Origin of the sequence: Cronobacter turicensis, assembly GCF_041222865.1 — a bacterium.
Classification (GTDB): Bacteria; Pseudomonadota; Gammaproteobacteria; order Enterobacterales; family Enterobacteriaceae; genus Cronobacter; species Cronobacter turicensis.
In genome coordinates, this window is the sequence record NZ_CP165999.1 from 57,672 (window position 1) to 147,683 (window position 90,012).

Below are 90,012 nucleotides of genomic sequence, written 5' to 3' on the forward strand. Positions count from 1 at the left end.
CTCATTGCCAGTGGTACTAAAGGTAATAATGATGTATTAGCTTTAGCTGGAACAGGTGACAGCGGATATTTTTCATTTGGCGAGTGTTCAATATCGCCTGTAAATTTATCCAAGGGAACTAATGGAGGCAACAAACAGTCTGGAATCAATGAGACTGGCAAAATTGAAAAAAATTCTTCCTCCGGAAAAATTGGGGGAGAGCACGTAATAAAGCTATTGACATCGTTGGAGGGTTGGGGGCGGATTCTTTACCAGTTTTCGGCGAATGGAAATTAGCGCTGGATATAGTAAAGTTATTGGTCGGCAATCTAATGACAAAAAAAGGCTGGAGAGTTGATTACGACCCACAAAAAGGGGTGCATATTAATATATGGAACTATACTAAAGGTAAATGTATTAGAAAGGCAGAAAAAATAGTTATACCATTAGAAGGTAATGAAGAAACGTTCGCAAATATACTTAATCAACTGAACAGGTAATTGATATGACCTTATTCGAAGAGTGTGCGGAAGTATTGAAGTCTAACTTTACCATCGTTATTGGCAATGATGAGAAAATGGCAATTAAAATATTATATGACCATGGGGCCATCAATGGGTATATTGATTGGGGTATCAAAAACTATACGCTTTATAATGATTTTCAGGAGCTTTTGAAAAGTGGCATCGTAAAGGATGATAAATTTTTTGTTTTTGCGGATGACGTAGATGTCCCTATTTTTGAAACAACCCTATCTCTTATCGCTGCAAACGCGGATGATGTCTTAGCTTTATGCCCTAAAATATATATTTACAATAACGACTTTCTTTTGCAACCCATGTATCCATATGGGGAGATTCATTTTTTAAAAAAATAAAGTCACATTAAAGATATTTTTTTATTCTACCCGATTATGGTTATACAGACAGTGAGTTATTTTGATAAGTTTTACTAAAATTTCCGATATGATGTTTTGATTAAATCTTAAACCCATGAACCTTCTCCTTATTCGCCACGCTGAAACAACATGGAGCCGCGGCGGACTCATTCAGGGGCATCAGGACGGCCCGTGGAGTACGTGAAACCACAGCGCTGATAACCGCTCTGGCGTACGATTTCCCCTCGGTTGATATGGTGTACACCTCGCCTGCGGGCCGCGCGCGTCATATGGGTAACGCCATCGCAAGCCATTTTCGCTGCCACTCTCTGTTGAGCCACTATTACAGGAGCAGGCATTCAGCGATTACTAAGGCCTGTCGCGGGTGCAGTTACAGCGTGATGATCCCACCAGTGCAAGAGCGCTGTTTTCAACCGATGCGTTATTTGCGCAGCCTGACAGCGACCGCCGCGAAGGCCGGACAGACGACGGTTGAGAATAACCTGCTGCGTGGTGGAACAGATGACGGGCAGGTAAAAGCGGCGCAGGAGCATGCGAAAAATATCATGTCCTGCGCAGATGATCCCGGCTCAGAACCCTCCCGTAAGGGAAAGGCACTACAGAATGCGATAATAGTTGCCTTGCCAGCTGATCTTGGTTGGGGAATGCTGATAGCGGCAACATCGGAATTAGCAGCAGCGGCTCAGGTTGCTATCAGAGCATGTGCTGGTAATGTCGTGCTGTGCCTGAATAATGCCGGCATCATGACGTCGGAGGCCATCGTTCCGGGAGGTGTGGGAGCAGGTGGTGCGATAGGTATTGGTAAGACCACGCTGGAGGCAACAACGGCTGAAGCTGAAGCTGTTGCGGCCAATGCGGCAAAAAATAATCCATCATGGAAAGCTGGTGAGTATCTTGAGGATTTTAAACCTTCACCGACACCGCGAGAGCTGATAAGAGAGCAGGGTGGGAAAGGTTCACAAACTGCCAATATCAGAAGGGATCATATACTTAATGGAGAAGTGAAAACTCTTAAGGATGGGACTAAAGTTGGTTCTGGCGGACACTATCTCCGTGATCCAAACATCAAGATAGATAAAATGACTGGCGCACCAGATGCCAATGGTGTTTCGACAGGATATATTTCAGTGAGAGATCCAGCGACAGGACAATGGGTAAATAAGAAGGCTGAAACTACATTCTTCCCTGAGCAATGGTCAAAAAGACAGACGGCTCAGGAGATTGAGAACGCGTTTAAGAACTCATCTCCAGATCCTTTTGATCAAAATAAATGGCAAGGTGTATCTTCTTCTGGTGTTAAAATACAAGGTTACTACGGTAAACATGATGGAAAAGGGGCGGCAGCATGGCCTGTATATGGTGGGGGTAAATAAATGTATAGTAGAAAAATATACTTAAGATGGAGTAATTTTAACGAACAATTTATTCCTACGGTATTAGGTCCTGGTGAAGATTTGAGGTGTGTTCCCAAGCAGGGATATGGAGCTAGTGAAATTGCCGCGTGGTTATCATCAGATTTTCCAAATGGTATCAACTCTATTGATATTTGGATTAAAAACCTAATCAACCTAGGTTCAGGAATAACAACTGATGGTAATTTTGGGATGGGTAATGCTCACTGGGTTATGGTGACTCAAGATAGAGTTTTCATCGGCTGTGAATATGTTGAAGAGCAGCAAGTACTTTTAACTATCAAGCAAACACTATATGTACTGGAGCAGTATCGTTTATTCCTGGAAGGATCTTATACAAAAGATTTCCCGGCAGAACCAATTGATGTTGAGTACCTGGCAGAAGGTAGAGATGCTATCACACAGTATGAGTCTCTAGACGGGGCACATTGTTTGCCATATTAACGTTGAGAATAAATTTTTGGGTGAGAGCTTAAAGAGACGGAAGGATGAGTTAGTTCAGAAGGGCTGACAGAGGGGCTGACCCTGGATGAAGAAAAGGCTCTCATCCTCCTTGATAAAAAAATCAGCTGAGTGATGAGTATCTTGATAAATACCGTCATGACCCCGGCTCATTAACCCCGGATGAAAAATATGTCCTGAACTGAAGAAAAAACTTACGGACAGCAATAAGGCCGGACTGGGTTTCTGGGATGCCTTAACCTATACAAGAGATATTTCGCCACAGGAACGGTTGTATAAGGACGCAATAAGCGATCTGGGTGCGGTGAATGAGCACGCATACTGGGCCCGAGTTGGCGAGCCAGTATTAAACTTTTTGCCAGGCGCGCCAGGGCTTGTGGTCAACATAAAAGATGCCATTACAGGTGGTAGCCAGATGGGGCAGGCAACAGCCTCCTTCCTGAATGATGGCCCGGATGCGCATTCCGCAGGACGCTTCCTGGAAGGTTTCCTGAACGCAGCGGGCGCCGTGGCTGGTACACACTGGGGTTATAAAGATAGTGTAACGCCATCAGGTAGCTATTCTTCGGACTGGCAGAACAGTAATATTATTCCTGATAAAGTTGCTGCACAAGCACAGCAAGATTTGATTAATTAAATTAATAATTTTAAATCTAATAGTCAAGCGGAGAAAGTAGCTGCAATGATAGGCGCATATGACCTATTTCAGGAAAAACTGCGGTTGGTTATAGTAATAAAAAGATTACAGCAGAGTCATTACACCCAGCAAAAGTGAACTATATTGAGAAGCAGCTTGGTGTTAAAATTGGTGAGTTTAAAAAATAAAGCTGGAGCTTGCGCAGAGGTATCAGCTGCTGATAGTTTAGTGAGACAAGGAGTTAAACCGGAAAACATTTATTTTATACAAGCGATTAGACCAAAAGCATTTAGACAACAAAAATGGTGTTATATCAGATAAAATAATTGTTGAAACGTGTAATAATTGCAAGATTACATGGCCAAAAGGTACTAAGTAATGAGTGATTCAACGATAAAATGGGAACCAGGATTTGGAACTATTTATACATGGTTTGCAATGGATAAAAATGGAAAAATAGCAGTAATGGTAAATAACTGCTGGGGATGGCTACCTAATGCTCTGCTATCAATTAATAATTTTGAAGATTTGTTAGATGAGCTTAATGAGTATAAGTGGGAAGAGTCAAATGAATATTTTGAATATCCTAATCCAAAGAATGGGAAAACTATATTGGACTTATACTCTTCTCTTGTGCATAGGGATGCAAAATCCAGGAAAGACGTTGAAAATTGGGTAAATACCAGGCAGTTAGGTGAGCTTCGTGATGAAAATATCCCATCAAGAAAAGGTTTTTTTATTTACCATGGAGTAGAAGGGGATAGCCATGGACAAGATTATCCAGTCGGTTATGATGGTGAAACAAAGATGGGGGATTATTTCAGATATTTGATGCCAACAGTATATGCTTCCATAGAAGACTTCCCAGAGGAGCTTCGTTGCGGGATCGCTGTTTCTGACACAATTGATTTTACCACTGATAGATTATTAGATAATGATCAAATAAATGAATATTTCCCGAGAATGTATAAGCGTGATTTTTTATAAACAAGAAAATTTTAGATGCGTATATAATGAATTGGAAGGATGGGTTTGTTCAGAAGGGCCGTCAGAGGGACTGATCCAGTATCAATAAAAGAATTTCATCCTGCTCTGGGAAATAAATCAACTGAATGATAAATATCCCGATAAAGACTGGCATGACCCTGGTTCGTTAACCGCGTATGAAAGCGATGCCCTGGACCAGGCGCGCAATGCCTTTGTTCAGGAAAATTCAAAATACTATGACGCTGATACCGTAAACAAAATGGTGGGCAGCCTGTTTTCGGAAGGCGCTACATTCAAAGATTATGGTTTCCCGTTCGCCGCAAGCAGTGAACTCAAAAACAAAATTACGGACAACCATAAGGCCGGACTGGGTTTCTGGGATGCTTTAACCTATACAAGGGATATTTCGCCACAGGAACGGTTGTATAAGGACGCAATAAGCAATCTGGGTGCGGTGAATGAGCACGCATACTGGGGCCGAGTTGGCGAGCCAGTATTAAACTTTTTGCCAGGCGCGCCAGGGCTTGTGGTCAACGTAAAAGATGCCATTACAGGCGGCAGCCAGATGGGGCAGGCAACAGCCTCCTTCCTGAATGATGGCCCGAATGCGGATTCCGCAGGACGCTTCCTGGAAGGTTTCCTGAACGCAGCAGGCGCCGTGGCTGGTACACACTGGGGTTATAAGAGTGGCTATGCGGGAAATGAACTTGTTGATAGCGGGATTGTTTCTCCGGGTAATTATCTTTGGCAAGAAAGTACCCTCGTTAAGAAACCCTTTTATGATAAACCCCAGGAAGGGGGGATTTTAAATATAGGTGCAGGTAACAGACCGATTGAAGGCGCTTATAATATTTCTCATCCTGATTATCCTAAAGGACCAGGTGTATATGCTGGCGATGCTAATGATTTGTCGAATATTGCTACAGGCTCCCAGACAAAGATCATTATGGAAAACCCTTACGGATTTGAACCATTTAATGATGAGGTTGTAAGGGTGTTGGATCAAAATGGAACAATTATAGTTAAAGGTACATGGAATAATCCAACAATCCGAAAAATTGAAAGGGAAGCCAAAAAATATGGCTTTACATTAACTGAAAGGAATGTTATTCCAAGTACAGGTTTCTCACAGACTGATGGTAAACCGATAGCAAACAAAACAGTTACTGAATATAAATTTAAAAAGAGTGGTCGTAAATGATGAATTATAGTATAAACATAAAAAATTGTTACCCTCAAATAATTTGTCTGGATAACTTTATTGGCTTGAAGTCATATTTTTCAATTCTGGATATTATTAATAAAAAAGAAAAGGCATCTGTTTTAATGAATAATATCGTTATAAATATGGATGATGAGCTAGGGTACGATGCAATTCTTAAAAAGAATAATAACAGTATTGTGGTTAGGGCTTTGAAAGGCTTGAATATCGATGAGCTTGATATGTTCACTCTAATGCTGCAGCGGGCAGAAGTAACGGCTTCAGGAATTAAATGTGTATATATTAAGTTATCGACAAGTACTGGTGACTATTATCATTCCACAGGTAATGAATTTAATGTTGGGGATAAGTATATTTGGCTTGCTGGCGACTGCTCTGATTTCGAAAACTCGACAGTTAAGATAATGCTAGTTTTTGACGGGGGAATTAATTTAAACTTTCATGAGTCAGATGTAATTGTTGAATCGATTAATTTTAATAATTTCATCAAACCTGAGGATATCGATAAATTCAATAAAGCTCAGGATTCTTTCATCTCTTTAAAAAGCAGGAGGATAGAGGACTTCGGTTTTAATAATATCAAATCCGCGCTTTTAGAATTTGATAAAAGCATTAAGTATTTCGATTATAGCGAAACCGGAAACACGGCGATCAGAAATTATAAATTTTAACACTTGAGAATACATCTTGGGTGGGGTTAAAAAAGGATGGGTTTGTTCAGAAGGGCCACTCAGAGGGACTAATCCAGAATCACGAAAAGAATTTCATCCTGCCCTAGGAAATAAAACAAATGAAATGATAAACATCCCGATAATTACCGTCATGACCCTGGTTCCTTACCGCGTATGAAAGCGATGTCCTGAACCAGGCGCTCAATGCCTTTATTCAGGAAGCTAAAATATTATGTCGTCGATACCATAAACAAAATGGTGGGCAGCCTGTTTTCGGAAGGCGCCACATTCAAAGATTATGGTTTCCCGTTCGCCGCAAGCAGTGAACTCAAAAACAAAATTACGGACAACAATAAGGCCGGACTGGGTTTCTGGGATGCCTTAACCTATACAAGAGATATTTCGCTTTCAACTGCCCAGAATATGGAGCGGCTTAAAAACCACTCTGGCGGCAGTCAGGCCACGCTTGGTGCAGGCTTCTCATTAGGCGGTTCTCAAAATGGGATCACTATTGAAGCTGGTGCGAGTTCTTATTCCAACAAGGACAAAGGTAATAGCCTTACGCATCACAACAGTGTGGTGACTGCTGAAGATACGCTTACTGTCCATACAGGACGAGATGCCACACTGCAGGGTGCTGAACTGCGTGGTCAAAGCGTTAAGGCCGATATTGGGCGTGATCTCCTTATCAGTAGCCAGCAGGACAAAAACCAGTATGACAGTAAAACAAGCTCAGGTGGCGTTAGCGTCAGTGTCTGCGTGCCTCCAATTTGTGCTGGCAATTTTGTGCAGGGAAGTGCAAATGCTGCAGGCGGTAAGGTAACGCACGACTTCAAATCAGTTATTGAACAGAGCGGGATCTTTGTTGGTACTGGCGGGTTTGATGTCCATGTGGGAGAACATACATAGCTTAATGGTGCCGTGATTGCATCAGATGCTGATGCTACTAAAAACCGGCTCGATACCGGAACCCTCGGCTGGAATGATATCCACAACAAATCACAAACCTCAGGAAACCAATTCGCCGTCAGTGTCTCTGGCGGTGTGACCAAGGATGCCAGCGATAAGTTAAAACCGACATCGTCAGGTTTACCAGGCACTTCCCTTGCCAGTGTTTCTGATAGTGACAGCAATATTACGCACAGTGCGGTCTCTCAGGGCGCTATCATCATTCGCGATAAAGATAAGCAAACGCAGGATGTTGCTGAACTGAGTCGCGATACTACACATGCTCATAAGGCACTCGAAAACAATTTCGATAAAGCCAGTATCCAGGACAAGCTGGATATCCAGAATCAGGCATCAGCACTTGGTACACAGGCACTGGATGCATGGCGACAGAGCCAGCTTGAGGCCGGTAAAGACAAGATCCGTGCAGCGATGCAGGCCAGTGGCGAACTGGACGGCCTGACGGACGCGCAAATCAATGACAAAATTGCACAGTCCGATCAGTACAAAGAAGTTGATAAACAATATGGCGTGGGGAGCGACTTCTGGCGTAATGGCTCTGCTATCACAGGCCTGCTGGCCGGCGCGCTGGGGGGAATCTTAAGGGGGGAATGGCTGCTGGTGCTGCGCCCTATGTTGCAGGTCTGATTAAAAGCGCCGCCAACGGCAGTGAACCTGCACGTATCGCTCTGCATACGCTCGCTTCTGCCGTATTGGTAAAAGCCCAGGGAGGAAATGCCGCCGCAGGTGCTGCGGGAGGATTTGTTGCCGCGTCAAGTTCTGCTGCGCTGTCTGCGGCGTTTTATAATAAAAAGCCAGAAGAACTCTCTCCGGATGAAAAAACGGTCATTGCTAACCTCGTTGCAGCACTGGGCGCGGCGGGCGGTAGCATGGCCGCAGGGAACAGCACCGGTATCGGCAGTGGTGCAAACGCCGCCAGGGTGGAAGTTGAGAATAATTCTGTGGGCGATCTTCACGATCAGCTAGTCAGCGGTGAATCGCAGATAGATAAATTTAAAAAACAGTTAAAAATAGATGAAGAGAAGTTCAGTCAGGAGAACTGCGCTGGTATAAGCGCGGAAGCTTGTACCGTTAAGTTTTATGATCATCGCAGGAAAGAACTGAATGAAATCTCCTCATTTACTGCGGATTTTGTTCCTGGTATCGGCACGTTAAAAAGTGTCGCTGAAGCTGAAAGCGCTCTTGATTATCTGGACGCTGCTGCTTCCCTTATTCCGGGAGAACGGGTTGTTGCCGGAGCACTCAAGGCTGCAAAGAAGGCTTTAGTAAAAGGAAATCTTGACGAAGCAATCAAATTCATTTACAAGGCCGATAATGAAATCATTGCTGTATCTGGCCGTAAGGGAAACTGGAGTAAAGAGCTGAACAATCCCCTGCCAAATAAAACGTATAAAGTTGATGGTAATAAAACTTATGTGACCGATAACCATGGTCGGGTAGCGTCTGTTGAAGCCGATCTGTCATTATTGACGAAAGACCATAATAAATACCAGCAGTGCAAAGCTGGTAAATGTGGGGTTTCAGGGGATGGTGGTGGGCACCTGATAGCCAGCATTTTTGGTGGATTGGGTGAGAAGCTTAATATAGTTCCAATGAATGGCAATCTGAATAAGGGAGCCTGGAAACAAATGGAAAACACGTGGGCTACTGCCCTGAAGGAGGGTAAACAGGTGAAAGTTAAAATAGATCCAGTTTATTCTGGTAGTAGTGTGAGGCCGGATAAATTTACTATTCAATATCAGATCGGTAACAATAAGCCTATAAGAGAAACATTCCAGAATGCTCCAGGTGGGAAGTAATTATGTCTACTGAAAATGAATTGTACTTGTGTATTGGGCGCTCCCTTTATAGCGCGGCACCAGATAATGCAAAAACTGTATTATTAGATGCAGAGTTGTCTCCAGAAAGTGATCATGTTAAATTTTCATTTGATTACATTGATAATGCGGGAAAGAAGAACTGGTTTACTCCCGAAAGTGCAAAGACCGACAGTGAGTTGATGGATTGCCTCGTGAAACTCCGTCATTACTATATTGAAAACAACCTGACCAATGGCCGCCCTGCGTGGCATGGATGTGAGGTGACGCTGGATGTGGAGAAATTGAAGCTCAGTATTGATTTCCGTTACGACGATTAGTTATCAATGATCCTGGTTCTCACGCCGGGATCTTCGTGTTTTTAGGCGTTAAACTTACCCAAAACGCCCATCCCCGCGCTTGTACACCGGCAGATCGCCGTTGTCATTCAGCGCACCGGCAACCATTCCAGCCACAGCTTCACCTTCTGCCGGTTGACGTAAAACACGCTATATTCTCGGCGCGGCTGTATTACCTAATGCTGGTGGTGAGAATCGGTCTGCTTATTAATAAATCGCGCCCGTAATAAAATACACAGAAATATAAATTATCAATCAAATCGTTGTTACAAAGAAAAATTTAATCACTATCACATTTTGTACGATAATAAATTCAAAGCCTGAGAGGCAGTAATGAGCATATCGCTAAGTCTATTTCTTAAAGAATCATTAAACATAGATGTTTCTGAGCTAATTATAGAAGCAAGTAAAATATTTAGGATTTTATCCGGGCAAAAGGATACTTACCTTGATTTTGATGTTTATGATTCAAAAGGCAACGTTATAAAAAATAAAGCCTGATGTAACTCAAGTGTACAGTGTCATTGAGAATAATATCTTTTTAAGTGGTGGGTATTTTTTATACGGGCCTGATGAACGCAGGCAGTACCATCGTGAAGAGCAACTAAACGAGTTTTCGATTACCGAAGTTAATTTTGACCCTCACTGCGGTAAGTTTTTAATGTTCCTTTAAATATTTATTGGTCGCGGTAGCTGAGTTTTCAAAGAGTGATTATCTTGTTGATACGAGTGGCATATTATCTGTAACGAAAACAGATAGAGCAAAAATAAGCGACATTCTTGATTTAAAACTCTCTTCTGATTCCGCGGATATTAATGAATCCTGCGATCTTTTGTATGCGATAATAATAACAAATAAGTGGCAATCAAAAGATCAATAAAATAGAAAATATTTGATGAAAAATATTCGTATTTACATTGTTCATTGGATGAAGTTTCTATCTTCCATCAATACATTAACGCGCTGACTTTCACTTAACCGCCCTAAAACTGATTCTTCCGCCCCACGCTAAGGTATCATGGTCCAAAACAGGCGATTAAACACAGAGCCCAACCCATGAACCTTCTCCTTATCCGCCATGCTGAAACAACATGGAACCGCGGCGGATTCATTCAGGGACGTCAGGACAGCGCGGTGACGGCCCGTGGAGTACATGAAACCACCGCGCTGATAACCGCTCTGGCGCACGAATTCCCCTCGGTTGATATGGTGTATACCTCGCCTGCGGGCCGCGCGCGCCATATGGGTAACGCCATCGCGAGCCATTTTCGCTGCCCACTCTCTGTTGAGCCGCTGGTACAGGAGCAGGCGTTCGGCGATTACGAAGGCCTGTCGCGGGTGCAGTTACAGCGTGATGATCCAACCAGCGCAGAGGCGCTGTTCTCGATGGATGCCGCATTCACACCGCCCGGCGGTGAATCGCTTGCGTGCGCCGCGCAGCGTCTGTTGTCTTTTATTCACCATAATCTTGCCGCAACCCAAAACACGACCTGCTGCGTCGTGACGCACGGGCACATCCTTCAGGGCGCGCTGGCTATTCTTAAAGAAGGCACGCCGGATAACTTCCCGCGCTATGCGCAGCCGAACGCCAGCTACGCGCGCTTAACGCTTACGGCAGACCGCTGCGACGTCATTCAGTGGGGCATCGCGACCCATTTGCGACACCTGTCACAAACGTAAAAAACCTTCCCGTCCTTAAGTCTTCCTTAAGATTAATCCTATAACTTCACTCTGGATCCTGCCCCTGTCGGGCCGTACCGGAGCACACTTTATGCAAAACAATACCTCTGCGCTCAGCAAAGTTCCTGCCGTCACCGCCGCGTTCTGGCTGACGAAAATCGCCGCGACCACGCTGGGTGAAACCGGCGGCGACGCGGTCACGATGTCGATGGATCTCGGTTATCTCACCGGCACGCTCATCTTCGCGGCGATCTTCCTTGCGGCGGTGTTCGTGCAAATCCGCCATCACAGCTTTAATAAGTGGATCTACTGGTTCACGGTGGTCGCTACCACGACGGTCGGCACCACGCTTGCGGATTTCGCTGACCGCTCATTAGGTATCGGTTATCTCGGCGGTACGGTGTTGTTGAGCAGTCTGCTGGTACTTTCGCTTCTGGTCTGGCGCGTGACGTGCGGCACCATTGCCGTGGATTCGGTAAACAGTGTGCGTACCGAGAGTTTCTACTGGGTGACGATAATGTTCTCCCAGACGCTCGGCACGGCGCTCGGCGACTGGACGGCAGACAGCGAAGGCTTCGGTTACGACGGCGGCATCCTGCTGTTCGTGGGCGCCCTGGCGGTTATCTGGCTGGCGAGCCGCTTTACCTCGATTTCTCGCACCGTGCTGTTCTGGGCCGCGTTTATCCTCACCCGTCCGCTGGGCGCGGTGGTGGGCGATTTCCTCGATAAACCCATCGCCAAAGGCGGCCTTGAGCTCAGCCGTTACGGCGCATCCCTTACACTGATGGGTCTTATCCTGGTCTGCCTGTGGGTGTTCCCGCATCGCGCGGCGCTGAAAAAACGCACGCCGGTATTCTGATTTTTTCTTCTCACCCGCGGCACGCGCCGCGGGTTCTCCTCTCTGCGTTTCCCTTCATAACGGTTGCCCTGTGCCGTAAACTGTCTGTTAGTACACATGCAGGGAGCTCAAATGACACACTACTGGTGGAAAGATTTACACGATCGTAACGACGCCTGGCTGGGGCTTGCGCTGACGGTAAAAGGCGAAACGCCTCCAGGCCTGGCGCTGGAGATGCTGAGCGGGCATCACGGACGCATGGCGTTGCAGCTGCGCGGCGAAACGCTTTTCTGGGCCTCGATGCTGAAAGATTATTCCGGCGTCTGGCTCGTCACCAACCGTGAGCATCCCAATCAGCTCAATCTGCTGCCGCCGGTGCGCTCCGAAGACATTGAAGCCATTAAGCGCAAGGGCGACGCGGTGTGGACGGGCGAGTGGTGCCGCTACTTCGCGCGTCAGTTGATGGATTCTCCCGCGCCGCTGCTGGCGCCGCGCGACTGGCTGTTGCGCCCGATGCTGCCCGCGAAACGCCAGTCGTCATACCTGCGCAACACCACGCCCGACATCGACCAGTGGTACTTTAAAACGCCCCCCAGCGCAGGCGACTGGGGTGTGGACTGGGCGCTTTACGGCGAAGATTTTCGCTCGCTCACCGCCCCGGAATATGTCCGGCTGGTGGACTGGTGGTGGGGCGGTCATCTGCTGATGGGCCGTTACCCGATTGACCCGCACGCCGGGCGCCTCAAGTGGTGGCGTAAAAAATGCCGCGAGGGCGCGCTGCCGCCGGTGCTGGTCTGGTATGTCGCCGGGCTGGCGTCCTATGTAGTGCTGGATGGCCATTACCGTCTGCACGCGGCGATGGAAGAGGGCATCCCGCCGTCATTCCTGGTGCTGAGCGAATTCGCCGAGCGGGAATTCCCGGCGGACGAGGCGCAGCGCGAGCGGGTGCAACGGGCGCTGGCGTTACAGCAGGCCAATAATCCGGGCTGCAATATTGACGGCATTAATCAGACGTTAATTAACCTGTGGGACCGGCGTTACCTTTACGCCGAGACGCACAGCCGCGCCACGCTCGGCAACGGCGAAGGCTGGGCGCGCGAGGTCACGGCTTACCTGCGCCGCCACGGGCAGACGGCGTATCTGGAGAACCTGCTTAACGGCACGGAAAACCCGGTTGATGACGCCGGCTAAAGAGTTATAACGCGCGCCACTTGTACAGCAGGCTCGGCGGCGTGTTATCGACATCATGAATCTCACGCACATAGCGCAGCCCTGCGTGAGTCAACATCTCGTGCGACGCCAGGTGATTGCCGCGCACCACCGCTGAGATCGCGTCAAGCGCCAGACGCTCAAACCCATGGCGAACGGCGTGGCGGGCGAACTCTGTGGCCAGCCCCTTGTCCCCACGCCTGCGTCGCAAAACGGCAGCCGCGGTTATTAATCGCTATGTCTGCATAGCGGCGGATGCTCAGCCCACCAAAACCAAGGGTCTCATCGGGCGCAGTCGTTAACGCGATGCGCCAACGCCCAACACCATGAGCCTGCCAGTGCGTCAGCCAGCGATCCATTACGCCTTCGGCATGCGCACGGTTCGGGTACGGCCCTGCCGGGTTAAAGGCGTTGGTCGCAGGATCGCCGTAAATCCGCAATAAATCATCCACATCCGTCTCTGTGGTCGCAGGCGCAGATGCGCCGTCTCTCCAAACATAAGTATTTCCTCACAAGAGAGCCACCTCTGTTATAGCGCACAAACATGCATTAGATGACTCGCCATTCGGCCAGGGACAAAAACATGATGCTGAAAGACGATTTGATAGTCGAATAATCCGCCGGTTTGGTTTTGCGCAGGCGGACGTGCGACGTTAATGAAGTCTCTGAACGTTTGTTAAAAAATGGTTTATGGTTAATGCGTTAAGAGAATATATCGGGCCGACACAGGGACGCGCCGCCATCGGCCCCCTGTATTTACGCGTGTCGCCGGGCGACCACGACCAAAAGGAGCAGTAATGCGTGCGGAAGTAACCCTGCCCGTCGGGCAACAGAACAGGAATATTTTTCGTCTGGCGACGGCCCAGGCGCTTGCGGGCGCGAACTCCGTGGTGTTTTACGCGACCGGCGCGATTGTCGGTGATGCGATGGCGCCTGACCAGGCGCTGGCAACGCTTCCGCTGACGATTTTCGTTGTCGGGATGGCGGCATTGATCCTGCCTTTTGGCGCGCTTGCCCGCCGCTATGGCCGCCGCGCGGCGTTTATGGCGGGCACCAGTACCGGCGTGCTGACCGGGCTGACGGCAGCGTTTGCCGTGGTGCTGGGTTCGTTCTGGTTGTTTTGCTTCGCCGGATTCATGAGCGGCGCGTATGCCGCCGTCGCGGTTTCATTTCGCTTTGCGGCCACTGATGGCGTAGCGGGCGAACGGCGGGCGCGGGCGCTTTCGCTGGTCATGGGCGGCGGCGTGGCGGCTGGCATTGTCGGACCGATGCTGGTTAACGGCACGATGGATCTCTGGCCGCCCTATACCTTTGCCGCCACTTACCTTGCGCAGGCGCTGGTGGCGGCGGTATCTGCGGCGGTGCTCTGGGGAGTGAAAGCGCCCGATCCGGTTGCGGCTGAGCACCAGGTGCGCGGGCGACCGCTTCGCGAGATAGTGCGCCAGCCGGGCTTCAGCCGCACCGTGTTCAGCGGCGCGGTGGCGTATATGGTGATGAACTTCCTGATGACCGCGACACCGCTGTCGATGCATATGCACGGTCATTCACTCCAGGATGCGAATCTGGGCATCCAGTGGCATGTGATTGCCATGTACGCGCCGGGCTTCTTTACCGGCAAACTCATTACCCGTTTTGGCGCCTCGCGCATCGCGGCGCTGGGGCTTGCGATCTCGGCGCTGTCGGTGGCCGCGGGCCTTGCCGGAACGGGGGTCGGGCACTACTGGCTGCTGCTGATTTTACTGGGGCTCGGCTGGAACTTCGGGTTTACCGGCGCGTCGGCGCAAATTATCGATTATCACCGCCCGGAAGAGAGAACCCAGGTGCAGTCGCTGAATGATTTTGTGGTGTTCGGCGTGATGATGGTCGGCTCGTTTTCTTCCGGCGCGCTGCTGACGCTGGTGGGCTGGAACGCCGTACTCTGGAGCTCGCTGGTCCCGCTGGTCATCGCTATGGTTGCGCTGATGACTGAAAAACGGCGCGCCGCAGCGTCTTTAAACCGTTAACCGCCGGGCCAATAACGCGGCGTCATTCCCACCATGCTATATTGCGCCAGACGACCCACGCTGGCGCAATGCCTGTTTTTTGCCGACACTACATATTTCAAAGGGATCGATTGAGATGAAACTGAGCGTGCTGTTTATCGCTTCGCTGTTGACGGCGGGCTACGCCCATGCGGCACAGACGGTGCCTGTGGCGCTAAAAGATGGGCCGAACACGCTCGATATCAATCAGGATGGCGCGAATGATCTTATTTTCAGCGCCACCTATGACAATAATACTTCCCACCCCAGCAGTACTCTCACGGTCTATATTCAGAAAGACCACGCCTGGCTGATTGTCCCGGTGCCGGATGACGACGGTTTTACCTGGAGCGATTTCCGGCTGTCCGCGTCGACAACTAAAATCAGCGGCTATGAACCGTATCAGGTTAATCATATTTTCTATCTGGTCAGGGCGGTGAAAATCGCTGAATCTTCAGAAAGTACGGATTTAACCGATGCCACAAAAGTGAAATTTACGCGCTACCGGATCGCCAGTAATACCGCCGATCCGGGCGTTGCGGCCTTTTTCTGGCAGCCGTCCGGCAGCTACGTGACGGACACCGCTTACAGCGATGTGGACGACGCCTTTCGCACGCTCAATATGGATAAATTCCTGTGAGGCGGCTGGCGGCGCTGGCCATACTTCTCATCAGCACGAGCAGTATGGCGCAGCAGACCGCGCCTTATCGTGCGCGGCTACAGCAGGCGCTCAACGCTCAGTCGCTGTGCCTCGGTGAAACAGCCTGGCCGGTGACCAGCCGCGCAGGCGCTGATGTCTGGCTGCATGCCAGAATGGAAGCGCTGGTGGATGCCGGGCTTGTCGTGAGCAGGCGCGAAGGCCCTCAAAAACGCTGGACGCTGACGCCCACAGGACGCGCGGAATTTCACCGGCACCACGATTTCTGCTACGGAAAAATGCGCGTCAGAACCCTGGAGATTAAGCCGCAGCGCGATGGAATCCAGGCGATCTTTACGTATGATATTCCGGCGCTGCCGCACTGGGCTAAGACGCCCTCCCTGCGCATGGCGGATTCAGAGCTGGATAATCTCATCAGCGGGATCGATAACGTGCATTATCAGGCGGTTTTTATTCGTGAGAATAATGGCACGCTCCGGCTGGCGCGTGGCCCGGAACCGCTGGATTTACTTTACTGATTTAACAACACCTCCTGCATCCGAGAATCAACATGACCCGGACACAACGGCTTTTAGAACTGCTCCAGCTTCTGCGATCCCACCGTTACCCGGTGACGGCGGCGACGCTTGCGCAGCGGCTTCATGTCAGCGTGCGTAGTATTTACCGCGATATTGAAACGCTGAAAATGCAGGGGGTGGAGATCGAGGGCAGCGCGGGGATCGGTTATATCCTCCAGTCTGATTATCACCTGCCGCCGCTGATGTTTGATGCCCATGAAGTCGACGCGCTGATACTCGGTCTGCACTGGGTGATGCGCCATACCGACCCGCAGCTGGAAGCCGCGGCCCGTAATGCCGTGGCGAAGATCCACGCCATTCTTCCTGAGCATCTCGCGCAGCAGATCAACTACCCGTCGCTGATGGTGGCTCCGCCCGGCAATGAGGGCAGCCTGCGGTTTCTGGCCGATATTCGCAGCGCGATTCATCAGCGCAGAAAGCTTGAGCTGGTCTATACCGATAAAGACGGCGCCGCGTCGTCGCGCCTGGTGTGGCCGATTGCGCTCGGTTTTTTGGACGCGGTCAGGATGCTGGCGTGCTGGTGCGAGTTGCGCCAGGCGTTCCGCCACTTTCGTATCGACCGGATGCAACAGGTGACCGTCAGCGAGCAATCGTGCCCACAATCGCGCTATAAGCTGCTGAAGGAGTGGAAAAGTTCGCAAGGGATTGCGCAGGCAAAAACCTACTGACAAAAACTGTCACTGTCGGCTGTTACTGTCATGGCTCACCACACAAGGAGAGCCAAATGATTACTGCCGATATGTCTATTCTCTATGTTGAGAACGTCCTTAAGAGCGCTGAATTTTATTCCACGCTGCTCGGCTGCGAGCCGGTTGAGAAACAGCCTACGTTCGCGTTATTCGTGCTGGATAACGGCTTTAAGCTGGGCCTGTGGTCCTGCTACACCGTAGAGCCGGTTGTGAATCAGCGTGCGCCGGTGCCAGCGGGAGAAATCGTCTTTAAAGTGCAGGCGCGGGACGAGGTCGATCATTTTTATATGCTCTGGTGCATGGAGCGTCAGGCGACGGCGATCCAGAGCCCGGTGGAACTCGATTTCGGCTATACCTTTGCGGCGATGGACCCGGACGGTCACCGTCTGCGCGTCTGCTATCTTAATCCGGAACGGTAAGCGGGCAGCGAGGACAACGGGCGCAGGCCCGTTTTCCTGCTTTCCAGCACGTATCAGAAAAAGGTTCTGCCGAGCGGGATAATATCGCACCACTGTTTTTTATAGCTCCAGAAGTCTTTATAAATCCCGAGCGAAAAACGCATCGTCTTATTTTCTCTGGCGCACAGCGCGCGGGCATTACTCGTATTCAGCCATAACAAAATACTGCCCAGATTCAGCGTGGTGTATTGCGGATCGTAGCCGCCGTTGATGTCATCGAAATAAATCCATGTGGGGTTGCTGCACATAAAAATAATGTCGAACGCGCACGGGCGATTATCGAGAAACAGCACGCTGCCAAAAATCAGGGGCCGCAGCGCGTCAAAGGTACGCACCAGATCCTCATGCGTAAAGCGGTAGATTTTTCCCTGCCAGCGCAGGGTGAAAAGCTCAACATACATCGTGGCGAGATCTTCAGAAGAAAAACTACTCGCGTCCCGCACCACGCCGCCCATGGCGCAGAATTTCTCAAACTCTTTGCGGCGTTTTTTCTCCGATGTCTTCGAGATAGTCTCTTTGATATACGCGACTTTATGCTTAAGACGCCCGGAGTAGATCGTATTAACAAACGCGCCTTTATGTTGCGGCGAGAGCCGTTTGTTGGTCACCGGCAGGTAGCTGCGCTTATTCGCTCGCAGGGGAAATAACACATCATCAAAGACAACAGGATACTGCCTGTGCTGCAGGCTGCACTTCCCGTTAACCGAAAAGCAGGCGCCTGCATCGTCGTCACCGTCTTTCAGCACGAAATAATTGAGCGTCAGATTCTGCTCACGACTTAAAAATTGCACCACATCAGGATGACAACATAGTGAGCCGCCAAGCTGATGATAAATACGCGCATAGCTGGCTGCATCGCCGCGTTGCCAGCCTGCCAGATTACCCACGACGTTTTTAAACTGCATAGCCGCACCTGTAGAAAATAGCTGTGAAAAACCCCAAAACAAGCCTGAAAAAGACACCCAAGCGTAAAAATTATTCGCTATTGTCCACTCACACCGTTAAGAGAACATTAAGCTCGCCTGCAGCGTCATCCGCTTGCATGGCATCGCGAGTGCAGATGTGGCCAATCAGAAGGTATCAGTTACACAGAAGTCGTCGTCTGAGCTGCTTATGCTGGCTGGCGGTTCGCCAGTGAGGGGCAGTGTGGCGGGCCGGGCGACTATCGCGATGAGATATGCCCTGAAGGGAGCGTTAATATCAGCGACCTCCTCAGCCGCACCATAAGCCGTGTTGTCGACAGGGTTATAGTGCGTTATAGTGTTTACATAATGTGAACGAAAGAAGGGAATCTCTCAATGCACGTCATTTCCAAAGAGCCCTTTGAACAAGCGGCACGGCTCTTTCCAAACGACGCCACAGCCATAAAGGCGCTGTATCGCCTGGTATGCGAAACAGATTTTAAATCGCCTGATGAACTTCGCGCCGCCGTGCCAAGTCTCGACAATTTTAAGTACCGTAACAAATGGTGGGTTTTAGATGTGGGTGGCAACAACCTGAGGGTCATCGCCTATATCAACTTCGTGAATAAACGCTTCTACGTGAAGCATATCGCGACCCACGCTGAATACGATAAGCTGACTCGCTACTATCGGGAGAACAAAGAATGATCGCCGACACCACTAAAGCTATCGAAGCAACAAAACAACTGGTAGCGGCTGTCCCTCTGTTGGGGGGAGCTCCTCCGAGAAGGACTACCGTGACGCGCTGGCGCTGGTGGATTACCTGATTGACCACGACGATGAAAACCCGCTGATCGACATTCTGGCAGCCAAAATCGCCGACTACGAAGAGAACAGCGAGCGCTTTGCCGAGTTCAACAAAGAGGTTGGAGAAATGCCGGTTGGCGTCGCGCTGCTGCGCACGCTGATTGACCAGCATAAGCTGTCCTACGCCGACCTGAAGGAGGAAATTGGCTCTAAATCGCTGGTAAGCCAGATCCTTTCCGGTCAGCGCTCCCTGACTATCTCGCACATCAAGGCGCTTTCCGCTCGCTTCGGCGTTAAGCCACAATGGTTCCTGTGATATAGCCACTTCCAGCCCGCGAAACGGCGGGCTTTTTATTGCCATCCACCAAAAACATTGACTCACGTGAAATAGCTTTCGGCAGAAAGCCTCGCATACCGGCGCTGATAAGACGCTTTTTATTTTCCTAAGGACGGCACAAGCCCGCGCGCCGGGCAGATGCGCGCGTCAGAGTAGCGTGGTTTTTAACCCGAGCACCTGCCACTGCCCGTGACGATTAACCCAGGTGCGGAAATGGTGAAAACGGCCATTCAGCGGCGCACCGGCGTAGGTGCCCGTGATGGCCACGCAGGTATCGACAATAATGCAGTGGTCGCTTTCCTGAGCCTGAAAAGATTCACGCTCAATCGCCTGAATCGTAATAGCGCCGCTGGTATGCAGCCCGATATCCTGAGCCTTGGTGACGCGCTGGCCGGCGTGATTGATAAAGAGCAGATCGTCGGCGATTAACGCCATAAGGGCCGTCACGTCGGAATTTTTCATGGCGGTGAAAAGCGTATCTTCGAGTTGTAGCGGCAGGTTCATGGCGTTTTTTCCTCTGGTATGCGGCCACATTATCAGCCTGCGCCTGGCGGTAAACCCGTTGAAATTCGTAGGCCACCGCTTTCAGCGCGCCGACATCAGCTCAAGCAGCAGTTCCCGCGGGTAGATAGTTTCACGGGCGAGGGCCAGGGCTTCCTGCGACCACCAGCGGTGATCGTGAATAACGCGCTTTTCATTCGCGCTCCAGCCTGAAAAATCGGTTTCTTCGTGGTCCACGTGAATAATAAAAAAGCGCTCGTCGGCCAGCACCGTTTCGCCATTCGGCAGCAGCATCGTAAAGGTGCGCTGCGCCACTTCAGGTCCTGGGGAGGCGCGCACGATGCCGGTCTCTTCCCGTAGCTCGCGTAGTGCCGCCTCTGAGAATGACTCGCCGTCTTCGACGCCGCCGCCCGGCGTCGCCCAGTAAGAGCGACCAGCAAGCGCGTCGTCGCGGTGGGTAAAGCGAAACAGCAATAAGCGCTGATCGGGGCTCATAATCAGCAATCGTGACGCGGGACGGGTACGCATAAGGGCCTTTTTAATGAACGTGGTTAGCGCCGGGCCGAGTATACCGCAAACCGCGCGGCACAGACGCCGATCCTTAATATTGGCAGCCCGGGTCAGTACAGCGATGTGTTAATTTAGCGACATAAGTAAATACTCAACGGGAAAATAAAATGAACAAGGATACGCTGGTAACGTTGCTGAAATATAAGCGCTGGGCGGATGCCGGCACGCTGGCGTCAGTCAAAGCCGTTGACGCCACGGCGTACCCGGAGAAGCGCCGCCTGATGCAGCGGCTGATGAACCATATTTATGTGGTGGACCGTATCTTTCAGGCCAACCTGTCGGGCCAGTCGCATGGCTATACGGCGCTCAACACGCCGGAAACGCCGGATGTTGAAACACTTGAAACGGCGCTGCGCGACTGTATAGACGGGTATATCGCCCGCGTGAGCGCAATGAACGAGGCGGATTTCGGGGAAACCCTTCGCTTTCAGTTTACCGACGGCAGCCCCGGCGAGATGACAGCGCTCGATATGCTCACCCACATGCTTTTCCACGGCACGTATCACCGGGGCGCGGTCGGCTGGCTCGTCGCGGAGTGCGGCGGCGTCGCGTTTAAAGACGTGCTGACGATTTTCCTGCGCGAACAGCCCCAGTAATCGGGCCGCCCCACGGGGCGGCGACAGGTTCACCGATGTTATTCAGCGGCTCCGGTTTCCGCCTCCGTCGTCACCCGTTTGCCGATATCTTTGAGCTGTGAATATTTCTCCAGCAGCTGCGGCGCGTCATCCAGGCTCGTGACAAACATCCACATATAGGTCATCACCGAGTAGATGTGACCGGCGTTAATCGCGGCTGACTGCGTCATCATTACGACTGTAAAGCTGAACAGCAGCGCGGCCAGCACGCCGATGGTGAAATACCCCATCGCTTCGCGATCGGAGAGCGTGATGCGCAATTTCGCCAGCAGCTGGTAATGCCGTTGCAGCGCGCGCGGCGCGGCGTGCGTCACCATATCGATCTCTTTTTCCAGCCGGTTATTGAGCCTGCCGTATAACGCCTCATTGCGGCGGGTAAACTGCGTGAGAAAACAGGCCTGCACCGCCAGGATCCCCAGACACGCGATCCCCGTCCAGAACTCGATGAGCAGCAGCATGACGGCGGCGCCCGCCATCGACGCCACGGAGGTAATCAGCGTCGGCAGGTGCAGCTCGAAAAAATCGACAAATTCCCTTGAGAGCGCGACGCGCGCCGCGATGGTTGAATGACTGAGGCGTTTCTGGCGCTGCGCCAGCACCACCGAGACGGCGAGCCCCGCGTAAATGCGGGCAAACGTGCGCGTATCCACACTGCGCCGCGTCGCGCCCAGCAGCCAGATAAACAGCACCATCAGCCCGTACAGCATCGCGCTCCGGACATTCCCCGCCAGAATGGCGTTAATGCAGATACCCGCCAGCACCGGGTAGAGCAGATAGGTGACATTCTCCGCTATCACCAGAAAGAAGGTAAAAAAGAGCTTCTTGCGGTGGCGCCGGGCCAGCGTTTTCAGCGTGGCGGCGGCGCTGGAGCCGGGAAGGGCGGTCGGGATATTTACGCTGTGCGTCTTCATGATTTCTGTTAATCTTCGGTTAGAGCAGATGCTCAAGTGGGGTGGGATGCTATTTGAGCAACTGCTCAAAGTCAATCAGAGAAAAGCAGAGTGAGCTTTCGTGAAAGAGAAAATCATTAACGCGGCGATCGCGCTGTTCCTTGAACAGGGCATTGAAAACGTCAAAACGCGCGATCTGACGGAGCACCTGGGCATTTCGCGCAGCCATATCTATCACTATTTCAAAAACTGGCAGGCGCTGTGCGTGGAGTCGATCACCACGTTTCTTGAGAATGAACTGACTGAATTTGTCTCGCGGACGGCGTCGTTACCCGCCCGTAAAAGGCTGAAAGCGTTTATCGAAGGCGTGATTTCGCCCACGCCAGATCCGACCGCGAAGCTTTATGGCTCGCTGTGGCAACTTGCAGCCCATAACCCGGAATATGCGCACCTGATGGAATCGATACTGGCCCGCTGGCACGACGCGCTGGTGGATATCCTCACGGCAGGCGCACAGGAGGGGGTGTTTCGTCGCGTTAACGCCGCGCGTTTCGCGAGACAGCTGGACGCGATGCTGTTCGGTTACAGCGATCATCTCTACACGCTGCCTTCTGATGAAGCGTTCCGCCAGGCGCAGGACGATATCGACGATTTTATCGGGCAGAATTTGCTGGCGTAGCGGCGCGGGACATCTTTCATCAGCGAGCCTGAGGGATGTGAAAATCCGGTGAACGTTCTGGTTCACATTCAGGCCTTTGTCACAAAACGGAAAACTGTAAATCCTTCTGCTTTGTACATGGTCATTCCGCGCGTGGTTGTTAAATCTTTGTATACAAAAGAGCCATGGGAAAAGGGTGGGGGACTAATGCGTGAAACGCATCGGTTGATGCGTTTATTACGCTTATTACGTGGTTACTTCTGTTCCAGTCTTCAGAAAGAGGCACAACCACAAGCGTCAACGACAACGGGAGACATCAATGCATTCCGTTATCTCACCTGTAAACACCCGTTCCCGGGCTGGCGCTATCCTGCGCGTCACGTCCGGGAACTTTCTGGAGCAGTTTGATTTTTTCCTGTTCGGCTTTTATGCCACTTATATCACGCATATGTTTTTTCCGGCGAGCAGCGCCTTCGCCGCGCTGATGATGACGTTTGCGGTGTTTGGCGCAGGCTTCCTGATGCGCCCCATCGGCGCCATTGTGCTGGGCGCGTATATCGATAAAGTGGGCCGCCGAAAAGGGCTGATTATGACGCTCTCCATCATGGCGACAGGCACCTTTCTGATTGTGCCGTTCATTTCCGTGCTGCGCCGCAAACTCGAAGAGACGCAGGAGTTCAGCGCGCGCCGTCTCCAGTTTTTCTATCCGGCGGCTCAGCGCCGACTGTGAAAGGCAGATGGACTCCGCCGCGCTCCGGTGTCCCAGTGGGCTTTCAGAAAATCGACAAAGCAGCGGATACGCGGCGAGAGATAACGGCTGGTTTGCCAGAGCGCCGAAAACGCGCCCCGCCGTTCGCAGCAGCCCGGCATGACTTCCTGAAGCTCGCCGCGGGTAAGCAGCGAATTGACAATAAAATCGGGCACGTAACAGATGCCCATCCCGGCGACGGCCGCGCGTATCATCGCTTCGATGTTATTGACCGTAAGGGCAGACGGCGCGCCTGTCATCGTCAGGCCCGTCAGTTCCCAGGGCTGGATCAGCCCGGTCGACGGAAAGCGAAACAGAATGCAGCGGTGCTTTTTTAGCGCATCTGGTGTCTGTGGCGCGCCATGTTCCGCAAGATAAACAGGGCTTGCACACAGGACGAAACGGAAGTGACCAAGTGTGGTGGCGGTAAGGCGCGAATCGGCCATCTCGCCGCTGCGGATAGCCACATCAAAACCTTCATCCACCAGATTGACCAGCCTGTCGCTGAAATCGAGCTCGATATCGATCTCGGGATAGCGGGCGGCGAACGCCGGTAAAAAGGGCATCAGCAGATGATACCCAATGACCGGCAGAGAAATGCGCAGCCTGCCGGACGGGGTGTCTGTGGCGGACGTTAACTCCGCTTCCGCCTCGCGCAACTGTTCAAGCGCAGGGCGACAGCGCGCCAGCAGCGTCGCGCCTTCAGCGGTGAGGCTTACGCTCCGGGTGCTGCGGTTAAAAAGCCGCACGCCCAGCTTTTGCTCAAGGCGGGCCACGTTTTTCCCGACGGCGGAAGCTGAAATACCCAGCACGCGCGCGGCCTGGGTAAAGCTCAGCGTCTCGGCGGTGCGAACAAACGAGGCCAGCGCTGTAAAACTGTCCATGATTATCAACTTTCTATCCGTAATGAATGGATTTCCAGTCTATTTATCATTACCGCTGTCCGCAATAGTCTGAGCGTGTTCAATCATCGTCTAAGGCCAGGCTATGTCTGTAAATACATATTTTCGGGTGGCGAACGCCACTAACGTCGCCGCGCTGGCGGTGCTCTTTGCTGCGCTGATCCTGCCGCTGAGCTTTACCGGCGGCGTCGCCACCACGCCTGCTATCGGGCATTCGCTTGGCGGCAGCGCGCTGGCGCTCGCCTGGCTGACTAACGGTTTCATGCTGACGTTCGGCGGCTCGCTGCTGGCGGCGGGGGTCATGGCCGACAAAATGGGCAGGAAGCGCGTTTTCACTGGCGGGCTGCTGCTGTTTTTCTTAAGTTGCCTGGCGGTCTGCGTGGCCAGGAGCACCGTTGCGATTGGCGCGTTGCGCGCCGTCCAGGGGATCGCCGCGGCGATGACGCTGGCCGGCGGTAGCGCGATGCTGGCGCAGCTGTTCAGCGGGCCGGCGCGCACGCGCGTGTTCGGCATTCTCGGCACGATGTTCGGGGCAGGGCTGGCGTTCGGCCCGCCGATCGCGGGCGTTGTTATTGAGCAGTTCGGCTGGCGATGGCTCTATGCGCTGCTGGCCCTGCTCGCCGGGATGAGCGCGCTGACGGGCGCGGTTTTCCTGCCTCTCGCCCGTAAACCTGACGCAATGCGCGCCGATGTGCCAGGGCTTGCGTTGTTCAGCCTCTGTCTGGTGTTTTTCACGATCGCGCTGCTGTTGATCCCACGGTATGGCATCGTCTCCGGGCCGGTCATCGCCCTGCTGCTGGCGACGCTTGTATCCGCGAAAATCTTTGTCGTTCGGTGCCGGCGCGCCACGCAACCGGTGCTGGAACTCACTTTACTGTGTAATGCGCGTTTTGCGGGCATCCTGGTGTTGCCGCTCGCGACCTGCTGCTGTTATGTCGTCTGGTTGATCCTGCTGCCGCTGCGGTTTACCGGCGCCGACGCGCTGAGCGCTACCGCCAGCGGCCTGTATATGATGGCGTTGACGCTGCCGGTGCTGCTGCTGCCGGGCGTGGCGGCGACGCTGACGCGCTGGATCAGCGCGGGTCATCTGGCCGCCTCCGGGCTGTTGATCGCCGCCGTGGGGCTGGCGCTGCTGGGCCAGGCCTTGCAGGGCGGGAGCGTGCCGCTGCTGATGGCGGCGCTCGTTATCACCGGCACAGGCTCGGCGCTGCCCTGGGGGCTGATGGATGGTCTTGCGGTCTCAGGCGTGCCGGTAGAGAAAGCCGGGATGGCGGCAGGCTTGTTTAATACAGTGCGGGTGGCGGGCGAAGGCGTGGCGCTGGTGGGCGTAATGGCCTTTCTCGCCGCGGCGAACCAACAAACGCTCGCCGCGACGGGGTATCCGGCGCAGACCATCGCCCGCGCCGCCGAATGGCTGGGTAACGGTCATCTTCAGCAGGCGCAGTCGCTGCTGCCGGGTGCGCCCCGCGCGCTGCTTTACCACAGCCTGAACCATGCGTACCTGCTGCTGTGCAACGCGCTGGCTGTGCTGACCCTGCTTTGCGCCGCCATCGTGTGGAAAACGCTGCGGGGCGGGAAGACTGACGGGTAAGCCGCCGCTTACAGATGCTGCGCCTCGACGACCTGAAGGATTTCCTTGATTTCGAAGAAATCATTCCAGAACGGGGTGTCGCGCAGCGCTTCAGTAAAGGCCTGCCAGACGGCATGGCTTTCAGCCTCCCACATCCAGATATCGGAAATCCGCGCGGAGTAAAATTCGGTATCGAAATAGCGAAGCCTGAGCGCGCCCTGCTACTGACTGAGTAAGGGCGCAAGGTGGGTGGCAATAGTGCGTTGGCGTGAAGCCAGCGGGGCATGCCTCGATGGCATGACTGACGCGCCCATGGCTTATGCGTTTTCGCGCCCCGCGCTTGCGCGCACGCTGGATGTGCAGGAGACCGCCCCGAAATTTCTGGCGCATCATGGCGGCGCTACACCACTGTGTCGCTTCTGCGCCTGAACTGAGTGATACGGCAGCGTGGGATGTTATCGCGCTGGCGCAGGGCATGATTGCCGTGGCCATCGCGCGCCGCATTCGGTTATCTCGGCTGGACGATGTGAGCGCCATTAAGGCGTTTGCGGGCGAGGATTATCAGGTGGCGGTAACCTGTCCCGACGATGAACAGTTCGGGCGGCTCTCCGAACCGTGGGTCTTTCAGCACGACGTTGAGACTATTGCAGCGCTGTAATACAAGGGGCATCAGACAAGGCAGGGCAGACGACATAAAGAAAAAAGCCAGCCGGAGTGAGAGACGGGCTGGCTTTTAACCGAAGAAATTAAACGTCAGTGTCAGATGTCGTCCAGCGTATGATCGACAACGATTTCCAGCGTCTTGCGGATGACGTCGGCCATCACCACGTCATCCGTGGTTTCCAGCACGCCAATCAACTGTAAAATAATCGCTTTGTGGGTCAGGTGACCGTCGGTGGCGAGGATGTTGCTCACGACAGCGCCCAGCAGGGCGGCTTCCTGAGCCAGCATGTCACCGGCATTACGAAAATATTCAGACAGTGCCGTGTCGGGCAGATCCGCCTGCAAATCAGTGGGGTTAAGCATCACCTGGCTCATGTACTGGCACCGTGTTTAGATTGAAAGTGGCTGAATGTAGTCAGTGTTTTTTACTGTTGCCCGGCGACGCGCTCTCGCCAAACAGCGAACGAACGTTATCGCCGTTCCACTCTTTACGCTCACGCGCGCCATTACGCCGTCCGGAAACCGTTGTCGCGGTAATTTCCACAATGACGCGGGCAATCGCCTCGCGTCGGTGAGGATCAGACTCACTGGTTTCCATTGAGCGCAGACGCGCAATCAGAACCCGCATATTGATGGGGCCTTTCTCTCTCAGAAGAGACAGGACTGCCTCTCCGATGATTTCATCTGTCAGTTGATCTTTTTCACTTCTGTTCATAAATGCGTCTCTGAATGCCGCATGTCCCGTGCCACACGCACGGGATACAACTTTTTCCGGTGGCTTCCTGCCACTGAAAATTGTCAGGCTGTGCTAAGGCCTGCAATATCCCTCCGCCGAGATTAACTTAATCATCAGGAACCTGTTCAGTAAAAGAACGCCCTGGTGTTAGCGATCGAACAGCAGGCCGATCAGCGTTTGATAATGACTTTCTTCTTCAACGCTTGAAGCCATTTCAAGACGACTAAGTAACTTGGTGCAAATACTCTTTTTATTCAGGAGACGACCGTCGCGCAGGATCTCAACGACGATTTGCCCTAATGTTTCTTGCTGAGTCGGCAGAGCCGCTTTGTCAAAGTATCGGGCAATGGCATTAGCTGTATCCGGAATGTAACCGTTCTGACGCATATGTCACTCCTGTTAAAATTTCGTAACTACGCAAGGAATAGTTAGCAGTATACTAATTACGTGAATCTTGTACATCGTTATTGTATAAGTTAGCGATCTTTTTTTGTGCAAATAATAACTTCATCATTAATTTCATTCAGTTATGATGAAATTTATTTTTAGTGTTTAGTCTGAAGTTGTACTGATTATGCAGTTTTGAGGACGAGGTGTGCCGTAGAAGGTTGTACAAGGCAGATGCAACGTAATCATTTTGTAAAATATCCTTCCTGAAAGCAGGACGAATTCAGGCTTAGCTGCCTGATTCACTGACGCTTTATACATAATCACAACAAGACGCCTGACGGGCCATCTGATAAGGTGGCCGCTTATTCACCTATTCACAGGATGCATGATGCTCACAACCATAATTTATCGCAGCCATATCTGCGACGACGTTCCGGTCACCGTACTGGACGAGATGGTGAATGCGGCGAACAACAAAAACGGCCAGGCTGATGTGACCGGCATTCTGCTCTTCAATGGCCGGCACTTTTTCCAGCTGCTTGAAGGCCCTGAAGAAAATGTGAAAGCTATCTACAGCGCCATCTGCGCCGATACGCGTCATTACAATCTGGTGGAGCTGCTGTGCGACTACGCGCCGTCGCGCCGCTTCGGTAAATCGGGCATGGAACTCTTTGATTTACGCGATTATGAGCGCGACGAAGTGCTCCAGCATGTGCTGAATAAAGGCACGTCGAAATACCAGCTGGTTTATGGCGACCGCGCGCTGCAGTTCTTCCAGACGTTTGTCGAAGCGACTGAAAAAGAAAACTATTTTGAGATCCCGCCGGGCGACAGCTGGGATTTCATCACCGAAGACGACGGCGTGACGGCGCCCGCGACCGCAGCTGCAAACAGCGACAGCCGCTTCGCGTTTCAGCCCATTATCGATCCGCTGGCGCGTGAAGTGGTCTCGCTGGAAGCGCTGTTGCGCACATCGGACGGCGCGCCGCCGCAGACCTTTTTCGAAGGGCTTGAGGGCGAGGCACTGTATAAAGCTGATTTGAAAAGCAAAAAAACGGCGTTTGAAATCGCAGGCGCGCTTCGTATCGGCCAGCAAACGCTGTGCGTAAACCTTCATCCGATGACGCTGGTGAAAATTCCGGGCGCGGTGGAGTATCTGGTGCAGGAAATTCAGGCCAACGGGCTGGTGCCGGATCAGGTGATTGTGGAATTCACGGAAAGCGAAGTGATTTCTCGTCTTGATGAGTTCACTGACGCGATTCGCCAGCTTAAGGCGGCGGGCCTGCGTGTGGCGATTGACCACTTTGGCGCGGGTTTCGCGGGTCTGCTGTTGCTGGCCCAGTTCCAGCCGGACCGCATCAAGATCAACCGCGAGCTTATCCGCGATGTCCATAAAAGCGGGCCTCGTCAGGCGATTGTGCAGGCGCTTATCAAATGCTGCGCGTCGCTGGAAATCGCGATTTCCGCGGTGGGCGTTGAGAAAGCCGAAGAGTGGATGTGGCTGGAATCTGCCGGTATTACCCTTTTTCAGGGACACCTTTTTGCCAAACCGGCGCTCGGCGGCATTCCTGCCGTGGCATGGCCTGAGAAAAAATTCGGCCTGTAAAGGTTCACGCGCCAATAGCGCATGCTGACCCGGCATGCGCCCCCCTCCGCGATTTAATGCATTTTAAGTACACTTTTTTGTTGCCCGCAGCGCTTTGAATTCATACCCTTATCAACCAGACGGCTCTTAAATTAACTTCATGGTTGTACAATTATCAAAAATTGTACAAGCTAGAGAGAGGTGAATTTTTGAGAGATTCCTGTGTCGGTTTTGATCGTGAGTGAAGATCCTATGGCGTTTTACAGCATTGGCGAGATAGCAGAACGGTGCGGGATTAACCCCGTGACGCTTCGCGCCTGGCAGCGGCGCTATGGCCTGCTTAAACCCCAACGCAGCGAAGGCGGCCATCGCCAGTTCGATGAAGACGACATTCAGCGTATTGAAGAGATAAAACGCTGGATCAAAAGCGGCGTGCCCGTCGGCAAAGTGAAAGCGCTGCTCGATAAAGACGTCGTGGTGGCGCCCGAAGCGTGGAATGTGGTTCAGGAAGAGATGATGAGCGTGGTGCGTCAGGCGCGCCCGGCGACGCTTCGCGCCAAAATCACGGCGTTGCTGCGAGAAAACGCCGTGGACGGGCTTATCGATAACGTCTTCCTGCCGGTACGCCATCGGTTAAGCCTTGATCAATACACCGCACCGTCGATGCGCAGCATGATGGACGGCGCGCTTATCGAATACGCCACGCTGTTTCTTGCCGAAGCGCGCAAAAAAACCACCAAAGAAGCGCTGCTGATGGGCTGGGGCAATGTGGATCGCGCCCGCCTGTGGCTGGAAGCCTGCCGCCTTGCGCACCAGGGCTGGCATATTGACCTGCTGGCTGAGCCTCTTGATCTGCCGCACCCTGAGCTGTTCCCTAACCAGCACTTTTTCGTCTGGACCGATGCGCCGCTCACCCGCGAGCAGCAGGAGCGCGCCGCTCACTGGAAGGCGCAGGGGTATGCCATCACCTTTTTAACCGATCAGAAACCCGCGTAACCTGAGGCCGTTCATTCACGCCGTTCAGGGCGCGGTGGCGCGGCCCAGCGCCTCTCCGTATCGGATAGTCTTCCCTTCCAGCACGGCGTTATTCCAGCGCACGCGCTGTTCGCCAGACAGCACGATAACGGTAGAGCCCAGATGAAAATGCCCCAGTTCATCGCCTTTCTCCAGGCGCAGCGGGCTGACATAACGCAGGCTGGTCATCTTTCTTCCCGGTGGATTTACGACGCCTGCCCCTACTGTTTCCACGCAAGCCACTATCATGGCGCCAACCAGTACAATCGCCATCGGCCCGGCGTCGGTATCCATTATTCAGAAATCAGGCTATTAGCCCGATAGCGAAGCGGTAAATAAAGAATAACTTTCATGCAGAATAAAACGGCGCGTTGCGTTTAATCACAGGGTGAAAAAGAGCAAGGTTGCAGAAAATACGGCGGTATGCGTCATCTTTTATTAACACTGTTCATGTTGTACGAACGTCACGACAAGTCGCCGTCGGCATGCGTCGGGTGTTCGTAATAGCTGATGGCCCATAACGGCGATATGATACGGGGCTTCAGACCCGTTTTTACGACCGGATACGCAGTAAAAAAACCGGTCGTTTTTGGTGAGCCATCATATATGCATAAAAAAGAATTACCCCGGAAGGTGCTTAACCTCCCGGCGGGCTACTACGGCATGGTGTTAGGCATTATCGGGATGGGCTTTGCCTGGCGTTACGCCAGCACCCTCTGGCCCGTCAGTCCGCTTATCGGCAACAGTTTCGTTGTGCTGGCGATGATTATCTGGCTGCTGTTAAGTGTGGCGTTTGTTGTTCGTGCCGTGACGTTTCGCGAGAGCGTGCTGGCGGAACTGCGCCACCCTGTGCAGAGCAGTTTTATCAGTCTCTTTCCCGCCACCACGATGCTGGTGGCCATTGGCATGACCCCCTGGTGTCGGCCCGTCGCGCTGGCGCTTTTCTTCACCGGCGTGGCGGCGCAACTTTGTTATGGCGCCTGGCAGTCCGCAGGGCTGTGGCGCGGCAACCATCCAGGCGACGCCACGACGCCGGGGCTTTACCTGCCTACTGTCGCGAATAATTTTATCAGCGCGATGGCGTGCGGCGCGCTGGGGTTTCATGATGCGGGATACGTATTCCTTGGGGCGGGCGTGTTCTCATGGCTGAGCCTTGAGCCTGTGATTTTACAGCGGCTGCGTAGCGCAGGTTCATTGCCTGTGCCGCTGCGAACCTCCCTGGGGATACAGCTGGCGCCTGCGCTGGTCGCCTGTAACGCCTGGCTTGCCGTTAACGGCGGCGAGGCGGATGTCTTCGCCAAAATGCTCTTTGGCTATGGCCTGTTGCAGTTGCTGTTTATGCTGCGGCTGATGCCCTGGTACCTGGCGCAGCCCTTTAACCCCTCGTTCTGGAGCTTCTCGTTCGGCATTTCAGCCCTGGCCAGCACAGGCCTTCATCTGGGTCATCACAGCCAGAATGGGTTTTTCGCAGCACTGGCCGTTCCGCTGTTTATTTTTACGAATACCATTATTGCGCTGCTGCTGGTGAAGACGGCTTTGCTGCTGATTCAGGGAAAACTGCTGATCCGTGTTGAGCGCGAGCCCGCGCCGGACTGCCCGGAAGAGAGAATGTGACGCCTGTGAAAAAAAGCCCGGCGCTGGCCGGGCTTTTTGTTGCGCTTAGGAGAGGACTCAGAAGGTTTCCCAGTTTCCTGCGCCATCGGCAGCCAGTGTTCTCGTTGGCGCCATGAGCGGTTTCGCCGCTGGTTTCTTCACTATCGCGTCGCCCAGGCGGAAGCGTGAGATAAGCTGAGACAGCTCACCCGCCTGTTGTTCGAGCGACGCGGCGGCGGCAGAGGATTCCTGCACCAGCGCGGCGTTCTGCTGGGTCGTGGAATCCAGCTCGCTCACGGCTTTGCTTATCTGGTCGATACCGCGGCTCTGTTCGTCCGAGGCGTGAGAGATTTCCGTCATGATCCCGCTGACGCCTTCCACAGAGGAGACGATATCCTTCATGGTTTCGCCCGCTTTATTGACCATCGCGGAGCCGGAGCTGACGCGGTCAACGGATTCCTGAATCAGACCCTCAATCTCTTTCGCGGCCTGCGCGCTGCGGCTGGCCAGCGTTCTGACTTCGCCTGCGACCACCGCGAACCCGCGCCCTTGTTCGCCGGCGCGCGCGGCTTCTACCGCGGCGTTCAGCGCCAGGATGTTGGTCTGGAAGGAGATGCCATTAATCACCGTGATGATGTCTTTGATTTTGTTCGAGCTGTCAGTAATGTTCTGCATGGTTTCGACCACATCCCAGACAATCTGCCCGCCGCTGCGCGCGTTCTGCGCGGCGGTGTTCGCCAGCGTGCTGGCTTCGCGAGCGTTATCGGCGTTGCGTTTTACGGTCGAGGTTAACTCTTCCATACTGGCGGCGGTTTCCACGACGGCGGCCGACTGCTCCTCGGTACGCGAGGCCAGATCGGTGTTACCGACAGAAATCTGCGAAGACGCCGAGGCGACATAGACCACCGATTCTTTGATCTGGGTAATCAGCTCGCGCAGTCGCTGGTTCATGGTCGCCATCGCCGCGCTCAGTCGGCCAAGCTCATCCGTAGAACCCGCTTCAATGACCGTTGTCAGATCGCCTGCGGCGATACGCTCCGCCACGTTCAGGTTATAGCGGATCTGCGAGGTCATCTGACGCGTAATCAGCCAGGCGATAAACAGCCCGATAACCACCGAAAAGAGCGCGACAATCGCAACGATATACATCACATGCGCAATTTTGGCGCTGCTTTTATCCGCCTGGAGCTGTGCCAGTTCGGCAGTGGCGTTATTGAGTTTGTCGGCAACAAGCGTCATGTTGTCCGCCCCGGCCTTCGCGTTTTTCAGTGCGAGGCTATAGGTATCGACCGCGCTGGCCAGCGTATTCAGCGCTGACTGGAGCGTATCGGCTGAGCCTGCGACCGCAGAGGTATTTTCGGTTTTAATCGCCGCCAGTGAAGATAAAGCCTGCTGCGCGTCGGCATGTAATTGCTGTAGCCCGTCTGCCCCACGCGAGGAGACAATGACCCCCGCATCAGCCCGCGCTTTTTCGATAAAATAGAGCAGATTGACGCTGGATTTGGACAGCGACTCACTGTTACGCAGCGCGTTAGCCGCCTCGTCAAACACGGATTGCCGGGCTGCCTCCAGTACCTTTTTACCCTGCTCAATACTGGCGCCTTCCAGCCCGATAAAATTACTGCGTGCGTCGCTGTACTCTTTAACCTTCGCGCTCAGCCCCTGAAATAACAGCCCTGCGTCTTTTTCCCAGGTGAACTTATCGCCTTCTTTAATTTTGTCCGCCATTTTATTAATAGCGGTGAGATTCGCCTGCGCGGCCTTATCTTCATGCGTCAACTGATAAATCAGCCGGTTACGCCTGGCGTTATTGAGGTCATTGCTTAACTGATTGACCAGCTGTTCTTTATCAGAGTGCTCGCTGATAGCCGAAAGCTGATTAATATTAATGGCGGAAGCGATAATAATAATCCCGACCAGTACTGAAAAGCCGCCAAACAACTTCGCTGCTACGGAAAGATTTTTAAAAACACCGGGTCTGCCTGTCATTGTTGATTCCTCGGCTGCTTATCTTGCTGTCGTACCTGTCGCTCCGCCGCTTTTATGTGCGCCGCGATTGTTCGCGCGCTGATGAAGCGCGTGAGGGCCAGGTAATGTCTGTTTAATCCATAAGGGTTATCGGCACAAACTGAAATTATATTCAGGATATATTTTCAGGAATTTTTCATCGACTTCAAAATCAGGGTATTAGTTATTTTTGTGATGTAATATCTGTGAGCGAGTTAACAAAGGGAATACGGGATGGGGGTATTCAGGAATGCTTTGCGTAAAAACCATAAGCGTGCTCAGAATATAAACCGCACGTCTTTTTATTAGCACGCTAATTCATGGCAGGTGAATCGTAGTGAAAAAAGCTTTTGCCGACAAATGGCGTTATACCCGGCGGGTACACTGATGGCGCGTTTATTTATCACGACAACGAGGTAGACATGTCTTTTACCCATATGCGCATTGCAAGACCGGTCACCGATCTCGAAAAATCTTTCCGGCTCTGGTCGCAGGGGCTGGGTCTGACACGGCTTGCGGATTTCACCGATCACGCGGGCTTTAGCGGCGTGATGCTGGGCCGCAAGGCGTTGCCCTGGCATCTCGAATTTACGGTCTGTCTTGCACACCCTGTTACGCCATCGCCAGGCCATGAAGATCTGCTGGTCCTTTATTACCCGGATAATACCGAATGGCAGCGGACGTGCCGCACGCTCGAAGAGGCTGGGTTTACCCGCACGCCGTCTTTTAACCCTTACTGGGACATCAACGGGCAAACCTGGAGGGATCACGATGGTTACCGGGTGGTGGTGCAACACCAGGCATGGTAACGCGTAGTCCGGCGTTCTGACCGACCTACCAGAATAAGTAAATCCTGATAAAGATCATGCTCTGCGGGGCGCGGAAGGCTACACTGCTTCTGCGCTTTTTTGCGCGTAATAACAATAAATTAATCCCGGTCGGTAAGGGAATACAGGGGGTAAAATGAAATATACCGCGTTACTGGCGCTCGCCATGTTTTGCGTACACAGTGGCAATGCGTTATCGGCCGCACCTGCGTCAGTGAATCAGACGCCGGATCAGAGTTATCAGGAAACTATCAAAGCCTTACCCGCGCTTCAGCCCATTACCTTTAAAGCGGCGCATGAAACGCATCAGGTGCTGGTATTTATCGATAACCAGTGCGTGTATTGCACTAATGTCGTGAAAAACATTAATACCTATACCGATGCGGGTCTGACGATGTCCTTTTTAACTATCGCGCCCGGCTCTATCCGGGATTCCGTTATTGCGGATATGGCCCGGGTGTGGTGCGCCACGGATAAACAGAAAAGCCTGAAGAATGCGATGGTGGGGTTTTTACCGGATAATGACGCCACGCCGGAATGTGAAAACCTCATCAAAGCGCAATCCGCTTTTGCGATTAAAAATGGCGTTGAGGTGACGCCCACGATGGTGGTGCTGGATAACCCGCCGCAGGTATTTTTAGGCTCTCTGACGGCTGAAACTATTCTGGCTCGTCTCTCCGCGCCGTCGCAGAAATAATTATTTACCGCGGCGTCTCGCCGGGCGCCGCGTACAGGCTAAAGCCGTAACGCCATGGCGCAACGCCCGGCGCGCGCAAAGCCGTGCGCGGCTTCTTCATCAAGCAGGCGAGCCAGACGTTCCGGCATCTCTGCGTCTGAAATCACGTGGAAACCCAGACGCGCATAAAACGGCTGATTCCACGGCACGTTTCGGAACGTCGTCAGCGTCAGCGCGGCGAGCTGTTTTTCCCGTGCGTGATGAATGGCCCCGGCCATCAGCATTTTCCCAAGCCCCATTCCCTGACAGTCGCGCATCACCGCCACGCCCAGAATATGCAGCGCGTCGGCGGTATATTCCCCGTTGATAAACCCGACGGGAATGTCATCCTCATTCACCACGACCGCAGAATATCCCTGCTCGCAAAGCCGGTGATGTAAATCCTCAGGCTGGACGCCATCGCTCGCCACCCAGGCGAGCGTCGGGATCGTCTCAAATGCGCTGTCCGCCGAACGCTCAATGGCTTGAAGACAGCCAATATCTGCGGTTACGGTCTTTCTGATACGAAAGGTCATTGTGGCTCCCTGTTCTGTCGACGCCATATTTCGCCCGCGGGCGAAGCATCGCGTTTTCATGCTCTTACACTGCAACAACATTCAGTGATGGAGAAAACCCATGATAGCCGTTTTATTTGAAGCGCAGGCGCTGCCTGAGGCGCAGTCGCGTTATTTCGAACTCGCCGCGGCCCTGAAACCGCTGCTGGCGGATGCACCGGGCTTTATCGAGCTTGAGCGGTTCCAGAGCCTCACCGCGCCCGACAAAATTCTGTCGCTCTCCTGGTGGGAGAGCGAAGAGGCGGTGCGTCAGTGGAAAGGCAATCTCATGCACCAGGCCGCCCAACAGGAAGGGCGGGCGCGCATTTTCGCGCATTACCGCATCCGCGTGGCGCAGGTGCTGCGCGATTATTCCTCTGATACAAAGGATAACGCACATGTATGATATCCACGTGATCCTCAGCAATACGCCAGGCGCGCTGGCCGCGCTGGGTACGCTGCTCGGTAAAAGCGGCGTCGGTCTTGAAGGCGGCGGCGTCTTTTCATTTGCGCACGAGAGCCACGCGCATTTTCTGGTGGAAGACGGCGAAACGGCGCAGCGGGTGTTGCAGGACGCCGGATTTACGGTGCGCCACGTCGCCCGTCCGCTTATCCGCAAGCTGCCGCAGGCGCGTCCGGGCGAGCTTGGCGAGATAGCCCGGGCGCTGGCAGATGGCGGCGTGAATATTCTTGTGCAGTACAGCGATCACGCCAACCGGTTGATTCTTGTGACCGACAACCACGAACAGGCGGAAAAGGTAACCAGACCATGGGCAGTCCCGGACGAAACCCCCTGACAGACGCCGACACGGCGCCAGGGCTTGAGCAGGCGATGTCGGGCGTCGCGGCGGCCATGGCCGATCCCTCGCGCGTCACGATGCTCTGCGCGCTGATGGATGGCAGGGCGTGGACCGCGACGGAGCTCAGCGCGGTGGCGGATATTGCGCCGTCCACCGCGAGCGCGCATCTCGCGCGCCTGCTGGGCCACGGGCTGGTGGTCTGCCTCTCTCAGGGGCGGCACCGCTACTACCGGCTGGCGGGGCATGACATCGCCGGGCTGCTGGAGACGCTGATGGGTGTTTCCATGAGTCCTCGCCGCCAGCCTGCGACCCGTACGCCGGGGCATTTACGCCACGCGCGCACCTGCTATGACCATCTGGCGGGCGAACTCGCCGTGCAGCTCTATGCGTTTATGCTGGAAGAAAAATGGCTGACGCCGGATGGCGACGCGCTCACGCCGTTCGGGCGCGAGCGCTTTGCGGCGCTTGGCGTGCCGCTCAGTCCAAAGCCCAGACGCAAAGCGTGCTGCCCGTGTCTCGACTGGAGTGAGCGGCGTTATCATCTGGGCGGCGATGCTGGCGCGGCTTTACTCACGCTGTTTGTGCAACAGGGCTGGGTTCTGAGAACGCCGGGCTACCGGGAAGTGACCGTCACCGCCGCCGGGCGCGGCGCGCTGCGTCGCGTCTTCGCCATTGATAGCGAGGTAACAGTCTGAAAACCTCGCGATAATTCATCGTGCCGTCATGTAAACACTATACTTATCAACCCTGGACCATCGCTAAATGAGGAACCACTGATGAGCACAATCAAGACGCAGGACGGCACGCAGATCTATTACAAAGACTGGGGCGCAGGCAAACCGGTGCTGTTCAGCCACGGCTGGCCGCTGGATGCGGACATGTGGGACAGCCAGATGAATTTTCTGGCGGAGCGCGGCTACCGCGTGATTGCGTTTGACCGTCGCGGCTTCGGGCGTTCCGATCAGCCGTGGAACGGCTATAACTACGACACTTTTGCTTCTGACATTAACGACCTCATTCAGGCGCTGGATCTCCAGGACGTAACGCTGGTGGGTTTCTCTATGGGCGGCGGCGATGTGGCGCGCTATATCGGCAAATACGGCACCACACGCATTGCGGCGCTGGTGCTGCTGGGCGCGGTGACGCCGGTGTTCGGTAAGATCGGCGATTACAGCCAGGGCGTGGATCTTTCCGTCTTTGACGGTATTCGCGACGGCCTGCGCAAAGATCGCGCGCAGTTTATCAGTGATTTCGCCGCGACGTTCTACGGCACCAACGCAGGCCAGACGGTGTCGGAAGGCGTGCTGACCCAGACGCTGAATATCGCGCTGCTGGCCTCGCTGAAAGGAACTATCGACTGCGTCACCGCGTTCTCGGAAACCGACTTCCGCGGCGACCTGCAAAAAGTGGATGTGCCGACGCTTGTGATCCACGGCAGCAACGACCAGGTCGTGCCGTTTGAATCCACCGGTAAAGTGGCGGCAGAGATGATCGCTAATGCTGAACTGAAAGTGTACGACAACGGCCCGCACGGCTTTGCCGTCACGCATCAGGACCAGCTGAACGACGATCTGCTGGCGTTCCTGAAATCCCTTTAAACGCTTTTCTCCGCTGGCCGGTTTTTCCGGCCAGCGCATCAAGCCGGCATTACGCCTGCCCGGTCGCGTCCTTACCCACCAGCACGGTGGTGAGCACGAAGGACATCACCAGCGCCATGGCGACGCCCGACAGGGCAAAGATGAAATACGGGCCGATATAGGCAGGCAGACTAAAAATACTCGACAAAATGTACCCGTAAAGCCGCACGCCAAAGAAAGCGATAAAGGCCGAGGCCAGCGAGCTTGCGATCGTGGCCGAGATAAAGGCTTTTTTATAGCGCGTCAGTACGCCAAACAGCGCGGGTTCGGTAATGCCGAGCAGCGCGGAAATCGCCGCTGACAGCGTGACGGTTTTCTCCTGGCGGTCTTTACTCAGGCGCCAGATGGCAAACGTCGAACCGGCAATCGCCATGTTGGCCATAAACATCATCGGCATCAGCATGTCGTAGCCGCGCTCGCTGAAGTTTTGCAGCGCTATCGGCGTCATGGCGTGGTGCATACCGGTCAGAACGGCAACCGGGCGAATGGCGCCGACAATCAACCCGGCAAAACTCGCCGATACGCTGAACAGCCCTTCAATAAACAGCGCCAGCCCTTTGCCTAACCAGATCCCAATCGGGCCTATCACCACCAGGGCCGCCAGCGCGCCGATAAACAGCGTCAGGGTGGGCGTAAACACGGTTTTCAGCACGTCAGGCATAATGCTGTCGACCCAGCGATGGATATAGCTCAGGGCCAGGATCGAGAAAATCACCGGGATGACGCTCGCCGAATAGTTAAACACCGACACCGGGATGGCATTGAGCAGCCAGAGCGCGCTGACCGCGCCTTCCTGATGCGTCGCCAGCGCTTTGGCCGCCTCTATCAGCGACGGGTACATCAGACACGCCGCGACGGCTGCCGCCAGGTACTCATTGACCTTAAAGATTTTGGCGGCGGAAACGGCGAGGAAAAACGGCAGGAAGTAAAATACGCCGCTCGCGATCAGATCGATGATCATCACCGTATCGCTTTTCGCGGACACGACTTTCAGCGCGATTAACCCGGCCAGCAAGCCCTTGATCATCCCGGCGCCGGCGATGGCTGGCACGATCGGGCCGAATACCCCGGAGACGGTATCCATAAAGAGCGAAATCAGGCCCTTGCGCCCTTTGGCGGGTGCCGTGGCGGCGGCCGGGTTATCGCCAAGCGCGGCGAGCATCTGTTCGTACCAGCTATTGACCTTTGGGCCGATGATGACCTGGAACTGATCGCTCTGGCGCTGCGCGCCCAGCACGCCGGGCAGCTTTTTTATCGCCGTCTGATCGACTTTTTCATCATCAACTAAATCGAAGCGCAGCCGCGTCATACAGTGCCAGACTTTATTAATATTCCCCTGGCCGCCCACCAGACGAATAATATTATTGATGGCTTCTTGCGTCCCCATAAAGACTCCTGCCGTATGTTGTTGTCGTTTTAATGGTCCTCTGAAGGATAATTAAACCCCACTAACAAAACAAACCAATAAAAGTTGACATTGTTCACACCTTTCCTATGTAAAAGGGTTTTGGTGGCGTATTCAGTGAAATTGGTATGGTTTATTAATGACTTTAAGGCGGAATAGCTGACCAAAATAAATAGTCAAAAAAAGGGTTTACCCGTCAATATTTTTAGGGCCATGATATTCCCATGACGTATTCCCACAGCGCTGTAAAGGAGTTATTTCGTGACGCCTGTGATAATCAAAAATATCGAATGTTTTATTACCCGCCCGGACAGACATAATCTGGTGACGGTTCGTGTAACGACCGACCAGGGCGTGACGGGGCACGGTTGCGCGACGTTCCAGCAACGGCCGCTGGCAGTCAAAACGCTCGTGGAGGAGTATTTACAGCCGCTGCTGACGGGTCGCGATGCGAATAACATTGAAGATCTGTGGCAGATGATGAACGTTAACGCCTACTGGCGTAACGGTCCGGTGATGAACAACGCGATTTCGGGCGTCGATATGGCGCTGTGGGATATTAAAAGCCAGCTCGCCGGCATGCCGCTGTATCAGCTTTTTGGCGGCAAATCCCGTGACGCCATCCCGGCGTACAGCCACGCCAGCGGCGACACGCTGGACGCGCTCTTTGCGTCAGTAGATGCGCTCATCGAAAAAGGCTATCGCCATATCCGCTGTCAGCTCGGTTTTTACGGCGGCACGGCTTCTGGCCTTCATGCGCCGGAAAATCCCACGCCTGGCGCCTGGTTCGATCAGCAGGAATATATGAGCAATACCGTCGATATGTTCCGCGCGCTGCGTGAGAAATATGGCTGGAAGCTACATATTCTGCATGACGTTCACGAGCGCCTGTTCCCGCAGCAGGCTATACAGCTCGCCAAACAGCTGGAGCCTTACCAGCCCTATTTTATTGAGGATATTCTGCCGCCCCAGCAGAGCGCCTGGCTGGAACAGGTGCGCCAGCACAGCTGCGTGCCGCTGGCGATGGGCGAGCTCTTTAATAACCCGAGCGAATGGCACGATCTGATTGTTAACCGCCGTATCGACTTTATCCGCTGCCATGTCTCGCAAATCGGCGGGATCACCCCGGCGCTGAAGCTGGCGCATCTGTGTCAGGCGTTCGGCGTGCGCCTCGCCTGGCATGGCCCTGGCGATATGACGCCGGTTGGCGTGGCGGTGAACACGCATTTAAATATTCATCTGCATAACGCGGCCATTCAGGAGTTCATTCCCCGCTCGGCCATGACGGACAAGATTTTCCCGGGCGCGCCTGAGGTCAAAGACGGCTTTATCTATCCGCCGGTCAACGCCGGCATTGGGGTGGGATTCAACGAGGAACTGGCGCGGGCGCATCCAGTGATGTATCGCCCGCATGAATGGACGCAAAGCCGCCTGCCGGACGGCACCCTTCACACGCCCTGATTCTGGCGGCGGGTTAAGGTGTCACGGTTATAGGGGATGACATAGGTGCAGGTATAATTGATATCAATAATATCGCTCACCTCAAAGACGCGCCCGCCCTCCAGAATGCCGCGATTATTAATGTGCATCGCCGGGCTGCCTTTCTTGCAGCCCAGTAATACCGCCTGTTCGCGGCTCACGCTTACGGCGCGGTAGGTGGTCAGCATGTGGGAAATCGTCAGCCCTTTGCCCAACACATATTGCTGAATGGAATGCTCAATCGCCTGCTGATTCAGGTCGGGAAAATCCGCGACCGGCAGACTGGAAATTTCCAGCTGCACCGGCGCGTCATCGACATAGCGCAGGCGGCAAAAATGCCAGATAAAACTCTCTTCACCGATACCAAAAATCTGCTGCGCCGCTTTGTCCGGGCGCTTTTTATGCAGGCTAAGCATGCGGTAGCGGATTTGATCGAAGCGTTTTTCGGTGATCGAGTTGTATACCAGCGGGTTATTGCGCGCCTGCTCGTTGATCCAGGCGCCTGAGCCCTGAACAATCCGCACGACGCCGATGCTCACCAGTTTTTCCAGCGCCTGGCGAATGGTAAAACGCGAGACGCCATACTCTTCAGCTAACTGTCTTTCCGGCGACAGTTTTCGCGGGCCCGGCGTGGTGTCCTGGTAGATTTTGCTGAGCAGATCCTGGGTCACAAACTCTTTTTTATTCATTACCTTTACCTGCATAACATCGGCGGGCGTCGCAGGGGGTAAGAGTATCACCGGACGGCGTTATTTTCAGTCTGCCGTAAGAAAGTCTGTGGAGTGAATCGCTGTGGGTACGCGTGAGGCGAGCCGTCGGTGAAGGCCGACGGCGCTATCTCACGGGGAACGTGTCGATAACGACCGCTGGCAGCTTATTTTTCATCAGGGAACGCCTGCTGTCTGATCCGTTATCTGTAATGTTACCGTTAACGGTGTGAGCACTTGCTCCATACTGTTAAATTATTGTCACCAGACGGGCTCCAGCCCCTCCAGAAACGGCGGGCAGTACCGATAACCCCTGAAGCAACGTTGGTTATTTCCGGGGAACCGTTTCGTGACTCTCAGGCAGTTTATTTCTTACCGTCTTGGGTTGAGCACTTCGCTTGGCCGAAGCCTGGCTGTCTTACTTCTGTTCCTCCTGGTGGGCGGGATCGGCACGAACATACTGGTGTTTATGCACTCCTGGGACGATGAGATAGCACAGGCGGCAAACAAGGCCGTTAACCTCTCTGTCGCTCAGGTGCGTCAGGCGGAAGACACCTTTATGGCGGTCGGCCAGACGCTTGATGACGTGCGCACTACGGTGGGCGCAGGCCAGGCCTCGACCTACCACAACTATCTGGTGCGGCTGAAAGCGCGCCAGCCGCTGCTCGACGGGCTCTATTTCTATAATGCGCAGGGAATGATTAAAGGCTCATCTTCCGGCATTACAGGCATTCCGGAAGACATTACGCACAAGGATTTTTTCCGCTTTCATGATGAAAATCGCCAGACCGGCATTCATATCGGGCGTGTGATTAAAAGCCTGGCGTCGGATGAACTGGTGATCCCGGTGTCGGTGCGGGTCAACGATCTCAGCGGCGGTTTTGCGGGCGTGGTGCTCGCCACCGTTAAGCTTGAGTACTTCCAGCGCTTTTACAGTTATTTTGAACTCGGCCCGCGCGATATGCTGGCGCTACTGCTGACCGATGGCTCGGTACTTTGCGTGCGTCCTTACGATAAAGCAAAAATCGACATGAATATTTCCGGGAGCCCGCTGTTTACCCGCGAGCTTATCCGGGCCGATCGCGGAACCGGCACCTGGGTGGCGTCGCTGGATCACATCGAAAGAGTATTTGGCTTTGCCCGCACGGAAAAACTGCCGCTGGTGGTGGTCGCCGGTTACGATCGTGCGGAAGTGCGTATGCACTGGCTGCGCAATAATCTGCCGGGCCTGCTCTCCAACTTTATGCTGCTGCTGGGGTTTCTGGTGTTCAGTTCCGTGGTGTTTCGCAAGGTGCGCAGCAGCATTCGCGATCAGCAGGAGCTCAAACAGCTGCGTGACGAACTCCTGAAAGCCAACCAGACCTTTAAATCGATGGCGATGGCCGACAGCCTGACGGGGCTTGCCAACCGCCGTAAATTCGACACCACGCTTGCGAAAGTGCTGGCGGATTCCGCCACGTCAGGAAGCCCGGTATCGCTGATTATGCTCGATATCGATTTCTTCAAGCGCTACAACGACAGCCGCGGCCATGCCGCTGGCGACGCCTGCCTGCGGCTTATCGGTAATACCCTGCAAATGGTGACGCTGCGTACCTGCGATCTGGTGGCGCGTTACGGCGGGGAGGAGTTCGCGATAGTGCTGCCGGAGACGACCGGCGAAGAGGCGCTGGCGCTGGCGCAGCGGGCGGTCAGCATGATCCGGGATAAACATCTGCCGCACCCGTCGACGGATCTGCCGGAGCAGGTCGTGACCATCAGCGCCGGTTGCCATACGGTCAGGGGCAATGGACGTGAAGACGCGTTCAGCGTACTCATCCGCGGTGCCGACACCGCGCTCTATCTGGCGAAGAATCGCGGGCGTAATCAGGCGTTTCGCCTGCCAAATACTATCGCCACCGGCAATGACAAATCCATCTATGCCGCCTGACCCTCTGCTGTCAGACCAGAGGGAAGCCGAAGAAAGACAACGCGCCCCGTCAGGACAGCCTCCTCTGGCGGGGCGTCATTTTTTATGAGCCGCCTTATCCGCTCCAGTTGCAGTACCCTGACAGGCGCTTTTTCGGACGGATTATTGTGGTGGGCTCCCATTAAGATTGCACTGAATTAGCGAAGCGGTATTTTTGATGGCAACTAATAACATTGTTAATATTTCATTTTCTAATGAAAATTGATGTTTAAGATAAATCGCAGGTTCAGTGTTTTCCTTCCGCAAAGACAAGTGTAAAACTATATTGTTTTCAAAGGTATTATTTTGCAGGCAACGTAACGGCAGACAATATGATAATTTTTCCTTATTAATATTAATAAGTCTCTTTGTGGCGCATTTTTGGGCTGGTTTCTTTTTTTTGTGAGCCGCGACACATTCACTCTCCCGTCGGGTGCAATCTTCCGGCAATAAAAATGAAACAAATACACGATATACGCGGAAATAATTCGAATGAGATTCGTCTTAATTTCCGGGGCGGTATTGTTTAGCCTTTTGAATAAATTTACAGTGAAACCGAATTATTTGCCTCCGGGCTCTGCTTATTCTCACCTGCTATCTGATAACAAGGAGTATTACATGGCTATTGATATGTTCCTGAAAGTGGAAGGCGTTACTGGCGAATCTAAAGATGCCAACCATGCCAGCTGGATCGATGTGCTTTCTTTTAACTGGGGCGCAGCGCAGCCGGGAAATATGGCTGTGGGTGGCGGCGGTGGCGCCGGTAAAGTTAACTTTCAGGATTTAGCCGTGCAGGCCATTGTGGATAAAGGCACGCCCGCAATTCTGAAATTCTGCGCCAGCGGTAAGCACGTCAATAAGGTTGAGCTTTCTGTCTGTAAAGCCGGTGGTCAGCAGGTGGAATATTCAAAAATCGTTCTTGAAGATGTGCTGGTAACCCGCACCGAATTTACCGGCGTCGGTCAAACCGATACGGTACTGGTAAATTACTACTTCCAGGCCGCGAAAGTGAATTTCCATTACTGGGAACAGTCGAATCAGGGCACCAAAGGCGCTGAAACCAAAGCTGGCTGGGATATTAAACAGAATAAAGAACTCTGATAAAAAAGGAGTGGCAAGATGGCAGAAATTAACTCCATGATAAATGCCCTTCTTTCCGATCGGTCCCACTTTAATGAACAAGAAATACATACTATTATCGACTTCGTGAATGAACTCGATGATGACATGCTGTATCAGTTTGAAAATGCTGAAGAACGCAGCGTGATGTATAGCTATGAGCAATTACTGGCCAGCTCCCGCCCTGTTGGCGTCAATAACGGCGGGCGCGATCTGGAAATGGGATTACTCAATTCCGGACCGAATAATACTATTCAGAATAACCGGCAGTTCTTTGACCAGTATAATACCCGCGTTCCTCGTATGGGCGGGCGCGGGGGCAACATTTATAATGAAGCCACTAAAATCAGCTATGATTTTGCCGGTAAAATTATCACAGGGCTTGGCGGGATGTTTGGCGCGTCCGCCGGTGTCGCCGCGACGGTCACATCCGGTAGCGCCGCGGCAAACGCGGCTTCGTCCCTGGGCGTGCGCACCGCATTTCTGGCCGCAGGGGGTGTTTGCGGCGTCGTGGGCGGGGTACTGGTGCTCCTGCGCAATACGTTGTCGGACAGACAGACGGCGAATAACAAACGCTTTCTGGAAACCGTCAAAAAAGCCGTGAAAGTGCGTAATAAAGTGAATAAGTTTTTCGAAGAGACCAATAACAAGGTGGTGAAAGATCCGGCAAAGGCGAAAACACAGCTTGATTCCGGTCTGGCCTCACATCCGGCCCGCTTTGCGGCAGGCCCTGGCGGCTCGACGGTTTACGCCGATTTGTCGCCGGTCGAAAAACTCATCACCGAGGATTTCGCGACGCAGCACTATGATATCCGCTCAAAAGTGGTTATCAGTCGTGGCAATCCGTGGCACATCACGCTCAATACGCTGCGCGGCGGCACTAAGCAGTTTTCTCAGGAAGAGATGACCGTTCTGCAGAATATCGCAAGCCGGTTGTAAATGTGCGGCATGCGACGGGCAACCGTCGCTGTTGCTCTTTTTTTGGCGGTCCCGGCCAGGCCCGCATGCTTCCGTTATTCTCCTCAGGCTCATCATGATGAATCATAACCGGCGCAACATATGGCGCTGTCCCACTGCGCTGAACGCTACCCGCCGTACTTAAAGGTTTCTTTGCGCGTATCCTGGCGATACCCGTCACAGCGGCGGTGATTTTTTTACAACATTTTTATACGAGGGGCGGTTTAATAAGAGGATCTGTCAGTAGAATCTTTTGAGGCCTGGTTTTGCTACCGCACGCTCCTGCAAATTCTTCACGTCCCGCCATTGTCATCCATCTGTGTGGTTTTCTGGTGTTGCTCTACAGCTTTTCGATGCTGCCACCGATGCTCGTCGCGCTGTTTTGTAAGGATCGCAGTTACTTTTCCTTTCTGGTGACTTTCGTCACTTTCTTTGTGCCAGGTTGCGCCGCATGGCTTGCCACACGCCGCCAGATAGCGCCGCTTAAAACCCGCGACGGTTTTCTGATAATCGTTCTGTTCTGGATACTGTTTTCCCTTATCAGCGCGATGCCGTTCTGGCTCGATAACGCGCTCGGCCTGAACGCCGCGCAGGCGCTTTTTGAAGGCGTATCCGGGATAACGACGACGGGCGCCACCATCATGAATGATGTGAGCGGGCTTCCGAAGGCTTATCTTTACTACCGCGCGCAACTCAACTTTATCGGTGGTCTGGGCGTTATTGTCCTCGCGGTCGCCGTGCTGCCGCTGCTCGGAATAGGCGGCATGAAACTGTATCAGTCGGAGATGCCCGGCCCGTTTAAGGAAGAGCGCTTAACGCCGCGTCTTGCAGATACGTCGCGCACGCTCTGGCTTACCTATGTCTTGCTGGGAGCCGCCTGCGCCGTGGCTTACCGGATAGCGGGTATGCCGTGGTTTGACGCGCTGTGCCACGGGCTTTCTACCGTCTCTCTCGGCGGGTTTTCCACGCGCAATGAAAGTATTGGCTTTTATGACAGTTATCCGATCGAACTGGTGGCGGGGCTGTTTTCACTGTTATCCGCGGTAAATTTTACCGTCTGGTTCGTCGCCTTTACCCGGCGAACTTTAAAACCCTTTCGCCGCAACGCCGAACTGCACTTTTTTCTTCTGGTCACGCTGATTATCGTGCTGCTGACCGCCTGGCAGGTCTGGCATAAGGGGATGTACGACCTGACAGGCAGCCTGGTTCATGCCTTCTTTCTGGCAAGCTCAATGATTACTGACAACGGCCTTGCGACGTCAGACTATGCGAGCTGGCCTGCGCACACTATCGTCATGCTGTTGCTGGCGAGCTTTTTTGGCGGCTGTGTGGGCTCAACCTGTGGGGGCATTAAAGCGCTGCGCTTTCTGATCCTGTTTAAACAAAGCCGTAATGAGGTGCATCAGCTGGCGCATCCGCGGGCAATCCTCAGCCTGCATATCGGTCAGAGCGTCGTGAATGAGCGTGTGCTGCGCTCGGTATGCAGCTTTTTCTTTCTCTACATGCTGGTCAGCATTCTGTTTATCTGGGCGCTAACTTCAATGGGATATGATCTGTTAAGCGCCTTCGGTACGGTAGCCGCCTGCATCAATAATATGGGGCTTGGGTTCGGCGTGACGGCGGCGAGCTTCGACACGCTCAATGACGGCGCGAAATACCTGATGTGTCTGGCGATGATTCTGGGGCGGCTTGAGATCTATCCGTTCCTGATCCTGCTCTCGCGGTTTTTCTGGCGCGCCTGAGCCCGGCGGTCAACGGCTCCGCCTGAAAAGGAGCCGTTGATTAAGGTTCAACTGCATCAGGGCGCAGGCGGAATGACAATCTCGCCATCTTCTTTGGTAAACGGGCCTTGCTGCGGATCGGGCAGAAGGGCCAGCACCGCTTCTGAGGGACGGCACAGCCGGGTGCCAAGCGGCGTCACTACGATCGGACGGTTAATCAGTATCGGGTGCGCCAGCATCGCGTCCAGCAACTGCGCATCACTGATTTTCTCATCGTCCAGCCCGAGCGCCTGATACGGCTCGACATTTTTACGCAGCAGCGCCCGCACGCTAATTCCCATCTCCGTAATCAGCGTTTTCAGTTCGTCGCGCGTCGGCGGCGTGTCCAGATAAAGAATAATGGTCGGCTCCACGCCGCTGTTGCGGATAAGGCCAAGCGTGTTGCGCGAGGTGCCGCAGGCCGGGTTATGGTAAATCGTAATCGGGGTCATCAGGATTCTCCGTCAGGGCGCGTTTTGCCGCACCCTGGACCAGGTTAAAAAGAGAGACGCAGGGCGAGGGCGGCAAGCGTCACCAGCAGCACCGGCAACGTCATGACAATACCGACCCGGAAGTAATAGCCCCAGCTCATCGCAATATTTTTCTGCGCCAGCACATGCAGCCACAGCAGCGTGGCGAGGCTGCCGATTGGCGTAATCTTCGGGCCTAAATCGCAGCCGATGATATTCGCGTAAATCATGGCGTCCTTAACGACGCCCGTGGCGGCGCTGCCGTCAATAGAGAGCGCGCCGACCAGCACCGTTGGCATATTATTCATTACAGAGGAGAGCGCGGCGGTCAGAACGCCCGTCCCGAGCGTCGCGCCCCAGATCCCGTGCTGCGCGAAGAGGTTAAGCAGGGTGGAGAGATAACCGGTCAGCCCGGCGTTGCGCAGGCCATACACCACCAGATACATGCCCAGCGAGAAAATGACGATTTGCCACGGCGCGCCTTTCAGCACTTTGCGCGTATCGATAACGTCTCCCTGACGCGCGACGAGCCAGAGCACTACCGCCGCCACGGCGGCGACCAGACTCACCGGCACGCCAAGCGGCTCCAGCGCGAAAAAGCCCACCAGCAGCAACACCAGAACCAGCCAGCCGGTCATGAAGGTACGCCGATCGCGGATTGCCGTCTGCGGCGCGCTAATTTTCTCACGATCGTATGTCGCCGGAATGGCTTTGCGGAAAAACAGGTGCAGCATCACCAGTGAAGCCGCTACCGAGGCGAGGTTTACCGGCACCATCACGGCGGCGTAATCGCTGAAGCCGAGCGAGAAAAAATCCGCCGTCACGATATTCACCAGATTCGAGACCATCAACGGCAGGCTGGCGGTATCGGCGATAAAACCTGCCGCTATCACAAACGCCAGCGTCGCGCCGCGGCTGAAGCCGAGCGCCAGCAGCATCGCGATAACGATGGGGGTGAGGATCAACGCCGCGCCGTCATTGGCGAACAGCGCCGCCACCATGGCGCCCAGTAAAATTATCAAAGTAAACAGCCGGGTCCCTTTACCGTTGCCCCCGCGCGCCACGTGCAGCGCCGCCCAGCGGAAGAAACCGCACTCATCTAACAGCAGGCTAATGATAATCACGGCGATAAACGTCGCAGTGGCGTTCCAGACAATATCCCATACCACGGGAATATCGCTGATGTGCACCACGCCGGTGAGCAGCGCCAGCGCCGCGCCCGCCGATGCGCTCCAGCCAATGCCGAGCCCTTTCGGCTGCCAGATAACCAGAACCAGGGTCAGGATAAAAATCGTACCCGCCAGAAACATACCGCTCTCCTTGACTGAACAAACACGGCTTTTGCGCCGAAGTAAGAACTAACAAATATGATAAATCATATATGTACAGGAAAATTTTTTAGCCGCAATGTCTGCCGTTTGACGCGCTTTGCGCGACCAGAGACGCGATGACCTCCCGCTGGCATAAAAACGCCTGTTCGATCACTGCGGCAGCCCAGGCGGGCATGTGCGGCGAAAGCCGGTAGTGGATCCATTTGCCGTCGCGGCGATCGCTGAGAAGACCGCTGTCGCGCAGCAACGCCAGATGGCGGGAGATTTTAGGCTGGGAGAGGTTTAACGTGGCCGAGAGCTCGCAAACGCACAGCTCGCCCTGCGCGCGCAGCAGCAGCGCCAGATGCAGTCGGGTGTCGTCAGCAAGCAGTTTAAACAGCTGTAGCGGTGTAAGCGACGCCATATAGCCCTCTATAAATCGTGGAGGGCAGTGTGGATCGCTCAACGCGTGGCGTCAACAACATATTCGATTTAACGAATATGTCTGGCGGATTAGTGATAGTCCCGCTGTGCCAGCACCGTCTGCAACTGCGCGCGCGCCTCGCCCTGCAGGCTCAGCAGCGGCTCCGGCAGGCAGGGCGCCGCGACGCGCCCGGACAGCTCCGCGGCCGCCGCAATGACCCGCAAACTGCCGTGACGGCGGAACAATGTCCAGAGCGGTTCAAATGCCCCGTTGAGTGCGGCGGCCTGCGCCGCGTCACCCGCGAGCGCGGCGTCGGTCAGCGCGCGGATGTCGCGCGGCCAGAGCCCGGCGGTGACCGAACAGAACACATCGGCGCCCGCCAGCAGCGCATCGGCGGCCTGATGATCGCCACTGGTGCCAAGGGTGACGGTGGCCGGGATCTCGCGGCGCAACGCGGCGATTTTCGCTGCCGCCCCGGCGGCATCGCTGAACGGGCTGAGTTTTATCGAGCCGATGTTAGGCAAGCGCGCCACGGCGCACAGTAAGTCCTGGGTAAAGGTGAAACCCGTGGTGGCAGGGTTATCATAAATACACAGCGGCACCGAGACGGCGCGCGCGACACGCTCATACAGCCGGTATGCCTCTTCCTGGCTGAGCGGCTGATAGGAGAGCGGCGCGAGCAGCAGCCCGCGCGCGCCGGCGCGCTGGGCGTCATCGGCGAGATCCAGCATCTCTTCCAGACGCAGCGCGCTGATGCTGGTCATAACCGGAATATCGCCTGCCGCGTCTGTGGACAGCGCCGTGAGGCGGGCGCGTTGCTCGCGGGAGAGGTAGGCATAGCTGCCGGTAGAGCCGAGCGGCGCGATGACATTCACCCGCGCCGCCGCCAGATTTTCAATCAGCGACACAAAAGTTTTTTCATCTGGCTTGCCATTAACGAGCGGCGTCAGCGGAAAAGCAGCGAGACCCTTAAACATAATGCTTCCTTATTCAGTTAATCATCAGCGCGCGAATTTTTTTGAGCACGCCACACAGAGGATCACTCCCAGCGTCACGGCCAGCATCAGCGGGCTGACGTGTTCATTCAACAGCGTCGCGGCGAGCGCGAGGCCGAGAAACGGCTGTAACAGCTGAAGCTGTCCGACAGCGGCGATCCCGCCTGCGGCCAGCCCGCGGTACCAGAATATAAAACCTATCAGCATACTAAAGAGCGATACATAGGCCAGCGAAATCCAGGCCGCAGGCGCCACCGCGCTGAACGTGGCGGGGCGCGTCAGCCAGGCGGCGCCCGGCATCAGCGGCAGCGCGAGGATCAGCGCCCAGCCGATCACCTGCCAGCCGCCGAGCTGACGCGACAGCGCCGCGCCTTCCGCATAGCCTAAACCGCACAGCGCCACGGCGGCCAGCATCAGCAGGTCGCCCCGTAACGAGACGCGCACCTCGCCGGTGAGGGCAAAGCCCGCCACCAGCAGGCTCCCCATAACGGAGAAGATCCAGAACGCCGGGCGAGGGCGTTCGCCGCCGCGCAACACGCCGAAGAGCGCCGTCGCCAGTGGCAACAGACCGATAAATACCATCGAATGCGCCGAGGTCACGTGTTGTAGCGCCAGCGCGGTCAGCAATGGAAAGCCCACCACCACGCCTGCGCAGACGACGGCAAGCGACACCGCCTGCCGCGGCGTCGGGCGCGTTTCCCGGCGCAGCATCATCAGCAGCAGCGCCAGCCCGCCTGCGATGGTGGCACGGGCGAACGTCAGAAAAAACGGCGAGAAATCCAGCACCGCGACGCGCGTGGCGGGCAGCGAACCGCTGAAAATGACAACGCCCAGCAGACCATTCAGCCAGCCTGCCCACGGGCCCGGACGGGACGGATTTTCCATTTCACTCTCCTGATAAACCGCTCACATTGACGACTGCCAGTGTAGGGCGCTAGATTCATGACAATCAAAAAATTGTCATGGATACATTACCGTGAAAGCGCGCTACAAAGTTCTCGTCGATCGCTACGCTGCGGCTATCCGCAGCGGTGAGTTAACCGCAGGCGCAAAGCTGCCGACGCACCGGCGGCTGGCGGCGGAACACCATGTCTCGCTCGCCACGGCGACGCGCGTCTATGCCGAGCTGGAGGCGATGGGACTGGTGAGCGGCGAAACGGGGCGGGGCACGTTTGTGCGGGATATTGCGCTGCCGCCGGGGCTGGGTATCGATCAACACGCCGTAGCAGCGGATGCGCTGGATCTGAGTTTTAACTATCCCGCGCTGCCGGGACAGGCTGAACAGCTGCGGGACGCGTTGCGCCAGCTGGCTTCGGCCGGGGATATTGACGCGCTGTTGCGCTATCAGCCCCACGCCGGGCGGGCGAAAGACCGGGAGACTATCGCCGCGTATCTGGCGGGCGCAGGGCTGAATACCGCTCCTGAGAACGTGCTGGTGGTGAACGGCGCGCAGCATGGCCTCGCCGTGACGGTAATGAGCCTGCTGCGGCCCGGCGATGTCGTGGCGGTGGACGCGCTTACCTATCCTGGTTTTAAAGTGGCCGCGCAGTTGTGTCATTCTGAGCTGGCGGCGGTGCCCTGTACCCCGCAGGGGCCCGATCTGGCGGCATTGCAGGCGCTCTGTGAAAAGCGTCGCGTGCGGGCGGTTTACACGATGCCGACGCTGCATAACCCGCTCGGCTGGGTAATGACGCCGCGCCAGCGACGGGCGCTGGTGGCGATCGCCCGGCAATACGATCTGTTACTCATCGAAGACGCGCCTTACGCCTGGCTGGTGAAGCCCGCGCCGGTGCCGCTCGCGGCGCTGGCGCCGGAGAGAACGGTGTATGTTACGGGGTTTTCAAAGAATATCGCGACGGGCCTGCGCGTCGGCGCGGTGGTCTGCCCGCCGCGTTTTCAGAGCATCTTCGAGCGCACCATCCGCGCCACCGCCTGGAATACGCCTGCGCTGATGACGACGCTGGTATGCGACTGGCTGCGTGACGGCACGGCGAACCGGTTTGAAGTGCTGAAGCGCCGTGATGCGCGGGCGCGCCAGCGTATCGCCCGGGAGGCGCTGGCGCCGCTTGAGATCATGAGCCACCCGTCCTCTTATTTTCTCTGGCTGCCGCTTCGGGAAGGCGTACGGGCCGAGCAGGTGGCGCAAAAACTGCTGCAGAAAAAGATTTCGGTATCCACCGCCGAGCCGTTCAGCGCCTCGCTCCATACGCCCCACGCGATACGTCTCGCGCTCGGCTCTTTACCGCTGGAGACACTGCGCAAGGCGCTCGACACGATCCGGGAAACGATACTGTATGAGGAGAATCTGTAGCGCCACGAGGCTGGGCTAAGCGTTGCGGTGGAGGGCCACCCGCAAAGGCGGCCCTTTTTATTACTTACAGGCTACCAGATCGGCCATCTGTTCAGGGTCAGGCAAACCGACGATCTGCTGGAGCAGCTTGTCTTTGTTCAGATAGTAAATCGCGGGCGTACCGTTCGCGCCCAGTTGCGCCATCAGTTGCTGGTTATACTGGATCTGCTTAAACGCTGCGGGCGAGGTTTTCTCCGGCAGCGCCGGTTTGGTCTTACCGGCTGAGCTTTCCAGCGCCTGCCAGGTTTTTTGCGGATCGTCAGAGGCCAGCACCGCCGCGGCATAGCGCCCGCTGTCCGGGCGGATCACGCCCACCAGCAGGGTTTTCAGGCTAATGCTTTTATCCTTGAGGTGCGGCTGCGCCTGCTCCCAGAACTTGTGGCAGTAAGGGCAGAAGGGGTCTGCGAAGACCACCACCTTGCACGCGGCCTGGTCACTGCCTTCCTTAATGCCCTTCGCCTGATCCAGCGCTTTCCACATTTCGCGGCCCGCCGGGATATACAGCTCGTCGTTAAAGAGCTTTTCGCTGAGATTATTCCCCTTCTCGTCATACATATAGCCAGCGATGACATGCTTTTTATCCGGCGTCAGATAAAGCGTCACGCCGGTGTCCTGATATTTCCCAAGCCAGGCCTGGACACCGCCGGGCGCGCTAAAGGGTTTGATAATCGTAATGCCCTGTTTCTCCATCTGTTTGACCGGCTCTGGTAAATCGTCAGTCTGCGCCTGCGCATGGAAAGCGGCGAGCAGAGCGCCCGTCATCAGCATCTTTTTCATTGGCTATCCTTATTTATCGCCTGAGAGGCAGCCGCGCCGGCGTTATCCAGCGCGACTCAGCCGCGATCGTCTTTCGGCCCCAGAAAGTAGAATGCGAAGGGAAGCGAGATAATAAACGAGAACGGCACGCTGTAAATCAGCACCCAGGCGCCCTGCATGATAAACATCGAAGAACTCCACTGTTCCATCGGCATGTTGTACTGCTCTTCAACCCCCTCAAACGTGACGCGTGAGACGACCGTCAGTACGGTGATGAATACAATCACCAGCGCCGTCAGAAATTTTTTCCCGTCGGGGGTGCGCAGTTTTTCCAGCATGATGCTCTCCGGTTTGTTTTTCCCGCAGTGAGCGTGCGTTTGTGCCGGGTGGCAAGGCCATATGGTTGCATAAACAGCGGGAATGAAAAGTGGCGCAAGTGTATCGTAAATGGCGGGTAAATGTTACGGTCCGGAGGTGTATGTGGCGGCGCGAGGGAGACTTTTAATGGTGCGTGTAATCTATCTTATGTTAAATAAACACATTGCCGCGGTAATTTCAGGTTAATCCGTTGTCTCTCATTTCCCAGGGAACACGATTGAAAGAGCCAGTAACCCTGACTCAGAGAAAGAAAAATATGCCCGTCTCCTGTGGGAAAATGATTTCAGAAGCTGACATCCAGCGTCTGGAAAAAACATACCGCCTCAGATACCCGATCATGATGAGTGCGGAAATCTTTACAGGCTAAGCGACACGTTTACTGCATTTTTTGAAATGATTTCCGAACAAACGCTTGCGCACGGAATGCACGTCAATCGTGACCTGTAACATCCCTGACTGACGCCGCCGCGCCATTTTCCGCGCCAGCGCGCAGCCAGAAATGGTACTATCTTACTCATAACGCCCTGTCCCGGCAGGCATTAACACCACCATCAGGAACGCCTTATGAGTAATGATATCCCGATCAAGTTTTATGACATCGCTGACGAGTACGCGACGGAAACGGCGTTGCCGGTAAGCGACGCGGATCGCGATCGCCTGGCGCACTACTTTCAGCTGTTGATCACCCGTTTGATGAATAACGAAGAGATTAGCGAAGAAGCGCAGCACGAGATGGCGAGCGAAGCGGGCATCGCCGAAGCGCATATCGATGAGATTGCGAACTTCCTGAACCAGTGGGGCAACGAGTAACGCCCCTGCGCCACTCAGTCTCAGCGAAAAGAAACGGCCCCTGTGCGGGGCCGTTTTGCATTACCGTTTTTAACTACACAAAGTGGATGTGCTTCTTGCCGTGATGCGGCGAAATTTCAATGCGCGCCTCTACTTTAAATACCTCGCGAAGCATCGCCTCCGTCAGCACGTCATCCGGCGTCCCGCTCGCCACAACCTGCCCGCTCTGCATCACAATCAGCGCGTCGCAGAACATCGCGGCGTGGTTGAGATCGTGCAGCGCCACAATGCTTGTCACCGGCAGCTCGCTGATGAGCCGCATCAGGTGCATCTGATGATGAATATCGAGATGGTTGGTCGGTTCATCCAGCAAAATCTCGCCGGGCGACTGCGCCAGCGCGCGGGCGATGTGTACGCGCTGACGCTCGCCGCCGGAAAGATGCTGCCACCCTTCGTCGCGGCGGTCGAACATGTCCACGCGCTCCAGCGCCTGGCGCACGATCTCGTCATCCTGATGCGTCCAGGGCGAGAGCGGCGAATGGTGCGGAATACGCCCGAGCTTCACCACGTCGCGCACCCGAATATTGGCGTCCGTCATCGCGTGCTGTTCAACGAACGCCACGCGCTGCGCCAGCTTTTTCCTGGACAACCGCGCGATGTCGCCCTCGTCCAGCAGCACCCTGCCCGCATCCGGGCGGCGGAGCCCGGCCAGAATGCGCAGCAGCGACGATTTTCCGGAGCCGTTCGGGCCGAGCAGGCCGAGCGTCTGCCCGGTCGGCACGCTCAGCGACACGTTATTCACGATGCGCTTTTTGCCTGCCGACCAGCTGATATTTTCCGCGCGGATGCTCATGAGAATCTCCTTGAGCGATACAGGATCACCGCAAAGAACGGTACGCCGACCAGCGCGGTCACCACGCCCACCGGCAGGCTCTGCGGCGCTATCAGCGTGCGCGAGGCGATATCCGCCAGCACCATCAGGATAGCGCCCATCATCGCGCAGGCAATCAGTAACCGGCGATGCAGCGGCCCGAAGAAATAGCGCATCACGTGCGGCACCACCAGCCCGACAAAGCCAATTGAGCCCGCCATACTGACGATGGCCGCCGTCATCAGCGCCGTCACCGCGAAGAGGATCAGGCGCACGTAACCGACCGGAATGCCGAGCGAGGCCGCGGCATCATCGCCAAAGGTAAAAGCGTCCAGGGCTTTGGCGTGCCACAGGCAGACTGCCAGCCCAAGGACAACGACCGCCAGCACCAGTTGAAACTCCGGCCAGCGCACGCCGCTGAAGCTGCCGAGCAGCCAGAACATGACATCGCGCGCCTGCTGGGCGCTGGCGGCGGTGCTGATGGTATAGGCAGTAATCGCGTTAAAAAGCTGAGAGGCGGCGACGCCTGCCAGGATGGTGCGTTCATTGCCGCCGCGCGCGCCGTTGGTCAGGAGGGCGACGAACGCAAACGCGGCGAACGCGCCGGTAAACGCGCCCGCAGAGAGCGATACCGCCCCGCTGCCGATGCCGAGCACCACGACCGACACCGCGCCGGTCGACGCCCCGGCGGATACGCCGAGCACGTACGGTTCCGCCAGCGCGTTTTTCAGCAGGCTTTGCAGCACCGCGCCGCAAATGGCCAGCCCCGCGCCGCTACATGCGGCCACCAGCGCCCGGCTGAGACGGAAATCCCAGATGACCGTCTCATGGATGCGGTTGAGCGGAACGGTTGTCAGCCCGAGTTTATTGGTCACCGCCGCAAAGGTGGTTTGCAGAGGAATGGAGAGCTCGCCGATGCCCACGCTCAGCGCGATCACCAGCGCGAGCACAACCACAGAGAGCGCCAGCCATATCAGCGCAGGCCAGCGTCGGGTGACGGTTAAAGAGACTTCCGCCATCAGTTCAACCCGAGCTTCTCAAGCTGCGCCGCCACCTGCTCCGCGCCGTAGAGCGTGCGGATGGTCGGGTTCATCGCCTGGCCGTCCATCACCACGATATGGCCCTTTTTCACGGCGTCGAGCTGACTGACCGCTGGATCGGTTTTCAGAAACTGGATTTTCGCGTCGGCGTTATCCAGCGCCCAGCGGTTGCGGTCGAGGCTTGAAACAACAATCACATCCGGGTTGGCGGCGATGATGCTCTCCCAGCTGAGCGTCGGCCACTCGCTTTCAGAGGTAATCGCGTTATGACCGCCCAGCAGGTGCGCGATGTAGCCTGAGGCGCTGTTTTTGCCGCCGACGTAGGCGTCTGCCGACGGCGACGCGCTGGAGAACCAGAAGAGATATGAGAGGTTTTTATGATTTTTGCCGAATTTCGCTTTCAGGGCCGCTTCGCGGGCTTTGAAATCTTTGGTCAATGCTTCGCCGCGCGACTCCACGTTGAAAATTTTCGCCAGATCGTCAATCTCTTTATACAGCAGCGTCATATCCCACAGCTGTTTACGGCTGCCGTAGATGTCGCGGGTATCTTTGGTGGTGACGCACATACCCGGCGAGAGATAACTGTTCACACCCACCGCCGCGAAATCTTCACGCTTCGCCACTTTGCTGTCCGGGCCCAGCAGCAGCGGGAGCTGTGCGGCGACAAAATCCGGGTTCTGCGCGAGGATCGACTCCAGCGTCGGGATCTCGACCGTCAGCAGTTTGACTTTTTCATTCTGTTTCGCGAGCTGCGGCAGGACTTTTGTGGGCCAGAAAGCGCTGGCGGCCATTTTGTCTTCCAGACCGAGCAGCAGCATGATCTCTGCGGTGTTCTGCCCGAGCGCCACCACGCGCTCCGGCGCCTGGGTGAAAGTGACTTTCATCCCGCAGTTATCAAGGGTCAGTGGGTATTGCGTGGCCAGGACGGGGGCCGAGGCGGCGCAGAGCAGGCCGAGCGCCAGCGCGGTTTTGACTAAAGCATTCATCAACATCAACCTTAACGTGTTTTTATCGCCGCGTGCCGCATGGAAATGGTTACGGGCCGGACAAATTAGAATATGTATTATGTAAATGAAAATCATTCTTAAGAGGAGGTCTTATACCGGGGCAGTTATGCGAAGTCAATATCGTCTCGCCGTCGGTTTTCGTCAGGCAAAAGTTGCCACAGGCGGCGCAAATATGTTTTAAGAGAGCCCTTACTTTTTCTGAACAGTTATGCGGTCTTCATGTCCACTCACGCACCCCCTGCCGCGAGGCACACTTCTCCTTATCTGCTCTCCGCCAGCCAGCTGGTGTTTAACATCGGTTTTTACGCGGTGGTGCCGTTCCTGGCTATCTATCTGCGCGACGACATGCTGCTCTCCGGCGGGCTTATCGGCGCCATCATCGGGCTGCGCACGTTTTCGCAACAGGGCATGTTCCTGCTGGGCGGCGCGCTTTCCGACCGCTACGGCGCGCGCGCCATTATTCTGTGCGGCTGCGTGGTGCGCATTACGGGCTATCTGTTGCTGGCGCTGGGCGGCTCGCTGTGGGCGGTGGTGCTCGGCGCGTGTCTGACGGGCGTCGGCGGCGCGCTGTTTTCGCCGTCGATTGAATCGCTGCTGGCGCAGGCCGGTACGCGCAGCGAGGCGGAAGGCAAACGCAGCCGCGCCGAGTGGTTCGCGCTGTTTGCGGTGTGCGGCGAACTGGGCGCGGTGCTGGGCCCGGTGCTTGGCTCGCTGATGGCTGGTTTTGGTTTTAAAACGATGGCGCTGGCGGGCGCGGGCGTGTTTATCGTCGCGCTGGCGGCGCTCTTTGTACTGCTGCCCCGCACGCCGCATCGCGATGGGCCGCTGCACATCGCGCCCTGGTGGCAGACCTTTCATCAGCCGCGCTTTGTGGCGTTTATCCTCGCCTACAGCGCCTATCTTTTCAGCTACAACCAGCTGTACCTGGCGCTGCCGGTGGAGCTGCGCCGATCCGGCAGCAGCGATGCCGCGCTCGGGCCGCTGTTTATTCTCGCGTCGCTGTTGATTATCACGCTGCAACTGCCGCTCGCGCGCGTCTCGCGCCGTATCGGGGCCGCGCGCATGTTGCCGCTGGGTTTCGGGCTGCTGGCGGCCTCGTTTGTCAGCGTGGCGCTGTTTGCCCCGCTCCCGCCCTTTGCCGGCTGGCTGCGGCTTTTGCCTGCCGCCTGCATGGTGACGCTCCTGACGCTGGGGCAGATGATTATCGTCCCGGTGGGTATGGATCTCGTCCCTCGCTTTGCCGCGGGCCGTAATCTGGGCGCGCACTACGGCGCGCTGGCCTCAATGGGCGGCGTGGCGGTGCTGGCCGGGAATTTCCTGCTGGGCGGCACACTGGATAACGCGCTGACGCCGGGCGCGCAGGCAGCGGTGCCGTGGCTCCTGCTGGCGGTATTCCCGCTGTGCAGCGCGCTGGCGATGGCGGTGTTATGTCGCTTTTACGCGCCAAAGGGGTAAGGCGCGTCGTCTGGTTATTAAATGCCCATAGCCGCGCTGGCTCACGTTTTTCAGGAGGATATATTGAGCTGGTGAATAAAAGTGCTAAGGTGAGATGACTGGATTGTCACTGCTGCGGCAGGCAAAACCTGATTTCTGGCGCTCGCCGGAGGTCAGGTTTTTTTGTTTCCGGGGTTCGGATGAAGATCGCCAAAATTCTTAATAACAATGCCGTGTTTGTGCTGGATGCGCAGGGGCGCGAGCAGGTCGTGATGGGCCGCGGCCTGGCCTTTCAGAAGCGTACAGGCGACGAGCTCGACGCCACGCGCATTGAAAAGGTATTCGCGCTGCAAAGTGATGAACTGGTGCGCCGCCTCGGTGAATTGCTGGGCCAGATCCCGCTGGAGGTCATGACCACCTGCGATCGCATTATCGCGCTGGCCGCTGAACGGCTCGGCCGGTTGCAGGACAGTCTCTATGTGACGCTGACCGACCACTGCCACTACGCCATTGAGCGCCAGAAAAAAGGCCTGGCGATAAAAAACGTGCTGCTGTGGGAGATAAAACGACTCTACCCAAAGGAGTATGCGCTGGGTCAGGAGGCGAGGGCCATGATAGCCCGGCGGCTCAATGTGGAACTGCCCGAGGATGAAGCCGGATTTATCGCGCTGCATCTCGTGACGGCGCAGCTCAACAGCGAAATGCCCGAGGTTATGCACGTCACCCGTGTGATGCAGGAGATCCTGCAACTGGTGAAATATCAGCTTCAGCTGGAATACGATGAAGAGTCGCTGAGCTATCAGCGCTTCGTCACGCATCTGAAGTTTTTCGCGCAGCGGATGCTCACCCGCACCGTGGTGGCGGATGACGATCTCTCGCTGCATTCGGCCGTCAGGGATAACTACCCGCAGGCCTGGCGCTGCGCGGAGAAGATTTCCGGGTATCTCAGTAAAAGCTACCAGCGCGAGCTGACAGCGGAAGAGATGATGTTTCTCGCGATACATATCGAGCGGGTAAGAAAAGAAGGGCGTTAAGCCCGGGCCTGTGGGCCATAAAAAAGGATTGTGACTGCTTCGGCAGGCAAAACCTGAGCGCGGCACCCGGTAAACGGGCGCTGCTCTCGGGTTTTTTTATGTCTAAAACTCAGTTAACGCATTGAAGGAAAACGGAATGGACTATCAGGCATTAGCACAGGATATTCTCGCCCGGGTGGGCGGCAAAGAGAATATCAGCAGCGTCATCCATTGCGCCACGCGTCTGCGCTTCAGGCTTAAAGATAACGGCAAGGCGGATGCGCAGGGCCTGAAAGCGCATCCGGGCGTTATCATGGTGGTGGAGAGTGGCGGTCAGTTCCAGGTGGTGATTGGCAATCATGTCCACGACGTCTGGCTGGCGCTCTGCCGCGAGGCGGGCATTGCAGAAGACGCTACGCCTGCGGCCGATGAGGCGCCGAGCGGCAGTTTGCTGGCGCGCCTTATCGATATTGTCTCCGGTATCTTTACGCCGTTCATCGGCGTGCTGGCGGCCTCGGGGATCCTGAAAGGGTTTCTGGCGATCGCGGTGGTCTGCGGCTGGCTCAACACCAGTAACGCCACCTACAAAATCTGGTTTGCCGCGAGCGACGCGCTGTTCTTTTTCTTTCCGCTGGTGCTGGGCTACACCGCCGGGAAAAAATTCGGCGGTAATCCGTTTATCACCATGACCATCGGCGGCGCGCTGACGCACCCGACGATGATTGCTGCTTTCCAGGCGAGCCAGCAGGCGGGCGCGCTGACAGAGACGTTTCTCGGCGTGCCGGTCATCTGGTTCAACTACAGCGCTTCCGTGATCCCGATTATTTTCGCCGCCTGGGTGAGCTGCTGGCTGGAGAAACAGGGCAACCGGCTCTTGCCCGCTGCGGTTAAAAATTTCTTCACCCCCCTGCTCTGCCTTGGCGTCACCGTACCGCTCACCTTTCTGATTATCGGCCCGGTCGCCACCTGGCTCAGCCAGATGCTGGCGAACGGCTATCAGTTTATCTACGCCTTCGCGCCGTGGCTGGCGGGCGCAGCGGCGGGCGCTTTGTGGCAGGTGTGCGTGATTTTCGGGCTGCACTGGGGGCTGGTGCCGCTAATGGTCAATAACCTGGCGGTGCTCGGGCAGGATTCGCTGTTGCCGATGCTGCTGCCGGCGATTATGGGCCAGGTGGGCGCGGCGCTCGCCATCTTTTTGCGCAGCCGCGACGCCCGGCAAAAAACGTTGGCCGGATCGTCCGTCACCGCCGGGATTTTCGGCATCACCGAGCCTGCGGTCTATGGCGTGAACCTGCCGCTGCGCCGGCCGTTTATTTTCGGCTGCGTGGCGGGCGCGGTCGGCGGCGCGATTGTCGGCTTCAGCCACAGCCATGTTTACTCATTCGGGTTCGCCAGCGTCTTTACGCTGGCGCAGATGATCCCGCCGGGCGGCGTGGATGCGACGCTCTGGGGAGGCGTGCTCGGCACGCTGACGGCGCTGGTGCTCGCCTGCGGGTTAACGCTCGTCGCCGGGCGGCCGGGGCGTACAGATGAGGCCGCCAGCGCTTCGGAAGACGCGCCGCAGAATGCCGCGCTGGCGCCGCTCAGCGGTACGGTGCTGGCGCTCGCCGACGTGCCGGACCCGACGTTCGCCAGCGGTCTGCTGGGCGCGGGCGCCGCGATAATCCCTTCCGATAACCAGGTGCGCGCCCCGTTCGCGGGCAGCGTGGCGTCGCTGTTTGAGACGCGCCACGCCATTGGTTTACAGGGCGATAACGGCATGGAGCTGTTGATCCATGTCGGCATCGACACCGTGAAGCTGGAGGGCAAACTGTTTACCGCCCATGTGCGCGTGGGCGATCGCGTGCAGCCCGGCGACGTGTTGATCACCTTCGATCGTCAGGCCATCCTCGACGCAGGCTATGATTTAACCACCCCGATTATTATCAGCAACAGCGACAGCTACCGCGCGGTCACCACGGTGGCGGCCACGGCCGTCAGTGCTGGCATGCCGCTGCTGGCCGCTGAACCGGCTTAATCAAAGGAGAACACCATGAACACTTTCCCGGACGGCTTTCTGTGGGGCGGCGCGGTTGCCGCAAACCAGGTGGAAGGCGCTTATCTTACGGATGGCAAAGGGCTTTCCACCTCTGACGTGCAGCCCCGGGGCATCCTGGGCCCGGTGGTTGAGCGCGAGCCTGGCGACCGCGGCATTAAAGATGTGGCGATCGATTTTTACCATCGCTACCCGAACGATATCGCGCTGTTTGCCGAAATGGGCTTCAGCTGCCTGCGTGTTTCCATCGGCTGGACACGTATCTTCCCGAACGGCGACGAGCACGAGCCCAATGAAGCGGGCCTGGCGTTTTACGATAAACTCTTTGACGAGCTGGCGGCGCATGACATTACGCCGCTGGTGACGTTGTCACATTATGAGATGCCCTGGGGGCTGGTTAAACAGTACGGCGGCTGGGGAAATCGCGAGACGATCGGTTTCTTCGAACGTTACGCGCGTACCGTGTTTACCCGCTATCAGAGCAAGGTTAAATTGTGGCTGACCTTTAACGAAATTAATATGTCGCTGCATGCGCCGATGACCGGCGTCGGCCTGCCGGAAAATAGCACGCAGGCGCAGATTTATCAGGCTATCCACCATCAACTGGTGGCAAGCGCGCTGGCGGTGAAGGCGTGCCACGAGATAATTCCGGACGCGAAAATCGGCAATATGCTGCTTGGCGGCCTGATGTATCCGCTCACCTGCAAGCCGGACGATGTCTTCGCGGCACTGCAGGAGAACCGCACCTGGCAGTTCTTCGGCGATATCCAGAGCCGCGGCGCCTACCCCGGCTATATGCTGCGTTATTTTCGCGACAACGGTATCTCGCTCGATATCACTAATGAAGACCGCGTGGCGCTGCGCTCGACGGTCGATTTCATCTCCTTCAGCTACTACATGACCGGCTGCGTGACGACCGACGAGGCGCTGAACCAGCAGGCGCGCGGCAACATCCTGAATATGGTGCCGAACCCGCATCTGCAAAGCTCTGAGTGGGGCTGGCAAATTGACCCTGTCGGGCTGCGCACGCTGCTGAATGTGCTCTGGGATCGCTATCAGAAACCGCTGTTTATCGTCGAAAACGGTCTTGGCGCGAAAGACCGCGTGGAGGCTGACGGCGCCATTAATGACGACTACCGCATCAATTACCTGAACGATCATCTGGTGCAGGTGCGGGAGGCGATTGAGGACGGCGTGGACGTTTTAGGCTATACGAGCTGGGGGCCGATTGATCTGGTGAGCGCCTCGAAAGCCGAGCTGTCGAAACGTTACGGCTTCATTTATGTTGACCGCCATGACGATGGCAGCGGCACCCTAGCCCGTACGCGTAAGAAAAGCTTTTACTGGTATAAAGACGTGATTACCAGCAATGGCGCCTCGCTGCGCTGAGGCCTGTGGAACCGTGGCGGGCTGTTGCGCTCGTCGCGGTTTTTTTCTTTTCCGGCAGGAGTTTTTTTTAGCAGCGGGTTAAAAAACAGCAGAATAATATTAGAAACGCTTAAGAATTTTCTTGGTTTATGAAACCGGTCTCAGCGGTGAAATCGATTTTTTTCATTATTTTGCCTTCTCCCGGCGCGCTTACATTTACTGATGCTTTCCTGACAATTTCTTCATAATTGTTTAAATAAGCGCACGAAAATGCAGGCAAAATAAACGGTAAAACACCGTTTTAAATAAAGATAATAAAAACACAGAAATAAAGTGCGTCAGTTATTTAACCAGAGTGGCGAAAATTACATCATTTAACTCTATGAAATTAAGGCTATTTTTTGGGGGAAGCGGAAGCGCTCTCAGCCCTGACAACGCTTCCGGGAGATGTGCTTAACGGCGCTTGCCACCGCGCGAGGGCAGCGTACGCGATTTCACCATAACCGTATGCTTATAAAAGGCATAGGCGATGATGACAACCAAAAAGACGATCAATGCTATGGTCATATTGACGATAACCTTCCTGATGGTATGACTATTTTAATAATGACGGTATATCATACATGAATCTATATTACGGATGCATCTTTATTATTTTGATGGCCGTTTAATCTGCGTTTAATAATATTCTGTTCCGCAATTCATAATCAATAGCCCCTGTAACCTGCAAGGTTTTATCCTGAGGCCATCATTGCGCACATCCATGGGGTAAAATTTCGCCTGCCGCTCCACGCTACCACAACCGCCAGGTTCAAATGTCATAGCAAAAATGGATGACGTCTCGTTTCTGCTTTCTTCTGTTCTTTCCCGCCGCGCTGACAATAAAAGATGCTACTTATTAAAATGTACCTTTGAAAAAGTAGCTTTACCGTCAGGCGAGCTTCAGGGGATAATCCTGTGACTTTTTACGAGATGCTGGCTTCTTTTTGCGCGGATGTTATGGGGTGATGATGACCGGACTGCCTGACGACCCTCTGCTGCCTGGTCCTTTTTCGGAGGCAGGCTTCAGCGATCCGCGGTCGCTTTCCGCAAGTGGCGAGGCGCGGCCGCTTAACCCGGCGATGGCGTATCTTATCAGTCTGCCTTCTGCGGCGAGCCGCCAGACCATGCGATCGTTTTTGCATATTGTGGCCGGGATGCTTGGCGCTGGCGCGTTGCAGCGCTGCCCGTGGGGCAGCCTGCGTCGCCACCATGTGCAGGGGTTGCTGGAAATGCTCTCGGCATCCGGGCGCGCGCCTGCCACGATCAATACCTATCTTTCCGCGCTGAAAGGCACCGCCCGCGAGGCCTGGATGATGAAGCTGATGGACACCGACAGCTATCAGCAGATCCTTGCCGTGCGCGCGGTGCGCGGCAGTCGCCTCACCCGTGGGCGAGCGCTTACTACGGAAGAGGTCCGCGCGCTGTTTGCTTTCTGTGAGCAGGATAAAAGCTGTAAAGGCCCGCGCGATGCGGCGATGCTGGCGGTGATGCTCGGCTGCGGGTTACGCCGCTCGGAAGTGGTCGGGCTGGATTATGAGAGTATCCTGGAGCCGGACCAGGCGCTGCGCGTGCTCGGCAAAGGCAATAAAGAGCGGCTGGCGTTTATGCCGGATACCGTCTGGCAGCGGCTCCGGCACTGGACCGATACCGTGCGCGGCGAGCACCCCGGCCCCCTGTTCACCCGCATTCGCGCCGGTGACGACGTCACCTCTGAGCGTCTGACCCCGCAGGCCGTATACCATATTCTGACCGAACGCCGCACGCAATGTGGCATTGATGATTGCGCGCCGCACGATCTTCGCCGCACGTTCGCCTCCATGATGCTCGATAACGGCGAAGATCTGATAACGGTACGCGACGCGATGGGCCATGCGAGCGTCACGACGACGCAAAAATATGACCGCCGCGGCGATGCCCGCCTGCGCCGCGCGGCGAGTAAAATTCGGCTTTAAAGAAAGTCGGGTGATGCCACACTGTTTCGCCCGACAAAATGCTACGCTCGCCAGGCAATTGAAAACGAATAACAACCAGGGACAGGTATGGTTTCTACACTGACATGGATTGACCACGACAGTCGGGCGCGCGAACGCACGCTTCGGATACTCGCACAATTTCAGGAAAAAGAGAGCCGTGATGAACTGGGCATCGGCACGGTGCGTGACAGTCTGGCGGACCTGCTTTTTCCCGGCACCAGCACCATCCAGACGCGGCTACGCTACATGCTTTTCGTTCCCTGGATTTACCGGGAGCTCGAAGAAAAAAAAGTGCCCGCCTCCCGGTTTGCTAACGCAGCGGATCAAGAAGAAAGAAATCTTGTTAAGCATCTCAAACTCGCCGATGACCACAATGGGATGTTCGGGAAAAACGCGGGTGGGGGCATTAAGCGTCTGCCCAGCTCCGTTTACTGGGCGGGACTGGGTGCCTGGCAAATCAGGCTGACGCCCTTTTCGCAAGGGCAGTATCACCAGCGGATCGATGACACTTATCGCCTGAAGGGCCGGATAGCTCGTCAGCAACGTCAGGCGCGCGAACGGCTTGATGACAGTAATCTCGAATCCGGCAACGTGCATAACTGGCATCTGCGGTTACCTATTAAGCCTGCTGAATTTCCTCAAGATGTGACGTTTATGCTCACGCGTGATGAGGCGGAATTTATTCGCGACCGCTTACTGGCCGCATGCCCTGAAAGTCTGCTGGCATTCCTGGCCTTGCAGAACGATTTGCCGATAAGTGCATATCCCTGGGAGCATCCTGATATCGCCCGCTTTTCCTCTGCGCATCAGGAAATGCTTTACCACGCCCGGCTCTTCTCTGAGATTATGCATGGCGCGGCGTTGTCCTATAACGTTCAGCTATCTGCGCTTATAACAAATACGGAGCTTTACGATGGTCACACGGAAAATTTCGGGCGCTGGCGAGATAGTCTTCCGCTCACGGAAATCAATCGCTGGAAAATAGACGATTTTTGGGCCCTGACGCACCGTGATGGTTATCAGATAACCCCGCAGACCCGTCGCTTTGTGGAGTCCTGGGTGCGGTGTATTCGTACCACGCCCGATGCTCTCCTGAAAGGCGATGCTCGTTCGCTGATTGAATTTCGGGAACGCAAATTAAAAGGGCCGCGTTCGCGATTTGCTAATAAACGCGCCCGGGAGCAATGGAGTGGTTACTCCGGCACAGGGCGGCTCAATTACCGCTGGACGACAGTCAAAACATTGCTCGCCGATTTGTATCAGGGACTGAATCAGGAGGCAGCATGCTGAGTCCGGATGCAAGAAGCCTGTATACCGCGGCGCTGACGCCACCGCCCGGTATGGTATTTGATGAAGCCCTCGCCACCACGTTTTCGCTGGATCCCACCAGTCTGCTCGAAGCTCCTGTCCATCTGGCGCTGATGGCAGCAGAGCATCAGGCGGCGCAGGACGCATTAGCGATTCTTGAATCCCTGCGCCGTTACTCCGGGCGCATCACGGTCTATGTTCAGCGTGGGCGCATCCAGTTGCCCGCAATCGCCAGACCAAACCCCCTGTTTAGCCTTCTTGAACCGATGGTTGTCGAAGTGAGCGCCCCTGAAGGGGGCGTTTTTCATCCGAAGATCTGGGTGTTGCGCTTTATCGATCCCGCTCAGGAAACCGTGATGTACCGCCTGATGGTGCTAACACGCAATATGACGACCGATCGCTCATGGGATCTCTCGCTCCAGCTTGAAGGCGTCATGGGGCGCAAAAAACGGACTGTGAATAAGCCGCTGGCATACCTGCTGCGCCTGCTGCCTGGTCTTGCCAGCAGAGGTATTTCTGAAGAGAAAACGGCACAGGCACAGCGTCTTGCCGATGAACTTTACCGCGTTGAGTGGGAATTACCTCCAGGATTTCAGGACATTGCCTTTTATTTGCCCGGTATTAAAGCATTCAACTGGATGCCGCCAGATTCACTGCGTATGGCCGTGATTTCACCTTTCTGTTCCGATGAAGCGCTGAAAACGCTGGTCCAAACCACCCAGCGTGCCGAGGTACTCATCTCCCGTCCTGAGACGCTGGCGGCATTAAAACCCAAAACATTGGAAGCGTTTGTCCGCACACGTCATCTGGACGAGGCCGCAGAAACCGACGATGGCGAAGAGGCTGACGCTGGCAACACCGCTGTATCTCTCGTCACCGGTCTGCATGCAAAAGTCTATATTTTTGAAACGCAATATTATTCCATTTACACCCACCTGGTGATGGGCTCCGCCAATGCAACTAATGCCGCGTTGAGAGCCGCAAAAAATATTGAGCTACTGGTTGAGCTGAAAGGTCGTCAGCGCGATATCGGCGGCATCGATCAACTGCTCAGCGAGGATGGCATGGGAGAGTACCTGGTGGATTTCCATCCCGGCGAGATGCCGCCTGTGGATTCTTGCGCTATTGCTGCCGGGGAAGCGCTGGAAAGCGCCCGCGCCTGTTTGGCCGCGCTGCCGCTGGCGCTTGTCTGCGAGCCGGTGGAGGAGAATCAGTGGCGGCTCACGCTAAAAGGCAGGTTGCCAGCGCTGGAGGATATCGCGTCGGTACGTGTATGGCCGGTGACGATATTACCTGAGCATGCGGTTTTTTTGCCAACAGAAGGTGCAGAAGGTTCCTTCCCGTTGGGATGCTTTTCTTTAAAATCCATCACCGGGCTGGTAGCGTTTGAACTTAATACCGTCCAGCCCGCGCTACGCGTCCGGTTTGTACTTAATCTGCCCGTTTCCGGCATTCCCGGGGAGCGCAATGCGGCGATCCTGCAAACGATTATCAGCAACCATGACGGCTTCCTGCGTTATTTACTGCTATTACTGGGCAATGATGATCCCGACTCAATGCTGCAGGAACGGCGCAGCATTGCTGACAGGTGGCTGGCTCGCCTTGCAGAGGGTGAGGATTTTCCTCTGCTGGAAATGCTAACACGCGCCGCGTGTCGAACTCCTGAACGTTTAAATGAGATAGCCTCGCTTGTCGGCGAGTTGCGCGAGGGTAACCAGGAGGCGGTGATCCCGCAGGATTTCCTTGAACTCTGGGCAGTATTTGAAGCCTCCATGGAGGAAGCGTATGTCTGATAAGCGATTTTCTGCCGGAACCGCGCTGGCTGCGCTGAAAGATTTTCAGCGCGATACGGTCGATTATGTGTTTGAACGGTTGTTTGGTGAAAACGGCACTTCCCGGTTTCTTGTCGCCGATGAGGTGGGGCTGGGGAAGACGCTAATCGCGCGTGGCGTCATCGCCAGAACGCTGGAGCACCTGCAGGTTAAAAAAGAACGTATTGATATTATCTATATTTGCTCCAGCGCAGCGATTGCCGCACAGAATCAACAAAGGCTCAATATCAGTGACTCAGAAGGATTCTCACTCTCCACCCGATTGACTTATCTGCCAAAGCAGGTCAGCGAACTGCGCAGGAACAAAGTCAATTTCATCAGCCTGACATCGGGCACAACGTTCGATCATACCGTAAGCCGGGAAGGGCATGCGGAGGAACGCGCCATTCTCTACCGGATCCTTTATAGTCTGCCACTGGGCCAGGGTGAGCGTCGCACACAGCTGCGAAAGGGGCTGTTAAATCTGCTTCAGGCGCGAATGGGGAAAGCGCGATGGCGCGCCGTCGCGCAAGGGATAAGAGCTGATGCGCTGGATGACGGCCTCTGCATAGCATTCCGGAGCGCCATACTTCAAGATACCTCGCTCTATGCAGAGCTCAAGCAGGGGTGTGAACGTTTTACGCATTACCGTGACAGCAGCAGGATCCCGGCAGACGATACGCAATTACGGCTGCGACTTATCATGGCGCTGCGCCAAAAACTGGCTTCTGTCTGTCTGGAAGCTTTACAGCCCGATCTGGTTATCCTGGATGAGTTTCAGCGCTTTCGTCATCTACTGGATGCCGACGACGACACCGCGCTGCTTGCCAAAGCGCTGTTCGAACAGCCAGACGCTCGCGTGCTGCTGCTTTCCGCCACGCCATACAAAATGTTCACGCTGGATAACGAAACGGAGGAGGACGATCATTACCCGGATTTCCTGCGCACGCTGTCGTTCCTGCTGCGTGAACCTGAGAAAGTGAATCACGTCAAAAATCTGCTTTCAGCGCACCGTGCCGCACTGCATCACGGTGCGCTTGAAGGTGAAAAAATGAAGCTTGAAGAGGCGCTTCTCCGGGTAATGTGCCGGACAGAAAGAATCACCGATACCCGCGATCATAATGCCATGCTCGTTGAGGTCCCCCGAATGGGAGCGCTGCTTGCGTCCGATATTCGGCATATCCGCGCCGTCGATGCGGTTGCGGCCTGTGTTAACGCAGGCGATCTGGTGGAATACTGGAAATCGACGCCCCATCTGTTCAATTTTCTTAAACGCTATGAACTGCGTAATAAGCTCGATGCCGCTATCGATGCGCCGTCGCAAGAGCTCTGTACTGCCCTTAACGCCGCCTGCGAGCAGTGGCTGACGCCCCATCAGCTTAGCGACTATCAACCGCTTGAGCCCGGCAACCCGCGTATGCGGATTCTCTTTGAAGACACTCTTGATAACGGGCTCTGGCAACTATTGTGGATGCCGTCATCGCTGCCATATTACGTGCCCGGTGGCGTCTGGAAAGACAAAGTCGATCTGACTAAAACGCTGGTATTCTCCTGCTGGAATGCAGTGCCGGATGCTATCGCCACGCTCTGTTCTTATGAGGCGGAGCGCCGGATGGTGAACGGCGCGTCGGTCAGCTATGAGGAACTTTATCAGAAGACCAAACCGCTGCTTCGGTTTGCAAAAGCCAGTCAGGACGAGCGTCTGACAGGTATGCCGGTGTTGGCCTGGCTCATGCCTTCGCCGGTGCTGGCAAAGGCGGTCGATCCTTTAATGATCGCCTGCGCTGAAGCCGACGGTCTGCCTGAAGTGGAAACGGTGCTGAAAAAAGCGCAAGCCAGATGCGCGGAGCTTATCGCCGCGCTGCCCCATAGTACCTTGCAGGGCAAAGCCGACCCGCGGTGGTATTGGGCTGCACCGGTGCTGCTGGATGCAGGTGGCGCTCTGTTAGCGTGGTGTAAAGATCCTCAGGGGTGGCGAGCACTGGTTGCTCCTGATACAGATGATGACACCCATTTCACCGCGCATCTCGAACAACTGGTCGATGCCGCCGAAGGGCGACTGACGCTTGGGCCGCAGCCGGACGATCTTGCGGAGGTCCTCGCTCTGTTCGCGCTTGGCGGGCCTGGTACCTGCGCATTGCGCGCGCTGCAACGACTAAGCCCTCAGCCTGACCGAGACGATGCTGCGTTGCTGACAGGTGCAGCGAAGATCGCCACGGGGTTTCGGACGCTGTTCAATATGCCCGAAAATATCGCTATGTTGCGCGGCGCGAGTGAAGAAACCTACTGGCGTTTAACACTGAAGTATGGCGTTAATGGCAATCTGCAATCCATGCTGGATGAATATGTTCACACGTTGCGCGAAGCGCCAGTAATACAGGAATCGGACCTTGAGGCGCAGGCGGAAATCATTTCGACGCATATACAATCGGTTTTATCGCTGCGCATCTCCCGGCTTCATCTTGATGCGCTGAATGCCAGCGATGACGGCTTTGAACGTGTTGAATTCTCTGCCCGTTGCCGTTTTGCGCTGCGATTCGGCGATATTCGGGATGACAATAACAATGCGCTGGTTCGCGCTGAAGGTGTGCGTGATGCCTTCAATTCGCCGTTTCGCCCGTTTGTCCTTGCCTCCACGTCAATTGGTCAGGAGGGTCTCGATTTTCATACCTGGTGCCACGCGGTAATGCACTGGAACCTTCCGGCGAATCCGGTCGATCTGGAACAGCGCGAAGGGCGGGTGCATCGCTATAAGGGACATGCGGTAAGAAAAAATGTCGCCCATGCTTATGGCATTATGAGTCTTAAAGACTATAAAGGCGGCGATCCCTGGCAATCCCTTTTTGCGCAGGCGGCGCAGGACAGAACGCCATCCCAGTCCGAACTTATCCCCTACTGGATTTTTGAGAATGGGCCAGCGCGTGTGGAACGCCGTATTCCCCTGCTGCCTTACAGTCGGGAGGTCGGGAAACTCAGACGGCTCAAACAGGGACTGGCATTGTACCGTCTGGCCTTCGGGCAGCCGAGGCAGGAGGATTTACTTTCAAGCCTTAATCGCAACAGCCAGATTTCTGAAAAAGAGATTGCCGGACGATTGATCTCACTCAAACCGCCCGGTAACAGGTAACGCGCCTTACGGCGCAATCTCCCGTCCGCGATAATCGATAAACCGGCACTCCAGATTATCCAGCGCGGCATTGATGACGTCTTTCAGCCCTGCCGCGCTCTCGTCCACCGTCACTGGCGCGCGCTCGCCGCCCATATCGGTCTGAACCCAGCCTGGGTGTAGCAACAGCACGCTGCGTTTTTCCGGCAGCGCTTCTGTCACGGCAAACGAGCGCGCCAGCGAGTTCAGCGCGCTCTTACTGGCGCGGTACAGCGCCATATCGCCGGTATCGTTATTTGTAAAGCTTGCAGTGTTGGATGACATAAAGGCGATGACGCCGCCTTCGCGGATCTGCGGCAGCATCTCCTGCGCCAGGCGCACCGGCGCGATGGCGTTGGTCAGGAATAACGAGGCTATCTCCTCTTCAGTGACTTTTGACACGCTCTGATGATCGGGGCCAAAAATACCGGCGTTAATGACCAGAGCGTCGAAAGTTATCGCGCTGAGGGTTTCCTTAAGGTGGGTGCAGCTCACCGGGTCGGTCATATCCACGATTTGCGTCGTGATCCGCGGGTGCGTATTGTCGTTATTTTTATTGCGCACGGTCGCAATCACATCGGCGCCCGCATTAGCGAATGCTGTGGCAAGTCCGCGCCCAATCCCGCGCGACGCGCCAATAATCAGTACATGCTGTACAGTCATGGTGTTTCCTCTTCAGGTACTCATCCTTATGTCATATTAGCAGGGAGATTAACGGGTTACGCATTCGCCATGCAGGATCCACGCAGAAATAGCATCAAGTGCGCCGGGAGCATAAGCATGTTGTCCTGTCAGCAGAAACAGTCCCTGAGTCCACGCAGGCCATTGCGACGGGAGCTGGTAGTCGTACCAGCGGCTTTTTAGCAAACCATGCGTTGCCCCCTCGATCATGCGGATACAGCGGGGCGTTGCCTCAGGCAGCGTGGCGGCCCATATCGCCAGCGTCTCGTCGGGGTTGACGTTCCGGTCATCGGCGCCCATCAGCACCATTACGGGCACCTGCATTTGCGCAATATCCTCCCGTGCATCGGCAAGCGCGTTGCGACGCTCGAAATCGCGCTTGCAGCGGCCCTTACAGGGCTGGGCGACCTTGTGCGGTGTGTAACGCATATCAAAATCACGTCTGTCTTCATGGACTGCCTGCGCAATCTGAGACTGGGAACGCCCGGCTTTGCGCAGCCGTGTTTCCAGAAAATAATTGCCCTGATCGCGCCAGTTAATGGCGCCACCCACGATCGCGGCGAAATCGGCATGCGACTGCATGGCGGCCTGCGGCACAACCCAGCCTGCCTGTGAAAAACCTAAAAAGCCAAATCGGCTCTGTAGCAGCTCCGGCTGTTTTTTAAGTGTCTTAAGCGCAACAGTGGCTTCATCACTGCGATCGCGCATCGTCTGTGCCAGCCAGTTACCGCGGCTTTCACCCACGCCTGGTTTATCCCAGGAATAGACGGCGATGCCTTTCGCAAGCAGATCATTAACCAGAGGCAGATACCCGCCCTGCGACCAGCGATCCTGCGCCCCATCCCCATGAACCAGCACCACCACCGGCGGGCTGTTCACCCCGTCCGGGAGCGTCAGCGTGCCCTCTAAAATGTCTTCATGGTGTGTAAATGTGATCACGCGGGAGTACGGAAGGTTATTCGCATCGAACACGGTGAGACGCCACATGCTAATCATGACGAGAGCGAGAAGAAGGCAGACGGTGACGATTATCGCGTTGCGCATGCGATGAAAACTCTTGTTAATGCTGACACAGCGCCAGCAGGGCCCGGATTAAACCTGACTGAAGCGACAAATTTAGCATTATCGCGCCTTTAACACTCTCTACCTGTATTAGGGAGAGACGGTGACATCAGCAGCACGCCATTTTCATTTGTATCTTTTTTCTCATTTCACTGCGCCGCGGTTCGTATAAATTTTTAGCGTGGCGAAACTTGCTGCCAGGAGTTATGTCAAATTAGTAACAAGATGTTCACGCTTTATCATTACTTTACAGATTGCGTCAGAACAGAGCATAAAAGGGCGAAAGATGAGAAAAATACCGCGGGTTATTCACCAGGTTTACACTGCCGGGTGGCAGCGTTTGCCGGAAGAAATCCGGGCGCTGACTGAACAACTACGCAATCTTAACCCGGATTATGAGTATCGCTTTTATGATGAGCCGGCGATTCTTGCCTGGATCGAAACGCATTTTGGCCAGGATATGCTGGCGCTGTATCAGCGAATTAACCCTGAATATGGCGCGGCGCGGGCCGATCTGTTCCGTTATCTGGTGATTTACCAGGAAGGCGGAGTCTATCTTGATGTAAAAAGCTTTTGTTCACGTCCGCTTGATGAGGTCATCCCAGCCGATTGCGAACTGATGCTTTTCCACTGGGATAACCAGCCTGGCGGACAGGATCATAAAAAAGGTCTGCACAAAGAACTCGCAGAACTGCCGCATGGAGAATACCAGCAGTGGAATGTCATTGCGGCGCCTCGTTCGCCGTGGCTGCGTGAAGTCATTGATGAAGTGACGAGCCGGATAAAAAATTATCAACCCGCAAAATATGGGATTGGTATGAAAGGCGTGCTGAGCACGACCGGACCTATCGCTTTTACCCTTGCTATTCGCCGTATCCCGTTCAGCAAACATGTTCATGTAGTCCGCGATCACCGCACCGCTGGTCTGAAATATTGCGGCGTGGACAGCTCTGTCCTTAAGCGTTTTAAAAAAAGTGCTTATGCCCGTCTTAAGACCCCTGTCGTCACGCTGAGCGAACGCGATCACGCGCGTTATCAACTATGGCTGTTCTTTGTATTCCCCTTTAAGCGGCTTCATAAAAATATCGTTAATGAAACCGACATTGCGCTAAAAAAAACCAGCAGACTCCTGGCTGACAGACGTGTAGATCGCACGCCAAAACGCAGGAAGGGCTGGGTCGGCGCGTTTCGCCGCACCGGTAAGCGGCTTGGTTTACTGGTCGCAGCGGTGCTGGCGCTGACTGGCCTGCATGCCGGATACGAACAGCTCACCGGTAATTTTCATGAAGTCATTGAAGGTGAGCTGTACCGTTCTGCGCAACCAGACGCAACGGATATCGCCGAATACAGCGAGCGGTATCATATCCGCACTATCCTTAATCTTCGTGATGAGCCACGCGGCGACTGGTATGAGCAGGAAAAGGCCTCAGCTGACGTTCACGGTATTCAACTGGTGGATTACCCGCTGAGTTCCAGCAAAGAAATCAGCGTCAGGGAGGCGGAAAAACTGGCGGAGCTGATGAAAACGCTGCCGCGGCCTCTCCTGATTCACTGCGATCATGGCGCTAACCGCACCGGGTTGGTTTCTGCTATCTATCTGGATGCTGTCGCCCAGACCAGCGATCTCATCGCGCAATTGCAGCTAAGCCCCTGGTATGGCCATTTCCCGATTCCTGTTATGGGCCGTTACGCCATGTACAGTTCCTACAAGCGATTCCAGATAATGAGCCCATACTGATGGGCTCCGTTATTCCGCACGACGATAGACCCCTGCGCCCCAGTAGCCTTTGCCCGGTTTGCGGATTTCACGCCAGCCCTGACTAAGAAGGCGGCGGGCTATCAAACGGTTCATCATGCCATGCCCCATCAGCAGCACCGGGCTTTCCGCATTACCGGCAAACGTTGCCAGATTTCCCGCGGCCTTCACCGCACGCTGTTTTGCACCTTGCAGTGTTTCAGCGTGGCCTGATACTCCGCACAGCCATAGCACACGAAATATCCCGCTCCAGACCAAAGGCGACAAACGCAGCCCGCCCACACCATACACTGGAAGTTCAGCCTCCCGGTATAACGCATCGGTATGCATCGGCTCACAACCGAGCGCTTTTAGTGAAGAAAGCGCACGAGGTAAATCACTACTGATGACAATGCCTGCTCTGTCAGCTAACGCGCGGCTTGCCTCAGGCGGTAAGTCGTTTCCTGTTCCGGCCAGATCATAACGTGTAATCCAGTCGGGCATATCACGGGCCAGAAGCGGCTCCGAACTCGTTAAAGCAGACCTGCCGTGGCGCATGAGGATGATTTCCATCATTAAGTACCTTTAACCATCGGTTGGTTTCCGTAATTTATCTGCTTAAGTATCTACTCAAGCGATCTTAAAACATCCTTCAGGTCGAATACCCCCTAAATTTAAGAAGTGACTTAAATTCATAATGTTGTAGAATGTGACATGATCGCGCAATTTTTTACAAAATTTAATAAGATTTATATTCATAAGTAAGGCGTTTCTTTCACATGGAATTATCTTTAATGAACCCGTCAAAAAGCCTCTCATATCAGGACGCTTATCGAGGGGATATAGATGGACTTCGTGCAGTCGCGGTTGTTCTTGTTATCTTGTTCCATGCCGGGCTTTCTTATTTTCCGTCAGGTTTTATTGGTGTTGATATTTTCTTTACTATTTCCGGTTATTTAATTACCGGAAAAGTGGTTCGTGATATTGAGAACAAGAAATTCTCGTTCACTAATTTTGTCGCTGGCCGGTTATGGCGATTACAGCCTGCATTCATTACAGTACTGGTTGCGACAATACTTATCGCTTCATACTGCTATATCCCTGCTGACTATCAGGTATTTACTAAAAGCGCCAAATATACTTCGCTCTTTCTGTCAAATCAGTTTTTTGATAAACAAAGCGCTACGTATGCTTCTCCGGATGCTGATGCATTTCTGCTAATCCACACATGGTCATTGGCTATCGAATGGCAGTGGTATTTTTTCTTTGCGCTGATAGCCACATTACTTGTCGTATTTACCCGTAAAGATGACGCGGATAAAACCAGGAGAAGGGTACTTCTGGGGTGGCTTGCGCTGACGCTGTTCGCCTCGTTGGCGATGATAATGTCCAATCTGTTAACGCATGGACAGCATTATTATTCGCTGGGAATGCGTGCGTTTGAGTTCCTGATCGGCGGCAGCGCTTCGCTACTTCAGCCAAAACTAAAACTTACCGGGAAAACGCAGCAGAACCTTGTGGCTGTCGTGGCGATAGCGTTGATACTATGGATCGCAGCCAGAGATATTTCGGTTGATTTTTATCCGAACGAATATACCCTTTTGGTTTGCCTTGCGACGGCGACGATATTTTTTTGCCGTGGCGCGTTCGTCAATGGGATGCTGACCTTTGCCCCGATTAATTATCTGGGGAAAATATCTTATTCTCTGTATTTATGGCACTGGCCAGTTTTCGCAACTCTGCACTATCTGGGTTATCCCCTTAAGGGGGACATGCTCTGTATGGCGCTTGGTTTGACGCTGGTGCTGGCTATCCTCTGTTATCACGGTATCGAAAATCGATTCAGACGCGTTCGTCTCTCGGCATGGAAAACGATCGCCCTTCTCGTTGTTGTCCCGATAGTGATATCCATAGCGTTATATTCACTGTCCGAAAAATATAACGGATTACCGCAGCGCTTTAATGCCGAATATAACCGGGCATTTAATTTGCAGTACGATGCCTATCTCCATGCGAAGCGTCGTGAGGATTGCCACAGCGGTAAACAGATCCTGTCTGTTTGTCATTTTGGCGATGCGGATAGTAACAAAACGGCATTTTTAATGGGCGATTCAAATGCTAATCATTTTTGGGGGTTCTTTGATGTCGTAGCGAAAGATGCCCATGTGAAAATGTATTCGCTGACAACATCGTCCTGTCTGGCATTACCGGGTATTTACCAGTACGACTGGTGGAAATTCAAAGGGATAAAATACCAGACATGTCATGACAATACGGAAAAGTACTATGAGTACATTCGTAAAAACCATTATGACTATGTGATCCTCGGTCATGTATGGTCACGCTATGCGCAAGGCCCGCATCTGATTAATGCTGATGGCGATGCGCGCAACGAAGCGTTAACCCAACAACGTTATGAAATAGCGCTGCGTAACGCGCTTAAAATCATTACCGCATCGGGTGCCAAACCTATCGTGATGTTCACCATTGCTCAGATGCCCGAGAATTATGAAACCTGTATTAATAAGCACGTGATCCATCGTTATGCCTATGATGTTAATGAATGCGATGCGCAGGATCCGAAAAGCCCTGAAATAGCGTGGACGTTAGATTTAATGAAGAGAATGAAAAATGAATTTCCTTCGTTATCCTTTATCGATGCTAAATCTGCGCAATGTATCAGCGGCACTTGTGTAACCAACATCGATGGAGTCACCATCTACCGGGATGCAGGTCATCTGACGGATTATGCCTCTTATCGCTTTGGTGAGATTTACCTTAAGGCGTTCGGTAATCCGTTAAAATAAGGTTCTCGTTCTGCTCATATAAAAAGCCGCTTATGCGGCTTTTTTATTTCCAGCCTATGCTGTTCGATTGTATGGTCGAGTACACGCTGAATGTCCGGTAAGCGTCCAGAAAAAAGCCCGGAGCACTGAGTTATCAATGCACCGGGCGTAGTTTAACCGGCGACAGCGTGACAGGCTTTTACTTCGTCCGGTTTAGCGGTCGCGGCTGTTAATCAGAAGCTCTGCCAGTCGTTATCAGATACCGCGGCGGCGGCGGGTACCGGACGCAGCGTTTTGATAGGCGTAACCGGAGCGGCGGCCTGACGCGCCGCGCTTTTCGCGTGGCTGTTTGCCGCGATGGTAAACGCGCCGACCAGCTGGTTCAGGGACGCGGCCTGCTCCATCAGTGACTGCGAGGCCGCCGATGCCTGCTCAACCAGCGCGGCGTTCTGCTGGGTCACATCGTCCATCTGATTGACGGCCAGATGAACCTGATTAATGCCCTGAGACTGCTCCTGCGCGGCCACAGAGATCTCATCGACAATATCCGTTACCTGACGCACGGCTTCGTTCATTTTGCCGATATTCTGACCAACGCCTTCCGCCTGCGCTGAACCTGCTTCGACGTACTGCATTGAGTTCTCAATCAGCTCTTTGATTTCACGCGCGGACGATGATGAACGCTGCGCCAGCGTGCGAACTTCACCGGCCACCACGGCAAAGCCTCTGCCCTGCTCGCCGGCGCGGGCGGCTTCCACCGCGGCGTTGAGCGCCAGAATGTTGGTCTGGAAAGCGATGCCTTCGATAAGCGCGATGATGTCGGTAATTTTCGCTGAACTGTCGCGAATATTGCCCATCGTGCTCAACATGGTATTGACGCGTGACTGGCTGTCTTCAGAGATATCACGCGCGTTTTTCGCAAGCTGGCTGGCAAGCTGGGTGTTTTCCGCAGTCTGACGCACGGTTTCGCTGAGCTCAGACATGCTGGCTGCGGTCTGCTCCAGCGAAGCAGCCTGCTCTTCCGTACGCGACGAGAGATCTTCGTTGCCGGCTGAAATCTGCCCGGACGCGGAGCTTACCGACTGTGCGGACGCTTCCACTGCGGCGAGCGAGGAAGCGACATTCGCCGCCAGCGTGTTGTACGCTTTCGCTGTCAGTCCAATCTCGTCCTTACGGGAGTCGTCGGCGCGCAGGGTCAGATCCAGGCGCTCGCTGGAAGCTTCCAGCGTCTGGCGCATGCTGTTGAGCTGGTTGCGAATCGAGAAAATGGTCTTCAGCGTGAAAAAGCCGAGGATAATGATGACGACAGTTGAGGTGCCAATCAGGCCCCACAGCGTCTGACTATAGGAGCGATCGTTTTCCTGACGCAGCGTTTTGCCGACAGCTTCGTTTACTCCCAGCTGTTTCTGATACAGGGCGATCAGCTGACGCGCTGCGCCGCCGACGCCGTTATCATCACGCAATGCCGCCAGCGCGGTGGCGTTGTCGTGCGTACGGGAGCTTTCAAGGAACGCCGGTAAGCGGGCCTGGACCGTCTGAATAACGGTGCCAATACTTTCAGAAATCTGCCTGTCATCTTCGTTCGAGGTTTCGTTCTGCAGGTAGTACTGGTTTAGCGTAGAGATACGGTTAATAACGGTATCGATCTCTTTTTCGATCTGCGACTGGCGGGTAGCCTCTGTCGCGCTCTGGTGGCGATAAAGCCAGATAATCAATGTATTACTGCCATCAATCATTTTGCCGATATCAAGCACCGACGGAAGCGTGTTTTCCTGGACGTACTGAAACCTTGCCTGAAAATTGCTGACCACCACCACCGACGTGATCACCATGGCGATCAGCGCGGCTGAGAGAAGTGAGAACGTCAGCATAAGACGTTGTGTAATGGACATGAAGTGTTTCCTCGGGTGCCTCTTTTCGCTGTATGGAGCCAGTGCTTAAATCAAACCGGCAAAACGAATATCGGCAACCCCGGAGCCAATAATTAGCCTACGCCGCGCGCTTTTTTGTATCCTGCTGATTCCCAAAAATATTAAATTTATTTAAGTGAACGTGGGGTATCCTGCGGCACGTTTTCATGAGCACTTTTACAGCAATGGTCTTATGAGTTTGCTCTATGGTTTATATCGGAAGGCGTGAATTCGTTACGCCGGAAAGCCGGTTGTAACCGTGATTTCCGGAACAGAGAGGGATGTTATGATCATGTTGTGTAAAGCCTGCGGCACGTCTTATGCATTCTCCCCACAGCGGTGCAGCATTTGCGACGATGAGCGGCAGTTCGTGCCGGTAACGGGCCAGCAGTGGGTAGAGGCCGACACCCTTATCGCCTCCCATTCGTGTAAGTGGAAGCAGCATACTCCCGATCTTTTCAGCATCCAGACGGTGCCGGACTTTGCCATTGGCCAGCGTGCGTTTCTGCTACGCACGCCGCAAGGCAATATCCTCTGGGACTGCATCGCCACGCTGGATGAGGCGACCAAAACGCTGGTTTCCGCGCTCGGCGGGTTGATAGCTATCGCCATTTCACATCCGCACTTTTATACCACCATGCAGGACTGGGCGGCCGCCTTCGACGCGCCGGTTTACCTGCATGCCAGCGACCGGGAGTGGATCATGCGCGACAGCCCGTATATCCGGCTCTGGGAAGGTGACAACCTGGCGCTTACGGATGACGTGAGTGTGATAAATCTGGGCGGGCATTTTGCGGGCGGCTGTGTGCTGCATGACGCGCGCGGCGACGGCCTGCTGCTGACCGGCGACATTTTGCAGGTGACACCGGGCGCAAATGGCGTCTCGTTTATGTGGAGTTACCCGAATATGCTGCCGCTGCCTGCCACAACCGTCAGCGCGATGACCCGGAAGCTGGACAGCGTGAAATTTTTTACGCTGTACGGCGCGTTTGAAGGCCGGGAGATCACGGCCAGTGCGAGCGAGATAGTGCGTCGTTCGGCCGAAAAATATGTGGCGTGTCTGAACAACTCGGGCTAACGCTGCCCGTGTTTTTTCGCAAGCGTCGGGTCAGTCAGGCCCGCTCATACGCGACCCGGCCATCGACGTAAGTGCGGTATATCGCGCGATCGTCACCGAGCGTCATCATCACGAATAACTTATCAAATAAGGTCACAGAATTGTCATAGCGCAGCTGCTGAAGCGGTGTTGAGATGGGGTCCAGTACCACAAAATCGGCCTCTTTGCCGGACGTAAGATTGCCAATAAGGTCGTCGAGCCCGAGCGCCCTCGCGCCGCCCAGTGTCGCGAGATAAAACGCTTCATAAGCGGACAAGGGATAACCCTGCAATTGCCCTACCTTGTAAGCTTCGTTCAGCGTTTGCAGCATGTTGAAAGTCGTGCCGGCGCCGATGTCCGTCCCCATGCCTACTTTTACTTTTTTGTGCCACGCTTTGGGCAGATTAAACAACCCGCTGCCAAGGTAGAGATTAGAGGTAGGGCAGAAAGCAATACTGGAGCCGGTTTCGCTCAGGCGGTCCCACTCGTTTTCTTCCAGATGAACGCAGTGGGCAAAGACGCAGCGTTGACCGGTTAAACCGTACTGATGATAGACGTCGAGATAGCCGTCATGCTCAGGATAAAGCGCTTTCACCCAGGCAATTTCATCTTTATTTTCTGACAAATGCGTCTGAAACCAGGTGTCCGGATATTCTTCTCGCAGGCGCTGCGCCATCGCCATCTGTTCCGGGGAAGACGTGGGGGCGAAACGCGGCGTGATGGCATAGAGCAGCCGCTGCTTTTTGTGCCAGCGCGCAATTAACGCTTTGCTCTCTTCATAACTGCGTTGCGGATCATCCAGCAGATACTCCGGCGCGTTGCGATCCATCATCACTTTACCGGCAATGAGGCGCATATTAATCTGACTTGCCGCTTCAAACAGCGCATCGACCGACTGCGGGTGCACTGAACCAAAAACCAGCGCCGTCGTGGTGCCGTTACGTAACAGTTGTTTAATGAAAAAAGCCGACATTTCGCGCGCATACTCCAGATCTTCGTAGCGTCGCTCGGCGGGAAATGTGTATTTATTCAGCCAGTCCAGCAGCTGCTCGCCATACGCCCCCACCATTTCACTTTGCGGATAATGAATATGGGTATCGACGAAACCCGGCACCACCAGCTTTCCCCGATAATCGCGCACCCGAACCGCAGCCGGGATTTGTTGTTTTCCTGCTTCCCATTCACCAAACCATTCGATTTTCCCGTGTCGAATCAGCAGTAATCCATCCTCAATAAACCGCAGCGCCGGGGCTATCCCCACCGGGTTTTCAACGACGCGGGTAAAATCGATAAAACTGCCGCGTACCGCTTTTAAGGTCTGTTCTGCCGACATAGTGAACTCCTGCGTAATGTTCTGTTTCTTCTTCAGGTCTCTTTTGCCCGGACGTCATGTACTGCTCGTAGTATAAGGACGCTATGCCCGCAAGGCTTTTGATACGGCGCCATGGCACAGGCGGTTAACCCACAATGTTTATCCTGCCAGACTAAACGCCCTGACAGCGAGGAGTGCGCGTGCCTGCACCTTCGGAGTGGGGCTGACGCAGTCAGACCGTATCTCCGGCCTGCGGGTCCGCAGGAGCCGCCTGGCGGTGTAGTTACAACATACGTTAATGCGAATCAGGTTTACCCGCCCTACGGGCGGGCGCGGGCGGCCCGGCAATGGGTGAGTGCGCGCTCAGGGGTTTCAGGAACAAATCTGACGCCACAACCGCGGCCGGAAGGGGCTCCAGGGTTTCAGAATGACGCGGTGGCTACCGGTGCAAAGACATTTTATCCTTATGGATGTTGTAACTAGTAAAGGGTTTTTCAATACCTTTTACTGCACAAAGCGCAGCACACAAAAGCCACTCACGCCGCGGTGAGTTGGCTTTATTTAAAGGGATATAAAGGCGATGGCCACCATTATCGCCCTGCTCATCTTCAACGCTCCCTTATGCCGAATCACGGGTTCTGTATCGCCTGTTAACCGTGAGGATGTCCCTATCGTTGCCAGAATCGCCCTTCCCTACCAGAAATGGCACTCCGCCCTTAAAAGGTGGTGAATATGTTATTATCCGGTTGATATTTATGGAAAATAGTTTCGAAGAGTGACAATTATGAAAACCGGATATGCCGCACTGCTTTCTGCCCTTCTGCTCTCAGGCTGCGCGCAGCTTAACGATGGCCTGGGCGCGTTAAACTCAGGCCTCGCCAGCATTAACAAAGGGTTAAAAGCCCCGCTTCAGAAAACGGATAAATCCGCCAGCCAGATTTGCGCCGAAGCCAATAAAAACCCTGGCCGCGCGAATCAGACCTTTAACGGGCTGGGCATGACAACAGAAGGGATAGTGCATCTGCATGACAATAACTTTGTCACTGAGGAATTTTTCCTGCTGAAGGTCGGCAGCAATACGGTTGCCGTCAGCGGTTATCCGGATATGAATGCCCTGAATGAAGGGCAGCGACTGAAAGTGGAGGGCACCATCACCAATATCTCCAAAGATTTCGGATGTATGATCTCGGTGAATGCTTACTGATTTCAGGCGCCGTCAAAACAGGCCGGAAAGCCGGCCTGCTTATCAATCCCGCCGCAGCGCATAAACCCTACCGACCGTGAAACCCGTCCAGATAGGTCTGCGCCAGATCGTCGCCCAGCATCCGCTTTTCACGCGGGCTGGTGTTGTCATCTGAGAACTGGCCGCGATGGTTCGCGAATTCGCTGGCGGTTTGTATGCCACAGGCGTTGTCGCGGTAAGCCTTAGCCTGACGCTCTGCCCAGGCGGCATCACGCCCCTGCGCTTTATCCGCTTTGCCCTGATTGTAGACGCTGGTAAAAGCAGGCATAAACGCGGCGATGCTGCCCGTTGTATCCACTCTTAAATTCGCGTCGTGCGATTCCATTCCCTGCAGGACATAGTGCCGCGCATGTATTTCCGGCGACGTTCTGGTCACGCATCCCGCTAACACCGCGGCCACAGCCACGACTATCACTCCGTAACGCGTCATAGATTTCTTCCTGAAAAGTTATCGTTCTGCCGAATTAAGGCGGGCAGATGTGGCCTGTGCATCATCACCGCTGTGAATTGAGCGCAGAAATTTTACCCCTCGACATTCAGGGTTAATACATACCAGATCAGGGGATTGCACAGGCATCGCTGGCGTGCATTACGCTGTGGAAATCAAAGTAAAAAGCCGCACAAGGCGAACCCTGTGCGGCGAGTCTGTGGCGTACTGACGTCAGGCCGTCTGCTGGTGCGTACTGAAGAACGCCAGCGCGGTTTCCAGCGCTTTCGCCTGCTCTTCGAGCGACATCGCCGCCGCGGAAACCTGCTGTACCAGCGAGGCGTTCTGCTGGGTCACGCTGTCCATCTGGTTCACCGCCACGCTTATCTGATCCACCCCGCGGGTCTGTTCATCCAGCGCCCGTACGATTTCGTTAATCGCCAGGTGCACGCTGCTCACCGCGTCGATGATTTGTTTCATCGTGGAGCCGGTTTCATTTACCAGCGTCACGCCCTGACCGACGCGGCCGGTCGATTCCGTGATCAGCTGAGAGATCTCTTTTGCCGCGTTCGCGCTGCGGCTGGCGAGCGTGCGTACTTCACCGGCGACAATCGCGAAGCCGCGCCCCTGTTCACCGGCGCGTGCCGCTTCCACCGCGGCGTTCAGCGCCAGGATATTGGTCTGGAAGGCGATGCTGTCGATAATGCTGGTGATATCGCTGATTTTCTGCGAGCTCTCATCCACCTGCGACATCACATGCACCACGCGATCCACCAGGGCCTCGCCTGCGCCCGCGATATTTTTCGCGTGTTCCGTCAGCACAATCGCACGTCCGGCGCTCTCGGCGTTGTTTTTCACGGTCGCGGAAATCTCTTCCATGCTGGCGGCCGTCTCAACAATCGCCGCCGCCTGCTCCTCGGTGCGGGACGCCAGATCGGTATTGCCGGCAGCGATTTCACTGCTGCCGGCGCGCACAGAGTGGCTGGCATCGCTGATATCGCCGACGATCTCACGCAGTCGCGACTGCATCGTACTCAACGCATAAAAGATGCTCCAGGTATCGCCCTGCTGCACCGGAATGACATTATTCAGGTTGCCATGCGCGACGGAGAGCGCGATTTCAGAAGCTTCCAGCGGCTCGCCGCCCACCGGGCGCGCGACTTTGCGGGTGAAGACCAGCGCCACCACCAGGCTCACGACAGCAATACTCAGCACCATCAGAATGAGGGCATTGATCAGTCCCTGCCAGGCTTCGGCCATGACGACGCTCACCGGCGTAACCACCGCAAGCTTCCACGGCGTGCCGCTGTTGCCCACATCAATGGTGTTCCAGGTGATAAACGCCGGTTCGTTAAGCACTGGATCGTTATAGCGAATCACATCACGGCCCGTCACGGTGCCTTTATAGGGCTTGCCGATGGTCGCTTTATCCGGCGCGGAGATCACTTTGTTGTCCGCGGACAGCAGTAGCGCATAACCAACGCCATCCCACGGTTTGATTGCTCCCACCATCTTTTGCAGCGTTTCGAGTGAGAAATCTGACGTTACCGAGCCCTGGAATTTGCCGTCGCGCATAATCGGCGCGGCGATCGAGGTGAGCATGACGTCCACGCCGTTGTACGGGTAGATATAGGGTTCGATGATGACATCTTTCTGCCGCTGGCGTGGAAGCACGTAATAGTCGCCGCTGCCGGGCGTTTCATAATCCACCAGATTATGCAGCGCCGGGTTGCCCGCGCTGTCGCGGTCCACATAACGCGCGTAGCGTCCCTTCGGATCCTGGCCTGCCTGACCGGCAAATGTGGCGTCGCTTGCGTCAAACGCGTCAGGTTCAAAGGTCAGTGACATTGATAAGAAATCATCATGGGCGCGCAGAAAGCTGACTAACAACTGCTCCAGCCCTTTACGATCCTTAAGCCCGGACTCATGCAGCGCCCAGGCGCTGATGCCAACATCGCGCGCGGCAATCAGGGCCGTATCGAGGCGACGGCTTACCTGTAAGGTTTCCGTTTGCGCAATTTGTTGCAGGTGTTTTTTCGCGACATATTCCTGCTGCGACATCGATTGCCAGAGCAGTAAACCGATCGTGATGCCAAAACCTGCGGTTATCGTAATGAAAATGGATAACAGCATCAGCGTTTTGGTCTTAAGCTTTCTTCCCGAAGAGAGCTTACTGGTCATTATTTTCTCCCAAACACCGCCAGAAAGGCAGGATATATCTGCTAACTATCGGCAATTATCCAGGAAGCCTTATACGTTCCCTTAATTAAATTTTCTTACTGCAAACGAAGCGGGACAAGCGAAACGGGTAAAGGTAGTCATATCAAAAAGAAAGGCGCGAATGCAGAAATCGAAGGCAAAAAAAGAGGGCCGCCCGACATCGTGGCAGCCCGTAAACAGAATAATGGCGAATGGCCCCTTTTCCTGATGATGCTATCGTAGCGTCTGAACCTTAAGGCAAACTTAAGAGATGAGTTTAATCTTAAATTTTTTGTGACGATGGCATCATTACGTATCAAAAAAGCCGGAAAATCTCACCGCCGCAATCAGGCATCCGTAAATTCCAGCTTCGCTTTCACGCGCTCCAGCGACTGCAGATAATCGATATTCTCAATAAGCTGATGTAATTCCCGCGTTTCGCCGCCAGACTCCGCCAGTGCATCTTCAATAAAAGGCGAATGCCCGAAACGTTGCAGGATCACATTTTTCTTTTGCATGTCATTCAGCGAGCAGAGCGTAATAAACCGGAAGCGTTTTTTATACGTAGCGTCGTTTTTCAGGGTCTCCGTCGCCTCGCACGGTGCGGAAATAATGCACCGGAACGACGACATCAGATACGGCTTAAGAGAGAGAAGAATGCGCATCCCTGCCGACAGCTGGTCATTTTCTGCGGTGAACGCGTGCGTACCGTCCAGATACAGAATGACTTTATGGCGCTCGGCCAGCTCAACCGCCAGCGCCAGTTTTTTTTCTACCTCTTCCTGACTGGTATTACCTGCATACAGCGACACCATATTAATTTCCGCCAGATGGCAGCCCGGCTGGATCTGTAACAGGTAGCGGGAAAGATTGCGGACAAAACAGGACTTCCCGACGCCTTCATTGCCGGAGACGACCAGACTGTTAGTATTTCGGCATGACAGAATCGCCAGCGCCGAGAGGATTTCTGATTCCCGATACATCACGTCCGGAATATTTCCGCTGGCGAGCATCCCCATCAGATCGCTGGCATGAATGCCATGCTCTTTTAACAGTGAATAAAACGCCTTCCGGTCATGTTGCGGCTCAATGGTGAACAAATTGTTAGGTGGTGTCATTTTATTTTCCTTAAGCGTGTAATTACAAAAGTAATAATCCCGCCCTGATTCATTTCTGAAAAGGCGTTGAATACCGCTGCGGTTAAATGGGTAACAAAATAATAATGGCGCCGGTTAACGGGCACGACTTATCCCCACGCCGGAGACCATTCCACCAGCGTTTGCGTACCTTTTGCGCATTACAATTTTACGAGCGTCTCGTTGAATACCCCGTTGTGTGTCTGACTCTCCCGCCAGCATTTCAAAGGTCAGAAAGGCCAGCTCATATCATCAGGAGAATTGGATAGTTAAGCGGTGCTAAAACTTAATTAAGTGTGAAGATAGGCAAAAATCTTAAAGGCGTCAACTGCCGAAATAATTATCGATAAATAAGTTATTCCTTATACCGTGAATTGGCGAATTAAGATTTTCCTCAGTATGAATTACGGAAATAAAAAGGTAAGTTGTCCGGTTATTTTTTATGGGGGCAGGTAAAATTTTATGTCGCAAACGGGTGGCGATACGGATGGAAATCATTAAAAAACCCCGCCGATGCGGGGTTTGTGAGAGAAAAGAAGACGAGCGGTTTCAGAACGTACTGTAAAGCAGCGCAGAAACCGTGAGCAGGCCGCCAGCAGCGACCACGACCGCCGTCGGGCCTCGCAGCGAGCGCAGCGCGTCACGGGTATAGATCAGGTACGTCGGGATAAGAAACAGGAAGATGGCGGTCAGCGGCCCGCAGACGGTTTCGATCAGCGTAATAACGTCCGGGTTGAGGTCAACCACGCCGAATGTCACGACAAACATCGCCAGGAACGCGAGCGTCTTCGCACGCGTTTTTATACCGGTGCGCTCGGCAATCAGCGCCGTCATGGTTTCCGCCACAGGCAGGCACACGCCGAGAAACGATTTCGTCATCCCTACGATGGCGATAAACGGCGCGAGGATAAACAGCAGATCGAGACCGCCCTGACTCTGCATCACCGAGAGCATGTTCAGGTTTTCCGCTTTCGCTCTGGCGAACGTCGCCGGCGGGTTTGCCAGCAGGCAACTCAGCACGAAGAACACAATGCTGAAAATAATCAGCGCATACGCCACGCGCACCACCCGTACTGACTTCACTTCGCCGCCATGACCGCTTTCACGATAGTACGACGCCAGCGGCGCAATCAACGGCGCGGAGCAGAGCGCGAAAGAGATGAGCGGCAAGGTCAGCCAGATATTTTTCAACGCGTCGCCCACGGGCTCGCCTGCCGGAATGAGCGGCATACTGAAATTCGCCAGGCTCCAGGCGGGGATCTGGAGCACCGCTATCAGCAGAAGCGATAACGCAAACGGCAGCGCCAGCGCGCCCATCATGCTGACGACTTTATCGCGCCCTTTGCTGAGCGCCAGAAACAGCACCGCCACGACGACAAACGCCAGCAGCGCGCGATTTACCGGCGCGACATGCATGCGATTCATCAGGTAATCCGAGATAGCATTTACCAGCGAGATGGCATACACCAGCGTGACCGGGAAATGCGCGACGCAGAAGAAAATCCGGATCGCCGCCCTCCCCTTCGGGCCGAAAAACGCGCCGAACAGCGGCAGCGTGCCGTCATCGGTCTGTTTATCGCGCATAAATACGCGGCAAATCAGCACATGCGGCACCAGCGAAAGCGGAATGCCCAGTATCAGCAGAAGAAGAAAAACCAGCGGGCCGCGCGTGCCGATTTCAACAGGAAGAAACAGCGTGCCCGCGCCGACGGTAGCGCCCGTAAACGCCAGCATCCAGAGCGTGTCTCTGAATCTCCAGTGGCTACGGGTGGCAGGCCGCTGTCCGTGGGGGTTGATATTGTCATTGTCTATATTTCAGCTTAATGGATTAAGAATGTACCGAAGCCGTTTCGCAGGCCGGTTAAGAAAAAACGCACAGGGCGTAAACAGGGGCTGAATGATATAGAAATCGGGCGCTGAATTCGAAGCTCGCGGGTGATAAAACGTAAATAAACGCAACGGCGCGCGC

General features: G+C 54.7%; 87 protein-coding genes and 6 pseudogenes (1 of these 93 cut by a window edge). 57 read left to right on the top strand and 36 right to left on the bottom strand.

What is annotated here, in order from left to right; translation table 11 throughout:
• Window positions 1-113: the 5' portion of a hypothetical protein gene (locus AB8W27_RS21185; protein WP_282914036.1), read on the bottom strand. It extends 103 nt beyond the left edge of the window; 113 of the gene's 216 nt are visible here — the first part of the coding sequence; its start codon is at window positions 111-113; its stop codon lies beyond the left edge, outside the window.
• 72 nt (window positions 114-185) lie between these two features.
• Here AB8W27_RS21185 and AB8W27_RS21190 point away from each other — a divergent pair.
• The 17 genes and pseudogenes from AB8W27_RS21190 to AB8W27_RS21270 form a co-directional block, all read left to right on the top strand.
• Window positions 186-479 (top strand): annotated as a pseudogene (locus AB8W27_RS21190) (hemagglutinin); the annotation flags it as partial.
• 5 nt (window positions 480-484) lie between these two features.
• A complete protein-coding gene (locus AB8W27_RS21195) occupies window positions 485-856 on the top strand; it encodes a hypothetical protein (RefSeq protein ID WP_015740498.1) in 372 nt (123 codons plus the stop codon).
• 115 nt (window positions 857-971) lie between these two features.
• A complete protein-coding gene (locus AB8W27_RS21200; protein ID WP_282914037.1) occupies window positions 972-1,061 on the top strand; it encodes a histidine phosphatase family protein in 90 nt (29 codons plus the stop codon).
• Window positions 1,062-1,257: 196 nt separating this feature from the next.
• Window positions 1,258-2,250, top strand: a complete 993-nt coding sequence (locus AB8W27_RS21205) for an EndoU domain-containing protein (protein WP_282914047.1) — start codon at window positions 1,258-1,260, stop codon at window positions 2,248-2,250.
• The gene (locus AB8W27_RS21210) at window positions 2,251-2,733 is read left to right on the top strand and encodes a hypothetical protein (RefSeq protein WP_015740500.1); all 483 of its coding nucleotides are present in this window, start codon (window positions 2,251-2,253) and stop codon (window positions 2,731-2,733) included.
• A gap of 289 nt (window positions 2,734-3,022) precedes the next feature.
• Window positions 3,023-3,388, top strand: coding sequence for a hypothetical protein (locus AB8W27_RS21215; protein WP_015740502.1), 366 nt, complete (start codon window positions 3,023-3,025; stop codon window positions 3,386-3,388).
• A 159-nt stretch (window positions 3,389-3,547) separates the two neighbouring features.
• Window positions 3,548-3,709, top strand: a complete 162-nt coding sequence (locus AB8W27_RS21220; RefSeq protein WP_282914038.1) for a hypothetical protein — start codon at window positions 3,548-3,550, stop codon at window positions 3,707-3,709.
• Between the two features lie 57 nt (window positions 3,710-3,766).
• Window positions 3,767-4,375, top strand: coding sequence for a hypothetical protein (locus AB8W27_RS21225; RefSeq protein WP_041924258.1), 609 nt, complete (start codon window positions 3,767-3,769; stop codon window positions 4,373-4,375).
• Between the two features lie 259 nt (window positions 4,376-4,634).
• Complete coding sequence (locus AB8W27_RS21230) at window positions 4,635-5,576, top strand: hypothetical protein (RefSeq protein ID WP_282914039.1); 942 nt, start codon at window positions 4,635-4,637, stop codon at window positions 5,574-5,576.
• Complete coding sequence (locus AB8W27_RS21235) at window positions 5,573-6,268, top strand: hypothetical protein (RefSeq protein WP_282914040.1); 696 nt, start codon at window positions 5,573-5,575, stop codon at window positions 6,266-6,268. Before AB8W27_RS21230 ends, AB8W27_RS21235 begins: the two co-directional genes overlap by 4 nt.
• 204 nt (window positions 6,269-6,472) lie before the next feature.
• Window positions 6,473-7,177 carry a hemagglutinin repeat-containing protein gene (locus tag AB8W27_RS21240; protein WP_041924259.1) on the top strand — a complete coding sequence of 235 codons (705 nt, stop codon included), beginning with the start codon at window positions 6,473-6,475 and terminating at the stop codon, window positions 7,175-7,177.
• Window positions 7,178-7,189: 12 nt separating this feature from the next.
• Complete coding sequence (locus tag AB8W27_RS21245; RefSeq protein ID WP_015740506.1) at window positions 7,190-7,864, top strand: hypothetical protein; 675 nt, start codon at window positions 7,190-7,192, stop codon at window positions 7,862-7,864.
• A complete protein-coding gene (locus AB8W27_RS21250) occupies window positions 7,828-9,036 on the top strand; it encodes a DNA/RNA non-specific endonuclease (RefSeq protein WP_081469672.1) in 1,209 nt (402 codons plus the stop codon). The genes AB8W27_RS21245 and AB8W27_RS21250 overlap by 37 nt, the downstream gene beginning before the upstream one ends.
• 2 nt (window positions 9,037-9,038) lie before the next feature.
• Window positions 9,039-9,374 (top strand): hypothetical protein, encoded by a 336-nt coding sequence (locus AB8W27_RS21255; RefSeq protein ID WP_015740508.1) that lies wholly within the window; start codon window positions 9,039-9,041, stop codon window positions 9,372-9,374.
• A gap of 1,075 nt (window positions 9,375-10,449) precedes the next feature.
• A complete protein-coding gene (locus AB8W27_RS21260; protein WP_041924227.1) occupies window positions 10,450-11,073 on the top strand; it encodes a histidine phosphatase family protein in 624 nt (207 codons plus the stop codon).
• 91 nt (window positions 11,074-11,164) lie between these two features.
• Window positions 11,165-11,932: a membrane protein gene (locus AB8W27_RS21265; protein ID WP_012815763.1), complete on the top strand. Its 768-nt coding sequence runs from the start codon at window positions 11,165-11,167 to the stop codon at window positions 11,930-11,932.
• Between the two features lie 111 nt (window positions 11,933-12,043).
• The gene (locus tag AB8W27_RS21270) at window positions 12,044-13,102 is read left to right on the top strand and encodes a ParB/Srx family N-terminal domain-containing protein (RefSeq protein WP_012815764.1); all 1,059 of its coding nucleotides are present in this window, start codon (window positions 12,044-12,046) and stop codon (window positions 13,100-13,102) included.
• Window positions 13,103-13,106: 4 nt separating this feature from the next.
• On the opposite strand, the pseudogene AB8W27_RS21275 reads toward AB8W27_RS21270, so the two are convergent.
• Window positions 13,107-13,619 (bottom strand): annotated as a pseudogene (locus AB8W27_RS21275) (GNAT family N-acetyltransferase).
• Between the two features lie 298 nt (window positions 13,620-13,917).
• Between AB8W27_RS21275 and AB8W27_RS21280 the strand changes: the two are divergent.
• The 5 genes from AB8W27_RS21280 (at window position 13,918) to AB8W27_RS21300 (ending at window position 17,485) form a co-directional block, all read left to right on the top strand.
• Window positions 13,918-15,123: an MFS transporter gene (locus AB8W27_RS21280; RefSeq protein ID WP_041924228.1), complete on the top strand. Its 1,206-nt coding sequence runs from the start codon at window positions 13,918-13,920 to the stop codon at window positions 15,121-15,123.
• 115 nt (window positions 15,124-15,238) lie between these two features.
• Window positions 15,239-15,781 (top strand): hypothetical protein, encoded by a 543-nt coding sequence (locus AB8W27_RS21285; protein WP_012815768.1) that lies wholly within the window; start codon window positions 15,239-15,241, stop codon window positions 15,779-15,781.
• 44 nt (window positions 15,782-15,825) lie between these two features.
• Window positions 15,826-16,317 carry a CpmK protein gene (locus AB8W27_RS21290; protein WP_049787181.1) on the top strand — a complete coding sequence of 164 codons (492 nt, stop codon included), beginning with the start codon at window positions 15,826-15,828 and terminating at the stop codon, window positions 16,315-16,317.
• A gap of 32 nt (window positions 16,318-16,349) precedes the next feature.
• Window positions 16,350-17,045, top strand: a complete 696-nt coding sequence (locus tag AB8W27_RS21295) for a YafY family protein (protein WP_041924229.1) — start codon at window positions 16,350-16,352, stop codon at window positions 17,043-17,045.
• 56 nt (window positions 17,046-17,101) lie between these two features.
• Entirely contained in the window at window positions 17,102-17,485 is a 384-nt protein-coding gene (locus tag AB8W27_RS21300) for a VOC family protein (protein WP_012815771.1), read from the top strand.
• Between the two features lie 53 nt (window positions 17,486-17,538).
• Here AB8W27_RS21300 and AB8W27_RS21305 read toward each other — a convergent pair whose 3' ends face one another.
• A complete protein-coding gene (locus tag AB8W27_RS21305; RefSeq protein ID WP_041924230.1) occupies window positions 17,539-18,429 on the bottom strand; it encodes a transcriptional regulator in 891 nt (296 codons plus the stop codon).
• 393 nt (window positions 18,430-18,822) lie between these two features.
• On the opposite strand from AB8W27_RS21305, the gene AB8W27_RS21310 reads away from it, so the two are divergent.
• Both AB8W27_RS21310 and AB8W27_RS21315 read left to right on the top strand, forming a co-directional pair.
• Window positions 18,823-19,134: a type II toxin-antitoxin system HigB family toxin gene (locus tag AB8W27_RS21310; protein WP_012815773.1), complete on the top strand. Its 312-nt coding sequence runs from the start codon at window positions 18,823-18,825 to the stop codon at window positions 19,132-19,134.
• A pseudogene (locus tag AB8W27_RS21315) lies at window positions 19,131-19,549 on the top strand (type II toxin-antitoxin system HigA family antitoxin). The gene AB8W27_RS21310 and the pseudogene AB8W27_RS21315 overlap by 4 nt, the downstream one beginning before the upstream one ends.
• A 168-nt stretch (window positions 19,550-19,717) precedes the next feature.
• Here AB8W27_RS21315 and AB8W27_RS21320 read toward each other — a convergent pair.
• Both AB8W27_RS21320 and AB8W27_RS21325 read right to left on the bottom strand, forming a co-directional pair.
• Window positions 19,718-20,074, bottom strand: coding sequence for a nuclear transport factor 2 family protein (locus tag AB8W27_RS21320; RefSeq protein WP_012815775.1), 357 nt, complete (start codon window positions 20,072-20,074; stop codon window positions 19,718-19,720).
• A gap of 81 nt (window positions 20,075-20,155) precedes the next feature.
• Entirely contained in the window at window positions 20,156-20,599 is a 444-nt protein-coding gene (locus AB8W27_RS21325) for an NUDIX hydrolase (protein WP_071820355.1), read from the bottom strand.
• A gap of 149 nt (window positions 20,600-20,748) precedes the next feature.
• Between AB8W27_RS21325 and AB8W27_RS21330 the strand changes: the two genes are divergently transcribed.
• The gene (locus tag AB8W27_RS21330) at window positions 20,749-21,237 is read left to right on the top strand and encodes a DinB family protein (RefSeq protein WP_012815777.1); all 489 of its coding nucleotides are present in this window, start codon (window positions 20,749-20,751) and stop codon (window positions 21,235-21,237) included.
• A gap of 38 nt (window positions 21,238-21,275) precedes the next feature.
• On the opposite strand, the gene AB8W27_RS21335 is transcribed toward AB8W27_RS21330, so the two are convergent.
• Window positions 21,276-22,187, bottom strand: a complete 912-nt coding sequence (locus tag AB8W27_RS21335) for an ABC transporter six-transmembrane domain-containing protein (RefSeq protein ID WP_041924232.1) — start codon at window positions 22,185-22,187, stop codon at window positions 21,276-21,278.
• Window positions 22,188-22,287: 100 nt separating this feature from the next.
• Here AB8W27_RS21335 and AB8W27_RS21340 point away from each other — a divergent pair, with 100 nt between their 5' ends.
• Window positions 22,288-22,845 (top strand): TetR/AcrR family transcriptional regulator, encoded by a 558-nt coding sequence (locus AB8W27_RS21340; protein WP_012815779.1) that lies wholly within the window; start codon window positions 22,288-22,290, stop codon window positions 22,843-22,845.
• Between the two features lie 298 nt (window positions 22,846-23,143).
• Window positions 23,144-23,455, top strand: a pseudogene (locus AB8W27_RS21345) (MFS transporter); the annotation flags it as partial.
• A gap of 27 nt (window positions 23,456-23,482) precedes the next feature.
• Here AB8W27_RS21345 and AB8W27_RS21350 read toward each other — a convergent pair.
• Both AB8W27_RS21350 and AB8W27_RS21355 read right to left on the bottom strand, forming a co-directional pair.
• Window positions 23,483-23,581: pseudogene (locus AB8W27_RS21350) on the bottom strand (LysR family transcriptional regulator); the annotation flags it as partial.
• Complete coding sequence (locus tag AB8W27_RS21355; RefSeq protein WP_041924233.1) at window positions 23,539-24,456, bottom strand: LysR family transcriptional regulator; 918 nt, start codon at window positions 24,454-24,456, stop codon at window positions 23,539-23,541. The gene AB8W27_RS21355 and the pseudogene AB8W27_RS21350, both read right to left, overlap by 43 nt.
• Before the next feature lie 103 nt (window positions 24,457-24,559).
• Between AB8W27_RS21355 and AB8W27_RS21360 the strand changes: the two genes are divergently transcribed.
• Window positions 24,560-26,065 (top strand): MFS transporter, encoded by a 1,506-nt coding sequence (locus AB8W27_RS21360; RefSeq protein WP_041924234.1) that lies wholly within the window; start codon window positions 24,560-24,562, stop codon window positions 26,063-26,065.
• A gap of 8 nt (window positions 26,066-26,073) precedes the next feature.
• Here the strand turns inward: AB8W27_RS21360 and AB8W27_RS21365 are convergent.
• Window positions 26,074-26,313 (bottom strand): annotated as a pseudogene (locus AB8W27_RS21365) (darcynin family protein); the annotation flags it as partial.
• 122 nt (window positions 26,314-26,435) lie between these two features.
• On the opposite strand from AB8W27_RS21365, the gene AB8W27_RS21370 reads away from it, so the two are divergent.
• Window positions 26,436-26,702: a hypothetical protein gene (locus AB8W27_RS21370; protein ID WP_345955945.1), complete on the top strand. Its 267-nt coding sequence runs from the start codon at window positions 26,436-26,438 to the stop codon at window positions 26,700-26,702.
• A gap of 101 nt (window positions 26,703-26,803) precedes the next feature.
• Here the strand turns inward: AB8W27_RS21370 and AB8W27_RS21375 are convergent, their stop codons facing one another.
• The 3 genes from AB8W27_RS21375 to ycgZ all read right to left on the bottom strand — a co-directional run bounded on the left by AB8W27_RS21375 (window position 26,804) and on the right by ycgZ (window position 27,830).
• A complete protein-coding gene (locus AB8W27_RS21375; protein WP_007767443.1) occupies window positions 26,804-27,082 on the bottom strand; it encodes a biofilm development regulator YmgB/AriR family protein in 279 nt (92 codons plus the stop codon).
• Window positions 27,083-27,122: 40 nt separating this feature from the next.
• A complete protein-coding gene (locus tag AB8W27_RS21380) occupies window positions 27,123-27,422 on the bottom strand; it encodes a hypothetical protein (protein WP_012815786.1) in 300 nt (99 codons plus the stop codon).
• Window positions 27,423-27,590: 168 nt separating this feature from the next.
• The gene (gene ycgZ / locus AB8W27_RS21385; protein WP_007670514.1) at window positions 27,591-27,830 is read right to left on the bottom strand and encodes a regulatory protein YcgZ; all 240 of its coding nucleotides are present in this window, start codon (window positions 27,828-27,830) and stop codon (window positions 27,591-27,593) included.
• Window positions 27,831-28,221: 391 nt separating this feature from the next.
• Between ycgZ and AB8W27_RS21390 the strand changes: the two genes are divergently transcribed.
• Together AB8W27_RS21390 and AB8W27_RS21395 are read left to right on the top strand one after the other, a co-directional pair.
• The gene (locus tag AB8W27_RS21390) at window positions 28,222-29,439 is read left to right on the top strand and encodes a diguanylate phosphodiesterase (protein ID WP_012815787.1); all 1,218 of its coding nucleotides are present in this window, start codon (window positions 28,222-28,224) and stop codon (window positions 29,437-29,439) included.
• Window positions 29,440-29,670: 231 nt separating this feature from the next.
• Window positions 29,671-30,414 (top strand): MerR family transcriptional regulator, encoded by a 744-nt coding sequence (locus tag AB8W27_RS21395; protein ID WP_041924235.1) that lies wholly within the window; start codon window positions 29,671-29,673, stop codon window positions 30,412-30,414.
• A 24-nt stretch (window positions 30,415-30,438) separates the two neighbouring features.
• Here the strand turns inward: AB8W27_RS21395 and AB8W27_RS21400 are convergent, their stop codons facing one another.
• A complete protein-coding gene (locus AB8W27_RS21400) occupies window positions 30,439-30,726 on the bottom strand; it encodes a phosphatidylserine decarboxylase (protein ID WP_282914041.1) in 288 nt (95 codons plus the stop codon).
• Between the two features lie 312 nt (window positions 30,727-31,038).
• On the opposite strand from AB8W27_RS21400, the gene tehA reads away from it, so the two are divergent.
• Entirely contained in the window at window positions 31,039-32,046 is a 1,008-nt protein-coding gene (gene tehA, locus AB8W27_RS21405) for a dicarboxylate transporter/tellurite-resistance protein TehA (protein WP_012815790.1), read from the top strand.
• A 57-nt stretch (window positions 32,047-32,103) separates the two neighbouring features.
• On the opposite strand, the gene AB8W27_RS21410 is transcribed toward tehA, so the two are convergent.
• A complete protein-coding gene (locus tag AB8W27_RS21410) occupies window positions 32,104-34,014 on the bottom strand; it encodes a methyl-accepting chemotaxis protein (protein WP_012815791.1) in 1,911 nt (636 codons plus the stop codon).
• A 440-nt stretch (window positions 34,015-34,454) separates the two neighbouring features.
• On the opposite strand from AB8W27_RS21410, the gene AB8W27_RS21415 reads away from it, so the two are divergent.
• Window positions 34,455-34,841, top strand: a complete 387-nt coding sequence (locus tag AB8W27_RS21415) for a VOC family protein (RefSeq protein WP_012815793.1) — start codon at window positions 34,455-34,457, stop codon at window positions 34,839-34,841.
• Between the two features lie 154 nt (window positions 34,842-34,995).
• Complete coding sequence (locus AB8W27_RS21420) at window positions 34,996-35,556, top strand: thioredoxin fold domain-containing protein (protein ID WP_041924237.1); 561 nt, start codon at window positions 34,996-34,998, stop codon at window positions 35,554-35,556.
• Window positions 35,557-35,594: 38 nt separating this feature from the next.
• On the opposite strand, the gene AB8W27_RS21425 is transcribed toward AB8W27_RS21420, so the two are convergent.
• The gene (locus AB8W27_RS21425; protein WP_041924238.1) at window positions 35,595-36,110 is read right to left on the bottom strand and encodes a GNAT family N-acetyltransferase; all 516 of its coding nucleotides are present in this window, start codon (window positions 36,108-36,110) and stop codon (window positions 35,595-35,597) included.
• Window positions 36,111-36,210: 100 nt separating this feature from the next.
• Here AB8W27_RS21425 and AB8W27_RS21430 point away from each other — a divergent pair, with 100 nt between their 5' ends.
• The 4 genes from AB8W27_RS21430 (at window position 36,211) to AB8W27_RS21445 (ending at window position 38,526) form a co-directional block, all read left to right on the top strand.
• A complete protein-coding gene (locus AB8W27_RS21430) occupies window positions 36,211-36,534 on the top strand; it encodes an antibiotic biosynthesis monooxygenase (RefSeq protein WP_012815796.1) in 324 nt (107 codons plus the stop codon).
• The gene (locus tag AB8W27_RS21435; RefSeq protein ID WP_012815797.1) at window positions 36,527-36,925 is read left to right on the top strand and encodes an amino acid-binding protein; all 399 of its coding nucleotides are present in this window, start codon (window positions 36,527-36,529) and stop codon (window positions 36,923-36,925) included. The genes AB8W27_RS21430 and AB8W27_RS21435 overlap by 8 nt, the downstream gene beginning before the upstream one ends.
• On the top strand, window positions 36,898-37,623 hold the full coding sequence (locus AB8W27_RS21440) for a helix-turn-helix transcriptional regulator (protein WP_012815798.1): 726 nt from the start codon (window positions 36,898-36,900) through the stop codon (window positions 37,621-37,623). The genes AB8W27_RS21435 and AB8W27_RS21440 overlap by 28 nt, the downstream gene beginning before the upstream one ends.
• 81 nt (window positions 37,624-37,704) lie before the next feature.
• Window positions 37,705-38,526, top strand: a complete 822-nt coding sequence (locus tag AB8W27_RS21445) for an alpha/beta fold hydrolase (RefSeq protein ID WP_012815799.1) — start codon at window positions 37,705-37,707, stop codon at window positions 38,524-38,526.
• A gap of 49 nt (window positions 38,527-38,575) precedes the next feature.
• Here AB8W27_RS21445 and AB8W27_RS21450 read toward each other — a convergent pair whose 3' ends face one another.
• Window positions 38,576-39,952: a PTS transporter subunit EIIC gene (locus AB8W27_RS21450; RefSeq protein ID WP_012815800.1), complete on the bottom strand. Its 1,377-nt coding sequence runs from the start codon at window positions 39,950-39,952 to the stop codon at window positions 38,576-38,578.
• Between the two features lie 279 nt (window positions 39,953-40,231).
• Here AB8W27_RS21450 and AB8W27_RS21455 point away from each other — a divergent pair, with 279 nt between their 5' ends.
• Window positions 40,232-41,431 (top strand): enolase C-terminal domain-like protein, encoded by a 1,200-nt coding sequence (locus tag AB8W27_RS21455; RefSeq protein WP_012815801.1) that lies wholly within the window; start codon window positions 40,232-40,234, stop codon window positions 41,429-41,431.
• Here the strand turns inward: AB8W27_RS21455 and AB8W27_RS21460 are convergent.
• The gene (locus tag AB8W27_RS21460; RefSeq protein ID WP_041924239.1) at window positions 41,419-42,138 is read right to left on the bottom strand and encodes a GntR family transcriptional regulator; all 720 of its coding nucleotides are present in this window, start codon (window positions 42,136-42,138) and stop codon (window positions 41,419-41,421) included. The genes AB8W27_RS21455 and AB8W27_RS21460 overlap by 13 nt on opposite strands.
• A gap of 367 nt (window positions 42,139-42,505) precedes the next feature.
• Here AB8W27_RS21460 and AB8W27_RS21465 point away from each other — a divergent pair, with 367 nt between their 5' ends.
• The 4 genes from AB8W27_RS21465 (at window position 42,506) to AB8W27_RS21480 (ending at window position 47,919) form a co-directional block, all read left to right on the top strand.
• On the top strand, window positions 42,506-44,083 hold the full coding sequence (locus AB8W27_RS21465) for a sensor domain-containing diguanylate cyclase (protein ID WP_041924240.1): 1,578 nt from the start codon (window positions 42,506-42,508) through the stop codon (window positions 44,081-44,083).
• 636 nt (window positions 44,084-44,719) lie between these two features.
• Window positions 44,720-45,202 (top strand): type VI secretion system tube protein Hcp, encoded by a 483-nt coding sequence (locus AB8W27_RS21470; RefSeq protein ID WP_012815804.1) that lies wholly within the window; start codon window positions 44,720-44,722, stop codon window positions 45,200-45,202.
• Between the two features lie 18 nt (window positions 45,203-45,220).
• Complete coding sequence (locus tag AB8W27_RS21475; RefSeq protein ID WP_012815805.1) at window positions 45,221-46,159, top strand: hypothetical protein; 939 nt, start codon at window positions 45,221-45,223, stop codon at window positions 46,157-46,159.
• A 284-nt stretch (window positions 46,160-46,443) separates the two neighbouring features.
• Window positions 46,444-47,919, top strand: coding sequence for a TrkH family potassium uptake protein (locus AB8W27_RS21480; RefSeq protein WP_012815806.1), 1,476 nt, complete (start codon window positions 46,444-46,446; stop codon window positions 47,917-47,919).
• A gap of 56 nt (window positions 47,920-47,975) precedes the next feature.
• Here AB8W27_RS21480 and arsC read toward each other — a convergent pair whose 3' ends face one another.
• The 5 genes from arsC to AB8W27_RS21505 all read right to left on the bottom strand — a co-directional run bounded on the left by arsC (window position 47,976) and on the right by AB8W27_RS21505 (window position 52,021).
• The gene (gene arsC, locus AB8W27_RS21485; RefSeq protein ID WP_012815807.1) at window positions 47,976-48,389 is read right to left on the bottom strand and encodes an arsenate reductase (glutaredoxin); all 414 of its coding nucleotides are present in this window, start codon (window positions 48,387-48,389) and stop codon (window positions 47,976-47,978) included.
• A 44-nt stretch (window positions 48,390-48,433) separates the two neighbouring features.
• A complete protein-coding gene (locus tag AB8W27_RS21490; RefSeq protein WP_012815808.1) occupies window positions 48,434-49,717 on the bottom strand; it encodes an arsenic transporter in 1,284 nt (427 codons plus the stop codon).
• 88 nt (window positions 49,718-49,805) lie between these two features.
• Window positions 49,806-50,141, bottom strand: a complete 336-nt coding sequence (locus AB8W27_RS21495) for a metalloregulator ArsR/SmtB family transcription factor (RefSeq protein WP_041924241.1) — start codon at window positions 50,139-50,141, stop codon at window positions 49,806-49,808.
• 89 nt (window positions 50,142-50,230) lie between these two features.
• Window positions 50,231-51,118: a dihydrodipicolinate synthase family protein gene (locus tag AB8W27_RS21500; protein WP_012815810.1), complete on the bottom strand. Its 888-nt coding sequence runs from the start codon at window positions 51,116-51,118 to the stop codon at window positions 50,231-50,233.
• A gap of 24 nt (window positions 51,119-51,142) precedes the next feature.
• Entirely contained in the window at window positions 51,143-52,021 is an 879-nt protein-coding gene (locus AB8W27_RS21505; RefSeq protein WP_012815811.1) for a DMT family transporter, read from the bottom strand.
• 91 nt (window positions 52,022-52,112) lie between these two features.
• Here AB8W27_RS21505 and AB8W27_RS21510 point away from each other — a divergent pair, with 91 nt between their 5' ends.
• Complete coding sequence (locus tag AB8W27_RS21510) at window positions 52,113-53,447, top strand: PLP-dependent aminotransferase family protein (protein ID WP_041924242.1); 1,335 nt, start codon at window positions 52,113-52,115, stop codon at window positions 53,445-53,447.
• 60 nt (window positions 53,448-53,507) lie between these two features.
• Here the strand turns inward: AB8W27_RS21510 and dsbG are convergent, their stop codons facing one another.
• Both dsbG and AB8W27_RS21520 read right to left on the bottom strand, forming a co-directional pair.
• Entirely contained in the window at window positions 53,508-54,263 is a 756-nt protein-coding gene (dsbG, locus tag AB8W27_RS21515) for a thiol:disulfide interchange protein DsbG (protein ID WP_012815813.1), read from the bottom strand.
• A 56-nt stretch (window positions 54,264-54,319) separates the two neighbouring features.
• Window positions 54,320-54,580 carry a DUF2534 family protein gene (locus AB8W27_RS21520; RefSeq protein WP_007767572.1) on the bottom strand — a complete coding sequence of 87 codons (261 nt, stop codon included), beginning with the start codon at window positions 54,578-54,580 and terminating at the stop codon, window positions 54,320-54,322.
• 604 nt (window positions 54,581-55,184) lie between these two features.
• Between AB8W27_RS21520 and AB8W27_RS21525 the strand changes: the two genes are divergently transcribed.
• Window positions 55,185-55,430: a YmjA family protein gene (locus AB8W27_RS21525; protein WP_012815816.1), complete on the top strand. Its 246-nt coding sequence runs from the start codon at window positions 55,185-55,187 to the stop codon at window positions 55,428-55,430.
• A 73-nt stretch (window positions 55,431-55,503) separates the two neighbouring features.
• On the opposite strand, the gene AB8W27_RS21530 is transcribed toward AB8W27_RS21525, so the two are convergent.
• Genes AB8W27_RS21530 through AB8W27_RS21540 form a run of 3 tightly spaced genes read right to left on the bottom strand, consistent with a single transcriptional unit; the run spans window position 55,504 to window position 58,306 of the window.
• Window positions 55,504-56,262 carry an ABC transporter ATP-binding protein gene (locus tag AB8W27_RS21530; RefSeq protein WP_012815817.1) on the bottom strand — a complete coding sequence of 253 codons (759 nt, stop codon included), beginning with the start codon at window positions 56,260-56,262 and terminating at the stop codon, window positions 55,504-55,506.
• On the bottom strand, window positions 56,259-57,299 hold the full coding sequence (locus AB8W27_RS21535; protein ID WP_012815818.1) for an iron ABC transporter permease: 1,041 nt from the start codon (window positions 57,297-57,299) through the stop codon (window positions 56,259-56,261). The genes AB8W27_RS21530 and AB8W27_RS21535 overlap by 4 nt, the downstream gene beginning before the upstream one ends.
• A complete protein-coding gene (locus AB8W27_RS21540; protein ID WP_012815819.1) occupies window positions 57,299-58,306 on the bottom strand; it encodes an ABC transporter substrate-binding protein in 1,008 nt (335 codons plus the stop codon). The genes AB8W27_RS21535 and AB8W27_RS21540 overlap by 1 nt, the downstream gene beginning before the upstream one ends.
• Window positions 58,307-58,546: 240 nt before the next feature.
• Between AB8W27_RS21540 and AB8W27_RS21545 the strand changes: the two genes are divergently transcribed.
• From AB8W27_RS21545 to AB8W27_RS21580, 8 genes are all read left to right on the top strand, one after another.
• The gene (locus tag AB8W27_RS21545) at window positions 58,547-59,782 is read left to right on the top strand and encodes an MFS transporter (RefSeq protein WP_012815820.1); all 1,236 of its coding nucleotides are present in this window, start codon (window positions 58,547-58,549) and stop codon (window positions 59,780-59,782) included.
• 179 nt (window positions 59,783-59,961) lie between these two features.
• Window positions 59,962-60,795: a BglG family transcription antiterminator LicT gene (licT, locus tag AB8W27_RS21550; protein WP_041924243.1), complete on the top strand. Its 834-nt coding sequence runs from the start codon at window positions 59,962-59,964 to the stop codon at window positions 60,793-60,795.
• 136 nt (window positions 60,796-60,931) lie between these two features.
• Window positions 60,932-62,791: a PTS beta-glucoside transporter subunit IIABC gene (gene bglF, locus AB8W27_RS21555; RefSeq protein ID WP_041924244.1), complete on the top strand. Its 1,860-nt coding sequence runs from the start codon at window positions 60,932-60,934 to the stop codon at window positions 62,789-62,791.
• A gap of 15 nt (window positions 62,792-62,806) precedes the next feature.
• On the top strand, window positions 62,807-64,198 hold the full coding sequence (locus AB8W27_RS21560; protein WP_012815823.1) for a glycoside hydrolase family 1 protein: 1,392 nt from the start codon (window positions 62,807-62,809) through the stop codon (window positions 64,196-64,198).
• Window positions 64,199-65,187: 989 nt separating this feature from the next.
• Window positions 65,188-66,171: a tyrosine-type recombinase/integrase gene (locus AB8W27_RS21565; RefSeq protein WP_041924245.1), complete on the top strand. Its 984-nt coding sequence runs from the start codon at window positions 65,188-65,190 to the stop codon at window positions 66,169-66,171.
• 87 nt (window positions 66,172-66,258) lie between these two features.
• Window positions 66,259-67,482, top strand: coding sequence for a DUF6361 family protein (locus AB8W27_RS21570; protein WP_012815826.1), 1,224 nt, complete (start codon window positions 66,259-66,261; stop codon window positions 67,480-67,482).
• Window positions 67,476-69,293, top strand: a complete 1,818-nt coding sequence (locus AB8W27_RS21575) for a phospholipase D family protein (protein WP_012815827.1) — start codon at window positions 67,476-67,478, stop codon at window positions 69,291-69,293. The genes AB8W27_RS21570 and AB8W27_RS21575 overlap by 7 nt, the downstream gene beginning before the upstream one ends.
• The gene (locus AB8W27_RS21580; RefSeq protein ID WP_012815828.1) at window positions 69,286-72,438 is read left to right on the top strand and encodes a helicase-related protein; all 3,153 of its coding nucleotides are present in this window, start codon (window positions 69,286-69,288) and stop codon (window positions 72,436-72,438) included. The genes AB8W27_RS21575 and AB8W27_RS21580 overlap by 8 nt, the downstream gene beginning before the upstream one ends.
• A gap of 6 nt (window positions 72,439-72,444) precedes the next feature.
• Here the strand turns inward: AB8W27_RS21580 and AB8W27_RS21585 are convergent, their stop codons facing one another.
• Together AB8W27_RS21585 and AB8W27_RS21590 are read right to left on the bottom strand one after the other, a co-directional pair.
• Window positions 72,445-73,119 carry an SDR family oxidoreductase gene (locus AB8W27_RS21585; protein ID WP_012815829.1) on the bottom strand — a complete coding sequence of 225 codons (675 nt, stop codon included), beginning with the start codon at window positions 73,117-73,119 and terminating at the stop codon, window positions 72,445-72,447.
• 48 nt (window positions 73,120-73,167) lie between these two features.
• A complete protein-coding gene (locus tag AB8W27_RS21590) occupies window positions 73,168-74,181 on the bottom strand; it encodes a S9 family peptidase (RefSeq protein ID WP_041924246.1) in 1,014 nt (337 codons plus the stop codon).
• Window positions 74,182-74,380: 199 nt separating this feature from the next.
• Between AB8W27_RS21590 and AB8W27_RS21595 the strand changes: the two genes are divergently transcribed.
• Window positions 74,381-75,937 carry a glycosyltransferase gene (locus AB8W27_RS21595; RefSeq protein ID WP_369833021.1) on the top strand — a complete coding sequence of 519 codons (1,557 nt, stop codon included), beginning with the start codon at window positions 74,381-74,383 and terminating at the stop codon, window positions 75,935-75,937.
• 9 nt (window positions 75,938-75,946) lie between these two features.
• On the opposite strand, the gene AB8W27_RS21600 is transcribed toward AB8W27_RS21595, so the two are convergent.
• Complete coding sequence (locus AB8W27_RS21600) at window positions 75,947-76,507, bottom strand: histidine phosphatase family protein (protein ID WP_041924264.1); 561 nt, start codon at window positions 76,505-76,507, stop codon at window positions 75,947-75,949.
• A 221-nt stretch (window positions 76,508-76,728) separates the two neighbouring features.
• Here AB8W27_RS21600 and AB8W27_RS21605 point away from each other — a divergent pair, with 221 nt between their 5' ends.
• The gene (locus AB8W27_RS21605; protein ID WP_282914042.1) at window positions 76,729-78,741 is read left to right on the top strand and encodes an acyltransferase family protein; all 2,013 of its coding nucleotides are present in this window, start codon (window positions 76,729-76,731) and stop codon (window positions 78,739-78,741) included.
• Window positions 78,742-78,953: 212 nt separating this feature from the next.
• Here AB8W27_RS21605 and AB8W27_RS21610 read toward each other — a convergent pair whose 3' ends face one another.
• Entirely contained in the window at window positions 78,954-80,612 is a 1,659-nt protein-coding gene (locus AB8W27_RS21610) for a methyl-accepting chemotaxis protein (RefSeq protein ID WP_012815836.1), read from the bottom strand.
• A 304-nt stretch (window positions 80,613-80,916) separates the two neighbouring features.
• Here AB8W27_RS21610 and AB8W27_RS21615 point away from each other — a divergent pair, with 304 nt between their 5' ends.
• Window positions 80,917-81,708 carry an MBL fold metallo-hydrolase gene (locus AB8W27_RS21615; protein WP_012815837.1) on the top strand — a complete coding sequence of 264 codons (792 nt, stop codon included), beginning with the start codon at window positions 80,917-80,919 and terminating at the stop codon, window positions 81,706-81,708.
• Window positions 81,709-81,742: 34 nt separating this feature from the next.
• On the opposite strand, the gene guaD is transcribed toward AB8W27_RS21615, so the two are convergent.
• Entirely contained in the window at window positions 81,743-83,059 is a 1,317-nt protein-coding gene (guaD, locus tag AB8W27_RS21620; protein WP_041924247.1) for a guanine deaminase, read from the bottom strand.
• 763 nt (window positions 83,060-83,822) lie between these two features.
• Here guaD and AB8W27_RS21625 point away from each other — a divergent pair.
• Entirely contained in the window at window positions 83,823-84,242 is a 420-nt protein-coding gene (locus tag AB8W27_RS21625) for a hypothetical protein (RefSeq protein ID WP_012815839.1), read from the top strand.
• Between the two features lie 67 nt (window positions 84,243-84,309).
• Here AB8W27_RS21625 and AB8W27_RS21630 read toward each other — a convergent pair whose 3' ends face one another.
• The 4 genes from AB8W27_RS21630 to AB8W27_RS21645 all read right to left on the bottom strand — a co-directional run bounded on the left by AB8W27_RS21630 (window position 84,310) and on the right by AB8W27_RS21645 (window position 89,777).
• The gene (locus AB8W27_RS21630) at window positions 84,310-84,711 is read right to left on the bottom strand and encodes an Exc2 family lipoprotein (RefSeq protein ID WP_012815840.1); all 402 of its coding nucleotides are present in this window, start codon (window positions 84,709-84,711) and stop codon (window positions 84,310-84,312) included.
• Window positions 84,712-84,942: 231 nt separating this feature from the next.
• The gene (locus AB8W27_RS21635; RefSeq protein WP_012815841.1) at window positions 84,943-86,889 is read right to left on the bottom strand and encodes a methyl-accepting chemotaxis protein; all 1,947 of its coding nucleotides are present in this window, start codon (window positions 86,887-86,889) and stop codon (window positions 84,943-84,945) included.
• A 365-nt stretch (window positions 86,890-87,254) separates the two neighbouring features.
• Complete coding sequence (locus AB8W27_RS21640; protein WP_161578214.1) at window positions 87,255-88,025, bottom strand: AAA family ATPase; 771 nt, start codon at window positions 88,023-88,025, stop codon at window positions 87,255-87,257.
• A 567-nt stretch (window positions 88,026-88,592) separates the two neighbouring features.
• Window positions 88,593-89,777: an AAA family ATPase gene (locus AB8W27_RS21645; RefSeq protein WP_369833022.1), complete on the bottom strand. Its 1,185-nt coding sequence runs from the start codon at window positions 89,775-89,777 to the stop codon at window positions 88,593-88,595.
• Between the last annotated feature and the right edge of the window lie 235 nt (window positions 89,778-90,012).

Coding starts and splice junctions, on each gene's coding strand:
- AB8W27_RS21195 (WP_015740498.1), top strand. CDS start 485: ATGACCTTATTCGAAGAGTGTGCGGAAGTATTGAAGTCTAACTTTACC.
- AB8W27_RS21200 (WP_282914037.1), top strand. CDS start 972: ATGAACCTTCTCCTTATTCGCCACGCTGAAACAACATGGAGCCGCGGC.
- AB8W27_RS21205 (WP_282914047.1), top strand. CDS start 1,258: ATGATCCCACCAGTGCAAGAGCGCTGTTTTCAACCGATGCGTTATTTG.
- AB8W27_RS21210 (WP_015740500.1), top strand. CDS start 2,251: ATGTATAGTAGAAAAATATACTTAAGATGGAGTAATTTTAACGAACAA.
- AB8W27_RS21225 (WP_041924258.1), top strand. CDS start 3,767: ATGAGTGATTCAACGATAAAATGGGAACCAGGATTTGGAACTATTTAT.
- AB8W27_RS21230 (WP_282914039.1), top strand. CDS start 4,635: ATGGTGGGCAGCCTGTTTTCGGAAGGCGCTACATTCAAAGATTATGGT.
- AB8W27_RS21235 (WP_282914040.1), top strand. CDS start 5,573: ATGATGAATTATAGTATAAACATAAAAAATTGTTACCCTCAAATAATT.
- AB8W27_RS21240 (WP_041924259.1), top strand. CDS start 6,473: ATGCCTTTATTCAGGAAGCTAAAATATTATGTCGTCGATACCATAAAC.
- AB8W27_RS21250 (WP_081469672.1), top strand. CDS start 7,828: ATGGCTGCTGGTGCTGCGCCCTATGTTGCAGGTCTGATTAAAAGCGCC.
- AB8W27_RS21255 (WP_015740508.1), top strand. CDS start 9,039: ATGTCTACTGAAAATGAATTGTACTTGTGTATTGGGCGCTCCCTTTAT.
- AB8W27_RS21260 (WP_041924227.1), top strand. CDS start 10,450: ATGAACCTTCTCCTTATCCGCCATGCTGAAACAACATGGAACCGCGGC.
- AB8W27_RS21265 (WP_012815763.1), top strand. CDS start 11,165: ATGCAAAACAATACCTCTGCGCTCAGCAAAGTTCCTGCCGTCACCGCC.
- AB8W27_RS21270 (WP_012815764.1), top strand. CDS start 12,044: ATGACACACTACTGGTGGAAAGATTTACACGATCGTAACGACGCCTGG.
- AB8W27_RS21280 (WP_041924228.1), top strand. CDS start 13,918: ATGCGTGCGGAAGTAACCCTGCCCGTCGGGCAACAGAACAGGAATATT.
- AB8W27_RS21285 (WP_012815768.1), top strand. CDS start 15,239: ATGAAACTGAGCGTGCTGTTTATCGCTTCGCTGTTGACGGCGGGCTAC.
- AB8W27_RS21290 (WP_049787181.1), top strand. CDS start 15,826: ATGGCGCAGCAGACCGCGCCTTATCGTGCGCGGCTACAGCAGGCGCTC.
- AB8W27_RS21295 (WP_041924229.1), top strand. CDS start 16,350: ATGACCCGGACACAACGGCTTTTAGAACTGCTCCAGCTTCTGCGATCC.
- AB8W27_RS21300 (WP_012815771.1), top strand. CDS start 17,102: ATGATTACTGCCGATATGTCTATTCTCTATGTTGAGAACGTCCTTAAG.
- AB8W27_RS21305 (WP_041924230.1), bottom strand. CDS start 18,429: ATGCAGTTTAAAAACGTCGTGGGTAATCTGGCAGGCTGGCAACGCGGC.
- AB8W27_RS21310 (WP_012815773.1), top strand. CDS start 18,823: ATGCACGTCATTTCCAAAGAGCCCTTTGAACAAGCGGCACGGCTCTTT.
- AB8W27_RS21320 (WP_012815775.1), bottom strand. CDS start 20,074: ATGAACCTGCCGCTACAACTCGAAGATACGCTTTTCACCGCCATGAAA.
- AB8W27_RS21325 (WP_071820355.1), bottom strand. CDS start 20,599: ATGCGTACCCGTCCCGCGTCACGATTGCTGATTATGAGCCCCGATCAG.
- AB8W27_RS21330 (WP_012815777.1), top strand. CDS start 20,749: ATGAACAAGGATACGCTGGTAACGTTGCTGAAATATAAGCGCTGGGCG.
- AB8W27_RS21335 (WP_041924232.1), bottom strand. CDS start 22,187: ATGAAGACGCACAGCGTAAATATCCCGACCGCCCTTCCCGGCTCCAGC.
- AB8W27_RS21355 (WP_041924233.1), bottom strand. CDS start 24,456: ATGGACAGTTTTACAGCGCTGGCCTCGTTTGTTCGCACCGCCGAGACG.
- AB8W27_RS21360 (WP_041924234.1), top strand. CDS start 24,560: ATGTCTGTAAATACATATTTTCGGGTGGCGAACGCCACTAACGTCGCC.
- AB8W27_RS21370 (WP_345955945.1), top strand. CDS start 26,436: ATGGCGGCGCTACACCACTGTGTCGCTTCTGCGCCTGAACTGAGTGAT.
- AB8W27_RS21375 (WP_007767443.1), bottom strand. CDS start 27,082: ATGAGCCAGGTGATGCTTAACCCCACTGATTTGCAGGCGGATCTGCCC.
- AB8W27_RS21380 (WP_012815786.1), bottom strand. CDS start 27,422: ATGAACAGAAGTGAAAAAGATCAACTGACAGATGAAATCATCGGAGAG.
- ycgZ (WP_007670514.1), bottom strand. CDS start 27,830: ATGCGTCAGAACGGTTACATTCCGGATACAGCTAATGCCATTGCCCGA.
- AB8W27_RS21390 (WP_012815787.1), top strand. CDS start 28,222: ATGCTCACAACCATAATTTATCGCAGCCATATCTGCGACGACGTTCCG.
- AB8W27_RS21395 (WP_041924235.1), top strand. CDS start 29,671: ATGGCGTTTTACAGCATTGGCGAGATAGCAGAACGGTGCGGGATTAAC.
- AB8W27_RS21400 (WP_282914041.1), bottom strand. CDS start 30,726: ATGGATACCGACGCCGGGCCGATGGCGATTGTACTGGTTGGCGCCATG.
- tehA (WP_012815790.1), top strand. CDS start 31,039: ATGCATAAAAAAGAATTACCCCGGAAGGTGCTTAACCTCCCGGCGGGC.
- AB8W27_RS21410 (WP_012815791.1), bottom strand. CDS start 34,014: ATGACAGGCAGACCCGGTGTTTTTAAAAATCTTTCCGTAGCAGCGAAG.
- AB8W27_RS21415 (WP_012815793.1), top strand. CDS start 34,455: ATGTCTTTTACCCATATGCGCATTGCAAGACCGGTCACCGATCTCGAA.
- AB8W27_RS21420 (WP_041924237.1), top strand. CDS start 34,996: ATGAAATATACCGCGTTACTGGCGCTCGCCATGTTTTGCGTACACAGT.
- AB8W27_RS21425 (WP_041924238.1), bottom strand. CDS start 36,110: ATGACCTTTCGTATCAGAAAGACCGTAACCGCAGATATTGGCTGTCTT.
- AB8W27_RS21430 (WP_012815796.1), top strand. CDS start 36,211: ATGATAGCCGTTTTATTTGAAGCGCAGGCGCTGCCTGAGGCGCAGTCG.
- AB8W27_RS21435 (WP_012815797.1), top strand. CDS start 36,527: ATGTATGATATCCACGTGATCCTCAGCAATACGCCAGGCGCGCTGGCC.
- AB8W27_RS21440 (WP_012815798.1), top strand. CDS start 36,898: ATGGGCAGTCCCGGACGAAACCCCCTGACAGACGCCGACACGGCGCCA.
- AB8W27_RS21445 (WP_012815799.1), top strand. CDS start 37,705: ATGAGCACAATCAAGACGCAGGACGGCACGCAGATCTATTACAAAGAC.
- AB8W27_RS21450 (WP_012815800.1), bottom strand. CDS start 39,952: ATGGGGACGCAAGAAGCCATCAATAATATTATTCGTCTGGTGGGCGGC.
- AB8W27_RS21460 (WP_041924239.1), bottom strand. CDS start 42,138: ATGAATAAAAAAGAGTTTGTGACCCAGGATCTGCTCAGCAAAATCTAC.
- AB8W27_RS21470 (WP_012815804.1), top strand. CDS start 44,720: ATGGCTATTGATATGTTCCTGAAAGTGGAAGGCGTTACTGGCGAATCT.
- AB8W27_RS21475 (WP_012815805.1), top strand. CDS start 45,221: ATGGCAGAAATTAACTCCATGATAAATGCCCTTCTTTCCGATCGGTCC.
- arsC (WP_012815807.1), bottom strand. CDS start 48,389: ATGACCCCGATTACGATTTACCATAACCCGGCCTGCGGCACCTCGCGC.
- AB8W27_RS21490 (WP_012815808.1), bottom strand. CDS start 49,717: ATGTTTCTGGCGGGTACGATTTTTATCCTGACCCTGGTTCTGGTTATC.
- AB8W27_RS21495 (WP_041924241.1), bottom strand. CDS start 50,141: ATGGCGTCGCTTACACCGCTACAGCTGTTTAAACTGCTTGCTGACGAC.
- AB8W27_RS21500 (WP_012815810.1), bottom strand. CDS start 51,118: ATGTTTAAGGGTCTCGCTGCTTTTCCGCTGACGCCGCTCGTTAATGGC.
- AB8W27_RS21505 (WP_012815811.1), bottom strand. CDS start 52,021: ATGGAAAATCCGTCCCGTCCGGGCCCGTGGGCAGGCTGGCTGAATGGT.
- dsbG (WP_012815813.1), bottom strand. CDS start 54,263: ATGAAAAAGATGCTGATGACGGGCGCTCTGCTCGCCGCTTTCCATGCG.
- AB8W27_RS21520 (WP_007767572.1), bottom strand. CDS start 54,580: ATGCTGGAAAAACTGCGCACCCCCGACGGGAAAAAATTTCTGACGGCG.
- AB8W27_RS21525 (WP_012815816.1), top strand. CDS start 55,185: ATGAGTAATGATATCCCGATCAAGTTTTATGACATCGCTGACGAGTAC.
- AB8W27_RS21530 (WP_012815817.1), bottom strand. CDS start 56,262: ATGAGCATCCGCGCGGAAAATATCAGCTGGTCGGCAGGCAAAAAGCGC.
- AB8W27_RS21535 (WP_012815818.1), bottom strand. CDS start 57,299: ATGGCGGAAGTCTCTTTAACCGTCACCCGACGCTGGCCTGCGCTGATA.
- AB8W27_RS21540 (WP_012815819.1), bottom strand. CDS start 58,306: ATGAATGCTTTAGTCAAAACCGCGCTGGCGCTCGGCCTGCTCTGCGCC.
- AB8W27_RS21545 (WP_012815820.1), top strand. CDS start 58,547: ATGTCCACTCACGCACCCCCTGCCGCGAGGCACACTTCTCCTTATCTG.
- licT (WP_041924243.1), top strand. CDS start 59,962: ATGAAGATCGCCAAAATTCTTAATAACAATGCCGTGTTTGTGCTGGAT.
- bglF (WP_041924244.1), top strand. CDS start 60,932: ATGGACTATCAGGCATTAGCACAGGATATTCTCGCCCGGGTGGGCGGC.
- AB8W27_RS21560 (WP_012815823.1), top strand. CDS start 62,807: ATGAACACTTTCCCGGACGGCTTTCTGTGGGGCGGCGCGGTTGCCGCA.
- AB8W27_RS21565 (WP_041924245.1), top strand. CDS start 65,188: ATGACCGGACTGCCTGACGACCCTCTGCTGCCTGGTCCTTTTTCGGAG.
- AB8W27_RS21570 (WP_012815826.1), top strand. CDS start 66,259: ATGGTTTCTACACTGACATGGATTGACCACGACAGTCGGGCGCGCGAA.
- AB8W27_RS21575 (WP_012815827.1), top strand. CDS start 67,476: ATGCTGAGTCCGGATGCAAGAAGCCTGTATACCGCGGCGCTGACGCCA.
- AB8W27_RS21580 (WP_012815828.1), top strand. CDS start 69,286: ATGTCTGATAAGCGATTTTCTGCCGGAACCGCGCTGGCTGCGCTGAAA.
- AB8W27_RS21585 (WP_012815829.1), bottom strand. CDS start 73,119: ATGACTGTACAGCATGTACTGATTATTGGCGCGTCGCGCGGGATTGGG.
- AB8W27_RS21590 (WP_041924246.1), bottom strand. CDS start 74,181: ATGCGCAACGCGATAATCGTCACCGTCTGCCTTCTTCTCGCTCTCGTC.
- AB8W27_RS21600 (WP_041924264.1), bottom strand. CDS start 76,507: ATGGAAATCATCCTCATGCGCCACGGCAGGTCTGCTTTAACGAGTTCG.
- AB8W27_RS21605 (WP_282914042.1), top strand. CDS start 76,729: ATGAACCCGTCAAAAAGCCTCTCATATCAGGACGCTTATCGAGGGGAT.
- AB8W27_RS21610 (WP_012815836.1), bottom strand. CDS start 80,612: ATGTCCATTACACAACGTCTTATGCTGACGTTCTCACTTCTCTCAGCC.
- AB8W27_RS21615 (WP_012815837.1), top strand. CDS start 80,917: ATGATCATGTTGTGTAAAGCCTGCGGCACGTCTTATGCATTCTCCCCA.
- guaD (WP_041924247.1), bottom strand. CDS start 83,059: ATGTCGGCAGAACAGACCTTAAAAGCGGTACGCGGCAGTTTTATCGAT.
- AB8W27_RS21625 (WP_012815839.1), top strand. CDS start 83,823: ATGAAAACCGGATATGCCGCACTGCTTTCTGCCCTTCTGCTCTCAGGC.
- AB8W27_RS21630 (WP_012815840.1), bottom strand. CDS start 84,711: ATGACGCGTTACGGAGTGATAGTCGTGGCTGTGGCCGCGGTGTTAGCG.
- AB8W27_RS21635 (WP_012815841.1), bottom strand. CDS start 86,889: ATGACCAGTAAGCTCTCTTCGGGAAGAAAGCTTAAGACCAAAACGCTG.
- AB8W27_RS21640 (WP_161578214.1), bottom strand. CDS start 88,025: ATGACACCACCTAACAATTTGTTCACCATTGAGCCGCAACATGACCGG.
- AB8W27_RS21645 (WP_369833022.1), bottom strand. CDS start 89,777: ATGCTGGCGTTTACGGGCGCTACCGTCGGCGCGGGCACGCTGTTTCTT.